110 protein-coding genes (2 of these 110 only partly in view) are annotated in these 110,978 nt (G+C 72.3%); 62 read left to right on the forward strand and 48 right to left on the reverse strand.

Annotated features, from left to right (window positions below):
• The 5 genes from ACOJV7_RS08635 to ACOJV7_RS08655 form a co-directional block, all read left to right on the forward strand.
• Positions 1–68 carry the 3' portion of a LuxR C-terminal-related transcriptional regulator gene (locus tag ACOJV7_RS08635; RefSeq protein ID WP_420189726.1) on the forward strand. It extends 598 nt beyond the left edge of the window, so the window shows 68 of its 666 coding nt (coding positions 599–666); the start codon falls outside the window, past its left edge; it ends in the stop codon at positions 66–68.
• Positions 69–112: 44 nt separating this feature from the next.
• Entirely contained in the window at positions 113–703 is a 591-nt protein-coding gene (locus tag ACOJV7_RS08640) for a 2'-5' RNA ligase family protein (RefSeq protein WP_420189727.1), read from the forward strand.
• Positions 700–2,220, forward strand: a complete 1,521-nt coding sequence (locus ACOJV7_RS08645) for a fused MFS/spermidine synthase (RefSeq protein ID WP_420189728.1) — start codon at positions 700–702, stop codon at positions 2,218–2,220. Before ACOJV7_RS08640 ends, ACOJV7_RS08645 begins: the two co-directional genes overlap by 4 nt.
• 73 nt (positions 2,221–2,293) lie before the next feature.
• Complete coding sequence (locus ACOJV7_RS08650) at positions 2,294–3,562, forward strand: AAA family ATPase (RefSeq protein ID WP_420189729.1); 1,269 nt, start codon at positions 2,294–2,296, stop codon at positions 3,560–3,562.
• Positions 3,563–3,579: 17 nt separating this feature from the next.
• Positions 3,580–3,888 (forward strand): DUF1905 domain-containing protein, encoded by a 309-nt coding sequence (locus tag ACOJV7_RS08655; RefSeq protein ID WP_420189730.1) that lies wholly within the window; start codon positions 3,580–3,582, stop codon positions 3,886–3,888.
• A 95-nt stretch (positions 3,889–3,983) separates the two neighbouring features.
• On the opposite strand, the gene ACOJV7_RS08660 is transcribed toward ACOJV7_RS08655, so the two are convergent.
• The 5 genes from ACOJV7_RS08660 to gntA form a co-directional block, all read right to left on the reverse strand.
• Complete coding sequence (locus ACOJV7_RS08660; RefSeq protein ID WP_420189731.1) at positions 3,984–4,409, reverse strand: hypothetical protein; 426 nt, start codon at positions 4,407–4,409, stop codon at positions 3,984–3,986.
• A 178-nt stretch (positions 4,410–4,587) separates the two neighbouring features.
• Positions 4,588–5,067 carry a DUF421 domain-containing protein gene (locus tag ACOJV7_RS08665; protein ID WP_420189732.1) on the reverse strand — a complete coding sequence of 160 codons (480 nt, stop codon included), beginning with the start codon at positions 5,065–5,067 and terminating at the stop codon, positions 4,588–4,590.
• The gene (locus ACOJV7_RS08670; protein WP_420189733.1) at positions 5,052–5,564 is read right to left on the reverse strand and encodes a hypothetical protein; all 513 of its coding nucleotides are present in this window, start codon (positions 5,562–5,564) and stop codon (positions 5,052–5,054) included. The genes ACOJV7_RS08665 and ACOJV7_RS08670 overlap by 16 nt, the downstream gene beginning before the upstream one ends.
• A gap of 9 nt (positions 5,565–5,573) precedes the next feature.
• Positions 5,574–6,215 (reverse strand): DUF1989 domain-containing protein, encoded by a 642-nt coding sequence (locus tag ACOJV7_RS08675; protein WP_420189734.1) that lies wholly within the window; start codon positions 6,213–6,215, stop codon positions 5,574–5,576.
• The gene (gene gntA, locus ACOJV7_RS08680; RefSeq protein WP_420189735.1) at positions 6,212–6,889 is read right to left on the reverse strand and encodes a guanitoxin biosynthesis heme-dependent pre-guanitoxin N-hydroxylase GntA; all 678 of its coding nucleotides are present in this window, start codon (positions 6,887–6,889) and stop codon (positions 6,212–6,214) included. Before gntA ends, ACOJV7_RS08675 begins: the two co-directional genes overlap by 4 nt.
• A gap of 123 nt (positions 6,890–7,012) precedes the next feature.
• Between gntA and ACOJV7_RS08685 the strand changes: the two genes are divergently transcribed.
• The 3 genes from ACOJV7_RS08685 to ACOJV7_RS08695 all read left to right on the forward strand — a co-directional run bounded on the left by ACOJV7_RS08685 (position 7,013) and on the right by ACOJV7_RS08695 (position 10,030).
• Positions 7,013–7,783 (forward strand): (Fe-S)-binding protein, encoded by a 771-nt coding sequence (locus ACOJV7_RS08685; protein WP_420189736.1) that lies wholly within the window; start codon positions 7,013–7,015, stop codon positions 7,781–7,783.
• A 61-nt stretch (positions 7,784–7,844) separates the two neighbouring features.
• A complete protein-coding gene (locus ACOJV7_RS08690) occupies positions 7,845–9,368 on the forward strand; it encodes a LutB/LldF family L-lactate oxidation iron-sulfur protein (protein ID WP_420189737.1) in 1,524 nt (507 codons plus the stop codon).
• On the forward strand, positions 9,365–10,030 hold the full coding sequence (locus ACOJV7_RS08695) for a LutC/YkgG family protein (RefSeq protein WP_420189738.1): 666 nt from the start codon (positions 9,365–9,367) through the stop codon (positions 10,028–10,030). Before ACOJV7_RS08690 ends, ACOJV7_RS08695 begins: the two co-directional genes overlap by 4 nt.
• A gap of 24 nt (positions 10,031–10,054) precedes the next feature.
• Here ACOJV7_RS08695 and ACOJV7_RS08700 read toward each other — a convergent pair whose 3' ends face one another.
• Positions 10,055–11,098 carry a pirin family protein gene (locus ACOJV7_RS08700; RefSeq protein WP_420189739.1) on the reverse strand — a complete coding sequence of 348 codons (1,044 nt, stop codon included), beginning with the start codon at positions 11,096–11,098 and terminating at the stop codon, positions 10,055–10,057.
• A gap of 307 nt (positions 11,099–11,405) precedes the next feature.
• Between ACOJV7_RS08700 and ACOJV7_RS08705 the strand changes: the two genes are divergently transcribed.
• The 4 genes from ACOJV7_RS08705 to ACOJV7_RS08720 all read left to right on the forward strand — a co-directional run bounded on the left by ACOJV7_RS08705 (position 11,406) and on the right by ACOJV7_RS08720 (position 16,373).
• Positions 11,406–12,188 (forward strand): NAD-dependent epimerase/dehydratase family protein, encoded by a 783-nt coding sequence (locus ACOJV7_RS08705; protein WP_420189740.1) that lies wholly within the window; start codon positions 11,406–11,408, stop codon positions 12,186–12,188.
• 163 nt (positions 12,189–12,351) lie between these two features.
• Positions 12,352–13,206 carry a pyruvate, water dikinase regulatory protein gene (locus tag ACOJV7_RS08710; RefSeq protein WP_420189741.1) on the forward strand — a complete coding sequence of 285 codons (855 nt, stop codon included), beginning with the start codon at positions 12,352–12,354 and terminating at the stop codon, positions 13,204–13,206.
• Between the two features lie 38 nt (positions 13,207–13,244).
• Entirely contained in the window at positions 13,245–15,653 is a 2,409-nt protein-coding gene (gene ppsA / locus ACOJV7_RS08715; RefSeq protein WP_420189742.1) for a phosphoenolpyruvate synthase, read from the forward strand.
• A 144-nt stretch (positions 15,654–15,797) separates the two neighbouring features.
• Entirely contained in the window at positions 15,798–16,373 is a 576-nt protein-coding gene (locus ACOJV7_RS08720; RefSeq protein WP_420189743.1) for a glycine cleavage system transcriptional repressor, read from the forward strand.
• A gap of 112 nt (positions 16,374–16,485) precedes the next feature.
• Here ACOJV7_RS08720 and ACOJV7_RS08725 read toward each other — a convergent pair whose 3' ends face one another.
• Complete coding sequence (locus tag ACOJV7_RS08725; RefSeq protein ID WP_420189744.1) at positions 16,486–16,965, reverse strand: hypothetical protein; 480 nt, start codon at positions 16,963–16,965, stop codon at positions 16,486–16,488.
• Between the two features lie 110 nt (positions 16,966–17,075).
• Positions 17,076–17,327, reverse strand: coding sequence for a DUF6582 domain-containing protein (locus ACOJV7_RS08730; RefSeq protein WP_420189745.1), 252 nt, complete (start codon positions 17,325–17,327; stop codon positions 17,076–17,078).
• An 86-nt stretch (positions 17,328–17,413) separates the two neighbouring features.
• On the opposite strand from ACOJV7_RS08730, the gene ACOJV7_RS08735 reads away from it, so the two are divergent.
• Genes ACOJV7_RS08735 through ACOJV7_RS08760 form a run of 6 tightly spaced genes read left to right on the forward strand, consistent with a single transcriptional unit; the run spans position 17,414 to position 22,400 of the window.
• Positions 17,414–17,956, forward strand: coding sequence for a hypothetical protein (locus tag ACOJV7_RS08735; protein WP_420189746.1), 543 nt, complete (start codon positions 17,414–17,416; stop codon positions 17,954–17,956).
• Positions 17,957–17,986: 30 nt separating this feature from the next.
• Positions 17,987–19,066: a glycosyltransferase gene (locus tag ACOJV7_RS08740; RefSeq protein WP_420189747.1), complete on the forward strand. Its 1,080-nt coding sequence runs from the start codon at positions 17,987–17,989 to the stop codon at positions 19,064–19,066.
• On the forward strand, positions 19,063–20,106 hold the full coding sequence (locus ACOJV7_RS08745; protein WP_420189749.1) for a glycosyltransferase: 1,044 nt from the start codon (positions 19,063–19,065) through the stop codon (positions 20,104–20,106). Before ACOJV7_RS08740 ends, ACOJV7_RS08745 begins: the two co-directional genes overlap by 4 nt.
• Positions 20,099–20,929, forward strand: a complete 831-nt coding sequence (locus tag ACOJV7_RS08750) for a glycosyltransferase family 2 protein (protein ID WP_420189750.1) — start codon at positions 20,099–20,101, stop codon at positions 20,927–20,929. Before ACOJV7_RS08745 ends, ACOJV7_RS08750 begins: the two co-directional genes overlap by 8 nt.
• 37 nt (positions 20,930–20,966) lie before the next feature.
• The gene (locus ACOJV7_RS08755) at positions 20,967–21,617 is read left to right on the forward strand and encodes a helix-turn-helix transcriptional regulator (RefSeq protein ID WP_420189751.1); all 651 of its coding nucleotides are present in this window, start codon (positions 20,967–20,969) and stop codon (positions 21,615–21,617) included.
• Between the two features lie 57 nt (positions 21,618–21,674).
• Positions 21,675–22,400 carry a response regulator transcription factor gene (locus ACOJV7_RS08760; protein WP_420189752.1) on the forward strand — a complete coding sequence of 242 codons (726 nt, stop codon included), beginning with the start codon at positions 21,675–21,677 and terminating at the stop codon, positions 22,398–22,400.
• Between the two features lie 40 nt (positions 22,401–22,440).
• Here the strand turns inward: ACOJV7_RS08760 and ACOJV7_RS08765 are convergent, their stop codons facing one another.
• Positions 22,441–23,616, reverse strand: coding sequence for a zinc-dependent alcohol dehydrogenase (locus ACOJV7_RS08765; protein WP_420189753.1), 1,176 nt, complete (start codon positions 23,614–23,616; stop codon positions 22,441–22,443).
• Between the two features lie 358 nt (positions 23,617–23,974).
• On the opposite strand from ACOJV7_RS08765, the gene ACOJV7_RS08770 reads away from it, so the two are divergent.
• Genes ACOJV7_RS08770 through ACOJV7_RS08780 form a run of 3 tightly spaced genes read left to right on the forward strand, consistent with a single transcriptional unit; the run spans position 23,975 to position 25,039 of the window.
• On the forward strand, positions 23,975–24,430 hold the full coding sequence (locus tag ACOJV7_RS08770) for an SRPBCC family protein (RefSeq protein WP_420189754.1): 456 nt from the start codon (positions 23,975–23,977) through the stop codon (positions 24,428–24,430).
• Positions 24,427–24,558, forward strand: coding sequence for a hypothetical protein (locus ACOJV7_RS08775; protein WP_420189755.1), 132 nt, complete (start codon positions 24,427–24,429; stop codon positions 24,556–24,558). Before ACOJV7_RS08770 ends, ACOJV7_RS08775 begins: the two co-directional genes overlap by 4 nt.
• The gene (locus tag ACOJV7_RS08780; protein WP_420189756.1) at positions 24,551–25,039 is read left to right on the forward strand and encodes a pyridoxamine 5'-phosphate oxidase family protein; all 489 of its coding nucleotides are present in this window, start codon (positions 24,551–24,553) and stop codon (positions 25,037–25,039) included. Before ACOJV7_RS08775 ends, ACOJV7_RS08780 begins: the two co-directional genes overlap by 8 nt.
• A gap of 85 nt (positions 25,040–25,124) precedes the next feature.
• Here the strand turns inward: ACOJV7_RS08780 and ACOJV7_RS08785 are convergent, their stop codons facing one another.
• A complete protein-coding gene (locus ACOJV7_RS08785; protein WP_420189757.1) occupies positions 25,125–26,039 on the reverse strand; it encodes an NAD(P)H-hydrate dehydratase in 915 nt (304 codons plus the stop codon).
• Complete coding sequence (locus ACOJV7_RS08790) at positions 26,032–26,784, reverse strand: histidine phosphatase family protein (protein WP_420189758.1); 753 nt, start codon at positions 26,782–26,784, stop codon at positions 26,032–26,034. Before ACOJV7_RS08790 ends, ACOJV7_RS08785 begins: the two co-directional genes overlap by 8 nt.
• Before the next feature lie 188 nt (positions 26,785–26,972).
• Here ACOJV7_RS08790 and ACOJV7_RS08795 point away from each other — a divergent pair, with 188 nt between their 5' ends.
• From ACOJV7_RS08795 to ACOJV7_RS08805, 3 genes are read left to right on the forward strand one after another with little or no spacing between them, the layout of a single operon-like run.
• The gene (locus ACOJV7_RS08795) at positions 26,973–27,350 is read left to right on the forward strand and encodes a DUF1304 domain-containing protein (protein ID WP_420189759.1); all 378 of its coding nucleotides are present in this window, start codon (positions 26,973–26,975) and stop codon (positions 27,348–27,350) included.
• Positions 27,351–27,367: 17 nt separating this feature from the next.
• Positions 27,368–27,730 (forward strand): UBP-type zinc finger domain-containing protein, encoded by a 363-nt coding sequence (locus ACOJV7_RS08800; protein ID WP_420189760.1) that lies wholly within the window; start codon positions 27,368–27,370, stop codon positions 27,728–27,730.
• 17 nt (positions 27,731–27,747) lie between these two features.
• A complete protein-coding gene (locus ACOJV7_RS08805; RefSeq protein ID WP_420189761.1) occupies positions 27,748–28,161 on the forward strand; it encodes a PPOX class F420-dependent oxidoreductase in 414 nt (137 codons plus the stop codon).
• Here the strand turns inward: ACOJV7_RS08805 and ACOJV7_RS08810 are convergent.
• The 8 genes from ACOJV7_RS08810 to ACOJV7_RS08845 all read right to left on the reverse strand — a co-directional run bounded on the left by ACOJV7_RS08810 (position 28,133) and on the right by ACOJV7_RS08845 (position 36,252).
• Positions 28,133–28,615, reverse strand: coding sequence for a hypothetical protein (locus ACOJV7_RS08810; RefSeq protein WP_420189762.1), 483 nt, complete (start codon positions 28,613–28,615; stop codon positions 28,133–28,135). The genes ACOJV7_RS08805 and ACOJV7_RS08810 overlap by 29 nt on opposite strands.
• 1 nt (position 28,616) lies before the next feature.
• A complete protein-coding gene (locus ACOJV7_RS08815) occupies positions 28,617–29,141 on the reverse strand; it encodes a hypothetical protein (protein ID WP_420189763.1) in 525 nt (174 codons plus the stop codon).
• A gap of 28 nt (positions 29,142–29,169) precedes the next feature.
• Positions 29,170–29,535 carry a hypothetical protein gene (locus tag ACOJV7_RS08820; protein ID WP_420189764.1) on the reverse strand — a complete coding sequence of 122 codons (366 nt, stop codon included), beginning with the start codon at positions 29,533–29,535 and terminating at the stop codon, positions 29,170–29,172.
• Entirely contained in the window at positions 29,532–31,103 is a 1,572-nt protein-coding gene (locus ACOJV7_RS08825; RefSeq protein WP_474542524.1) for a radical SAM protein, read from the reverse strand. The genes ACOJV7_RS08820 and ACOJV7_RS08825 overlap by 4 nt, the downstream gene beginning before the upstream one ends.
• Complete coding sequence (locus tag ACOJV7_RS08830) at positions 31,100–31,882, reverse strand: prolipoprotein diacylglyceryl transferase (protein WP_420189765.1); 783 nt, start codon at positions 31,880–31,882, stop codon at positions 31,100–31,102. Before ACOJV7_RS08830 ends, ACOJV7_RS08825 begins: the two co-directional genes overlap by 4 nt.
• A gap of 109 nt (positions 31,883–31,991) precedes the next feature.
• Positions 31,992–34,892 (reverse strand): helix-turn-helix transcriptional regulator, encoded by a 2,901-nt coding sequence (locus ACOJV7_RS08835; RefSeq protein ID WP_420189766.1) that lies wholly within the window; start codon positions 34,890–34,892, stop codon positions 31,992–31,994.
• A 65-nt stretch (positions 34,893–34,957) separates the two neighbouring features.
• Entirely contained in the window at positions 34,958–35,110 is a 153-nt protein-coding gene (locus tag ACOJV7_RS08840) for a hypothetical protein (RefSeq protein WP_156971717.1), read from the reverse strand.
• 242 nt (positions 35,111–35,352) lie between these two features.
• Entirely contained in the window at positions 35,353–36,252 is a 900-nt protein-coding gene (locus ACOJV7_RS08845) for an SDR family oxidoreductase (protein ID WP_420189768.1), read from the reverse strand.
• A 68-nt stretch (positions 36,253–36,320) separates the two neighbouring features.
• Between ACOJV7_RS08845 and ACOJV7_RS08850 the strand changes: the two genes are divergently transcribed.
• The 3 genes from ACOJV7_RS08850 to ACOJV7_RS08860 are packed head-to-tail and all read left to right on the forward strand — an operon-like array spanning position 36,321 to position 38,870.
• Positions 36,321–37,805: an LLM class flavin-dependent oxidoreductase gene (locus tag ACOJV7_RS08850; RefSeq protein ID WP_420189769.1), complete on the forward strand. Its 1,485-nt coding sequence runs from the start codon at positions 36,321–36,323 to the stop codon at positions 37,803–37,805.
• Positions 37,774–38,466: a DUF2461 domain-containing protein gene (locus tag ACOJV7_RS08855; RefSeq protein ID WP_420189770.1), complete on the forward strand. Its 693-nt coding sequence runs from the start codon at positions 37,774–37,776 to the stop codon at positions 38,464–38,466. The genes ACOJV7_RS08850 and ACOJV7_RS08855 overlap by 32 nt, the downstream gene beginning before the upstream one ends.
• The gene (locus ACOJV7_RS08860; RefSeq protein ID WP_420189771.1) at positions 38,463–38,870 is read left to right on the forward strand and encodes an MmcQ/YjbR family DNA-binding protein; all 408 of its coding nucleotides are present in this window, start codon (positions 38,463–38,465) and stop codon (positions 38,868–38,870) included. The genes ACOJV7_RS08855 and ACOJV7_RS08860 overlap by 4 nt, the downstream gene beginning before the upstream one ends.
• Before the next feature lie 80 nt (positions 38,871–38,950).
• Here the strand turns inward: ACOJV7_RS08860 and ACOJV7_RS08865 are convergent, their stop codons facing one another.
• On the reverse strand, positions 38,951–40,558 hold the full coding sequence (locus ACOJV7_RS08865) for an MFS transporter (protein WP_420189772.1): 1,608 nt from the start codon (positions 40,556–40,558) through the stop codon (positions 38,951–38,953).
• The gene (locus ACOJV7_RS08870; RefSeq protein WP_420189773.1) at positions 40,555–41,175 is read right to left on the reverse strand and encodes a TetR/AcrR family transcriptional regulator; all 621 of its coding nucleotides are present in this window, start codon (positions 41,173–41,175) and stop codon (positions 40,555–40,557) included. Before ACOJV7_RS08870 ends, ACOJV7_RS08865 begins: the two co-directional genes overlap by 4 nt.
• Positions 41,176–41,340: 165 nt before the next feature.
• Here ACOJV7_RS08870 and ACOJV7_RS08875 point away from each other — a divergent pair, with 165 nt between their 5' ends.
• The 3 genes from ACOJV7_RS08875 to ACOJV7_RS08885 all read left to right on the forward strand — a co-directional run bounded on the left by ACOJV7_RS08875 (position 41,341) and on the right by ACOJV7_RS08885 (position 46,696).
• Positions 41,341–42,270, forward strand: a complete 930-nt coding sequence (locus tag ACOJV7_RS08875; RefSeq protein ID WP_420189774.1) for an exonuclease/endonuclease/phosphatase family protein — start codon at positions 41,341–41,343, stop codon at positions 42,268–42,270.
• Between the two features lie 160 nt (positions 42,271–42,430).
• Positions 42,431–45,733, forward strand: coding sequence for an AfsR/SARP family transcriptional regulator (locus tag ACOJV7_RS08880; protein ID WP_420189775.1), 3,303 nt, complete (start codon positions 42,431–42,433; stop codon positions 45,731–45,733).
• 90 nt (positions 45,734–45,823) lie between these two features.
• A complete protein-coding gene (locus tag ACOJV7_RS08885; RefSeq protein WP_420189776.1) occupies positions 45,824–46,696 on the forward strand; it encodes a hypothetical protein in 873 nt (290 codons plus the stop codon).
• A 78-nt stretch (positions 46,697–46,774) separates the two neighbouring features.
• Here ACOJV7_RS08885 and ACOJV7_RS08890 read toward each other — a convergent pair whose 3' ends face one another.
• From ACOJV7_RS08890 to ACOJV7_RS08900, 3 genes are all read right to left on the reverse strand, one after another.
• Entirely contained in the window at positions 46,775–47,509 is a 735-nt protein-coding gene (locus ACOJV7_RS08890) for a CHAP domain-containing protein (RefSeq protein WP_420189777.1), read from the reverse strand.
• Between the two features lie 186 nt (positions 47,510–47,695).
• Positions 47,696–48,565, reverse strand: a complete 870-nt coding sequence (gene kynA / locus ACOJV7_RS08895; protein ID WP_420189778.1) for a tryptophan 2,3-dioxygenase — start codon at positions 48,563–48,565, stop codon at positions 47,696–47,698.
• Positions 48,566–48,596: 31 nt separating this feature from the next.
• A complete protein-coding gene (locus tag ACOJV7_RS08900) occupies positions 48,597–49,796 on the reverse strand; it encodes a thiolase family protein (RefSeq protein ID WP_420189779.1) in 1,200 nt (399 codons plus the stop codon).
• A gap of 77 nt (positions 49,797–49,873) precedes the next feature.
• Between ACOJV7_RS08900 and ACOJV7_RS08905 the strand changes: the two genes are divergently transcribed.
• A complete protein-coding gene (locus ACOJV7_RS08905; RefSeq protein ID WP_420189780.1) occupies positions 49,874–51,652 on the forward strand; it encodes an ABC transporter ATP-binding protein in 1,779 nt (592 codons plus the stop codon).
• A 76-nt stretch (positions 51,653–51,728) separates the two neighbouring features.
• A complete protein-coding gene (locus tag ACOJV7_RS08910) occupies positions 51,729–52,418 on the forward strand; it encodes a sirohydrochlorin chelatase (RefSeq protein ID WP_420189781.1) in 690 nt (229 codons plus the stop codon).
• Positions 52,419–52,550: 132 nt separating this feature from the next.
• Here ACOJV7_RS08910 and ACOJV7_RS08915 read toward each other — a convergent pair whose 3' ends face one another.
• The 3 genes from ACOJV7_RS08915 to ACOJV7_RS08925 form a co-directional block, all read right to left on the reverse strand.
• Entirely contained in the window at positions 52,551–52,754 is a 204-nt protein-coding gene (locus tag ACOJV7_RS08915) for a VOC family protein (protein ID WP_420189782.1), read from the reverse strand.
• Positions 52,755–52,868: 114 nt separating this feature from the next.
• Positions 52,869–53,954: a GNAT family N-acetyltransferase gene (locus ACOJV7_RS08920; RefSeq protein WP_420189783.1), complete on the reverse strand. Its 1,086-nt coding sequence runs from the start codon at positions 53,952–53,954 to the stop codon at positions 52,869–52,871.
• Positions 53,951–54,751, reverse strand: coding sequence for an HAD-IIA family hydrolase (locus ACOJV7_RS08925; protein ID WP_420189784.1), 801 nt, complete (start codon positions 54,749–54,751; stop codon positions 53,951–53,953). Before ACOJV7_RS08925 ends, ACOJV7_RS08920 begins: the two co-directional genes overlap by 4 nt.
• 46 nt (positions 54,752–54,797) lie before the next feature.
• Between ACOJV7_RS08925 and fumC the strand changes: the two genes are divergently transcribed.
• The gene (fumC, locus tag ACOJV7_RS08930; RefSeq protein ID WP_420189786.1) at positions 54,798–56,201 is read left to right on the forward strand and encodes a class II fumarate hydratase; all 1,404 of its coding nucleotides are present in this window, start codon (positions 54,798–54,800) and stop codon (positions 56,199–56,201) included.
• A 16-nt stretch (positions 56,202–56,217) separates the two neighbouring features.
• Here fumC and ACOJV7_RS08935 read toward each other — a convergent pair whose 3' ends face one another.
• Complete coding sequence (locus ACOJV7_RS08935; RefSeq protein WP_420189787.1) at positions 56,218–56,676, reverse strand: DUF5990 family protein; 459 nt, start codon at positions 56,674–56,676, stop codon at positions 56,218–56,220.
• Positions 56,677–56,738: 62 nt separating this feature from the next.
• Here ACOJV7_RS08935 and ACOJV7_RS08940 point away from each other — a divergent pair, with 62 nt between their 5' ends.
• Positions 56,739–58,559 (forward strand): alpha-amylase family glycosyl hydrolase, encoded by a 1,821-nt coding sequence (locus tag ACOJV7_RS08940; protein WP_420189788.1) that lies wholly within the window; start codon positions 56,739–56,741, stop codon positions 58,557–58,559.
• A gap of 152 nt (positions 58,560–58,711) precedes the next feature.
• Here ACOJV7_RS08940 and ACOJV7_RS08945 read toward each other — a convergent pair whose 3' ends face one another.
• Positions 58,712–60,052, reverse strand: a complete 1,341-nt coding sequence (locus ACOJV7_RS08945; RefSeq protein ID WP_420189789.1) for an aspartate aminotransferase family protein — start codon at positions 60,050–60,052, stop codon at positions 58,712–58,714.
• Positions 60,053–60,321: 269 nt separating this feature from the next.
• On the opposite strand from ACOJV7_RS08945, the gene trxA reads away from it, so the two are divergent.
• Both trxA and ACOJV7_RS08955 read left to right on the forward strand, forming a co-directional pair.
• Positions 60,322–60,711, forward strand: coding sequence for a thioredoxin (gene trxA, locus ACOJV7_RS08950; RefSeq protein ID WP_420189790.1), 390 nt, complete (start codon positions 60,322–60,324; stop codon positions 60,709–60,711).
• Positions 60,712–60,812: 101 nt separating this feature from the next.
• Positions 60,813–61,787, forward strand: a complete 975-nt coding sequence (locus ACOJV7_RS08955) for an SGNH/GDSL hydrolase family protein (protein WP_420189791.1) — start codon at positions 60,813–60,815, stop codon at positions 61,785–61,787.
• A 100-nt stretch (positions 61,788–61,887) separates the two neighbouring features.
• On the opposite strand, the gene ACOJV7_RS08960 is transcribed toward ACOJV7_RS08955, so the two are convergent.
• Positions 61,888–62,061 (reverse strand): hypothetical protein, encoded by a 174-nt coding sequence (locus ACOJV7_RS08960; protein WP_156971718.1) that lies wholly within the window; start codon positions 62,059–62,061, stop codon positions 61,888–61,890.
• A gap of 83 nt (positions 62,062–62,144) precedes the next feature.
• On the opposite strand from ACOJV7_RS08960, the gene ACOJV7_RS08965 reads away from it, so the two are divergent.
• From ACOJV7_RS08965 to ACOJV7_RS08980, 4 genes are all read left to right on the forward strand, one after another.
• Positions 62,145–63,056 (forward strand): LysR family transcriptional regulator, encoded by a 912-nt coding sequence (locus tag ACOJV7_RS08965; protein ID WP_420189792.1) that lies wholly within the window; start codon positions 62,145–62,147, stop codon positions 63,054–63,056.
• A gap of 210 nt (positions 63,057–63,266) precedes the next feature.
• Complete coding sequence (locus ACOJV7_RS08970) at positions 63,267–63,605, forward strand: PadR family transcriptional regulator (protein WP_420189793.1); 339 nt, start codon at positions 63,267–63,269, stop codon at positions 63,603–63,605.
• The gene (locus tag ACOJV7_RS08975) at positions 63,602–64,582 is read left to right on the forward strand and encodes a permease prefix domain 1-containing protein (protein ID WP_420189794.1); all 981 of its coding nucleotides are present in this window, start codon (positions 63,602–63,604) and stop codon (positions 64,580–64,582) included. The genes ACOJV7_RS08970 and ACOJV7_RS08975 overlap by 4 nt, the downstream gene beginning before the upstream one ends.
• A 321-nt stretch (positions 64,583–64,903) precedes the next feature.
• Positions 64,904–66,157: a hypothetical protein gene (locus ACOJV7_RS08980; protein ID WP_420189795.1), complete on the forward strand. Its 1,254-nt coding sequence runs from the start codon at positions 64,904–64,906 to the stop codon at positions 66,155–66,157.
• Between the two features lie 85 nt (positions 66,158–66,242).
• On the opposite strand, the gene ACOJV7_RS08985 is transcribed toward ACOJV7_RS08980, so the two are convergent.
• Positions 66,243–66,596: a DUF952 domain-containing protein gene (locus tag ACOJV7_RS08985; protein WP_420189796.1), complete on the reverse strand. Its 354-nt coding sequence runs from the start codon at positions 66,594–66,596 to the stop codon at positions 66,243–66,245.
• A gap of 62 nt (positions 66,597–66,658) precedes the next feature.
• Between ACOJV7_RS08985 and ACOJV7_RS08990 the strand changes: the two genes are divergently transcribed.
• Positions 66,659–67,135 (forward strand): GNAT family N-acetyltransferase, encoded by a 477-nt coding sequence (locus ACOJV7_RS08990; protein WP_420189797.1) that lies wholly within the window; start codon positions 66,659–66,661, stop codon positions 67,133–67,135.
• A gap of 165 nt (positions 67,136–67,300) precedes the next feature.
• Positions 67,301–67,813, forward strand: a complete 513-nt coding sequence (locus tag ACOJV7_RS08995; protein WP_420189798.1) for a hypothetical protein — start codon at positions 67,301–67,303, stop codon at positions 67,811–67,813.
• Positions 67,814–67,900: 87 nt separating this feature from the next.
• On the opposite strand, the gene ACOJV7_RS09000 is transcribed toward ACOJV7_RS08995, so the two are convergent.
• Entirely contained in the window at positions 67,901–69,115 is a 1,215-nt protein-coding gene (locus ACOJV7_RS09000) for an endonuclease (RefSeq protein WP_420189799.1), read from the reverse strand.
• Positions 69,116–69,205: 90 nt separating this feature from the next.
• The gene (locus ACOJV7_RS09005; protein WP_420189800.1) at positions 69,206–71,278 is read right to left on the reverse strand and encodes an NAD(+) synthase; all 2,073 of its coding nucleotides are present in this window, start codon (positions 71,276–71,278) and stop codon (positions 69,206–69,208) included.
• A gap of 55 nt (positions 71,279–71,333) precedes the next feature.
• Between ACOJV7_RS09005 and ACOJV7_RS09010 the strand changes: the two genes are divergently transcribed.
• On the forward strand, positions 71,334–72,374 hold the full coding sequence (locus tag ACOJV7_RS09010; protein ID WP_420189801.1) for a Y-family DNA polymerase: 1,041 nt from the start codon (positions 71,334–71,336) through the stop codon (positions 72,372–72,374).
• On the opposite strand, the gene ACOJV7_RS09015 is transcribed toward ACOJV7_RS09010, so the two are convergent.
• Positions 72,371–72,967: a TetR/AcrR family transcriptional regulator gene (locus ACOJV7_RS09015; RefSeq protein ID WP_420189802.1), complete on the reverse strand. Its 597-nt coding sequence runs from the start codon at positions 72,965–72,967 to the stop codon at positions 72,371–72,373. The two genes, ACOJV7_RS09010 and ACOJV7_RS09015, sit on opposite strands and share 4 nt — an antisense overlap.
• Positions 72,968–73,048: 81 nt before the next feature.
• On the opposite strand from ACOJV7_RS09015, the gene ACOJV7_RS09020 reads away from it, so the two are divergent.
• Both ACOJV7_RS09020 and ACOJV7_RS09025 read left to right on the forward strand, forming a co-directional pair.
• The gene (locus ACOJV7_RS09020; protein WP_420189803.1) at positions 73,049–75,028 is read left to right on the forward strand and encodes a YhgE/Pip family protein; all 1,980 of its coding nucleotides are present in this window, start codon (positions 73,049–73,051) and stop codon (positions 75,026–75,028) included.
• A complete protein-coding gene (locus tag ACOJV7_RS09025; RefSeq protein ID WP_420189804.1) occupies positions 75,025–76,200 on the forward strand; it encodes a hypothetical protein in 1,176 nt (391 codons plus the stop codon). The genes ACOJV7_RS09020 and ACOJV7_RS09025 overlap by 4 nt, the downstream gene beginning before the upstream one ends.
• Before the next feature lie 90 nt (positions 76,201–76,290).
• On the opposite strand, the gene ACOJV7_RS09030 is transcribed toward ACOJV7_RS09025, so the two are convergent.
• Entirely contained in the window at positions 76,291–77,262 is a 972-nt protein-coding gene (locus tag ACOJV7_RS09030) for an NADPH:quinone oxidoreductase family protein (RefSeq protein WP_420189805.1), read from the reverse strand.
• A 282-nt stretch (positions 77,263–77,544) separates the two neighbouring features.
• Here ACOJV7_RS09030 and ACOJV7_RS09035 point away from each other — a divergent pair, with 282 nt between their 5' ends.
• Genes ACOJV7_RS09035 through ACOJV7_RS09075 form a run of 9 tightly spaced genes read left to right on the forward strand, consistent with a single transcriptional unit; the run spans position 77,545 to position 87,384 of the window.
• A complete protein-coding gene (locus ACOJV7_RS09035; protein ID WP_420189806.1) occupies positions 77,545–78,468 on the forward strand; it encodes an ArgP/LysG family DNA-binding transcriptional regulator in 924 nt (307 codons plus the stop codon).
• 25 nt (positions 78,469–78,493) lie between these two features.
• The gene (locus ACOJV7_RS09040) at positions 78,494–79,684 is read left to right on the forward strand and encodes an MFS transporter (protein WP_420189807.1); all 1,191 of its coding nucleotides are present in this window, start codon (positions 78,494–78,496) and stop codon (positions 79,682–79,684) included.
• 19 nt (positions 79,685–79,703) lie between these two features.
• Complete coding sequence (locus tag ACOJV7_RS09045) at positions 79,704–80,516, forward strand: crotonase/enoyl-CoA hydratase family protein (RefSeq protein WP_420189808.1); 813 nt, start codon at positions 79,704–79,706, stop codon at positions 80,514–80,516.
• Position 80,517: 1 nt separating this feature from the next.
• Entirely contained in the window at positions 80,518–82,695 is a 2,178-nt protein-coding gene (locus ACOJV7_RS09050; protein WP_420189809.1) for a molybdopterin-dependent oxidoreductase, read from the forward strand.
• 26 nt (positions 82,696–82,721) lie between these two features.
• Positions 82,722–84,008 (forward strand): acyl-CoA dehydrogenase family protein, encoded by a 1,287-nt coding sequence (locus ACOJV7_RS09055; protein ID WP_420189810.1) that lies wholly within the window; start codon positions 82,722–82,724, stop codon positions 84,006–84,008.
• Positions 84,009–84,067: 59 nt separating this feature from the next.
• Complete coding sequence (locus tag ACOJV7_RS09060; RefSeq protein WP_420189811.1) at positions 84,068–84,847, forward strand: SDR family NAD(P)-dependent oxidoreductase; 780 nt, start codon at positions 84,068–84,070, stop codon at positions 84,845–84,847.
• Positions 84,840–85,928, forward strand: a complete 1,089-nt coding sequence (locus ACOJV7_RS09065) for a phosphotransferase family protein (protein ID WP_420189812.1) — start codon at positions 84,840–84,842, stop codon at positions 85,926–85,928. The genes ACOJV7_RS09060 and ACOJV7_RS09065 overlap by 8 nt, the downstream gene beginning before the upstream one ends.
• Positions 85,925–86,614: a histidine phosphatase family protein gene (locus ACOJV7_RS09070; protein WP_420189813.1), complete on the forward strand. Its 690-nt coding sequence runs from the start codon at positions 85,925–85,927 to the stop codon at positions 86,612–86,614. The genes ACOJV7_RS09065 and ACOJV7_RS09070 overlap by 4 nt, the downstream gene beginning before the upstream one ends.
• Before the next feature lie 14 nt (positions 86,615–86,628).
• Entirely contained in the window at positions 86,629–87,384 is a 756-nt protein-coding gene (locus ACOJV7_RS09075) for an SDR family oxidoreductase (protein ID WP_420189814.1), read from the forward strand.
• Between the two features lie 72 nt (positions 87,385–87,456).
• On the opposite strand, the gene ACOJV7_RS09080 is transcribed toward ACOJV7_RS09075, so the two are convergent.
• From ACOJV7_RS09080 to ACOJV7_RS09100, 5 genes are all read right to left on the reverse strand, one after another.
• Positions 87,457–87,639, reverse strand: coding sequence for a hypothetical protein (locus ACOJV7_RS09080; RefSeq protein WP_420189815.1), 183 nt, complete (start codon positions 87,637–87,639; stop codon positions 87,457–87,459).
• 215 nt (positions 87,640–87,854) lie between these two features.
• A complete protein-coding gene (locus ACOJV7_RS09085) occupies positions 87,855–88,481 on the reverse strand; it encodes an isochorismatase family protein (protein WP_420189816.1) in 627 nt (208 codons plus the stop codon).
• A 307-nt stretch (positions 88,482–88,788) separates the two neighbouring features.
• Positions 88,789–89,280 carry a GNAT family N-acetyltransferase gene (locus ACOJV7_RS09090; protein ID WP_420189817.1) on the reverse strand — a complete coding sequence of 164 codons (492 nt, stop codon included), beginning with the start codon at positions 89,278–89,280 and terminating at the stop codon, positions 88,789–88,791.
• Positions 89,277–89,975, reverse strand: a complete 699-nt coding sequence (locus ACOJV7_RS09095; protein WP_420189818.1) for a lysoplasmalogenase family protein — start codon at positions 89,973–89,975, stop codon at positions 89,277–89,279. The genes ACOJV7_RS09090 and ACOJV7_RS09095 overlap by 4 nt, the downstream gene beginning before the upstream one ends.
• The gene (locus tag ACOJV7_RS09100; protein ID WP_420189819.1) at positions 89,972–91,228 is read right to left on the reverse strand and encodes a saccharopine dehydrogenase family protein; all 1,257 of its coding nucleotides are present in this window, start codon (positions 91,226–91,228) and stop codon (positions 89,972–89,974) included. The genes ACOJV7_RS09095 and ACOJV7_RS09100 overlap by 4 nt, the downstream gene beginning before the upstream one ends.
• A 67-nt stretch (positions 91,229–91,295) precedes the next feature.
• On the opposite strand from ACOJV7_RS09100, the gene ACOJV7_RS09105 reads away from it, so the two are divergent.
• From ACOJV7_RS09105 to ACOJV7_RS09115, 3 genes are all read left to right on the forward strand, one after another.
• Positions 91,296–92,528, forward strand: a complete 1,233-nt coding sequence (locus ACOJV7_RS09105; RefSeq protein ID WP_420189820.1) for a glucose-1-phosphate adenylyltransferase family protein — start codon at positions 91,296–91,298, stop codon at positions 92,526–92,528.
• A 102-nt stretch (positions 92,529–92,630) separates the two neighbouring features.
• A complete protein-coding gene (locus tag ACOJV7_RS09110) occupies positions 92,631–93,050 on the forward strand; it encodes a BatC protein (RefSeq protein WP_420189821.1) in 420 nt (139 codons plus the stop codon).
• On the forward strand, positions 93,047–94,315 hold the full coding sequence (locus ACOJV7_RS09115) for a cupin domain-containing protein (protein WP_420189822.1): 1,269 nt from the start codon (positions 93,047–93,049) through the stop codon (positions 94,313–94,315). Before ACOJV7_RS09110 ends, ACOJV7_RS09115 begins: the two co-directional genes overlap by 4 nt.
• Here the strand turns inward: ACOJV7_RS09115 and ACOJV7_RS09120 are convergent.
• Entirely contained in the window at positions 94,302–95,939 is a 1,638-nt protein-coding gene (locus ACOJV7_RS09120; RefSeq protein WP_420189823.1) for an ABC-F family ATP-binding cassette domain-containing protein, read from the reverse strand. The genes ACOJV7_RS09115 and ACOJV7_RS09120 overlap by 14 nt on opposite strands.
• Positions 95,940–96,057: 118 nt before the next feature.
• On the reverse strand, positions 96,058–97,470 hold the full coding sequence (gene xylB, locus ACOJV7_RS09125) for a xylulokinase (protein ID WP_420189824.1): 1,413 nt from the start codon (positions 97,468–97,470) through the stop codon (positions 96,058–96,060).
• A gap of 129 nt (positions 97,471–97,599) precedes the next feature.
• Here xylB and ACOJV7_RS09130 point away from each other — a divergent pair, with 129 nt between their 5' ends.
• Positions 97,600–99,309, forward strand: a complete 1,710-nt coding sequence (locus tag ACOJV7_RS09130; RefSeq protein WP_420189825.1) for a hypothetical protein — start codon at positions 97,600–97,602, stop codon at positions 99,307–99,309.
• A gap of 28 nt (positions 99,310–99,337) precedes the next feature.
• Here ACOJV7_RS09130 and ACOJV7_RS09135 read toward each other — a convergent pair whose 3' ends face one another.
• From ACOJV7_RS09135 to ACOJV7_RS09160, 6 genes are all read right to left on the reverse strand, one after another.
• Positions 99,338–100,375, reverse strand: a complete 1,038-nt coding sequence (locus ACOJV7_RS09135) for a zinc-dependent alcohol dehydrogenase family protein (RefSeq protein ID WP_420189826.1) — start codon at positions 100,373–100,375, stop codon at positions 99,338–99,340.
• An 11-nt stretch (positions 100,376–100,386) separates the two neighbouring features.
• Positions 100,387–101,508 carry an NAD(P)-dependent alcohol dehydrogenase gene (locus ACOJV7_RS09140; protein ID WP_420189827.1) on the reverse strand — a complete coding sequence of 374 codons (1,122 nt, stop codon included), beginning with the start codon at positions 101,506–101,508 and terminating at the stop codon, positions 100,387–100,389.
• Positions 101,505–102,992, reverse strand: a complete 1,488-nt coding sequence (locus ACOJV7_RS09145; RefSeq protein WP_420189828.1) for a mannitol dehydrogenase family protein — start codon at positions 102,990–102,992, stop codon at positions 101,505–101,507. Before ACOJV7_RS09145 ends, ACOJV7_RS09140 begins: the two co-directional genes overlap by 4 nt.
• 151 nt (positions 102,993–103,143) lie before the next feature.
• Positions 103,144–104,046 carry a carbohydrate ABC transporter permease gene (locus tag ACOJV7_RS09150; RefSeq protein ID WP_420189829.1) on the reverse strand — a complete coding sequence of 301 codons (903 nt, stop codon included), beginning with the start codon at positions 104,044–104,046 and terminating at the stop codon, positions 103,144–103,146.
• Positions 104,043–105,002 carry a carbohydrate ABC transporter permease gene (locus tag ACOJV7_RS09155; protein ID WP_420190395.1) on the reverse strand — a complete coding sequence of 320 codons (960 nt, stop codon included), beginning with the start codon at positions 105,000–105,002 and terminating at the stop codon, positions 104,043–104,045. The genes ACOJV7_RS09150 and ACOJV7_RS09155 overlap by 4 nt, the downstream gene beginning before the upstream one ends.
• 32 nt (positions 105,003–105,034) lie before the next feature.
• Positions 105,035–106,462, reverse strand: a complete 1,428-nt coding sequence (locus tag ACOJV7_RS09160) for an ABC transporter substrate-binding protein (RefSeq protein ID WP_420189830.1) — start codon at positions 106,460–106,462, stop codon at positions 105,035–105,037.
• Between the two features lie 229 nt (positions 106,463–106,691).
• Here ACOJV7_RS09160 and ACOJV7_RS09165 point away from each other — a divergent pair, with 229 nt between their 5' ends.
• The 4 genes in view from ACOJV7_RS09165 to ACOJV7_RS09180 are tightly spaced (at most 57 nt apart) and all read left to right on the forward strand, a layout consistent with a single transcriptional unit that may run on beyond the window.
• Complete coding sequence (locus tag ACOJV7_RS09165) at positions 106,692–107,639, forward strand: sugar-binding transcriptional regulator (RefSeq protein ID WP_420189831.1); 948 nt, start codon at positions 106,692–106,694, stop codon at positions 107,637–107,639.
• A gap of 44 nt (positions 107,640–107,683) precedes the next feature.
• Positions 107,684–108,580, forward strand: coding sequence for a sucrase ferredoxin (locus ACOJV7_RS09170; protein WP_420189832.1), 897 nt, complete (start codon positions 107,684–107,686; stop codon positions 108,578–108,580).
• Between the two features lie 57 nt (positions 108,581–108,637).
• Positions 108,638–110,452, forward strand: coding sequence for an AMP-binding protein (locus tag ACOJV7_RS09175; protein WP_420189833.1), 1,815 nt, complete (start codon positions 108,638–108,640; stop codon positions 110,450–110,452).
• A 2-nt stretch (positions 110,453–110,454) separates the two neighbouring features.
• A protein-coding gene (locus ACOJV7_RS09180; RefSeq protein WP_420189834.1) for an NAD(P)/FAD-dependent oxidoreductase crosses the window boundary here: on the forward strand, positions 110,455–110,978 show its 5' portion. The gene runs 685 nt beyond the window's last position; only the first 524 of its 1,209 coding nucleotides appear in the window; it begins with the start codon at positions 110,455–110,457; the stop codon falls past the right edge of the window.

Consider the following 110,978-nt stretch of genomic DNA (forward strand, 5'->3'; position numbering starts at 1 on the left):
ACAAGAAGCTGGGCGTGAGAAGCAGGACGGCGGCAGCCACGTTGGCGTTCCGTCAAGGGCTCGGCTGACACCGCGCCTGTCCGCGAGAGCCCGTCCGTCGGACCATACGCTCGTGGCGAGCGGGCGCGTCGGCCCGCACGAGCGGGCGCGCTGGCCCCCACGAGCGGGCACGATGGGCGGCATGCAGTCCCTCGAGCTGCTCCTCGACGACGAGACCGACGCGTCCGTGCGTGCCGAGTGGTCGGTGCTGCGCGATGCCGGGCTGCCGAGCCAGGCCGGCCACACCGGCACCTCGAACGCGCCGCACGTCACGCTGCTCGTCACCGAGCACCTGCCGACCGCGGACGACGACCTCGCGGCCGAGCTGGCGCCGATGCTGCCGCTGCGGGTCCGGCTCGGCCCGGTCGTCGCCTTCCCCGGCCGCCGGCTCGTCCTCGCCCGGCTCGTCCTCGTCGACGAGCCGCTGCTCCGGATGCACGCCGCGGCGCTCGGCGCTAGCCACGCGTCGGCCACTCCGCTCACCGCGAACGGCCGGTGGGTCCCGCACGTCACGCTCGCACGCGGCATACCCGAGGAGGAGGCCGCGCGGGCGCTCGCGCTGCGGTGGGCACCCGACCTCGAGGGGGCCGTGACGCAGGTGCGCCGGTGGGACAGCACGGCGCGGGAGACGTTCGCCGTCGCCACCGCGAGGAGGCCGTCGTGACCGTCGAGGAGGGCGCGGCCGCCGCCCCCATCCAGCCACCGCTGGGTCCGAGGCTTGCCGCGGCCCTCGTCTTCGGGAGCAGCGGCGCCGTCCTCGTCGTCGAGCTCGTCTCGCTCCGGCTGCTCGCGCCCTACCTCGGGCTGACCCTCGAGACGAGCACGCTCGTCATCGGCATCGCGCTCGCGGCCATCGCCGCGGGTGCCTGGCTCGGCGGGCGGGCGGCGGACTCGACCGACCCCCGCCGGCTGCTCGCCCCGCTGCTCGCGGCGTCGGGCATCGCCGTCTCGCTCATGCCCGTCCTCGTCCGCGGTGTCGGCGAGGTCGCCGGCGCGGGCGTCTTCCTCTTCGGGGCGCTCGCGATCCTCGTCCCGGGCGCGCTGCTCTCGGCGGTGTCGCCGATCGTCGCCAAGCTGCGGCTCTCCGACCTCTCCGACACCGGCAGCGTCGTCGGCGGCCTGTCGGGCATCGGCACCGTCGGCGCGATCGCGGGCACCGTGCTCACCGGCTTCGTCTTCGTCTCGGCCTTCCCCGTGAGCGCTCTCCTCGTCGGGCTGGGAGTGCTGCTCGTCCTCGCCGCCGTCGCACTGGAGACACACCTGAGGCGCGGTGCCCGCCGGGCCCTGCCCGTGCTGCTGCTCCTGCCCGGCGCCCTGGGCGCTGCGTGGGGTCCGGGCGACTGCGACGTCGAGACGGTCTACCACTGCGCGAGGGTCGTCGAGGACGAGAACCGCTCTGCCGGGCGGCTCCTGGTCCTCGACGGCATCCGCCACTCCTACATCGACCTCGAGGACCCGACCCACCTCGAGTTCGACTACGTCGGAGCCCTGGCCGCAGTGGCGGACACGGTCCGGCCCGCGAAGGAGCCGCTCACGGCCTACCACCTCGGTGGGGGAGGGCTCACGCTCCCGCGCTGGCTCGCGCACGAGCGCCCCGGCACGACGAGCGTCGTCTCGGAGATCGACGCCGGGGTCCTCGAGGTCGACGTCGAGCGACTCGGTCTCGTCACCGGCCCGCAGCTCGAGGTGCGGGTCGAGGACGGCCGGGTCGGGCTGCGCCGCATCGCGGACGCCTCGCAGGACCTCGTCGTCGGCGACGCCTTCGGCGGGCTGAGCATCCCGTGGCACCTCACGACGCGAGAGGCGCTCACCGACGTGCGCCGCGTCCTCGCGGTCGACGGCACGTATGCCGCGAACCTCATCGACTTCGGGACGCTCGGCTTCGCACGGGCCGAGCTCGCGACGCTGCGGTCGGTCTTCGAGTACGTCGTCCTCGCCGCCGACCCCGGCACGGTGGCCCGCGACGCCGACGGTGGGGGCAACCTCGTCGCCGTCGCGTCGCAGTCGCCCATCGACACCGGTGCCCTCGCGTCGCGGATGGTCGAGCGAGGGCTGGACTGGCAGGTCCTCGACGGTGCCGCGCTCGACGCCTGGATCGGGGACGCGATGGTCCTCACCGACGACCACGCTCCTGTCGACCAGCTGCTCACGCCCTACCCGCCGCAGCCGCGCCTGCCCTGACCGGGCGCGGTCGGTCAGGCGGGCGCGGACGGAACGCGACCGCGGTGTCGGTGGGACGGCATACGGTCGCGTCGTGCTCACGACGGTCGCGGTCTCGGGATACCGCTCGCTGCGGGACGTCGTCGTGCCGCTGCACGACCTCGACGTCGTCACCGGCGCCAACGGCACCGGCAAGTCGAGCCTCTATCGCAGCCTGCGCCTCCTCGCCGGGTGCGGCCGCGGCGACGCCATCGGGACCCTCGCCCGCGAGGGCGGGCTCCAGTCCGCGCTGTGGGCCGGACCCGCCTCTCTCGACGCCGCGCGCAGACGGGGGTATGCCGTCCAGGGCACTGTGCGCAGGGGTCCGGTGAGCCTGCGGCTCGGCTTCGCCAGCGACGACTGGAGCTACCTCGTGGACCTCGGCCTCCCGCAGCAGGGCGCCGACGCGGCTGGCAGCTCGGCGTTCCTGCGCGACCCGGAGATCAAGCGGGAGGTGGTGTGGTCCGGGCCGGTCATGCGACCCGGCTCGGTCGTCGCCCGGCGGCGCTGGGGGACGGTCGAGGTGCGGACCGGTGAGGGCGCGGAGGTGGCTCGGCCCGACGAGTGGGAGACCGACCGCCCGGCCGGGTGGGAGTCTGACCCCGAACCCGAGTCCGAGGCCGGCGTGCAGCCCCAGCGTGGCTGGACCCGGCTCACGCAGTCGCTGCGGCCGTGGGAGTCGATGCTCACCGAGCTCGCCGACCCCGAGCGGGCTCCCGAGCTGCTCCGGGTGCGGCGGCTCATCGCCGGCTGGCGCTTCTACGACGGGTTCCGCGCCGACCCCGACGCGCCCGCCCGGCGACAGCAGGTCGGGACGCGCACCCCCGTGCTCGCGGACGACGGGTCGGACCTGGCCGCGGCGCTCCAGACGATCCGGGAGAGCGGTCGCGCGGCGCTCGACGCGGCGGTGGCCGATGCCTTCGACGGGGCCACCGTCGCGGTGCCGGTCGTCGACGGCCGCTTCGACGTGCACCTCCACCAGCCCGGCATGCTGCGTCCGCTCTCGGCGGCGGAGCTGTCCGACGGGACGCTGCCCTACCTCTGCCTCGTCGCGGCACTGCTCACCGTCGACCCGCCGCCCCTGCTCGTGCTCAACGAGCCCGAGACCTCGCTCCACCCGGACCTGCTGCCGCCCCTGGCCCGGCTCATCGCCGAGGCGTCGACTCGCAGCCAGGTCATGGTCGTCTCGCACTCGGAGACGCTCGCCCGGGCGCTCGGTGACCGGGCCACCCGGGTGACCCTCGTCAAGGACATCGGTGAGACCTTCGTGGAGGGGCAGGGCCTGCTCACGACCCCGGCGTGGAACTGGGGATCGCGGCGGTGACCCAGCACAATGCCCCCATGGACCTGGGCGAGCCTCTCGAGTTCGACGGCCCGGTGATCGAGTGGCGCGGGCCGGCGCCCTACTACTTCGTCGCCATCCCCGAGGAGGAGAGCGGCGACATCAAGCTCGCCGCCAAGGGCCTGGAGTACTGGGGCCAGGTGCCGGTCGAGGCGCGGATCGAGGGCGTCGACTTCAGCACGGCGCTCTTCCCCAAGGACGGCGCCTACCTGCTGCCGGTCAAGGACGCGGTGCGGCGGGCCAGCGGTGTCGAGCCCGACGACCTGGTCACCGTGACGCTCTGGGTGGGCCGTGCCGGCGGGCGCTGAACGCCCGGGGACGCCGCACGCCGAGGTCCCACGGACCGCGACCCCCTGTGTCGCGGCCCGTGGGACGCCTGTGGCTCCCCTGCCGGGAGTGGCCGTCAGCCGGCGCAGTCCGCCGACTCGGCACCCTCGATGAAGGTGCCGACCATCTGGAACGGCAGCTCGGAGCCGGCGCCGAAGTACTCGAGGCCCTTGCCGTCGGCGCCGTTGGGGTTCATGCGGCCGGTGTGCTTCGGGTCGCCGATCGTCATCTTCTCGTTGATCTTGATGCCGACGGGCAGCCCGGCGGCACGAAGGGCGTCGTAGCCGGCGTCGACGGCCGCGTCGCAGGCGGGCTCGTAGCCGGCCTCGAACATCGCGCCGTCGGCGGCGGTGAGGACGAACCAGTTGGGCGAGCTCGGTCCGTCGAGGGAGTACATCGGGACGAAGCAGTGGTGAGCCATCGCCGGGGCGGCGGCGAGGACGGCGGCGGTCCCGGTGGCGGCGATCGCGAGTCCGGCCCGGCGCAGGGTCGTGCGGTGCATGTTTCCTCCTGTGTGGGGTGACGGCGGCCGTGTCGGTCCACCGCTGAGTACCTCCACACCGTGTCGCGCCCGATGTCCCGCACGACAGGGGCAGGTGTCCCGCGGCACCGGGAAGTGCATGAGGACGCCGGTACCGTCCCTTCGGGCCCCCCGGGGCGGCCGAGGGCTGCGCGCCGACCTAGGCCTCCTCGTCGGCGGCGGGCCGGTCGACGGTGAAGAAGGAGAAGCCGCCGTCGACCTCGAGGACGCACAGCTCGATGTCGCGCAGGCTGCGGATCCCCTTCTCGCGAGCGGCTTCGTGGAGGTCCCCGATCGTCACTCGCTCGGAGGAGAGCACCTCGAGCATGGGCTCGCCGTCACGGACGACGACCCGGGCCCGGCCGGCAAGGAGCGGGCGGGAGCATGGGAACCGGTAGTGGGTCCAGGCGAGGGCGAGGCTGAGCACGCAGAACGTCGAGACCGCCAGCGTCGCCGCGGTGAGCGAGTAGTCCTCCTGCACGACGCCCTGCGCGACGAGGTCGCCGAGCGTGACGACCATGATCATGTCGAAGGCCGAGAGCTGGGCGACCTCGCGCTTGCCGGAGACGCGGATCGCGAGCCACAGCACGACGAAGACGACGCTCGCGCGGACGATGATGTCCATCAGGGCACGACCCACGTCGTGAAGTCGGCGCCGACGACGGGCTGCTCGGCGTCGAGGATCTCGGCCCGGCAGCGCTCGCGCCCGCCCCATTGGCCGGGTGCTGCGCGGGCGTCGAGGCTCACCTCGAGGACGTTGCCCTCCGGCGGGTCGAACTCGTAGAGCAACCGGTCCGGCGAGCTCGTCTCCGCGGACGGGTTCGGGTACCAGTTCTGGAAGTCGAGGTGGTCGAAGAGGTCGTCGCACAGGGTGATCTGCACCGGCCCGGTGAACCCGTCGCTGCTCTCGATGCGCAGGTGCAGCGGCGCGGGCTGGCCGGAGCGGGTGACCGAGGCGTGTTCGACCGTGAGCCGCCAGCCGTCGGCGGCCACCGTGCGCGTGCTCGTGCCCGGCCCGAGGAGGCCGACGAGACCGGCGGCGACGACGAGCAGCACGAGGCCGACGCCGGTGCGGTGCGCCAAGCGGCCGCGGGGCGCGTCGACCAGGTCCTCGGTCGTCGAGTCCGTGCGGGCCACGCCCCGACGCTAGGACGTCTGCTCGGGCGCGGCACCTCGCCACGCGGAGGAGACCCGGTAGTCGATCGGCTTGCACGTGCCGCCGTTCGACTTCTCCGCCGAGCAGGCCGTGATGCCGACATGGAGGTCCATCTCGGCGCGCACCGAGAACCGGTCGCCGGCCACGCTCGTCGGCGGGTCGATGTGGAGCTCGCCGGAGTCGTCGGCCCAGACGTTCATGAAGACGTTGAGCGTGGTCCCGATGTCGTCGGGTCGCACCCCGTGGGGCTCGAGCGCGCCCACGAGGTTGGCGAAGCAGCTCGGGTGCTCGGCCCCGTCGAGGTCGGGATAGAGGATGTCGAACGTCTGCTGGCTGCACGGGGTGAGGAGGAAGTCGTGGGTGCCGCACGAGTCCTCGACGACGGTGAGCATGGGCCGGCTGCGGTTGCTCCACAGCCGTGACCCGGTCGTGAAGCGGATGCTGTTCTCGAAGTCGATCGACCGGCCCGACGAGAGCCTCTCGGCGACGTCGTCGGCCGCGACGCAGTAGAGGTCGCTCACCTGCACCCCCGTCGGGTCGAGGAGCGTGAGGACGTCACCGGCGGCGAGCCGGACGTGCGTGCCGGTCTGTGGGGAGAGACGGCTGAACCCGTCGGCGAGGGGCTGGGTCACGAACCCACCCTGTCGCGCTCCAACGGCGCCTCCCACGTCGGCTCCACCCTGCGCCCGGAGTACTGCAGCGCCTCGGAGACCTCGCCGTGGTCGGCGATCATCGGGTTGAGCGAGCCCTGGAGCTCGAGGTCGCGGCTGCGGATGAGGTCGCGCATGTGGTCGTAGCGCCCGCTCGCCTTGAGCTCCTCGAACTGCGAGTGCAGGTTGAAGACGAGCACCGGCCACGGCGTGCGACGGGCGTCGCGCGAGGCGTGCGGGTGCAGCCCCACGACGAAGTAGGCCGTGCCGCCGATGCTGAACGAGAACTCCGGGTCCGCCGGGTCGCTCGACACGTTCGAGTCCCACGCGCTGTCGTCGAAGTCGTGGAGGTGCTGCAGGGTCGTCCACAGCCGCTGCTCGAAGGCGGCCTCGGTCGGCGGCACCGCACCGCCGAACGCGGCGACGAGCGAGGTGAAGCCCTCGCCGGGATCCGCGTCCTCGCCGAACGACCGCAGCGCCTGGTAGACGTCGAGGCTGCTGCTCGCGCTGCCGAGCCGGCCGGTCGTGACGACGTGGCCGCGGTCGCGGTTGAAGACCGCGCGGGCGCCGAGGCAGGGGTAGTCGGGGTCGAGGACCCAGGCGGAGAGGTGCTCGTGGACGGACTCGGGCGTGGGGACGGGCGGGGTCGCGCTCATGGTGTGCCTCCTGGCAGGGGTTCGCCGCGACCGTAGGCAGGTCGTTCAACCGTCCACTACCTCCCTACGGGTACCCGGCCGCGGCAGCGGGTGCGGGCGGCCCGTGACTGGTTGGATGGAGCGATGACCTCAGCGCAGCTCCCGGGCGCAGGCCTTAGCGTGGCGCTCTTCGCGACGTGCTTCAACGACACGATGTGGCCGGAGACGCCCAAGGCGGTCGTGCGCCTCCTCGAGCGGCTCGGGTGCCGGGTCGAGTTCCCTGCCGCCCAGACCTGCTGCGGCCAGATGCTCACGAACACGGGGTATGCCGGTGACGCCCTGCCGCTCGTGCGTCGCTTCGTCGACGTCTTCGGCTCCTACGACGCGGTCGTCGCGCCGTCGGGGTCGTGCGTCGGCTCGGTCCGCCACCAGCACGCCACGGTCGCCCGCGGCGCCGGGAACACCGGGCTCGCAGCCGAGGTCGAGCGGGTCTCGACGCGCGTCCACGAGCTGTCCGAGCTGCTCGTCGACGTCCTCGGCGTCACCAACGTGGGGGCGTTCTTCCCGCACCGCGTGACCTACCACCCGACCTGCCACTCGCTGCGCATGCTCCGGGTCGGTGACCGCCCGTTGCGGCTCCTGCGGGCCGTCGAGGGCATCGACCTCGTCGAGCTGCCGGGTGCCGAGGAGTGCTGCGGCTTCGGCGGCACCTTCGCGGTGAAGAACCCGGAGGTGTCCGTCGCCATGGGCAGCGACAAGGCCGACCGGGTCGCCGGCACCGAGGCCGAGGTCCTCGTCGCCGGCGACAACTCGTGCCTGGCGCACATCGGCGGCATCCTCGGGAGGCGACGGGCCGGCATACGCACGATGCACCTCGCCGAGGTCCTCGCGTCGACCAAGGAGGACATGCCGTGAACGCACCCCACGAAGGTCCTCGCCCCGCTGCGCTTCTCCGGATCCTTCGCGGGGACCCCGCATGAGCACGCCGCCGGCACAACGCACCTCACCGACCTTCGTCGGTATGCCGTCCTTCCCCGACGCCGCGCGCGTCGCCCTCGCGAACACGCAGCAACGCGAGAACCTACGGGCCGCGACGCACACCATCCGAGCCAAGAGGGCCGCCGTCGTCGGAGAGGTGCCGGAGTGGGAGGCGCTGCGGGTCGCCGGCGCCGACGCCAAGGACGAGGCGCTGACCCAGCTCGGCGACTACCTCGAGCAGCTCGAGGCCTCGCTCACCGCGAACGGCGCGACGGTGCACTGGGCGCGGGACGCCGACGAGGCCAACGCGATCGTCGTCGGCATCGCGCGGGCCAAGGGCGTCGACGAGGTCGTCAAGGTCAAGTCGATGGCGACCCAGGAGATCGAGCTCAACGAGGCCCTCGAGGCCGCAGGGATCTCCGCGTGGGAGACCGACCTCGCCGAGCTCATCGTGCAGCTCTTCGGCGACCGCCCCAGCCACATCCTCGTGCCCGCGATCCACCGCAACCGCAGGGAGATCCGCGAGGTCTTCGTCCGCGAGATGGGCCGCGTCGGGCGGCCCGCGCCCGACGACCTCACCGACGACCCGGCCAGTCTCGCCGAGGCGGCCCGGCTCCACCTGCGCGAGAAGTTCCTGCGCGCGAAGGTCGCGGTGTCGGGCGCGAACTTCGCGGTCGCCGACACCGGCACCCTCGTCGTCGTCGAGTCCGAGGGCAACGGGCGGATGTGCCTCACCCTCCCCGAGACGCTCGTCTCCGTCGTCGGCATCGAGAAGGTGCTCCCGACGTGGGACGACCTCGCCCCGATGCTCCGGCTGCTGCCGCGCTCGAGCACGGGGGAGCGGATGAACCCCTACACGACGATGTGGTCTGGAGTGCACGACGGCGACGGGCCGCAGGAGGTCCACGTCATCCTCCTCGACAACGGCCGCAGCCACGTCCTCGCGAATCCCACTGGGAGACAGGCGCTCCGGTGCATCCGGTGCTCGGCCTGCCTCAACGTGTGCCCCGTCTACGAGCGCACCGGGGGCCACGCCTACGGCTCGGTCTATCCCGGGCCCATCGGCGCCGTCCTCAACCCGCAGCTGCGCGGCACCGCGAGCGAGGTCGACCGGTCGCTGCCCTACGCCTCGTCGCTGTGCGGCGCCTGCTTCGACGCCTGCCCGGTGCGGATCGACATTCCCGAGCTGCTCGTCGAGCTGCGAGGTGAGGTGGCGGAGCAGCCCGGCCACCGAGCCGAGTCGGCGGCGATGAGGGCCGCCGCCTGGGTGCTCTCGGACCCGCGTCGCCTCGCCGTCGCCCAGCGAGGTGCGACGACCGCGGGTCGAGTTCTGCGCGGGCGGACCGTGCGGCGGGTGCCGGGGCTGGGTGCGTGGACCGACGCCCGTGACGTCCCGACGCCGCCGACGGAGACCTTCCGGCAGTGGTGGGCCCGCGAGCACGGCGACGAGGGCGCCTGGACCGCGGACGAGAGCGGACGGCATACGGGGGACGGACCGGACCCCACGGCAGGAGAGCCGTGAGTGCGCGCGACGAGATCCTCGCGCGGGTCCGGGCGGCCACCGCCGACGTCACGACCTCACCCCGAGTGATGGCGAGTTCGCCGAGCGCCTCGTCCCTCGGCGCTCTGCGAAATCGCCATCAGTCGGACGACCTGGTGGGGGTGTTCGCCGAGAACGTCGCCGACTACCGGGCCGAGGTCGTGCGGGTCCGCGCCGCCGAGGTGCCCGGCGCCGTGGCGCAGGTCCTCACCCGGCTCGGGCTGGGCAGCGTCGTGGTGCCGACCGGGCTCGACCCCGCGTGGGTGGCCGCTCTCGAGGCCGGGTTCGACGTCGTGCGCGAGGACGACGCCGGCTCGGCGACCGAGCTCGACCGCATCGACGCCGTCGTCACCGCCGCGGCGCTCGGAATCGCGGCCACGGGGACCGTCGTCCTCGACCACGGATCCGACCAGGGGCGTCGCGAGCTCACCCTCGTGCCCGACACCCACGTCTGCGTCGTCCGCGAGGACCAGGTCGTCGACGACGTGCCCGACGCCGTGCGGTTCCTCGGTGGGGAGGCCCACCGCGGCCGGCCGCTCACGTGGGTGAGCGGGCCGAGCGCGACGAGCGACATCGAGCTCCAGCGGGTCGAGGGCGTCCACGGCCCGCGCACCCTCGTCGTCGTGCTGGTCACGGACGGCTGAGCCGCGCTTCGGGCGCCCGCGGGCTCAGCGCTCGTCGGTCGTGCGCGTGTGCACGTCCCCGTGCGCCATCCCGGCGACGGCGGCGCGCAGCTCCTCGTCGGTCGGTCGGTAGGGCCGCAGCCCGTCCGCCGGGACCCGGCCGAGCCGTCCGGCCCGGAAGTCCTCGAACGCCTGCACCACTTCGCGCTTGGTGTTCATGACGAACGGGCCGTACTGCACCACAGGCTCGCGGATCGGCTGCCCACCGAGGAGCAGCACCTCGAGCGCCGGGGTCTCGACGTCCTGGCGCTCGTCGGCCGTGAGGGTCAGCAGGTCGCCGGGGCCGGTGACGATCGTCTGGCCCGGGCGGATGGGTCGCCGGTCGCGACCGATGGACCCGTTGCCCGAGAAGACGAAGACGAGCCCGTTGTATGCCGGGTTCCACGGGATCTCGGCCTGCGCGCCGGGGGAGATGGTCGCGTGCGCCATCGTGATGGGGGTGTGGGTGTCGCCGGGTCCGCGCCGGCCGCCGATGGAGCCCGCGATGATGCGGAGCAGCGTGCCGCCGTCATGGGTCGTGACGAGGGTCGAGTCGGTGCCCTCGAGGTTCTGGTAGCGCGGGTCGGACCACTTCTTCGCCGACGGCAGGTTGACCCACAGCTGCACGCCGTGGAACAGGCCCCCGGAGACGACGAGCTCGGCCGGCGGGGTCTCGATGTGCAGGACCCCGGAGCCTGCCGTCATCCACTGCGTGGCCCCGTTCTCGATCATCCCGCCGCCGCCGTGCGAGTCCTGGTGCCGGAAGCGGCCGTCCATGATGTAGGTGACGGTCTCGAAGCCGCGGTGGGGGTGCCAGTCGGTTCCGCGGGGCTCGCCCGGTGCGTAGTTCACCGCACCCATCTCGTCCATGTGGACGAACGGGTCGAGCTCCTGCACGGGGATCCCGGCGAACGCTCGGGTCACCGGGAAGCCCTCACCCTCGAAGCCCTTCGGCCCCGAGACCTGGCGGCGCACCTGACGGTCCGTCGCGCCCTCGGCGGGCCGGTCCAGGCGGGGCAGCGTCAGCGTGTCGGCAGTCACAGCAGGCATCGTCGTCCTCCTTCATGGGACCTCGTGGCAAGGTCGTTGAGGATTCAACCACCGGGCCCGAGCCCGCATTCCCGAGTCTCCTGCGCCCGACCCGGGGTGTCGAGGGTTGGGCGCGGGAGCAGCCGGACGTGGGTCCGGTGCCCCGGGGCGTCCGTGGACGAACACAGCGGGCACCCGCAGGAGGGGGCGGCGGGGTGCGTGTCCGGCATACGGTGGGGGGACGGCGAAGGGAGGGCGCGATGCCCGGGACAGGCGGCAACCAGGACGACCGGCGCGTCGGGCAGTGCGGGCGCGTCGAGGAGCTCGCGTGAGCGCCCGGCGGCGGGTGCTCGTCACCGGGGCGACCGGGACGATCGGGCTGCTGCTCGTCGACCGGCTCGCCGACGACTACGACCTCGTCCAGCACGGCCGCACCCCGAAGACGCCCGAGCAGGAGGGCGAGCTCGAGCGCGCGGACCTCACGAGCTACGAGGACGTACTGCCGCTCATGGAGGGCGTCGACACGGTGCTGCACCTCGCCGGGGAGGCCTCGCCGGAGGCCGACTGGGACGCGGTGCTGACCGCCAACATCGTCGGCTACCGCAACGTCCTCGAGGCCGCACGTGAGGCCCGGGTGCGTCGCGTCGTCTACGCCTCGTCGAACCACGCGATGGGGATGTACGACCGGCACGAGGAGTGGCCGGTCTATCCGCACCACCTGCCGCGGCCGGACTCGCTCTACGGGGTCTCGAAGGTCTTCGGCGAGACGCTCGGGCGCTTCTACCACGACGAGCACGGGCTCGACGTCATCTCGCTGCGGATCGGCTGGAGCTCGGGCGACCCGACGCTCGCCGACGAGGAGCTGCTCCGCGCGATGTGGCTCAGCGACGACGACACCGAGCAGGTCTTCAGGTGCGCCATCGAGGCGGAGGTCCCCTACGGCGTCTACTACGCCATCTCCGACAACCCCAACCGACGGTGGGACCTCACCAACACGATGCTCGACCTCGGCTACCGGCCGAAGGACTCGTGGACCGACGCGACCGGCGAGAGCGAGGACGTCGTCGAGGGTGGCGCCGCTGTGCGCGACGACTGGCCGGCCGGGTCCTGACACCGCGTCCGTTGCCGGGGCGACTGTGCCACGATCGGAGGCATGAGCCCTGTGCAGATCCGTCCCGTCGGAGGCGCTGCCGGCTGCCTCGTCATGATCCTCGTCTCCGTCGTCCTCTCGGTCGTGCTCACCGTCGTCCTCAACCTCCTCCTGCGCTGAGCCGATGACGACGACACCCGACGCGACCCAGGCGGCGGCGAGCGACACCCCGACGCCGGTCTTCTTCGTCGCCGGGGGCACCGGCATCTCGGCCGAGACGCTGGGCAACCTCCTGCTCGCCCAGTTCCCGGGGCTCACCTTCGTCCGCCGCAAGATCCCGTTCATCACCTCCGTCGAGCAGGCCAGGTCGGTCGTCGAGCAGGTCGACGACGTGATGACCGACGCCGTCACCCCGCTGCTCTTCTCGACGGTCTCGGACGAGGAGATCCGCCAGGAGCTCCAGCGGACCCGCGCGGCCTTCATCGACCTCTTCGGCTCGCACCTCGACACCGTCGAGCGGGTCCTGCACGTCAACGCCACCCACAACGTCACCGCGCTCCACGGTGTCGGCGACACGGTCCGCTACGACCAGCGGATGAAGGCGATCGAGTTCGCCATGGAACACGACGACGGTGCCAGCCTGCGCAACCTCGAGCAGTCCGACCTCATCCTCGTCGCGCCGTCGCGGTGCGGGAAGACGCCGACCTCGATGTACCTCGCGCTCCAGCACGGGCTCAAGGTCGCGAACTACCCGCTCGTGCCCGAGGACTTCGACTCCGCCGACCTGCCGCGCCCGATCCGGCCGCTCGCCGAGAAGTGCTTCGGGCTGCTCTCCACGCCCGCCCGGCTCAGCCAGGTGAGAGGCGAACGCAGGCCGGGATCGACCTATGCCACGCTCGCCCAGTGCAGCTACGAGCTGCGCCGGGCCGAGGCGATGTACAGGTCGCATCGGATCCCGTCGATCAACTCCGCCAAGATGTCCGTCGAGGAGATGGCTGCCGTGATCATGCAGAGCAGCCGGCTCCCCGACCTCGGTTGAGCAGCAGAGGGCGACGACGCCCCGACGAAAGGACCGCCATGACCGCCACCCAGCAGGGAGCCGGCAGCACCAACATCGCCTGGTTCGCGGAGCTCGGTCTCGACGACGTCGAGCACGTCGGCGGCAAGAACGCCTCCCTCGGTGAGATGGTGCAGCACCTGTCGAAGGCCGGCGTGCGCGTGCCCGACGGCTTCGCGACGACGGCCGACGCCTACCGCCGCTTCCTCGGTCACGAGGGCCTCGCCGACCGGATCAACGGCATCCTGCGCGAGCTCGACGTCGAGGACACCCGGGCCCTGGCCGCCGCCGGTGCGGAGATCCGCGACACCGTGGAGAAGCAGCCGTTCCCGGCCGACCTCGAGGACGAGATCCGCACGGCATACGAGCGTCTCGTCTCGGAGGCGGGAGCCGCGCCCGACGAGGTGAGCTGGGCGGTGCGCTCGAGCGCCACGGCGGAGGACCTGCCCGACGCGAGCTTCGCGGGGCAGCAGGAGACCTTCCTCAACGTGCGCGGGATCGACAACATCCTGCTCGCGATCAAGCGGGTCTTCGCCTCGCTCTACAACGACCGCGCGATCGCCTACCGCGTGCACAGCAACTTCGACCACGAGGCCGTGGCCCTGTCGGCCGGCATCCAGCGCATGGTCCGCTCCGACATCGGCAGCTCGGGCGTGATGTTCACGATCGACACGGAGTCCGGCTTCCCCGACGCCGTCTTCGTCACGAGCAGCTACGGCCTCGGCGAGGCCGTCGTCCAGGGCGCGGTCAACCCTGACGAGTTCTACGTCCACAAGCCCGCCCTGCGCGCCGGCCGCCCCGCGATCCTCAAGCGCGGCGTCGGCAGCAAGGCCACGAAGATGGTCTACACCGACGACTCCGAGGTCGGCCGCTCGATCGACTTCGTCGACGTCGACGAGGCCGACCGCGTCCGGCTCAGCCTCACCGACGCCGAGGTCACCGAGCTCGCCGAGCACGCCCTCAGGATCGAGGAGCACTACGGCCGCCCCATGGACATCGAGTGGGGCAAGGACGGGGTCGACGGCAGGCTCTACATCCTCCAGGCCCGCCCCGAGACGGTGAAGTCGCGCCAGTCCGGCTCGACCCTCCAGCGGTTCCGGATGGACGAGCGTGGCGACGTCGTCGTCGAGGGCCGCGCCATCGGCCAGAAGATCGGCGCCGGTGCGGTGCGCGTCCTCTCGTCCGCCGAGCACATGCACGACTTCCAGCCCGGCGAGGTCCTCGTCGCCGACATGACCGACCCCGACTGGGAGCCGGTGATGAAGCGGGCCAGCGCCATCGTCACCAACCGCGGCGGCCGCACCTGTCACGCCGCGATCATCGCCCGAGAGCTCGGCATCCCGGCCGTCGTCGGCACCGGCTCGGCGACCCGTGACCTCGCCGACGGCCGCGAGGTCACCGTCTCGTGCGCCGAGGGTGACACCGGCTTCGTCTACGACGGGATGCGTAAGTTCTCGGTGACCGAGACCGAGCTCGACGACATGCCCGACATCCCGGTGCGGATCATGATGAACGTCGGCACCCCGGAGCAGGCCTTCGAGTTCTCGCGCCTGCCGCACAAGGGGATCGGCCTCGCCCGCCTCGAGTTCGTCATCAACCGCCAGATCGGCATCCACCCGCGTGCCCTGCTCGAGCTCGACGACCAGGAGCCGGGGCTCAAGGCCGAGATCGAACAGCTCATCGCGGCCTACGACTCGCCTCGCGACTTCTTCGTCAGGCGCGTCGCCGAGGGCGTCTCGATGCTCGCCGCGGCCTTCGCGCCCGAGCCGGTCATCGTGCGGATGAGCGACTTCAAGTCCAACGAGTACGCCCACATGGTCGGCGGCCCGCGCTACGAGCCGACCGAGGAGAACCCGATGATCGGCTACCGGGGCGCTGCTCGCTACCTCTCGGACGACTTCGCCGAGTGCTTCGCCATGGAGGCCGAGGCGCTCAAGCTCGTCCGCGACGAGATGGGCCTCACCAACGTCAAGATCATGATCCCGTTCGTCCGCACCCTCGCCGAGGCCGAGGGGGTCATCGACCTCCTCGCCTCGCACGGGCTCAAGCGCGGCGACAACGACCTCCAGGTCGTCATGATGTGCGAGGTCCCCTCGAACGCCGTCAACGCCGACGCGTTCCTCGACCACTTCGACGGGTTCTCGATCGGGTCCAACGACCTCACCCAGCTCACCCTCGGCCTCGACCGCGACTCGGCGCTCGTCGCCGGCTCGTTCGACGAGCGTGACCCGGCGGTGAAGAAGATGCTGAGCATGGCGATCGAGGCGTGCAAGGCGCGCGGCAAGTACATCGGCATCTGCGGCCAGGGCCCCTCGGACCACCCGGACCTCGCCGACTGGCTGCTCGACCAGGGCATCGAGTCGATGTCGCTCAACCCCGACACCGTCGTCGACACCTGGCTGCGTCTCGCCAAGCGCGCCAACGCCTGACGCCGCGTCCCCGGCACGTCCCGGGTGGAGGATCGCAGGGACCCACATCCCCGCGATCCTCCACCCGTGCGGCCACCGTTCGCCGGGGCCGCTCGGGCCGCTCGGGCACTCGGCCGCCGAGGCCGACGGGGCTACGCTGCGAACGTGACCACGACACTCGTCCTCTCCGTCATCGGTGACGACCGTGCCGGGCTCGTCAAGGCCCTCGCCGACGTCATCGCCGCGAACGACGGCAACTGGGAGCGCAGCCACCTCAGCGAGCTCGCCGGCAAGTTCGCCGGGATCGTCGTCGTCACCGTCCCCGACGACCGTGCCGACACGCTGCGCGAGGCGCTCGCCCCGCTCGAAGGCCTGCTCGACGTCACGGTCCACGGCGCCGCGGACGAGGGTGCCATGGCGTCAGCAGCCCGGGCCGGTCGCGCCGACGCCGCCGAGGAAGCGCCGGTCCCGGTGCGCGTCGAGCTGCTCGGCAACGACCGTCCCGGCATCGTCGGCGCGGTCTCGGGCGTCCTCGCGGACCACGGGCTCAGCGTCGCCGAGCTCGTGAGCGGGACCCGGCCCACGCCCGAGGCGGGGGGACAGCTCTTCGAGGCCGTGGCGACCGCGACCGCGCCCGCCGGCACGGACCTCGCGGCGCTCCAGTCCGACCTGGAGCAGCTCGCGACCGAGATCATGGTCGACCTCACGCTCGACGCACCGGAGCCCGGCGAGCCCGCCTGACCCCACCGCCCCGGCGCTCGACCACACGGCAAGGCGAAGCCGGTATGCCGCGCCGCACCACGGCATACCGGCTCGCCCCCCGTGGGTCGGCGTCAGGGGCGCCGGACCCGGGTCAGAGGTAGTTCGACCAGCAGAGCCAGATGTTGGGTGCCCAGTGGTCGCCGATGCGGCCGTCGACCTTCATGCACGCGTAGTCGCGGTCCGGGTTGGCCGGGTTCGCCCCACCGACCTGGATATCGTAGGAGCCGTCCCACGCGCCGCTGCGGCGGATCGCGCCGGCGTACTGCGAGTAGTCGCCGCGGTCGTAGAGGCTGCCGATCGAGACCATCGTCCACATCGACTTCCCGACGGTGCCGCCGACGTGGACGTTCTTCACGCACACCTCGGACAGCCGATAGCGCTCGTACTCCCAGATCTGGACCCGGCTGAGGACCGTGCCGCTGGCGTTCGTGATCGGCACGGACCTGCTGAGGTCGCCGCGGCAGCCCGCGTAGGTGGTGGTGTTGCTCTCGGCGCTGGCCGCGGGGGCGGAGGCGACGACGGCGCAGACGGCGGCGGCGCCGGCCAGGACGGTGGTGACGAGGCGCTTCATCTCGGGTCCTCTCGACGGGGGTGGTCGTCGAGAACTGTCGAGCCGGGCGCTGCGGATCGGCTGCGGATCCGCTGCGAGCGCAGCGTTGGGCCGCCGGCGGCCCCGTGGCGTCAGTCGGCGTCGATCTCGATGCCGTGCTTCTTGGCCGCGCGCGTGATGCGCCCCTTGATGGCCTCGACCTCGTCGGCGTCGTACTTCGCGGCGTTGGACTTCTTGTTGATGTAGGACCACGCCGCGCGGACGTGCTCGTCGGTGTCGATCGGGTACTTCTTGTTCGTCGGGTCGGCGAACGTCACGTCGCCGTACTCGCGCTCGCCCTCGGAGGGGTCGACGTCGTCGCGCCTGGAGATGTGGGTTCCCATGCCTCCACCGTATGCCGGTCGCCCACCGCTTGGTTCCGCCCTTTGGGGTGGAGCGTGGGCACCCGCCGGTGCCTAGCGTCAGCAGCATGACGCTCTCCAGCACCGCGATCCGGGCCACCCATCTCGTGACGAACGCCGCGTGGTTCGGCGGCTCCCTCATGGGCGCGGTCGGCCTCAACCCGGCGGCGCGCGAGGGCGACGACGAGCGCGAGCGGGCGCAGATCTCCGACCGCGGCTGGAACGCGTGGGGCCCGGTGCAGGGGGCGGCCATCGGGCTGCACCTGCTGAGCGGGCTCGCGATCGTCGCGGACAACCGGCGGCGCACGGTGCTCCACCCGCCGACGACGGTCGCCGTCGTGCTCAAGACGGCGCTCACCGGGGCCGCGCTCGCGGCAAGCGCGGCGGCATACGTCAACGGAGCCCACCTCGGTCAAGCGCAGGAGAAGGCGGACGATGACCCCGCTGCGAGGCGTCGCACGAAGGAGCTCGCCGACCGCATGCGCTGGCTTCAGTGGGCGACGCCGGTGGCGACAGGCGGCCTGCTCGTCCTCGACGCCTATCTCGGCGAGCAGCAGCGTGGTGCGGCGGGACTGCTGGACCGGCCCACCTCGTGGCTGCGGCGCCGGTGAGGGCTCACGTCGTGCGCGGCGTGCGCTGACGTGCGGATCGCCGTCGTCGCCACCTCGCGCCACCCGATCTCGGAGCCGTATGCCGGCGGCCAGGAGACGCACACCGCCCTCCTCGTGCGCGGCCTGCGCTCTCTCGGGCACTTCGTACGCCTGTATGCCGTCGACGGCACCGACATCGACCTCGCGGACGAGCTCGTCCCCTATGTCGGCCGGCCCCGGCTCAGCGACCTCGCCCGGCAGGACCCCTCGATGCCCGAGATCGGGTTCCTCTCGGACCTCACGTCCTTCACCGGCGCCGTCGCGGACCTGCTCGCCCGGGACGACGTCGACCTCGTCCACAACCAGAGCCTGCACTTCCTGCCGCTCGCGCTGAGCACGGCGCTGCGGGTCCCCCTGGTCACGACGCTGCACACCCCGCCCTACCCGTGGATGGAGCTGGGGATCGCGCTCGCGCCGCCGCGGGCCGAGTTCGTCAGCGTGAGCGTGGCCAACGCGAGCGGGTGGACCACCCTCACGGCACCACCGCGGGTCATCCTCAACGGCGTGGAGGACGACGGGCTCGGCGAGGGCACCGGCGGTGACGACCTCGTCTGGGTCGGCCGGCTCACCGCTGAGAAGGGCACCGACCTCGCCATCGCCGCGGCCCGCCGGGCCGGCCGTCGGCTGCGGATCGTCGGCCCGGTGAGCAACCGCGCCTGGTTCGACGAGGTGGTCGCCCCGGAGCTCGGCGACGACGTCGTGCACGTCGGCCACCTCTCCCACCGAGAGCTCGTCGCGCAGGTGCGGGAGTGTGCGGTCGCCCTCGTGACACCCAGGTGGGACGAGCCGTTCGGCCTCGTGGCCGCCGAGGCGGCCGTGTCCGGCACGCCCGTCGTCGCGCTCGACCGCGGTGGTCTGCGCGAGTTCCTCGCACCGTCCCTCGGCGTCCTCGTCGACCCCGAGGGCAGCGACGAGGAGGTGGCCGCGCGCCTCGCGGTTGCCGTGGACGAGGCCGTCTCGCGCAGGGACGTGCGGCAGTCCGCGCTGGCGGCCCTGGGCAGCGAACGGATGGTCGCCGAGCACATCGAGCTCTATCGCGAGCTCGTTCTCTCGCGCCGGGCGACGTCGTGAAGGTCGGCTGGTACGTCCACCACCACGGGGCCGGTCACCGGACCCGCGCCCACGTCGTCGGTCGGGAGCTCGTCGCGCGGGGTGCGAGCGTGACGCTCCTCGGCAGCGACCTCGACGACGCGGCAGCCCACCGGGCCTCGCTGTCGACGGTGCGGCTCGCGATGGACGCACCGGTGCCGGAGACGTCGTCGCACCACGACCTCGACGTGGCGATGCACGGGTCGATGCACTGGGCCCCGCTGTGGCACAGCGGGTTCCGAGAGCGCATGACGACGATCGCCCGCTGGGTCCAGGTGGAGGAGCCCGACGTCGTCGTCGTCGACGTCTCGTGCGAGGTCGCTGTGCTCGTGCGACTGCTCGGTGTTCCCGTCGTCGTCGTCGCGCAGCCGGGGGAGCGGACCGACTCGGCCCACACGACGGCATACGCCGCTGCGACAGCCGTGCTGGCGCCGTGGCCCGCCTGGGCGACCGGCGACCTCTGGCGCACGACCGGCGGGACGGGTGGCGACGGGATCGACGACCACCGGGTCGTCGCCGTCGGCGGGATCTCGCGCCACGGCGCCGACGGCCCGTGCCGCAGGGAAGAGCGTCGCGGTGGCCGGCGCCGCGGCCTCGTGCTGTCCGGGTCCGGAGGGTTCGACAACCCCGCCCTCGTCGACACCGTGACCGGGGCGGTGGCCGACGTCGACTGGACAGTCGTGGGTGGGTCCGCATGGGTCCCGGACGTGCGCGAGCAGCTGGCCCGCTCGGAGGTCGTCGTCATGCATGCCGGCCAGAACGCCATCGCGGACGTCGCGGCCTGGCGCCTGCCGTCCGTCGTCGTGCCGCAGCGCCGCCCCTTCGCAGAGCAGACGCACATGGGCGCGGTCCTCGCCGGTGCGGGAATCGCCACGGTGGTGGGGGACGACGAGACCGCGGTGTGCTGGCCCGACCGCGTCGAGTCCGCCATCGCGCAGGGGGGCGCCGGTTGGGAGCGCTGGGGCTCGGAGGGCGCTGTCGCGCGGGCGGCGTCGCTCGTCGAGGTGGTCGGCGGTGGGTGAGCGCACGACGGTCGTCACGGTCGTGCACGGTCGGCACGACCACCTGCGCGAGCAGGTGAGGGTGCTGCGCCGGGTCGCCCCGGCGGTGCACCACGTCGTCGTCGCGATCGACGACGCGGAGGTGCCGGTCATCCTCGATCAGGCGGTGCGCACCACCGTGCTGGAGATCGGGACCGACCCGCTCGGCCTGCCGGTCGCGGCGGGCCGCAACGCCGGGGTGGAACGCGCGCTCTCCGACGGGGCGGCCCGGGTCGTCCTCCTCGACGTCGACTGCGTGCCCGGTCCTCGCCTCGTCTCCCGCTACGTCGACGCGTTCATGCGGGCCGGCGACGCCCTCCTCTGCGGCCCGGTGACCTACCTCCACGAGGGTCAGCGGGTTCCGGACGACCCGGACGACCTCGCCGGGCTGCGCGCGCCGCATCCGGCGCGACCCGACCCGGCCGACGGCTCGGTCCTCCGGCGCGGTGACCCCGACCTCTTCTGGTCGCTGAGCTGCGCCCTGTCCGCACCGACATGGCGCCGGATCGGCGGCTTCCACGAGGGCTACGTCGGCTACGGCGCCGAGGACACCGACTTCGGGCGGCTGGCCCGCTCGCGAGGGGTCGACCTCGTGTGGGTCGGCGGTGCGGATGCCTTCCACCAGTTCCACCCCGTCTCGACGCCGCCGGTCGAGCACGTCGCCGACATCGTCCGCAACGCCACGCTCTTCCACCGGCGCTGGGGGGAGTGGCCGATGCGTGGCTGGCTCGGGGAGCTCGACCGGAGCGGGCTGGTGTCCTGCGAGCCGGACCGCCTCGTCCTCCGGAACCCCTCGTCGGACTGAGCGGTTCCACCGCCCCTCCGTGGGGTAGGGGCACGACGTGACGCCGGTCCGCTCCCGACCCGTCCGCGTCGCCGTGGTCGACCACGAGGTCGTCCGCCTCGGCGTGGAGGCCATGCTGCGCCCGCACTCCGACCGCGTGCGCGTGGTGCGGCTCGCGCAGGCACGTCCGCTCACCCGGCACGTGGACGTCGTCCTCGTCGACCCGTTGCTCGAGCCACCGGAGGGAGGGCCCGACGTCGAGACCCTCGAGAACAGTCCGCACGTCGGCGACGTCGTGGCCTACACCTGGTCGCCGGACGACGCCGTCGTCGCCGGCGCCCGCAGGCGCGGCGTGCCCACGCTGCCCAAGTCGCTCGACGGGGAGCAGCTGGCAGCGGCGCTCTGCCGGATCCGCGACGGGCTCGCCCTCGACGACCTCCCCGGAGGTGGCCGACGGCGCGAGGACTGGCCCGGGAGGTCGGTGGGGCTCACCCACCGCGAGTCCGAGGTCATCGCGCTCGTCACGAGCGGGCTGAGCAACGGCGAGATCGCCGAGCAGACCTTCCTCAGCATCAACTCCGTCAAGTCCTACATCCGCTCGGCCTACCGCGCCATGGGCGTCTCGACCCGCAGCCAGGCGGTGCTGTGGGGCATCGACAACGGCATGGCGCCGACCCGGATGCCCATCCTCCTGCCACCTGCGAGCTGACAGGGGACCGTGCCGACTCCGTCCCGGGAGGTCGCGACCGGCGGGTAGCGTGCACCCATGACCCCCTCCGCGCGGCGGCCCGTCACGGTCGCAGTGGTCAACGACCACGAGCTCATCGTGCGCGGGGTGGCGGCCATGCTCGAGCCCTTCGCCGACCGAATCCGCGTCGTCGAGCTCGACACCCAGACCACGCCGGCGCTGCCGGTCGACGTCGTCCTCTACGACACCTTCGCCCGCACCGACCTCTCCCAGGACGACCTCGACGAGCTCGCGGGCGGTGGCCGGGTCGGTCGCCTCGTCCTCTACACGTGGACGCTCAGCGAGGACCTCATCGCCTCGGCCCGGGCACGCGGGGTGCACGCGGCGCTTCCCAAGTCGCTCGACGGTGCGAGCCTGGCCGAGGCCGTCGTGCGGGTGCACGAGGGTCACCTGGACCTCGTCACGGTCTCCGAGGAGCCGGTCATCCCCACCGGCTCGTGGCCCGGTCGCGACGAGGGCCTCACCCCGCGGGAGGCCGAGATCGTCGCGCTCGTCACGAGCGGCCTCAGCAACAACGAGATCGCCGAGCGCACCTACCTCAGCATCAACTCGGTGAAGTCCTACATCCGCTCGGCCTACCGCACGATGGGCGTCACGAGCCGGAGCCAGGCGGTGCTGTGGGGCATCGACCACGGCATGGCGCCGACCCGCATGCGCATCGTCATGACCCCCGACGGCTCGGATGCAGCGACCGAGGCCGACGACGACCTGCGCGACCCGGCCGCCGCCCCGTCACCTCGCTGAGGGGGACGGAGGGGCACGGCCGGGCAGGCGCGCGGGTGCCTCAGGGCTTGAGCACGACCTTGATGCAGCCGTCCTCCTTGGCGCGGAACATCGCGTAGGCGTCCGGAGCCGCATCGAGGGGCAGCCGGTGCGTCGCGAGCGACTCGAGGCCGAGCGGGTCACCGTCCTCCATGACGACAGGGACGATGTCGTCGACCCAGCGCTTGACGTTGCACTGGCCGAAGCGCAGCGAGAGCTGCTTGTCGAAGATCTCCATCATCGGCATCGGGTCGGTCATGCCGCCGTAGACCCCGCTCACCGAGACGGTCCCGCCGCGCCGCACGGCGCCGATCGAGGCGCGCAGCGCGGCGAGCCGGTCGATGCCGGCCCGCTCCATGAGCGGCTTGGCGAGGACGTCGGGCACGAAACCGACCCCCTTGATGGCCGCCTCGGCGACCGGGCTGCCGTGAGCCTCCATGCCGACGGCGTCCAGCGTGCCGTCGACGCCCCTGCCGGCCGTGAGCTGGATGATCTCGGACACCGGGTCGTCGTCGGAGCTCACGACGGTCGCGCCGTAGGCCTCGGCCTTCGCCATCCGCTCGGGGACGTTGTCGACGCCGATGACGCGCAGGCCGCGGTGGACGCCGATCGCGACGGCGAGCAGCCCCACCGGGCCGAGTCCGAAGACCGCGAGGCTGCCGCCCTTGGGCACCTCGGCGTACTCCACCCCCTGCCACGCCGTCGGCAGGATGTCGGAGAGATAGAGGAAGCGCTCGTCGGGCACCCCGTCGGGCACGGGGATCGGCCCGAACTGAGCCTGCGGCACCCGCAGGTACTCCGCCTGCCCACCGGGGACCGACCCGTAGAGCTCGGTGTAGCCGAAGAGCGCCGCGCCCTTGCCCTGGGAGCGGACCTGCGTCGTCTCGCACTGCGACATGAGCCCGTGCTCGCACATCCAGCAGTGACCGCACGAGATGTTGAACGGGATGACGACGCGGTCGCCGGGCTTGACGTGCGTGACCTCGGGACCGACCTCCTCGACGACCCCCATCGTCTCGTGCCCGAGGACGTCGCCCTTGGACAGGAACGGCCCGAGCGGGTCGTAGAGGTGCAGGTCCGACCCGCAGATCGCGGTGGAGGTGACCCGGATGACCGCGTCGGTCGGCTCCTGGATCGTCGGGTCCGGGACCTCCTCGACGCGGACGTTCTTCCTGCCCTGCCAGGTGAGTGCCTTCATGTGGTGCTCCTTGTCGTCGTTCGTCGGGCTGTCCTCGCGATGCGGTCGCCTCAGGCAATGACGTGCCGCTCCCAGTGGCGCGTACCCGCGGTCAGGGCGATGTATGCCGTTCCTCGCTGCCGCCGTGCCGACGGCCGGACTGCGCCCCGTCCCGACGGAGTGCACGGCACCGGGGCCCGTTGGGGTGCACTCCTCGACGCTAGGCCCGGCCCCGGAGGACTGCCACCTCCATCGGGGTGTAGCGCCGGCCCGAGTGCCAGGAGGGCCGGGACATCGGCCGGAAACCGGGCTGTGCACGCTGGTCGCCCGTCCGATCCGCTGACCTAGGGTGAGGGGACCCGACCCGGAGGAGGGCCACGTGGTCCACATCGCCCGAGAGTTCGAGGTGCCCTGTCCGCAGGACGCCGCCGTCGCCTACCTGGCCGACTTCGCCAACGCCGTCGAGTGGGACCCGGGCACCGTGTCGTGCGTGCGCGACGGCGACCCCTCAGCGCCGGTCGCCCCCGGCGCGACGTGGACGAACGTCAGCAAGGTCCTCGGCCGCGAGACGACCCTCACCTACGAGCTGGTCACGTTCACCGACGACCACGTCGTCCTCGAGGGCAGCAACAAGACCGCCGACTCCAAGGACGACATCAGCGTCACCGCGGTCGACGACCGGACGAGCCTGCTCCGCTACGACGCGACGATCACCTTCAAGGGGCTGGCGAAGCTCACCGATCCGCTCATGGCCCTCGTCTTCAAGGGGATCGCCGACGAGACCGTCGACGACATGACCGCGGCGCTCACCCGCGTGGGCAACGCCACCGCGTGAGCGCCACCGCGCCCGCGGCCACCCTCGGCGCCGAGGACTTCGTGCTGCTGACGACCTTCCGCGACACCGTCGTCATCGTCACCCCCCAACCTCAGCACGCCGACAGAGAGGACGCCCACCATGGCTGACCAGGACCCCAGGGAGCTCACCGCCGAGATCATGCGCGAGACGCGGATCGCGACGCTGACCTACGTCGACGACGCCGGCCGCCTCGTGTCGACGCCGATGGGCACCCAGGACTTCGAGGACCCCGGCACGGTCTGGTTCATCACCGAGCTCGACACCGACAAGGTGGCCGCGATCCGCCAGCGGCCCGAGGTCAACGTGGCCTACGCCAGCGACAAGGGCTGGGTCTCGCTGGCCGGCCGGGCCACGGTGAGCACCGACCGCGCCAAGCTCGAGGAGCTGTGGGACCCGTCGGTGTCGGCCTACATGGAGGGCGACGCCCAGACCCCCGACAACGGACTCCTCGAGATCACCGCCGCCACCGCCGAGTACTGGGAGTCCCCGGGCAAGGCGGCGATGCTCGTCCACCTCGTCAAGGGACTCGTCACCGACGACAAAGCCGAGGACGAGGACGACGACTCCAGCGGCGTCGTCCAGCTCTGACCCGTCGCTGACGGCTCATGCCGGCGTCTCACGGCCCACACGCAGAACCGAGCGCCCCGACCCACCCGCTCGGGGCGCTCGGTCGTCAGTTGCCTCGGAGCGAGCGCAGCACCCGCGGCAGCTGGTCGACGAGCTCCCCGGCGAGGTAGCCCACCCGGCCGAACCGCATGACGAGGTCGTCACCGGCGGCCGCGTGGACGTACTTCGCCCAGACGAGCGCCTGCACCGGGGACGCGCCCCGGCTGAGCAGGCCCACGGTGGCGCCGGCGACGACGTCGCCGCTGCCCGAGGTGCCCAGGCCGGTGTCTCCCGTCGTCATCTCCCAGACCTCGCCGCCGGCCACGACGACGGTGCTCGCGCCGACGACCGCGTCGAACCGCTCGGCCGCCTCGAGCGCCCCCTCCACGACCTCGTCGTCGTCGACGTCGTCCCGGCCGAGGAGGTGGGCGAGCTCGTGGGCGTTGGGGGTGAGGACGAGCCGGCCGCGCAGCGCCCTCGCCGTCGCGGGGTCGGCCTGCGGCAGGCTCGTGAGCCCGTAGGCGTCGAGGACGACGGGGGTGTCCTCGGGCAGCCGCGACACCAGCTCGTCGAGCAGGCGGGCCGTGCCCTTGGCCGAGTCCAGACCGGGCCCGACGAGCACGGCGTCGGCGCGCTCGAGCTCCTTGGCGAGCGCGTCACCCGCGCCCTCCCCGGTCACCGAACCGTCCTCGTCCTCGGCGAGCCCACGGGCGCCGCACTCGGGCAGGGCGACGGCGACGTGCTGCGCCACGCTCGCCGCGACGGCGACACTGAGGCGTCCGGCACCCGTGCGCAGAGCGGCCCGCCCGGAGAGCAGCACGCCACCGGGCGTCGCGCGCGCCCCGCCGATGACGAGCGTTTGTCCGCGGCTGTACTTGCTGCCCTCGGGCTCGGGCAGCGGCCAGTCCTCGAGCAGGTGCGGCGTCACGGGACGTGGTGAGTCGGCGTCGCCGCCCCGCACGGCCGCCGGCACCTCAACCACGGCCCACACCCACCTCGTCGGAGGCGCCCGGCTGGTCGGTGACCTCGACGCCGACGTCGCGCAGGTGCGAGTCGAGGTTGTAGTCGCTCACCCGCCAGCCGGTCGGCGACTCCTCGTCGCGCTCGAGCCGGCAGATGGCCGCGTTCTTGAGCGGCTCGGTGCGCGACCGCTCGAGCACTGCCTCCTCGTCGAGCCCTTCGGCGACGTAGGTGAACATGAGGATGACGACGTCGTGCGCGGTGACGAGGACGCTGTCGTGACTCTCCATGCTGCCGATGTCGGTGAGCACCGCGCGCACTCGCATGGCCACGTCGGCCCACGACTCGCCACCGGGTGGCCGGTAGTAGAACTTGCCGATCCACTCCCGTCGCTCGGCCTCCTCGGGGTACTTCGCCCGTATGCCGGCCGCGGTGAGCATGTCGGTGATCCCCATGTCGCGGTCGCGCAGCCGCTCGTCGACGCGCAGGTCGAGCTCGGTCTCGGCGACCGACAGCGCGATCTCTGCGCTCTCCCGCGCCCGCCGGTAGGGACTCGTCCACACGATCCCGGGGCGCTCGTCGTCGGGCAGCTTCGAGAGCCACCGCCCGACGGCGCCGGCCTGCTCGCGACCGAGCTCGGAGAGGGCGACGTCAGGGTCACGGGCGGGCACGTCGATCCGCTCCAGGCGCTCGCGCTGCGCCGACTCGGCGGCGACGTTGCCCTCGGACTGTCCGTGCCGGACGAGGATGATGCTGCTGCTAGGCATGCCACGAGGCTATTGCGCTTCTCCGCCGTTCGCAGGGCTAGGGGTGCTGCCGCCGGTGGCATCGGTGCTGGTCAGCCCACCCAGCTGCCCTCGCGCGCCACGGTGCGGACGGCGTAAGCCGGCCAGCGGCCCCGGAGCCGCGGAGCATCCGTGAACCCATCCTGCCCCTCGGGCCCTACGCTTCGACCATGGTCGTCGCCGCATACGTCCTCGCCGTGGTCGCCGCGGCCATCCACGTCTACATCTTCCGGCTCGAGTCGGTCGCCTGGACCGCTCCGGCCACCCGCAAGGTCTTCGGCACGACACCCGAGACGGCCGAGGTGACGAAGCCGATGGCCTACAACCAGGGCTTCTACAACCTCTTCCTCGCCGTCATCGCGCTCGTCGGGGTCGCCCTGCACGCCTCGGGGTCCGAGGATGTGGGCGCCGCCCTCATCTACGCAGGGTGCGGGTCGATGATCGCCGCCGCGCTCGTCCTCGCGACGAGCGACTCGACCAAGCTCCGCCCCGCAGCGATCCAGGGTGTCGCCCCCGCCCTCGCCGTCATCGCCCTGCTGCTCGGCTGACGGCGTAGCGTCGAGCCATGGCATCCCTGTTCGCCGAGTCGGCCGACCTCGACCCCACCCTCCCACCGTCGGGCACCGGATGCGCGGAATGCACTGCGGCACAGGGTTGGTGGGTGCACCTGCGGCGGTGCACCGCCTGCGGTCACGTCGGCTGCTGCGACACCTCGCCGGAGCAGCATGCGACCGCGCACTTCCGTGAGACCGGCCACCCCATCGTCGCGAGCTTCGAGCCCGGCGAGGCGTGGCTGTGGAACTACGTCACCGAGGAGATGGGTCGCGGCCCGTCGCTCGCCGAGCCCACCGCCCGGCCGGAGGACCAGCCGGTGCCGGGGCCGCAGGGGCGGGTGCCCGACAACTGGCGCGACCTCATCCACCGGTGAGCGGACGGCATACCGGAATGGACGACGCCACCCGGTTCCTCGCGGAGCAGCAGTACGTCGAGCTGACGACCTTCCGCCGCAGAGGTGCCGGCGTGCCCACGCCGGTCTGGATCGCGCCCGACGGCGACGACCTCCTCGTCGTCACCGTCGACGACACCGGCAAGACCAAGCGACTCGCACACACCGACCGTGTGGAGCTGCGACCGTGCAGCGTGCGTGGCGAGGTCGCTCCCGGAGCACCCCGGTATGCCGGTCGCGCCCGTGTCGAGCGAGGCGCTGCCTCGGTGGCTCGCGTCAAGCGGGCTATCGGGGCGAAGTACGGCTGGTGGTACCGCGCGCTCACCGTCGTCGAGCCCGTCGTCGAGCGGCTGCCCGGCCGCAGGCCGCGGGCCGCCGTCGTCATCACCGACGTCGTGCCGCTCGAGCCCTGAGCTCCTTCTCGATGCCGTGGGCGAAGCCGGAGCCCATCGCGGTGAGCACCCCGTGCATCGACGCCTGGACCGCCGGTCGGGCGATGCCGGGGAAGGGCAGGCCCACGGTCACCGAGAGCTCCATGCGCAGGTGCGTCGACCCCTCGGGCCGGGCGTCGCTGAGGTCGTAGCGGCCGTCGGTGCCGGCGCGCTCGGGCCCGTCGGGCGCGTGGGTGAAGGTGATGCGAGACGTCGGGTCGAAGTCCATCCGCTCGGTGAAGTCGAGCTCGACGTGCCTGCCGAGCACCGGGATGCGCACGAGCTGCCAGTGCCAGAGGTCGCCGTCGGCCTTGATTCCCCGCACCATCGGCGTGATCCGCGCGATCGTCGCCGGGTCGGTGAGGACGTCCCAGACGAGCTCGCGGGGGTGGGCGACCGTCGCCTCGGACGTCTTCGTCGCGGTGAAGGTCGCCATGTCAGTAGCCCGAGATGAGCGAGACGCAGACGCCGCCGAGGACGAAGCTGCCGACGGCGAGGCCGAGCATGATCCCGACGCCCCAGAACCTCGTCTGGCGTGCGATGAGCAGTGGCGAGGCGAGCAGCACCGGGATGATGGTCACGAGGAAGACGAGGAGCTCGACCGGCGCGTCGATGCCGGCCAGCCCGAAGGCGAGCAGCGGCGAGCCGACGGAGACGAGGAGTCCGATGAGGGCGCCGAGGACGACCTTGGCCCAGGACGGCAGGCCCGGCGCCGGCGGCCGCTGCGCGTAGGTCGGGCCGTAGGGGCCGGGGGGCTGCTGGGCGTAGGGCGCCCGTCCTTGCGGGGGCTGCCCGTAGGGCGGTGGTCCCGGTGGCAGCTGCCCGTGGGGCGGCTGCTGCGGCCACTGCTGAGGCGGTGGCGGCTGGAGGGGCCCTCCGGGTTGCTGCCACTGCTGCGGCGGTGGTCCCGGCGGTGGCACGGGACCCTTGGGCTCCTGTCCCTCGGATGGCTGGTCGGTCATCGGGCTCCTTCCCGGACGTCGATGGTGCTCACCACAGCCGCCACGGACCGAAGCCGAGGGCCACCGCGGCGACCGCGAGGACGACGAGAGCGGCGAGGTAGGCGAGGACGAGACGGGTGTCGCCGAGGAGGCACTTCGACCGGAGCAGCCCGGCCCGGCGCGCCCTGGTGTAGCCGACGACCCCGAGCGCGGCGAAGAACGCCAGGGCCAGCGGCCCGAGCAGCCAGCCGAGCAGGGCCACCGTGGCGAAGATGCAGAGGCGCAGCGGGTCGAACGGCGCTGCCGCCGCCATCCCAGCAGTCGCCGTGCCGGCCGCCCCCGTGCCGGCCGTCGCCGTGCCGCCCGTCCCCGCGAGATCGACGGGTTCGGTCGGCACGATGCGCGGGTCGGTCATGCCCGGCCTCCCGTCGCCGTCGAGATCCGGGTACGCGACAACGGCATCCACGCCTGCACCGCGCAGAACGGTGCGCACTGGTGGGCGTCGGTCTCTGCGTTGACGGTCGCGACGTGCACGCAGCACTGCGTGAGCCGCTCCTCGATCATCGTGTTCATGTCCATGAAGGGCTTGACCGTCACCCGCAGCACCCGCTCACCGAGCATCGCGCGGAGCTTCTCGTGCCGGCCCGGCAGTCGCGACGACGCGAGCGTGGCGAGCGTGCCGATGCCGAGGTCGCAGGTGGTGCAGATGTCCTTCCAGATCGTCGCCATCGACGGGTGCGACAGCGACGACTGCTCGCTGAGGAGGTCGAGCAGCGAGCCACGGACGATCGCCTTCATCGCGTCGGGGATGGTGTCGTCGGCGATCCGGTTCGCGAGCAGGTCGGGCTCGAGGTCGAGCCACTCCTTGAGCCGGTCGTGCCCGATGAGCGAGGTGAGCGAGCGCCACTCGCCGGAGTCGTCGCGCAGCAGGTAGCCCACCGAGCAGCAGTGCGGGTGGCTGCACGGCAGCGCCGTGAGGTCGCGCCACGTCACCTGGCCGCCCGTCTGCCCCTCGAGGCGCGCGAGGACTCCGGTGTGGGTGAGCCGGTCGAGCGGGTCGACACCGCTGCCGCGCCCGCTGCCGAAGACCGGCTGGATCGTCACTCCGCCGACGTAGGGCGTGTCGAGAGCGCGCTTGACGACGTGCCCGATCTCGTCGTCGTTGACGCCGAGCGCGGCCGTCATCGTCAGCGTCGTGAAGATCCCGGCTCCCGACAGCCGCTCGATCGCCCGATCCTTGAAGCGGCGGATGTCGGCGCCGCGGTGGGTGACCGACGCCTGGGCCGACTCCCCGTCGTACTGGAGGTAGACCTCGACGCGCTCGCGGTGACGGCGCAACAGGGCAAGCAGCTCGTCGTCCTGGGCGATGCGGAGCCCGTTGGTGTTGACGAGGACGCGCACGATCGGCCGGGCCGTCACCGCGTCGAGCAGCTCCTCGAGCCGTGGGTAGAGCGTCGGTTCGCCGCCGGAGAGCATGAGGACGTCGATGCGGCCGTTCTCGCGCGAGAGCCGGGTGTCGATCGACGCGAGCACCTGATCCAGCGGCGCGACCGAGGCGAGCGCGGGGGAGGACTCGGCGAAGCACGTCGGGCACTTGAGGTTGCAGTGGTCGAGGAGGTCCTCGAGGAGGATGCACGTGTGCTGGGTCTGCATCTGTGGCAGCCCGTCCTCGTAGGCGCTCGGCACCGGCTTGAAGTTGCCGGTCACGTCGGGCTGGTGGACCTTCGTCGGGGCCGTCCACTGCTCGAGGTAGGCGAGGATCTCGGGCGACTCGTCGTAGAGCGTGCGGACGAGCCCGTGGTCGGGACAGCCGCGCTCGAGCCACACCCGCCCGTCGCGGACGGCGAGCCAGCCACTGAGCCGGCGCACCTCCGCGAGCGGCCGGTCGGGCCGCTCCTCGTGGCACAGCGGGCAGAAGGCGTTGACGTAGCGGTGCACGCGGTAGTCGCGCAACGGCATACCGGCTCCTCGGGGTGCGCTCACGCGTTCACCTCCACGGGTTGGGCGGGACGGCTGGGTGCGTAGGCCCCGGAGCGCCAGCGCCACGCGATGCGCGCGAGCAGGACCGGGACGGTCACGGCGAGGAAGAGCTGGGGCCGGGTGAGGCCCATCCACACGACCTCGTTGCCGCGCACCGTCTCGACGGCGAAGCGGAAGACGCCGTATGCCGCGACGTACCAGACGAACGTCTCTCCCGGGGGGAGGTCGCGGTGGCGCAGCCAGAGCCACAGCACCGCGAACGCCGCTGCGTGGAAGGCGATCTCGTAGGCGAACGAGGGGTGGAGGGGGACGCCGGCGACGCTGCCGGTGCGCTCGGCCGCAGCGGCGTCGAGGGAGATGCCCCAGCCGCCACCGGTGGGCGTGCCCGGCTCCTCGGTGAGCAGGCAGCCCACCCGCCCGACGGCCATGCCGAGCGCGACTGCGGGCGCGAAGAGGTCGCCGGTGCGCAGCCGGTAGCCGGTGAGCCGCTTGGCGACGTGGACCCCCAGCCACGCCCCGACGAGGCCGCCGAGGATGGACCGGTTGCCATGGAGCCACTGCTCCATGACCGAGGCGTTCTGGCGCAGGTCGACGTGCTGGAGCCACGTCCCCATCCGCATGAAGATCGCGCCGCCGACGACGGCGCCGAGGACGACGTGGAGGAGCCGCTCGTCGCGCTGGCCGCGACGTCTTGCCTCGAGGACGAAGACCACTGCCGCCACGACGACGCCGATCGCCACGAAGAGCTCGTGGGCCGGCACGGGTCCGAGGCGGGGGATCACGTGGACACCCTCCCACCCGAGCCGCTCGGGCGCCCGAGTATCGGGACTCAGCGCGTCATGACCGAACCGAGTGCCCGACCGACTCGGTGGTCCCCGACCGACTCGGGGGTCAGCGGACGAGGCCGCGCTCGCGGGCGACCGCCGCCGCCTCGGTGCGCGACGACGCGCCCAGCTTGGCGAGGATCCGCGAGACGTGGACGCTCGCAGTCTTGGTCGAGATGAAGAGCTGCGCGCCGACCTGGCCGTTGCTCAGCCCGCGGGCGACGAGCTCGAGCACCTCCTGCTCGCGTGGGGTGAGGGCGTCGGGGTCGTCCGCCGAGGTGGCCGGGGCCGCCTCGAGCGCGTCGAGCTCGCGGAGGAGGGGTGCCGCGCCGAGGCGCGTGGCGACCTCCCGCGCGAGCTCGGCCTCGCGGCGAGCGCCGGCGACGTCGCCCGAGGCCCGCAGGACGGCGGCCAGCCGGGTCCGCGACCGCGCCGTCTCGTAGGGGTGGCCGTAGCGGTCGAACGCGTCGACCGACTCCTGCCAGGCCGCCACCATCTCGGCGACCGGTGGCGGGGTGCCCCGGCCCGTCAGCCACCGCACACGCAGCAGCTCGGCGCGCAGCCGGCGGTCCCACGCCCACGTCTCGGTGTTGGTGTCCTCCATCGCCGATGTCGCGGGCTCCCGCGCGCCCCGCTGCGGCTCGGCGACGACCGCGTCGACCCGCGCCGTCATCGTCTCGAGGTCGGTGGTGGCGCGCCGGAGCAGCGCGCTGTCGAGATGCGGTGCGTTGCCCGCGACCTGGCCCGCGACGAGCGCGGCCAGCCGGACGATGGCGTGGAAGCGGCCCCACGTGCGCTCGAGGTCGTCGACGGCGTCCTCGGCGATGTCGAGCGCGCGGGCGAGGTCGCCGCGGTGCCCGTAGTGCTCGACGGCGGGCATGACGAGCTGGACGACACCGAACCCGTCGACGTGCCACCACTCGCGCACCGACGCGATCTCGGCCTCGGCGATGTCCTCGCCGCGTGCCGCCCGCACCGACATGAGCGCGGCGTCGAAGAACGACCGCCCCGGTTGGGGCAGGAGCGGGTCGGTGACGTGCAGGCGCCGGACCGCGCCGTCCCAGTCCCCGATCTCGTATGCCGTGAGCCCACCGATGAGCCGCGACTCCAGGGCGAACGGGGCCCAGTCGATGTGGAGCTCGGCCGCGAGGGCGGCCCCACGGTCGTAGGCCTCGAGTGACTGCTCGAGGTGCCCGCGCCGGTGGTGCATCGTGGCGGCCTGGTGGTGGATGCGCACCCGCAGCGGGTCGCGGTCGCCGAGGTCGGCGAGGAGCCCGTCGATGTGGCGCTCGAGGGCGTCGAGGTCGTCGTGGACCTCGATGACTCGCGACATCACGGTGCGGATCTCGGTGAGCGGCGTCCCGAGCCGCTCGGCCAGCGCCGTCGCCTCCTCGCCGAGGGCGGCGGCCTCGGGGTACTGCCGGGTGTCGACGAGCTGCTGCATGTGGGCGGTGAGGACGAAGAGCCGGTCGGCGTCGTCACCCTCGGGGGCGAGGGACATCGCCTCGGTCGTCATGTCGAGCGGCGACTGCGCGAAGGCGAGGTCGACGAGCCGGCACCTGTTGGCGCAGGTCGCGAGCAGCCGGGCGCGCACCGTCGGCGACTGGTCGGGACCGGGGTGCTCGATGCGGTCGCGCAGCAGCTGCACCGACCGCACGACGTCGCCGGCGGTGAGGGCGGCGTCGGAGGCTTCGAGGCTCACCTCGTCGCGCTCGGGCGCCTCCTCGGGCAGCCAGCCGAGCGCGTCCTCGAGGTGCTGGAGGGCGTTGGCCGGGCCACCGACGGCGACATCGGCCCTGGCCGCCTCACGCGCCGCGCGCACCGCGGTGACGAGGTCGCCCGCGGCGGCGGCGTGACGAGCCAGCTCGGCAGGCGAGCCGAGGCCGGGATCGGCGGCCAGCGCACCGGCATACGCGCGGTGCAGGCGAATGCGCTGCCCCGGAAGGAGGTCGGCCGTCGTGGTCTCGGCGAGGAGGGCGTGGCGGAAGGCGTAGGCGGGCGGCCAGCGGGTCTCGATGACGTGTCGCTCGACGGCCTCGGCGACGGCCGCCTCGAGCTCGGTCTCACCGAGGTCGACGAGGCGGACGAGGAGGTCGTGGGTGATCGTGCGACCGCCGACGGCCATCGTGCGCACGACCTCCTGCGCGGGCGCGGAGAGCTGCTCGACCCGGGCCCAGAGGACGCGACTGAGGCCGCCCGAGATCGGCTGTCCTGCAACGGTGCTGGCCGCGAGCTCCTCGGCGAAGAACGGGTTGCCCTCGGCCCGGCGGGTGATCTCCTGGGTCGTCCGGGCACCGAGGTCGAGCGAGCCCGCGGTGACGACGATGTCGCGGATGGCGGCGTCGTCGAGCGGCTTGAGGTCGACGTGCTCGACGCCGGCGATGCGCGCCCAGACGGCGAGGGTCTCGTGGAGCGGGTGGCGGCGGTGGAGGTCGTCGGAGCGGTAGGTGACGACGAGGGCGACCGGCGAGGCGAACCCGCGCGTGAGCAGCAGGGTCATGAGGTCGCGCGAGGACGGGTCGGCCCAGTGGGCGTCCTCGAGCACGACAAGCAGCGGCGACCGCTCGCCGACGAAGGTGAGCAGGGCGTGGACGGCCTCCGCGACCTGGCCGGGGGAGGAGGCGCCGACGGTGTCGCGGCGACCGGGCAGGAGGACCGCGAGGGCGGGGCGCGTGGCGACGACCTGCTCGACGGCCTCGGGGTCGAGGACCTCGAGCCGCGAGACCAGCTCGGTGAAGGGGAGGTGGGCGACGCCGCTGCCGGACTGGCCGACGCAGTGGCCCCACGCGACGGTCCAGCCGGCCTCCTCGGCGTCGGCGGAGACCCGCGCGATCAGGCTTGACTTGCCGATGCCCGCGTCACCGGACACGACGACGCCGACCCCGTGAGGCGCGTCGAGTCCGAGGATCTCGGCGAGCCTGGCGAGGTCGGCGTCGCGTCCGACGAGCTCGCGCACGGGAGGGGTCATGGGTCGAAGTATCGACGACTCCACGGACATCGCGGGCGCGAGCCCTGGTGTTGCGGTCACCCGGTTCAGCGGGTGCGGCGGGCGGCGCTGACACGAGCCCGCACGCGGCGGATCACGTGGAGCGAGGAGCCCGGGCGCTCCTGCGTCTCGGGGAACTGGCCGTAGCGGGCGTGCATCTCCGCGCGGACGGCCTCTGGGGTGATGAAGGAGGTGTTCATCGCTGGTCCTTTCCGACCTGGGCTGTTGCTGACTCCTCAACAGTCGTCGGATGAGGTAGCCGCCCACATCGGTCAGGTGCCGTATTTCGTGTCTGAGCAGCTACCTCAGGCGCCTCCCGCCACTACCTCAGACGCGTCGTATGCCGTCCGCTCGCCTGGGTGTCGGGGATCCGGGGCATGGCGGGCGGGCGCACCCCCGGATCCCCGACACCTCGCTGCCGGTGCAGGGCGTCGGCGCGTGGTCAGAAGACCGGCTTGCCCCCGGTGACGCCGACGACGGTCCCGGAGACGTAGCTCGCCTCGTCGGAGGCGAGGAAGACGTAGGCGGCTGCCACCTCGACCGGCTGGCCGGCCCGGCCGAGAGGGGTGTCGGACCCGAAGCCCTCCACCTTCTCCTCCTCCATCGTCGCAGGGATGAGCGGGGTCCAGATCGGCCCGGGTGCGACGGCGTTGACGCGGATGCCGCGCGGTCCCAGCTCGCCGGCGAGGTTGACGACGAGGTTGTTGAGCGCGGCCTTCGTCGCGGCGTAGTCGAGGAGGTGGCCCGACGGCTCGTAGGCCTGGATCGAGGTCGTGACGATGACGCTGCCGCCGCTCTTCTCGAGCTCGGAGGCGAGCGCCTGGACGAGCCAGAAGGTCGAGAAGACGTTCGTGGCGAAGGTCCGCTGGATCTGCTCGGGCGGGAAGGCCTCAATTTTGTCGAAGGTCATCTGGTAGGCCGCGTTGCAGATGAGGACGTCGAGGCCGCCGAGCACCTCGACGGCGTCGGTCGCGAGCGTCTGGTTGGCCGCGAGCTCGGTGAGGTCGGTGGCGAAGAGGTGAGCGGTGCCGCCCGCCTCGGTGACCGCCCGCACCGTGTCCTCGGCGTCGGACTGCTCCTGGGGCAGGTGGGCGATGGCGATGGTCGCGCCCTCCTTGGCCATGGTCACGGCGACGGCCCGGCCGATGCCGGAGTCCCCGCCGGTGACGAGAACGCGCTTGCCCTCGAGGCGTCCGCGGCCGGTCCATGACGACTCCCCGTGGTCGGGAGTGGGCGTGAGCTCGTCGGTCGTGCCGGGCCAGTCCTGCTGCTGGCCGGGGATGTCGGTGAGCTCCTCGGTGGACGGGGACTGGGCGTTCGAGGTCTGGTCGTCGGTCGACATGGGTCTCCTCCTGTGCAGGGACGGGTGCTGCTCCTGTCCTACCCACCCTGCACTGGAAGGATGCCCTCATGCCCGACTACGGTCTCGACCTCGAGTTCGGCGTCTTCCCCAGCCCCGACGCGGCACGCCACCGCGAGGTTCTCGAGATCGCCCAGCTCGCCGACGTCCTCGGCCTCGAGCACGTGAGCATCCAGGACCATCCCTACCAGGCCAAGCACCTCGACACGTGGACTCTCCTCTCCGCCATCGGTGCGCGCACGAGCCAGGTCCGGCTCTCGACCAACGTCGCGAACCTGCCCCTGCGCCCTCCTGTCGTGCTGGCCAAGGCCGCCGCCACCCTCGACGTGCTCACCGGCGGCCGCGTCGAGCTCGGGCTCGGCGCCGGTGCCTTCTGGGACGCGATCGAGGCAGCCGGTGGTCCGCGGCGGACCCCGGGCGAGGCGGTCGACGCCCTCGTCGAGGCGATCGGCATTCTCCGCGGCTTCTGGGCGGGGGAGAGTGGTCGGCTCGAGGGCGAGCACTACTCCACCCGCGGCCTGCGCCCCGGTCCGCGCCCGGTGCACGACATCCCGATCTGGGTGGGTGCGCTCAAGCCGAGGATGCTGCGGCTCACCGGCCGGCTTGCCGACGGCTGGATCCCGAGCCTGGCCTACGCGCCGCCCGACGCCCTGCCCGAGATGAACGCCCGCATCGACGACGCGGCCACCGCCGCCGGCCGCGCCCCGCAGGACGTCCGCAGGCTCTACAACGTCCACGGCCGGTTCGGCGCCGGCGCGGGGCTGCTCCAGGGCACGCCGAGGGACTGGGCCGAGCAGCTCACCGACCTCGCCGTCGGCGCCGGGATGAGCACCTTCATCCTCGCCACCGACGACCCCGACGTCCTGCGCCGCTTCGCCGAGGAGGTGGCGCCGATGACGCGTGAGCTCGTCGCTGCCGAGCGCGAGGGCGGTGGACCGGGACCCTCCGGCACGCCAGTCGCCACGACAGCGGTGGCCGATCCACTCGACAAGGTCGACACCGTTGCGACACAGGCGCCCTCGCGCTTCACCGCTCAGCAGCTCGCCATCCCCGCGCACCTCGTCGAGGTCCACGACTACCTCCGCGCCGAGCTCGACCAGGTCCGCGACATCGTCCGCCAGGTTCGCGAGGGCCACACGACCGTCGGGTCGGCCCGGTCGGCGATCAACACGATGACGATGCGCCAGAACAACTGGACCCTCGGCGCCTACTGCGAGTCCTACTGCCGCATCGTCACGGGTCACCACACCAACGAGGACCGCGGCATGTTCCCCCACCTGCTGCGCTCCGACCCCGCCCTCGAGCCGGTCGTCACGCGGCTGCACGACGAGCACGAGGTCATCGCCGACCTGCTCGACGGCCTCGACCGCGCCCTCGTCGCGCTCGTCGCCGATCCCGCAGACGGCGACGCGGGCCACCCGGCCCTCGACGCGCTCTCCGACGCCGTCGACGACCTCACCGAGTCCCTGCTCGCCCACCTGTCCTACGAGGAGGAGGCGCTCCATGACGCCCTCGCCACCCACGGCTTCGGCTGAGCCCGCCGACGTCCCCGGCATCCCGCTCGACGCCGTCGCCTTCTACCGCGAGCTCCAGACGTCCAACACCCGCGAGTGGTGGGCCGCCTCCAAGGACCGGTATGCCGGAAGCGTGCGTGAGCCGCTGGAGCACCTCGGCGACGTGCTCACCGAGGAGTTCGGGGAGCCGAAGGTCTTCCGCCCCAACCGGGACGTGCGCTTCAGCAGTGACAAGCGGCCCTACAAGGACCACCAGGGCCTCTTCGTCCCGACCTCGGCCCGGATGGGGTGGTACGTCCAGGTCGGCCCGGCCGGCCTCCGGACCGCGGGCGGCTTCTATGCGTCCGAGTCCGACCAGGTCGCCCGCTACCGATCCAGCGTGCAGGACGACGTCGCCGGCGCCCGCCTTCAGCACATCGTGGACACGTTGTGCGACAACGGTTTCGACATCGGAGGCGAGGTGCTCGTGACGCGGCCACGCGGCATACGGGAGGACGCTGCGCGGCTCGAGCTGCTGCGGCACCGGACGCTCACCGCGTCACGGGACCACGGCACGCCGGACTGGCTCGAGACCGAGGAGGTCTTCGAGCGGGTCCGGCAGGACTGGGTGGCCATGCGGCCGCTCATCGAGTGGTGCGACCAGTACGTCGGGGCGAGCGAGAAGCCGGGGCGCGGGCGGTGACCCGCAGGAGCCGTCGCGCACGCCCCGAGGACGTCGACGAGATCGCGGGCGCCCTCCCCGGGACCGAGCTCGGCATCTCGTGGGGCGACCGGCCGACGTGGAAGGTGCGGGGCAAGGGGTTCCTGCTCTACCGGATGCCGCACAGGACGGCGGTCGACCCTGAGACGGGCGAGATGTGGGACGACCTCCTCGTGGTGTTCACGCCCGACATGGGAGCGAAGCAGGCGCTGGTCGAGGCCGACAACCCGTTCTTCACCATCCACCACTTCCGCAGCAACCCCGGCGTGCTCGTGCGGCTCTCCCGCCTCGGCGAGATCGACCGGGACGAGCTCGAGGAGATCATCACCGAGGCGTGGGCGGCCAGGGCTCCGGCGACGCTCGTCCGCGCGCACCTCGGGGACTGAGTCACGGCGTCACCCGGCAGAGACGCCGCGAGGTGGGGTGCGTTCCTGCACACCCCACCTTGCGACGACCGGACGACGGGTCAGCCGACGTGCACCGGCTCCGGGCCGTCGGTGGCGAGCTCCTCGTGCTTGACGTCGAGCAAGATCCAGATGACCGCGGAGGCCGCGAGCATGAGGAACGACCCCACGAGGAACGCCTGCGTCGAGCCCTCGGTGAAGACCTGGAGGCGGGCGACCGCCTCCATGGCCTGCATCTGCTCGGGCGACGGCGTCGGGCCACCGGCGGCCGCCGCGGCCGCACCGGCACTGGCCAGCTCGGCGCCGCGGTCGGTGAAGGTCTGGGTCGCCACGGTGGCCAGGACCGCGAGACCGAGTGCGCCACCGACCTGCTGGGCCGTGTTGAGCACGCCCGAGCCGATGCCGGACTCCTGTGCGCGCAGGTGGTGCACGGCGGTGAGCGTCACGGGGACGAAGGTGAGCCCCATGCCGAAGGCCATCATGATGACGAACGGGAGGATGTCCGAGACATAGGTGCCCGTGACGTCCTGGACCGGGAACGACGTGTCGTAGGGCAGCGTGGAGAAGCCGTAGAGCGCACCTGCCGCGATGAGTGTGCCGGTGCCCGAGATGACACGCGGGTTCACCCGGCTGAGCAGGTTGGACGCGAGCCCGGCGCCGACGACGATGCCGACGGTGAAGGGGAGGAACGCCACGCCGGCCTTGAGCGGGCTGTAGCCCATGACGTTCTGGATGTACTGGCTGAGGAAGTAGAACATCGCGAACATCGCCGCCGGCGCGAAGAACATCGCGACGAAGCTCGCGGCGCGCGTGCGGCTGGTAAAGATCCGGAAGGGCAGCAGCGGGTGGGCCACCCGACGCTCGATGAGGGCGAAGACGACGAGCATCGCGACTCCGGCGGCGAGGCTGGCGAGCGTGAGGCCGTCGGTCCAGCCCTCGGTGCCGGCCCGGGACAGGCCGTAGACGACGCCGAGCAGGCCGAGGGTGCCGGTGAGGGCGCCGGGCAGGTCGAGCTCACCCGGGTGCGACTCGGACTCGTTGAGGAAGCGCGGGGCGAGCGCCGCCGCCGCCAGGCCGATCGGGAAGTTGATGAGGAAGGTGAGGCGCCAGCCGTCGATCGCGGTCCCGAAGAGCTCGGGCGAGGTGCCGGTGAGCCAGCCGCCGAGGATGAGGCCGACGGCTGCTCCGGCGCCGGACATCGCGGCATACACCGCGAAGGCCCGGTTGCGCGCGGGGCCGGCCGGGAAGGTCGTCGTGATGAGGGCGAGCGCTGCCGGTGAGGCGAGGGCCGCTCCGAGACCCTGGAGGCCACGGGAGGCGAGGAGCATCGGCTCGCCCGTCGCGAAGCCACCGAGCAGGGAGGCGACGCCGAAGATCACGAGGCCGGCCATGAAGACGCGGCGGCGGCCGTAGAGGTCACCGAGCCGTCCACCGAGGAGCAGCAGGCTGCCGAACGCCAGCGCGTAGCCGGTGACGACCCAGGTGAGGTTGGCCTGGCTGATCTCGAGGTCGGCCTGGATGTAGGGAAGGGCGATGTTGGCGATGGTCCCGTCGAGGACGATCATGAGCTGGGCGACGGAGATGAGCACGAGGGCCCACGTGAGGTTGAGCTCGCGCGGCTGCCTCGCGACGTCGGCCGCGGGTTCGTCGAGTGGTCGTACGTCGGTCATGCGAGGTCCTTGTCCTGGGGCTGGTCTGACGTGTGGGTGGCGTGACAGGCCGGGAGGACGACCTGGTCGATGAGCGCGGCGATGACCGCCTTGCTGGGGGGCTCGCCGAGCAGGTGGGTGCGGTGGAGCACCATCCCGGCGAGCGCGGGGGCGATGAGGTCGAGGTCGACGTCGGGCGAGATCTCGCCGCGCTCACGGGCCCGCTCGAAGACGGCGCGACCGGCCGCGACCTTGGGCCCGATGAAGTCGCGCCGGAAGGCCGTCGCGAACTCGGGGTCGATGTTGACCGCGGTGATGACCGACGCGAGGACGCTCATGGCCCGCGAGTCGGTGACGCCACCGGTGCCGCAGTGCATCTGGAGCAGGTCCTCGCGCAGGCTCCCGGTGTCGGGCGTCGACGTCGGGCCCTTCTGGGCGAGCACGGCGTCGATGACGAGCGCCGACTTGCTGCTCCACCGGCGATAGAGCGTCGCCTTGGATGCCTTGGCCGCGGCGGCGACCGCGTCCATCGTCAGCCGGTCGTAGCCCACCTCGGCGAGGACGTCGAGCGTCGCCTGCAGGATCTCCTGCTCGCGGTCGCCCTCGACCCGGGGACGGGCCTGCGCTTCGGGGGTCATGTGGGGGTCGTGTCCTTCCGGTGATGAAACGAAACCGTTCCGTAGGATAGAACGAAACGGTTTCGTTTCGCAAGGACTTCCCGGACATCGCCGGGGGAGGAACCCCCGGTGGGATCGCAGCGGATCCGCAGCGAGTTCGCAGCGCCCCCGTCCACGGTGGCTCCCATGAACGAGAACCCTCGCAACGACTCCCGTCCCGGTCCGGTCCTCAGCCGTCGGGCGGTGGCCCGCCTCGGGCTCGCCGTCGGCGCCGGCGCCGCCACCTCCGTCGCGGCGGCGGGGTCGGCCTCTGCGGTCAGCTCCACCTTCCGGGTGGGGCACCTCAACATCCTCAGCGACCTGTCCCACGCCGACTTCCTCCACGACCTCAACCTCATCGCCGGCCACTGCCACCTCCTCGGCCTCAACGAGGTGCAGTTCCGGCGCGACGCGCTGAGCTCGTGGGCCGACGCCAACGGCTGGCACCTCTACATGCCGAGCGGCACGTGGCCCGGCGCCGAACCGCTCCTGGCCCGCAAGTCGATGTTCGACGTGACGACGCCCGGCGGGGACCGAGGGTCGATCTTCGTCTGCGACACCGGGGGCAGCGCCGAGCCGCCCCCGCCGCGCTACATCACGTGGATCAGCTGGACGCACAAGCCGAGCGGCCGGCGCGTGCAGCACATCAACAGCCACCTCAACGCGCACATCGACAACAACGGCCAGCCCTACAACCTGCCGCGCACCGATGACGCCGAGCAGCACATCAGGATGATCCGGGACCTCGCCGTCAACCGGTCCGACCAGGGACAGGTCGTCGTCAGCGGCGACTTCAACGTCGACTACCAGGACGACAAGCGCGTCCAGTACTCCCGCTTTCCCTACACCGTCCTCGAGGAGCGGCAGGCCGCCGGCGCGATCCCCGGCCTGCGGTCCGGCTACTCGCAGATGGGCGTGACGAACCAGGCGACGCACGGAACCCGTCGCATCGACTACATCTACGAGTGGGTCCGGGTGCCGTCCGCCCGACTCATGAACATGACGAACCACTACGTCGTCGACGGCACGCGCTCCGACCACAACGGGGTGGTGGCCGCCTTCTCGATCACGCACTGAGCCGACCCTCCCGAGCCACCGCCCGGGCGGGTCGCCGGGACACCTGTCCGGGTCACCTGTCTGGGTCACCTGTCTGGGCCACCCGCCGCCCCTCATCGGGGGGAGTCCTCCCCGGCTCCTCCTGATGACAGGCATGCCCACCCTCGCCTAGCCTCGCCGTGTGGTCAGTCGTCCGGTCCAGGGCTCCTCCACGCACCGGCCCAAGGGGGCCGCCGCGGTGGAGCTGAGCGCGTGCGTGCTCGGGACGGTGCGGCTCGTCCGGGGTGCCGACGACATCCCGCTCACGCCGTCGGAGCGCGCCCTCGTGGCCGGCCTCGCGGTTGCCGACCACCGCGTCGTCACCGTCGACGCGCTGGCCGAGTGGATCTGGGGCGGACGCGCGCACGCCTCGCCGCGCAACCGCGTGCAGGCCGTCGTCTCCGGCATCCGGCGCAAGGTCGGCCCCGCGTCGTTCATCATCACCCACGAGGCGGGCTACCGCCTCGACGATGCCGTGTGGACCGACCTCGGCCACCGCGCGGCCCTCACCCGCCGGGCCGCGACCCTCGAGGGCGCGAGTGCCGAGAAGCACGGCCTGCTGCACGAGGCGGAGGCCCTCAACCTCGGTGCCGCCCTCGGTGGCGTCACCGACAGCCCCGACGTCGAGTCGCGGCGGCGCCGGATCGACGAGGAGAGCCTCGAGGTGACGCTCGCCCGGATCGAGGCCGACCTCGAGACAGGTCACCTCGACGGACTGGCGAGCGAGCTCGGCCACCTCAGCCAGAACAACCCGTTCCACGAGCAGGTCCACGCCCTCCTCATGCGCACCCTCGTGCGGGTCGGTCGCCAGGCTGAGGCCCTCAGCGTCTACCGCGACGTCCACGCCCGGCTTGATGACGACCTCGGGGTGCGTCCCGGACCGATCCTCGTGGCCGCGCACCAGGAGGTGCTCACCTTCGACGAGGCGGTGCCCGCGGCCGGCGCGAGGTCGCGCCGGGCCGTCGACGACGCGAGGCCCGCGGCCTCCACCCACTCGCACACCGGGGCCGACGCCGAGGTCGGCGAGGTGGCACGCGACGACGAGACCGACGACACCTTCGAGGCCAACGGATCCTCGGCACCCGCAGGTGCTCGCGAGGCGGGGCGGGCTCCCGGCAGCCCGATCCCGCTGCGCCAGATCCCCGCCCCCCGCACGGCACCGCGCAGCGTCGCCCACCTCGTCGGCCGGGAGCGCGAGCTCGACCGCCTCGTCACCGCGGCCACCCAGCCCTCGACCACCGCCCCGGTCGTCGCCGTCACCGGGCTCGGCGGCATGGGCAAGACCACCCTCGCGGTGGAGGCGGCGCACCGGCTGCGCGACGACTTCCCCGACGGCACCCTCTACCTCCACCTCGACAGCGAGACGGGCCGGGCCGGGGTGTCGAGCATCCTCGCCCATTTCCTCCAGCTCCTCGGCGTTCCCGCCGACGTGCTGCCCACCGGTCACGACGCCCGCGTGGCGATGTACCGCTCGATCCTCGACACCAAGCGGCTCCTCGTCGTGCTCGACGACATCGGCGCCGGCGTCGACGTCCGCGACCTGCTGCCGACCCGCGCACCCTCGGCCGCGATCCTCACGAGCCGGCAGCCGCTCACCGAGTGCGAGCCCACGCTGCGGATCGTCGTCACGGCCCTCACCGACACCGAGAGCGCCCGGCTCCTCGGGGGGCTCGTCGGCGACACCAGGGTCGAGGGCGAGGCCGACGGCCTTCGCCAGCTCGCCCAGGCCTGTCTCGGCCTGCCCCTGCTCCTGCGCATCACCGCGCAACGGGTCGCCTCGCGCCCGGACCTCTCCCTCCGCCGGGCGGCGTCCTCGCTGAGCAGCGAGATCCGTGGTCAGTCCGATGGCGAGCAGTCCGACCGCGCGATCTATGCCGGGCTCGGTCTCGCGGAGGCCCCGCTCGGCGAGGGGGCCCGCGAGGTGCTCACCCGGTTCGCGGCGCTGCCGTTCCGCGCCGCCAGCCGCTGGCTGCTCGCCTCGCTCGTCGGCGAGGGACGCGACGGCGACGCGGCCGTCGACGAGCTCCACGCGGCCTACCTGCTCGAGACCGAGTCCCGCGAGGGCGTCTCGACCCAGTTCGTCCTGCACGACCTCGTCCGCCTGTATGCCGTGGAGTCCGCCGCCTCCGCCGACCTCGCCGCCGACCTCGGCCGGGTCGCGCGCACGCTCCTCACGACTGCACTTCCGCACGCGCAGGCCTACCCGGTCCAGCTCCTGCCCCTGCCCCCGTGCCCCGAGGGTGGCAGGCTGCCCCGCGTCGACGGCGCCCTCGACGCCGAGGAGGCCCTCGCCTTCATGCGCACCGAGCAGGACACCTTCCTCCTCTGCGCCCGTGAGGTCGCGGCGAGCGACCCCGCGACCGCCTGGCGACTGCTCGTCATCCTCGGTCAGCACGCCCAGAACGGGCTCGAGCTCGAGCGCTGGTTCGCCGAGGCCGACGCGGTGCGCGAGCACCTCGACCGCGATGTCGTCGACGACCGCCGCGGGCTGGCCCACCTCGACCTCGTCGAGGCGCACCTGCGGCACGAGGCCGCCTCGTCGCGCGTCGCCGCGGGTCTTGCCAGTCGGGCCCGGCGCACGATGCTGCTCGACGGAGACGTCGCCGGGGCCATCGTCGCCGCGGTCGTCCTCGGCCGGGCGCACCGGGCCAACGGCGAGCGGGCCGCCGCCGAGGAGGCACTCGAGTGGGCGACGCGGTCGAGCGACGAGGGAGTCGACCCCGTCGTGCGGGCCTACGTCGCGCTCGGTTGGGGCAGCCTCCTCGACGACTACGACGTCCTCGAGCCCGGGCGCGAGCACCTGCTCGAGGCGACCCGGCTCTTCGAGGGCGTCGAGGACTGGTCCGGCTCGGCCACTGCGCTCTTCGCGCTCGCCCGCGTGCACCGCCGGCTGCGGGAGTTCTCCGCCGGCCTGCCGCTCTGCGACCGTGCGATGGAGCTCTTCACCCGCCTCGGCGACGTCAACGGGCTCACCGCAGTCATCGACACGCGGGCCGACATCCTCGTCCAGATGGGTGAGCCGCTCAAGGCCCTGCCCGGCGCCGAGCAGGCGGTCGAGCAGGCGGCGGTACGCCACGACGACTTCATGCTCCATCGCGCGCAGCGGACGCTCGGCCGGGCCCACGCGGCGCTCGGTCGCCTCGTCGAGAGCGAGTCGGTGCTGCGCGACAGCATCGCCGGCTTCGAGCGGCTCGACCGGCCGCTCAGCCGGGCTGCGAGCCTGCGAGACCTCGGCCACGTGCTCCAGCTCCAGGACCGCATCCCCGAGGCCCTCGAGGTCTTCGAGTCCGAGCGCGACTGCCTCGTGCGCCACGGCCTCACCGACAACGCCGAGCTCGACGAGATCCTCGACCGTCTCGGCGCCGTGCTGCGCTCGCGCAGCGGTGGGCGCCGAGCGCAGGGCACCGGCGAGCACGGTGGGCGCAGCGGCCACGGGGTCGCCTGAACCGCAGCCGATCCGCAGCGGGTTCGCAGCGCACCTTGGTTGTCTCGACTCAGCGGCCCACCTGGCCCCCAACGAGTGAGAGGACCTCCCATGAGCACCCTTCGACGCGGCGCGGTGACCCTGGTCTCCGCCCTGGCGGCCACGGCCTCCGTCGGGCTCGCCGGCAGCCCGGCCCACAGCGCGACAGCCGAGGTGACGGCCCTGCCTGTCGTCAACCACGAGCGGCTCCTGCTCGCGGCCCAGCTCGACCCGAGCAAGCCCGGTCGTGGGCTGACCGCCGGTGCCGAGGAGTCCGTCAAGACCGTCAAGGCGGCGCTGCGTGCCAAGGGCCTGCTCGCATCGACCGACACCGACGGCCACTTCGGCATCGCGACGATGGACGCCTGGCGTGCCTGGGAGAACCGCGTGCACACCACCGCCAACGCCTGGTCCACGAACGGCCTGCCGAGCCTCTACGAGCTCAACGAGCTCGCGCCCAACCGGTTCGAGCTGAGCCACAAGGTCGACCAAGGCTCCTGGGTCGTCCTGCCCCAGAACGACGCGCCGTCCCAGTTCCAGGACCAGACGGTCAACGAGCGCACGCGCGACATGTTCTTCAAGGCGGAGCAGATCGCCGGCAACATGACCATCAGCCAGGGTCGTGGCGGCGCCGACGCCTCGGCAGGGACCCACATGGGCGGCGGTGCCATCGACATCCGCGTCGTCGACGCGCCCGCCCAGACCTCCGCCCGGGTCGCGGCCCTGCGGAAGGTGGGGTTCGCGGCGTGGTACCGCAACTGGGAGGGCAACCAGCACATCCACGCCGTCGCCGTCGGTGACCCGTGGGTGGCCTATGACGCACACAGGTCGCTGTGCCAGATCTACCAGTTCCGCTTCGGAGGCGAGGGCCTGTCCTGCAGCAACTCGACGGCCGGCGACGACCGTCCGCTCATCTGGTGGGAGGACTACCAGCGCTCGCTCTGAGCGCGACCCACCACGAACGAGAGGCGGTATGCCGGGTGCGCACCCGGCATACCGCCTCTCGTTCGTGGACGCCCGAGGTCACTCGCGGGAGGTGTGTCCCATGAAGTGCTTGCCGTCCTTCGTCGGTCCGTTGGCGTCCCAGGTGTAGGTGATGCGGCGGATCTCGTCACCCTCGACGTTGCCCTCGACGCTCGTGACGACCTTGGTCGTGGCGTCCACGGCGGTGACGACACCGACGTGGCCGTAGGGGTTGCCGTTGTCGGCTCCGGCGGTGCCGCTGCCGTTCTGCCACACGAGGACGTCGCCCGGCTTCGGCAGTCGGCTCTCGGAGAACCGGTAGTAGGGCGTCTCGGCATCGGTGCGCCACGCCTGCGAGCGCATGTAGGAGGTGGGGATGCGCGGGTAGAGCGCGGGGTCGGGCGTGTTGGTGCCGGTCCACGTCCGAGCGACGAGGTAGCCGCACCAGTCGAGGCCGTTGAAGTCGTTGAGGACGTTGCTGTTGGTGTTGCTGCCGTCGAGCTCGAGGACGTTGCGGTTGGGGCCCGGCTGGGTGCTCGTGCGGAGGGTGCCGCCCGCATCCTTGAACGACAGGTCGGCGCTGACGAGCCGGTTGGCGCGGTCGACGGTGTCCTGGCGCAGGGTGGACAGGGCGGTCGTCGTCGTCGCCGTGGTCGCCGCGGCTGCGGTCGTCGTGACCGCCGTCAGGTGCCCCTCGCCGGCGGTGCCGACGGCGTGGGCCGCCGGGAGCGATGCGCAGGCGACGCCGGCGGTGGCCGCCGCGGTCGCCAGCAGCGTGGTGGTGCGTGTCCTCATGGAGCCCTCCCGGGGTGCGGTGTGCGGGCGCGCCCGTGCGGCGGGTGCCCGGTGGTCCGAGGCTCGGGCACGGCGCTGCGATTTCGCTGCGAATCCGGTCCCCACCCGTGCCCAACTCACCAATTCCTCCCGTTCGGCACGGTCCACAACTCGCCAATTCCTCCCGTTCGGCACGGTGAGGGTGCGTCAGGACTTCGGCTCGCCGATCGCCGTCCGTACGGAGAAGAGCTCCGGGAAGAAGGTGAGCTCGAGCGCGCGCTGGAGGAACCCGACGCCGCTCGAGCCACCGGTCCCGGTCTTCATGCCGATGACCCGCTGGACGGTCTTGAGGTGGCGGAAGCGCCACAGCTGGAAGTTGTCCTCGAGGTCGACGAGCTCCTCGCACGCCTCGTAGACGTCCCAGTGCTGCTCGGCGTCCTCGTAGATGCCGGTGAGCACCTGCACGAGCTCCTCGTTCGGGACGTGGGCCACGCTCACGTCTCGGTCGAGGATCTCCTGCGGCACGGCATACCCACGTCGAGCCAGGTAGCGCAGGAACTCGTCATAGATGCTCGGCGCCTCGAGCAGCTCCGCGAGGAGGGCGTGGGCGGCGGGGTCGGCCTCGTGGACCTTGAGCATCCCGCGGTGCTTGTTGCCCAGCATGAACTCGACCGCCCGGTACTGCCAGGACTGGAAGCCCGACGCGTGGCCGAGGTAGTGCCGGAACTGGCTGTACTCGGTCGGGGTGAGTGTCGCGAGGACGGACCACTGGTCGGTCAGGGTGCGCTGGATGTGCTTGACGCGGGCGATGCGCTTGAGCGCGATCCGCATCTCGTCCTGCGCCAGCAGGTCGGCGGCCGAGCGGAGCTCGTGGAGGACGAGCTTGAGCCAGAGTTCGGACGTCTGGTGCTGGATGATGAAGAGCAGCTCGTCGTGGTGCTCCGGGTCGCTCACCGGGTGCTGGGCGCTGAGCAGCTCGTCGAGCGACAGGTAGGAGCCGTAGCTCATCTCCCGGCTGAAGTCGGTGTGGATGCCCGACTCGATGTCCCGGGTGTTGCGCCGCGTCGTCTTGCTCATGGGGCCACCCTAGAGCGCCTCCTTCCAGCGTTCAGATGCGGCGGAAGAGGGCGGCGAGGGCCTGGCCGCCACCGATGCACATCGTCACGACGCCGGTCTCAAGGTCGCGCCGCTGCAGGTCCTTGGCGACTCGCAGCGAGAGGATCGCGCCCGTCGCGCCGACCGGGTGCCCGAGGGCGATCGCGCCGCCATAGGGGTTCACCTTCTCCGGGTCGAGCTTGGCGTCCCGGACGACGGCGACCGCCTGGGCCGCGAACGCCTCGTTGACCTCGAAGGTGTCGATGTCGTCGGCGGAAAGGCCGGTCTGCGCGAAGAGCTTCTCGAGCGCGACGACGGGGGCGTAGCCCATGAGCTCGGGCTCCATCGCGCCGGTTGTCACGGCCTCGAGGGTGACGAGACCGGTGAGGCCGCGCTCCTTCGCGACGGACTCGCGGGCCAGGACGACGGCGGCGGCGCCGTCGTTGATGCCGGAGGCGTTGCCGGCGGTGACCGTGCCCTCCTTGGCGAAGGCGGGCCGGAGGCCGGCGAGGGCCTCGAGGGTGGTGCCCGGCTTGGGGTGCTCGTCCTCGGTGGCGGTGAACGGCTTGCGGCCGCCGACCTCCACCGGCGTGATCTCCTCGGTGAAGGCGGCCCGTCCCCGGTCGCTCGTGGCGAGCTGCTGGCTGCGCAACGCGAACTCGTCCTGCTCCTCGCGGCTCACTCCGTACTTCGCGGCGACGTTCTCGGCGGTGACGCCCATGTGGATCCCGTGGAACGGGTCGGTGAGCATCATGAGCGTGCCGTCGACGAGCTCACGGTTGCCGAGGCGGTAGCCCGCGCGGGCACCGAAGTCGTAGAACGGCATACGGCTCATCGACTCGTCGCCGCCCGCGAGCGCGAGGTCGACCCCGCCCCAGCGCATCTGCATCGCGGCCGACCAGATCGCCTGCAGTCCCGATCCGCAGAGCCGGTTGACCGTGTATGCCGGTGCCGACGTCGGGAGACCGGCCGCCAGTGCGACGCGGCGCGCGTTGTAGGCGTCGGGCCCGACCTGGCCGATGCAGCCCATGACGACCTCGTCGATCTCGTCCGCTGCCACGCCGGCGCGGTTCAGCGCCGCGCGGGCCGCGGTGGCGCCGAGCTCGTGAGCCGGCACGTCCTTGAACATGCCGCCGAAGCTGCCGATCGGGGTGCGAGCGCCGTCGACGAGGACGATCTTCTCGGTGCTGGGGTCTGCGGGGGAGGCGGTCATGGCGCCCATCGTAGGAAGCCGGTCCGCACGGGGACAGGGCTGTGCGGTGTGACGTGCGCGGGACCTAGGGTTGCCCGGTGACCCGTCCCGCCGGCCCCGACCGCCCGCTGCAGGCCCTCTGGCAGCGCCACCGCCGCTACCGCACCCGCCTCGTCGGCGCCGTGACGATGTCGACCGTCAACAAGGTCGCCGACGTCATGCCCGAGCTCCTCATCGGCGCGGCGATCGACGTCGTCGTCCGCGGCGACGACTCGTTCGTCGGCGAGCTGCTCGGCATCGAGTCGCGCTACGCCCAGCTCGGCTGGCTCGCGGCCTTCAACGTCCTCGTGTGGATCATCGAGTCGGCCTCGCAGTACGTCGCGGACGTCCTCTGGCGCGGTCTCGCCCAAGGGGTCGAGCACGACCTGCGCGTCGAGGCCTACGACCACGCGCAGCACCTCGACATGGCCTGGCACGAGGGCCGGGCGAGCGGCACGACCCTCGCGACCCTCAACGACGACGTCAATCAGCTCGAGCGGTTCCTCGATGTCGGGGCGGCCGCGATCCTCCAGACCGCCCTCAACGTGCTGCTCGTCGGGGCGGTCTTCGCGGCGTCGAGCCTGCAGCTCTTCGTCCTCGCCTTCCTGCCGATCCCGCTCATCATCGCCGGATCGCTCGTCTTCCAGCGGCGCCTCGAGCCGCTCTACGGACGGGTGCGCGAGAGCGTCGCCGACCTCTCCGGAGCGCTGAGCGCCAACCTCGCCGGCATCTCGACGATCAAGGCGTTCACCGCGGAGGCGCGCGAGCGCGACCGCATCGCCGCGCTGTCGACGGCCTACCGCAAGGCCAACGTCGCCGCGATCCGCTCGAGCGCGGCCTTCGTCCCGTTGGTGCGGATGGCCATCCTGGCGGGGTTCACGTGCACGCTGCTCTTCGGCGGCTGGTCGGCGCTGCGGGGCGACCTGGAGGTGGGGCTCTACTCCGTTCTCGTCTTCATGACCCAGCGGCTGCTCTGGCCGCTCACCGAGGTCGCGACGGTGCTCGACCTCTACCAGCGCGGGCGCGCCTCGGCCGGTCGCATCCTGCGACTGCTCGACGAGCCGGTCACGGTGCCTGCCGGGACCGAGGCGTTGCAGCGACCGGTGCGTGGCGCGGTCGAGCTGCAGGGTGTGCAGGCGGGCTACGGCGAGGGGCCGCCGGTCCTCCACGGCATCGACATGGTCATCCCGGCGGGCGAGACGCATGCAGTCGTCGGCGCGACCGGCTCGGGCAAGTCGACCCTGCTCCGTCTCGTCCTCCGCTTCGACGACCCGCGCTCGGGCGAGGTGCTGCTCGACGGACGCGACGTGCGCGAGCTCGACTGGGACTCGCTGCGCGGGTCGATGGGCTACGTCGCCCAGGACGTCTACATCTTCTCCGGCTCGGTCGCCGACAACATCGCCTACGGGCGGCCCGAGGCGACGCGTGAGGAGGTCCGTGAGGCTGCGGTCGCGGCGGCCGCGGCCGACTTCATCGAGGCGCTGCCGGACGGCTTCGACTCGCACCTCGGCGAGCGTGGCGTCAACCTCTCCGGCGGGCAGCGGCAGCGGATCGCGCTCGCGCGGGCCCTGCTGCGCGACCCTGCCGTGCTCGTCCTCGACGAGGCGACCAGCGCCGTCGACAACGAGACCGAAGCCGCGATCCAGGCCTCCCTGCGCCGGGCCACGCTCGACCGCACCGCGATCGTCGTCGCCCACCGGCTCTCGACCGTCCGTCACGCTCACCGCATCTGGGTGCTCGACGCCGGCCGGGTCGTCGAGGCCGGCACCCACGACGAGCTGCTCGAGGCCGGCGGCAGCTATGCCTCGCTGTGGAAGGTGCAGACCGGCGAGCTCTGACGCCCGCACTGCTCGGGGCGAGGTCTGGGCCCGGTCGCCTCCGCCGCGCGGGCGTCATCTGTGCTGAACTGCCGGGATGCAGCACACCGCCGTCGTCCTCGTCGCCCATGGCACCCGTGACGCCCGCGGGGCCGAGACCGTCCGCCGCCTTTCCGAGCGTGTGGCCGCTGCCCTGCCCAGCCAGGAGGTGGCGCTGGCGTTCGTCGACGTCCAGTCACCGCTCGTGGGCGAGGTGCTCGACGACGTCATGACGCGGCACACCTCGGTGGCCGTCGTCCCGCTGCTGCTCAGCCGCGGGTTCCATGTCGACGTCGACATCGCCGACGCGGTCGCGGCTCATCCTGGGTCGTTCGCCCTCGCCCAGCTCGGGCCCGACCCCCTCCTCGCGACCCTCCTGCTCGATCGGCTGCGCTCGGCCGGGGCGCCCACGACCGCGCACGTCGTCCTCGCCGCCGCCGGGTCGAGCCGGGCCGAGGCGGCGGAGGACGTCGAGGTCGCCGCCGAGCAGCTCGCCGCCGGGTGGGACGCCCCGGTGTCCGTCGCCTACGCCGCGGGGACCGCGCCGACGGTGCCCGACGCGGTCTCGGCTGCGCGGCAGGCGGGGGCGGTGACGGTCGCGGTGGCCTCCTACCTCCTCGCGGAGGGGCACTTCCACGACCGGCTCGACGATGCCGGGGCCGACGTCGTCACGGCGCCGCTGGCGTCCGACGACGAGGGCGCCGACGCCGTCCTCGCCGTCGTCCTCAGCCGGCTGGGAACCGACTGACCGTGGTGGGTGCGTTTCGGGTCGAGTACCTATGGGTGTTCACGAACACCTATGGGTACTCGGCCCGAAACGCACCACCCATCGCCGCCGCCGGCGTACCTCGTCCGCCCCTACGGCCTCGTCTCCAGCGGCTCAGATCGCGGCGAGGTCGTGGGCCGTCGCGTGGTGCGGCTCGTAGAGCATGACGTCGTCGGCGCCCGGCACGGCCATGAAGACGACGACACCGAAGCCGCGGTCAACGGGGTCGGTGCTGAACGTCGCCCCGCGCGCCGACAGCTCGTCCATCGTCGCCCTCAGGTCGTCGCACATGAGCGAGATCGAGTGGTGGCGTGGCACGTGGTCCCCGCCCTCACCCGTCGTCGGAGTAGACCAGCGTGTGGACCGCGGTGATCATCTCTCCACGGTAGGCCAGTCACCGAGCCCGCGACAGGCCCATCGGGGGCAGCCCGGTCAGGTCGTGATGTCGCGGTGCCAGGACTCCGTCCTGTATGCCGTGACCCACCCCATCGAGAGATAGAGGCCGTCCGCTCCGGTCGGGGAGTCGGCGTCCACCTCGAGGCCGACGCGGTTGTGGCCGCGCTCGGCCACATCACGGATCACGGTGTGCAGCAGGGCCTTCGCCACGCCGCGTCCGCGGGAGAGCCGGTGCACGCCGATGTAGTCGACATAGCTGCCCTGGATGCCCGAGTCGTCCGGCGGCAGGACCGTCGCGACGAGCGCACCGCCGGGGACGGTCTCGCCGTCGACGTCGAGCTCGGCGATCCACCAGTGGTCCCAGCGGTGACCCGGGTCCTCGCGCAGCCGCGACAGGAACTCCGGGAAGGACTCGCGGTAGCTGTTGAAGTGGTCGGCGAAGGACTCCTCGAGCATCCGGTGCACCGTCTGGAGGTCGGAGGCGACCGGCAGCCCGTTGTCGTGCTTGGCGACCCGGCGGATCGTCACGCCCGCCCGGGGCTCGGGCAGCGCGCCCGGCTCCGCCTCGCTCGGTGACACCGGCCGCGACATCTGCATCCACGTCCGGGTCTGGCGGTAGCCGGCGGCGGCGAGCCAGCGGCGCTGGCGCTGGTCGTCGGCGTAGGCGCCCGAGTCGAGCTGCGTGCCACCGAGCTCGCGACCACCCGCGATGACCCGCCCGGCCTCCTCGGCCCACGCGAAGAGCGTCGTCGCCAGCGCATCGGCGTCGGCCTCGTCGACCCCTTCGGCCGCGACCGTGACCTCGACGAGGGTGCGCCCACTGGCGCGGTCGTGCACCGTCACCCACCCGATGACCGTGCCGTCGGCATCGGTGACGAGGGCCTGGTGCCGCGTCCACGAGCCCGTGCCGGCGACGTTGCTCTCGACCGTGTCGACGTCGACGGTGCCCGACCCCTTGGCCATCCGCTGGTGCGCCTCGGACAGGGACACGAGCGCGGTCACGTCGTCACGCGAGGGCACGCGCGCGACCCAGCCGGACGGCATACCCGAGAGGTCTGGGAGGCCGGACTGGTGGGGCGGAACAGCCGTCTCGGACAACGGGTCCGGGCTCTGCGACGTCATGCGATGGGTTCTCCGGACTCCACGACGGAGACGAGGTCGGCGACCGAGTCCACCACGGCCGTGGGGCGGTAGGGAAACCGCTCGACGTCCTCGGGCCGGGTCGAGCCGGTGAGGACGAGCACGGTCCGCAGCCCCGCCTCGAGCCCGGAGACCATGTCGGTGTCCATGCGGTCGCCGACCATGACGGTCGACTCGGAGTGGGCATCGAGCCGGTTGAGCGCGCTGCGCATCATGAGCGGGTTCGGCTTGCCGACGTAGTAGGGCTGGCGACCGGTCGCGGTCGAGATGAGCGCCGCGACCGAGCCCGTCGCGGGGAGCGTGCCCTCGGTCGACGGACCGCTCACGTCGGGGTTCGTCGCGATGAAGCGGGCACCCTTCTCGATGAGCCGGATCGCCTGGGTGATCTGCTCGAAGGAGTAGGTGCGGGTCTCGCCGAGGACGACGTAGTCGGGCTTGCGGCTCGTGAGGATGTAGCCGACGTCGTGCAGCGCCGTCGTCAGCCCGGCCTCGCCGACGACGTAGGCAGTCCCCTGCGGCCGCTGGTCCGCGAGGAACTGCGCCGTCGCCATGGCCGAGGTCCAGATCGCCTCCTCGGGCACGTCGATGCCGCTGGCGAGCAGGCGCGCGCGCAGGTCGCGTGCGGTGTAGATCGAGTTGTTCGTGAAGACGAGGAACGGCCGCCCTGCGTTCTTGAGCGCCGCGATGAAGTCGGCGGCACCGGGGATCGCGTGCTCCTCGTGAACGAGGACGCCGTCCATGTCCGTGAGCCAGGTCTCGACCGGCGGGTGTTCGGTCATCGGGGTGCCTCTGTCATTCGGCCATTGTGGTGCCTACGGTGGAGCCATGGCACACCCGACGACATCCCGAACCGAGTCGGACACGATGGGACCGGTCGAGGTCCCGACCGACGCCTACTGGGGGGCACAGACCCAGCGGAGCATCGAGAACTTCGACATCGGACGCGACACCTTCGTCTGGGGCCGGCCGATGATCCGGGCACTCGGCATCCTCAAGAAGGCTGCGGCACAGGCCAACGGTGAGCTCGGCGAGCTGCCCGAGGACGTCGCGGAGCTCATCGTCCGGGCCGCCGACGACGTCATCTCCGGCGAGCTCGACGAGCACTTCCCGCTCGTCGTCTTCCAGACCGGTTCGGGCACGCAGTCCAACATGAACGCCAACGAGGTCGTCTCGAACCGCGCCATCGAGCTCGCCGGTGGCGAGCGTGGCTCCAAGACGCCGGTCCACCCCAACGACCACGTCAACCGCGGCCAGTCGAGCAACGACACGTTCCCGACGGCCATGCACATCGCCGTCGTCCTCGAGGTCGTCGAACGCCTCGAGCCAGCGGTCGCGGAGCTGCGCGAGGTCCTCGACGGCAAGCGGACGGCATACGCCGACGTCGTCATGGTGGGGCGCACCCACCTCCAGGACGCGACGCCGGTGACCCTCGGCCAGGTCTTCGGTGGCTGGGTCGCCCAGATCGACGACGCCATGCAGGCCCTCTCGTATGCCGTGGAGTCGGCTCGTGCGCTCGCCATCGGTGGCACCGCCGTCGGGACCGGGCTCAACGCGCACCCGAGGTTCGGGGCGCTCGCGGCCGAGAAGATCGCGGCCGAGACCGGGCAGCCGTTCCGGCAGGCACCCGACCTCTTCGCCGCGCTGTCCGCGCACGATGCGCTCGTCGGGGTGAGCGCCGGGCTGCGCACCCTCGCCGGCGTGCTCATGAAGCTCGCCAACGACGTGCGCTGGTATGCCTCCGGCCCCCGCAACGGACTCGGCGAGCTCCGCATCCCCGAGAACGAGCCGGGCTCCTCGATCATGCCGGGCAAGGTCAACCCGACCCAGGCCGAGGCGCTGACGATGGTCGCGACACGGGTCTTCGGCAACGACGCGACGGTGGCGTTCGCCGGGTCGCAGGGCAACTTCCAGCTCAACGTCTACAAGCCGGTCATGGCGCACGCCGTGCTCGAGTCGACCCGGCTGCTTGCCGACGCGTGCCGTTCGTTCACCGAGCACTGCGCCCGGGGGATCGAGCCCAACGAGGAGCGGATCGAGGCCAACCTCGCGAGCAACCTCATGCTCGTCACCGCGCTCAACCGGCACATCGGCTACGACAAGGCCGCAGCCATCGCCAAGAGCGCGCACAAGCAGGGGCTGTCGCTGCGCGAGGCGGCGGTCGCGTCCGGCGACGTCACCGAGGAGCAGTTCGACGAGTGGGTGGTCCCCGAGGACATGACCCACAGCTAGGGCCTCGGCGCGCCGCTCAGGCGGGCGGTCCCTCGCGCGCGTCGTCGGGCAGCCCGCGCTCGAGGGTCCAGCGGATGGCGGGCGGACGGACCGCCGCGCACACCGGCCCTCCGTCAGCGTCGACAAGGGACAGCCGGCCGACGAGGAGCGCGTCGTCGGAGGCGTCGACGAGGTCGACCGGGTCGAGGACGCCGAGCATGAGCTTGGCCCGGCGCACCATGACGAACCCGTTGCCGTCGTCGTGCCCCCACGAGAGGTAGAGGAAGCGGTCGCCCCGACGGCCCTGCACCCACGGACCGCGCAGGTCGACGCCGTCGGGGGTGACGACGACGTCGAACGTGGCGTCGAACGTCATCGTCGACCCCTCGACGGGTCGCGGCGTCTCGACCTCGCGCCCGCGCTGGAGGCCGACGAGCACCCGGTGCCCGGCGACCACGCGTGGCGGGAGCGGCTCCCCGATGATGCGGACGTCCACTCCCACATCATGGCGTCGGACGCGCCCGGGTCGGCGGCCGACCGCGCACTAGGTTGACCGGCATGGACTTCACCGCACCCTCCCCGCACGAAGGCATGGGCGCCGTCCTCGTCGACGGTGGCGCCACCTTCCGAGTCTGGGCCCCCCACGCCACGCACGTCTGGGTCATCGGTGACTTCAACGGCTGGGACAGCGGCGCCAACCCCCAGCTCGAGCGCGACGGCGACGGCGGTTCCGGCACGTGGTCGGTGCACGTCCCCGGCGTCCACGCCGGGCAGGAGTACCAGTTCCAGGTCGACACCGGCTCCGAGGTCGTCTGGCGCGCCGACCCCTACGCCCGCCAGATGACGAGCTCGGTCGGCAACTGCGTCGTCTACGACCCGAACGCCTTCGACTGGGGCGACAACCCCTTCCGTATGCCGTCCCGCGACGACGTCGTCGTCTACGAGATGCACGTGGGCACCTTCGGCGGCGACGGCCACGGCGGGCGGGGCAGCTTCGAGTCGGCGACGCACCGACTCGACCACCTGCGCGACCTCGGGGTCTCGGTCATCCAGGTCATGCCGCCGTTCGAGTACGCCGGCGACATCTCGTGGGGCTACAACCCGAGCCACGTCTTCGCCGTCGAGTCCGGCTACGGCGGGCCCGATGCCTTCAAGGGCTTCGTCAAGGCGGCTCACGAGCACGGGATCGCCGTCGTCGTCGACGTCGTCCACAACCACATCGGGCCGTCCGACCTCGACCTGTGGCGCTTCGACGGCTGGTCCGAGGACGACGGCGGCGGCATCTACTTCTACAACGACTGGCGCGCGGCGACCCCGTGGGGCGCGACCCGGCCGGACTACGGCCGGCCCGAGGTGCGCTCGTTCCTGCGCGACAGCGCCCTGCTCTGGCTCGAGGAGTTCCGCTGCGACGGGCTCCGGTTCGACGCGACGAACTACATCCGCTCGGTCACGGGCGGCACGTGGGACGAGGGGGCCCTCATCCCGGACGGCGCGGCCTACCTGTCGTGGCTCACCTCCGAGATCATGGCGCGCCAGCCGTGGAAGCTGCTCATCGCCGAGGACCTGCAGGACGACCCGGTCGTCACGACACCGAGCGACGAGGGTGGGCTCGGCTTCCATGCGCAGTGGGACGCCGGGTTCGTCCACCCTGTCCGCCAGGCGCTCACCGAGCTGAGCGACGAGCACCGCGACCTCGACGCCGTGGCCGCGGCGGTCCTCGGCGAGGGTCGCGGACCGGCGGAGGCCCGCGTGGTCTACACCGAGTCGCACGACGAGGTCGCCAACGGCAAGACCCGGCTCCCCGAGGCCGTCGCGCCGGGCGACGCGGACTCGTGGGCGGCCAAGAAGCGCGCCGCGCTGGGCTTCGTCACGGTGATGTGCTCGCCCGGCATACCCATGCTCTTCCAGGGGCAGGAGTTCCTCGAGGACCGTTGGTTCGACGACTCGGTGGCGCTCGACTGGGGCAAGTCGGAGGCCAACGCGGGGATCGTGGCCCTTCACCGGGACCTCATCCGGCTGCGGCGCAACGCCGACGGCGTGAGCGGCGGGCTGCGTGGGAGTGGGGCCTCCGTGCTGCGCTGCGACAACGAGGCCAAGATCCTCGCCCTGCACCGCTGGGCGGAGGGTGGGGTCCACGACGACACCGTCGTCGTCCTCAACTTCTCGACCCGGGTCGAGCACGAGCTGCCCGTCGGCCTGCCGGCGCCCGGGCTGTGGAAGGTGCGGTTCAACTCGGACTCGCCGCTCTACGCCCCCGAGTTCGGCGGGGTCGACGCGTTCGACGTCGAGGCCGACGGCCCGGAGATGGACGGGTGCGAGCAGAGCGCCGTCCTCACCCTCGGCCCCTACAGCGCCGTCGTCCTCACCCGCGAGACCTGACCCCCCGGCCGGCCCCCGCGCGCCTTCACCTCTCCAGCATCGACATGCCCACGCAGAGCGTGGGACCCGCCGCCTGAAGTGGGTACCTCTCACTTCGGGCGGGAACTGTTCGCACCTCAGGTGCGACCTTCCCGCTGGGAGTGGGTTCCTTCTCAGTCGGTGGTGTGGCGGTCGGCGACGTCGAGGGCGGCGTCGAGCATCTCTAGGCCCTGGCGCATCTCCGCCGCGGTCGTCGTGCACGGGGGCACGACGTGGGTGCGGTTGAAGTGGACGAAGGGCCACAGCCCGTTCTCCTTGCACGCCGCGGCGAACTCGACCATCGGCTTCGCGGCCGGGCCCGTGGCGTTGAACGGGACCAGCGGCTCCCGGGTGCGACGGCTGCGGACGAGCTCCACGGCATACATGAAGCCGACGCCACGGACCTCGCCCACCGACGGGTGCCGGTCCGCGAGGGCCTCGAGCCCGGGCCGCAGCACCGTCTCCTCGACCCCGCGGACGTGCTCGAGGATGCCCTCCTCCTTGAAGATGCCGATCGATGCGACGGCCGAGGCGCAGGCGAGCGGGTGGCCGGAGTACGTGAGACCGCCGGGGTAGGGCCGGTCGGCGAAGGTCGCCGCGATCTCGGAGGAGATGACGACGCCGCCGAGCGGGACGTAGCCGGAGTTCACGCCCTTCGCGAAGCAGATGAGGTCCGGCGTGACGCCCCAGCGGTCGACGGCGAACCACTCGCCGCACCGGCCGAACCCGGCCATGACCTCGTCGGCGATGAGGACGATGCCGTGCTCGTCGCAGATCTCGCGCACCCCGGCGAGGTAGCCCGCCGGCGGCACGAGCACGCCGTTGGTGCCGACGACCGTCTCGAGCATGACCGCGGCGACCGTCGCCGCGCCCTCCACCATGATCGTGTCGCGCAGGTGCTGCAGCGCCCGCGCGCACTCCTCCTCCTCGGTCGTGGCGTGGAAGGCAGAGCGGTAGAGGTAGGGCCCCCAGAAGTGGACGATGCCCGGCACCGACGGCTCCGACGCCCAGCGCCGCGGCTCCCCCGTCGCGGCGATCGCGCCCGCGGTGGCTCCGTGGTAGCTCCGGTAGGTCGTCAGCACCTTCTGCCGGCCCGTGTGCAGCCGCGCCATCCGCATCGCGTTCTCGGTCGCCTCGGCGCCGCCGTTGGTGAAGAACACCGAGTCGAGGTCGCCCGGCGCCAGCTCGGCGATGAGCCGCGCGGCCTCGGAGCGCACGTCGTTGGCGAACGCCGGCGAGACGGTGAGCAGCCGCCCCGCCTGCTCCTGGATCGCCGCGACGAGCTTGGGGTGCTGGTAGCCGATGTTGACGTTGACGAGCTGGCTCGAGAAGTCGAGGTAGCGGCTGCCGTCGGCGAGCTTGAAGTGCGACCCCTGCGCGCTCACCACCTCCGCCGGGGAGATCTGGCCCTGCGCGGACCACGAGTGGAAGACGTGCTTCCGGTCGGACTCGGTCACGGAGTGGGCTGCGCTCATCGTCGTCACCCTCGGCAGCATATGGGGGTCGCGCGCAGGACGCGTCGCGTGTCACAACCTCGAAGACTGTTCAACGACACGAACTTTTCGCTACCATCGAGACAGCCGGGCGCGCGTCGTGAACTCCCTGTACCGACGCGCGCCCGTGGCGTGTCCGGACCCGGGTGGCGTATGCCGTGCGCCCCCGATGGATGATCCGCGCGGCTCGCGGTGTTGACCCCCGTGAAGACAGTCGACCACATCCCCCTGACACCCGAGGAGCCCCCTGCATGGCCACCGTCGAGCTGACCGCCGAGACCTTCGAGAAGACCGTGACGAGCAACGACATCGTGCTCGTCGACTTCTGGGCCGACTGGTGCGGCCCGTGCAAGCGCTTCGCCCCCGTCTTCGAGGAGGCGTCCGAGAAGCACCCGGACGTCACCTTCGGCAAGATCGACACCGAGGCCGAGCAGCAGCTCGCCGCCGCGGCGCAGATCACGTCGATCCCCACCCTCATGGCCTTCCGCGACTCGATCCTCGTCTTCTCGCAGCCCGGCGCCCTGCCCGCGCCTGCGCTCGAGGGCATCATCGAGCAGATCAAGGGTCTCGACATGGACGACGTCCGCGCGAAGGTCGCTGAGGCCCAGACCGCGGCCCAGAACGGCGGCGCGCAGGCCTGAGCCCGCGCCGGGCCGCCCCAAGCAGTCGAGAGGAGAGAACACGCCGTCCACCAGCCTCCTGGTGCGGCGAGTTCTCTCCTCTCGACTGCTTGGATGGCGTGATGCCTCAGCCCTACGTCGCCCTCGGCGACTCGTATGCCGCGGGCGTGGGGGGAGGTGCCCGCCGCAACGCGTGCTGGCGCGCGGCCGAGGGCTACCCGGTGCTCGTGGCCCGCTCCCTCGGGCTCGACCTCGCCTACCAGGCCTGCCTCGGCGCGACTACCCGCGACGTCGAGAGGCACCAGGTGTCCGCCCTTGGGCCGGGCACCTCGCACGTGTCGCTCACCGTCGGCGGCAACGACATCGGCTTCGTACCCGTGCTCGTCGAGTGCGCCAAGCCCGCGTGGATGGTCGACACCGACCCGGTCATCGACGCTGCGCTCGCCACGCTGCGCGCGGAGCTGCCGAGCCGGCTCTCCGCCCTCCTGGCCCAGGTCACGGAGGCGGCACCGGATGCGCGACTGGTCGTCACGGCATACCCGCTGCTCTTCAGCGGGGAGGACTGCAACGCGCTGACCTTCTTCAGCCCGCACGAGATGCGACGGATCGGGGAGGGCGTGGACGGGCTCGCCGGCGTCGTGGCGACGGCGGCCGGCGCGGCCGGGGCGCAGGTCGTCGACCCGCGCGAGGCGTTCGGGGGACACGCGGTCTGCGACCGCGAGGAGTGGGTGAGCGGGGTGTCGTGGCCGCTCGAGGAGTCCTTCCACCCCAACGCCCTCGGGCACGAGGCCTATGCGCGGCTCGTCACCGAGGCCTTCGGCGAGCCTGGGGCGGGCGCCGGCGAGACGGCACGACCCGAGCGCGAGGTCGTGGTCGTCGACGGTCCGGCGGTGCCCGGGGAGGCGCCGACCTTCGCACTGCCCGACCTGCTCTCGCAGCAGAGCCTCGAGGGGGCGCGGCGCCACGGTCTCGACCCTGAGCGGGTCGCGGACCTCGCGCGTCGAGCGGACCGGACGGCGACGGGGGCGGACGCCGATGCGGCCCGCGCCGAGCTCCATGCGCTCGACCGGCTCGTGCGGGAACGCCTCGGGACATGAGTCAGCGCTGGCCCGGGTCTCGGTCCAGCGCTGTCGTTGGGCGCGGGTGTGCGCCGGTGGTGCGGGCTGCCTCGGTCGTGCAGCAGTGGTGCAGCGGTGCTCAGATGGAGCGGTTGGTGTGCTGCCACTGCGACGCGACCATGAGCTCGTGGTTCGCGCGGGTGTTGTCCATGTCGACGGTGGTCGACCAGCCGGAGGTGCCCGGGCGGCGGAAGTTGCGCAGGCGCTCGGCGATGCGGTGGGCGGTGGTGAAGGTCTGGGTACGGGGGATCATGGGTCCAATGGTCCTCGTTTCAACTGCTTAGCACAACGTGACTTTGCTTAGGGGTCGTTAAGCAGGACTGTAGAGTGGGGGGCATGCTCGATCCGCACCGTCTCAGGGTCTTCCGCGCCGTCGTCAGCAGCGGCTCGGTGCAGGCCGCCGCCGACAACCTGGGGCTCACCTCGAGTGCCGTGAGCCAGCACCTCAGCGCGCTGGCCCGGGAGACCGGGCTCGTGCTCTTCCAGCGGCAGGGTCGCGGCATCTCGCCCACGCCGGCAGGGCTCGAGCTCGCCGCCCAGAGCGAGGAGGCCATGAGCCAGTGGGACCGCCTCGACTCCGTCGTCACCGACCTGCGTGAGGGGCGCAGCGGGCGGATCACGGTCGGCTACTTCGCGTCAGCCGGGTCGGCGTGGATGCCGGCGCTCGTCAAGCGGCTCACCTTCGAGCAGCCGGACCTCACCGTCGACCTCGTTCTCACCGAGGTGACGAGCCGCAACGTCCGGCCCGACCTCGACATCGTCACCGAGATGCCCGGCGACGCCGAACGGCCCGGCTACCGCCGCGTCCACCTCGCCCGCGACCCCTATGTCGCGGTCGTCCCGCACGACCACGAGCTCCTCGCCCGCCGGGCCGTGCCGCTCGCCGACCTGCGCGGCGAGACCTGGGTGTCCAACGACCTCGTCGGCAACCCGGGGCACCGGATCCTCGTGCAGGCCTGTGCGGCGGCGGGCTTCACGCCGCGCTTCACGGTGCAGGCGCAGGACCACTACTCGGCGATCCAGTTCGTCGCCGCCGGCGTCGGCATCTCGGTCATGCCCCGCCTCGCCGCTCGCGCGCTGCCACCCGAGGTGACGCGACTGCGCCTCACCGACCCGACGCCGGTGCGCGACATCTCGGCGCTCGTGCGCGACACCGGCCGCCCCAACCCGGCCGCCGAGCGACTGCTCGAGATGCTCCTCGAGCTCAACACCCACCCCGCCCGCCGCGGCCGCCCGGACGGCGGCTGACAGACGTCCCGCCTGGGACCCTTGCGTCCGGCGAGGTGACGACCTGGCGACCACAGGTGCGGACGCAAACGGCAGGGGTGGGCGGCATACCCGTTGCGTCCGGCAAGGTGACGACCTAGTCACCACAGGTGCGGACGCAGCGGCGGGGATTATGGCAGCCGCGACGTGTGCCATTGACGATAGTGTGCGGCACACACTATCGTGTGGCGCATGGACGACGACCTCATCGCCGGGCACCTGCAGGAGCTGCGCCGCGGCACGGTCGTGTTGGCCTGCCTCACGACCCTCGCCCGGCCGCACTACGGCTACGCCCTGCTCGAGACGCTCGCTCACGCCGGGTTCGCCGTCGACGGCAACACGCTGTACCCGCTCCTGCGGCGCCTCGAGAAGCAGGGACTGCTCACGAGCGAGTGGAACACCGACGAGGCGCGGCCCCGCAAGTTCTACCTCGTGAGCAAGGACGGCGCCGCCGTCCTCGACCGGCTCAGGACCGAATGGCGATCGCTCGACTCCGCGATCGGCGCACTCGACGGAGGGAAGCAGCAATGACGGACAGGACCGCCACCACACTCACCGACCGCTACGTCTGGACGGTCACCCGGCACCTGCCGGCGGACGTCGGGCCCGACGTCGCCCGCGAGCTGCGCGCCACGATCGCCGACGCCGTCGACGCCAGGGTGGAGGCCGGCGCCGAGCCGAGCACAGCCGAGAAGGAGGCCGTCGCGGAGCTGGGCGACCCCGACGTCCTCGCGCGGCAGTACGGCGGGCGGCCGGCATACCTCATCGGTCCGGGGGTCTATCCCGACTACGTGCGGCTCATGCGCGTCCTGCCCGCGATCGTGCTGCCCCTCGTCCTCGTCGCGAACTTGGCCGCGAAGGCCGCGACCACCGACGAGGGCTGGGGACCGATCCTGCTGGACGCGTTCCTGCTCGTCCTCACGACCGCGGTCCACCTCGCGTTCTGGGTGACGCTGACCTTCGCGGTCATCGAGTGGACGCGTCCGGAGGCCGAGCGCGACCGGCCGCTCAACGCCTGGACGCCCGACCAGCTCACCGCCGACGTGCCGTGGCGCACCGTGAAGCCCGGCGAGACGATCTTCGAGGTCGGGTTCGCCGTCGCGCTCGCGGCGCTCGTCACGTGGCAGCTCGGCGGGGTCGGCGACAACGGCATCCAGGTGCTCAACCCCGACATGCACCCCGTGTGGAAGGTCCTGCTCATCGGCTGGTTCCTCGTCGACGTGGCCGTGGCGCTGCTCGTGTGGCGGGTCGGTCGCTGGACCCCGTCGTTCGCGGCGCTCAACGTCGTCACCAACGCCGGCGCGGCGATCCTCGTGCTCTGGCTCCTCGCCCGCGACGAGCTCCTCACCGACCTGCCTCAGGTGCTCGGCGAGAAGTTCGGCTGGTCGACCGACTGGTCGGTCTCGGCGGCAGCGGTCGGCGCGGTCATCGTCGCCATCGCCGCGTGGGACGCGGTCGAGTCCGTCCTCAAGGCCCGCCGCTCGACCCGGGGCAGCCGCGTCGCCTGACTGCGGAGACAACGCACCTTCCGCGGAAACGTTGGTTCCGTCGTGCGCGACACGCCCCCGAGGCTGGCCGGGGCGGGGGAAGCGCCCCCGCTCCGAGCCAAGGGGGACCACAGATGACCAGATCGACCCGCCCGGCCGCCCGGCCACGCTGGGCGGCTCGCATTGCCGGGGCGGTGGTCGCTACCGCCGTCGCGCTCACGCCCGGAGTCCTGACCGCCTCGCCGGCATCGGCCGCGGACTGGATCCGGCCAGGGCTTCTCGCTGGGGAGTAGCTCCGAGTACACGATCCCGAGCTACCGGGTCGTCTTCCAGGACGAGACGGTGCGCTCGCTCACCCAGCGCTACGTGCAGTCCGCCGTCGACGAGATTCACTCGTTCTCGAACACGAGGATCAGTGTCGGCGGCGTCGCGTCGCCCACTGGGGGGCTGGGCGAGATCTTCGTGCGGGCGGCCGTCAGCAGCGACTTCTGCGGGTCGGCGCCGCTCAACGGCAACGCCACCTACGACGCATGGGACGGGTGCGGCCACCAGCGCGGCACGCCGAGAGTGGAGGGCGGCACCCTCGTGCTGCGGACTTCCGCCTACCAGAACAAGAGCGAGGCGTTCCGTGGTGAGCTGAGCGCACACGAGCTGGGCCACGTGCTCGGCCTGCAGCACCACGACGGGGCCTACGCCGGCGCCTACCAGCTCATGCACAGCGGGCTCGCGTCCGCCTACTCCGCCGGCCAGGCGTTCAAGGCAGGCGACCGCAACGGACTGCGCTACCTGGCCCGCAACACGACGACGCCACCCAGCACGGGCGCCACGCAGGTCCGGGAGGCGAGCAGCCTCGCCGGGTGGACGGCCTTGGGAGTCGGCGGCGCCTCGGGTCCGGTCGTCGCGAGCAGGACGGCGTCGGTGAACCTCGACGGCAACAAGATCATCTACAGCGTCTCGGGTGGACGTGTCTTCGAGGCCGCGAGCAGCACGGGGTGGAACAACCTCTGGACAGGCATCGAGGGAGTGAGCAGCAACGCCATCGCTGCGTTGACGCTCAACGGGGTCAAGTACGTCTACACCGTCAAGGACGGCGTCGTCCACGAGGCCCACAGCGCCAACGGGTGGCGCAACATCAGCACCGGGATCGTCGGCGTGGGCAACGACGCCCTCGCGGTCACCGTTCTCAACGGCGTGAAGTACATCTACACGATCTCCAACGGCAACGTCTTCGAGGCGCACAGCGCCAACGGGTGGCGCAACCAGGGCACCGGGATCAACGGCGTCAGCAACCGCGCGCTCGCCGTCATCACCCTCAACGGCGTGAAGTACGTCTACACGGTGGTCAACGGCATGGTCCACGAGGCCCACAGCGCCAACGGGTGGCGCAACCTGGGCACCGGCATCTCCGGCGTCAGCGCGGATGCCCTCGCCGCCATCGCGAGCAGTGGCGCGAAGGTCGTCTACACCGCGGCCGGCGGCACGATCTGGGAGGCGGGCAGCGCCGCAGGCTGGCGCAACCTCTCCACCGGGGTCCCCGGGAATCAGGTCTCGGCCATCCCGATCGGGTCCGGCGGGAAGGTCGTCTACACCAACTGAGAAGTTCCACGCGCCGACAGGTCCTCCCGCTGCGCCGAGCGGGAGGACCTGTCGCGTCACTCCCTCTGCACACGGCGCCCGCAGCTCAGTGCCGGCCGTGGGGTGGGTACAGGACCTGCGTGCCCACGACGGCCGAGGGGTTGATCGGCCCGTAGACGTGCGGGAACGTCTCGCCCGTCTCGGGGTTGCCGACCTCGCGCACGAGCCGCGACTCGAGCAGCTCGGGGTCGATCGTCAGCAGGAGCAGGTCGTGCGGCACCTCGGCATAGAACGTCGTCAGCACGAAGTCGAGCTGGGCCGCGTCGCAGCAGTGGATGAAGCCCTCGTCCTCGAGCGAGCGGTCCAGCGTCGACTCGGTGAACGCCCCGTCGGTCACGGCGCGGGCCCACGTGTCCGCCGTCGTGACGTGGTGGATCCGGCCGTCGTCGACGACGCTCACGTCCTGTCTCCCTCGGTGGTCGTCATGGCTGCCAACCTACGCCGCCGCCTACGCTCGCCGACATGACGATCCGCGAGGCCACCCCCGACGACGTCCCGGCGATCCTGCGGCTGGTCCACGAGCTCGCCGTCTACGAGAGGGAGCCGGACGCGGTCGAGGCGACCGAGGAGCACTTCACCGCAGCGCTCTTCCCCGCGTCGGGCAGCCCGACGACCTTCGCGCACGTCGCCGAGGTCGACGGGGAGGTCGTCGGCATGGCCGTCTGGTACCTCACCTTCTCGACGTGGACCGGTGTCAACGGCATCTGGCTCGAGGACCTCTTCGTCGAGCCCGAGCACCGGGGCAGCGGCCTCGGCCGCGAGCTCCTCGCCACGCTCGCCCGGACCTGCGTCGAGCGCGGCTACCGCCGGCTCGAGTGGTGGGTCCTCGACTGGAACGAGCCGTCGATCGGCTTCTACCGGGGCCTCGGCGCCGTGCCGCAGGACGAGTGGACGGTCTTCCGGATGGACGGCGACGCGCTTGCGACGCTCGGCGCCTGACGAACGACGGGTATGCCGGCGGCGCACCTCACGCGCCCGCCTCCCGCAGCGCCCGCAGCACCCGCAGCGGATTCGCAGCGGGCCGCAGCCGGTTCGCAGCGCCCATGCCCAGCATCGGCGTCAACGTCACCGACCGGGACGTGACCCACCGCAGGGAGGCACTCCATGACCACCATCGACCGCCGCGACGTCGTCCGCGGCGCCTTCGCCACCTCGTTCCTCGGCCTCGTCGGCGCATCCGTCGCGATGCCCGGCCAGGCCCTCGCCGCGCCGACCGTGTCGCGAGCCACCGTCATCGACCGCGCGTGGTTCTGGATGAACAACAACGTCCAGTACGACCAGGGAGCCACCTACCCCGGCCCCGGCGGGACGTCGCGCTACCGGACCGACTGCTCCGGCTTCGTCTCGATGTGCCTCATGCTGCCTGCGCCCGGACCGAGCACGAGCTCCCTCAACGGCTACGGCGCCCAGATCAGCAAGGCGAACCTCAGGAAGGGCGACTACCTCAACCTGCCCGGCGTGCACTGCGTCCTCTTCCACCGCTGGACCGACGCCGCGCAGACCCGTTTCATGCTCTTCGAGCAGTCCAACCCGTCCTCCGACATGAACCACCGCGAGGCCGCGCTCAGCACCTACGCGGACTACAGCGCCCGCCGCGCCTACAACATCGTCGACTGACGCAGCGTCGACAGACGACGACAGAGGTACGCCGGCCGCCCGAGTGGGCGGCCGGCATACCGCTGTCCTCGGGGGACCTGCGCAGGGTCAGGGCCAGATCGAGGCGACCCACTCCGGGTGGTCGATGAACGGGTTGCGGTTGCCCTGCCACTGGGCGTGGATGCGGTCGTTGCGGCGCTTCTCGAAGGCGTCGGGCGGGTCGCCGGCGCTCCAGGACTTGAGCACCGAGAGCCTGCCGATGTAGGGCGCGCTGCCGCTGTTCACCGACTCGTTGGGCTCGAGGTTCGGCCAGCCGTCGCCGCCCTCGTAGCGGACCGCCATGTAGAGGATCATCCGGGCGACATCGCCCTTGACGGCGTCGCGCGGCTCGAAGGAGTCGGCGTCGCGCCAGCAGTCCGCGCACTGGTTGACCGCCGAGCCCCCGTTGTCGAAGTCGAGGTTGCCGCGGTCGGAGTTCACCGTGACGTCCTCGGGGCGCAGGTGGTGCACGTCGGTGCCGGGGCCGTTGGCCGTCCCGAAGTCGCCGTGGCTCTTGGCCCACACGTGCTCACGGTTCCACTGGTCGACGCCACCACCGTTGTCGGACTTCGCGATTGAGCGCCCCGAGTAGATCTCGATGACGTTGCTCGCGTTCTTCGGGTCCTGGTCGGTGTCCTTGAGCGCGTCCCAGACCTGGTCGTAGGTGAGGACCGTCTGCTTGCTGATGATGCCGTGGAGAGCGCTGCGCAGGGCGGTGCCGGACTTGCCGGCGGCCGTGGCGTAGTAGGTGTCGGTGCTGGACGTGGGTGTAGGGGTGGGGGTCGCGCTGCCCGTCGGGGTCGCCGTCGAGGTGGGCGTCGGCGTGCTGCCGACCGCGGTCATCGCCGTGGGCGACTTGAGCCCGGCGTGCGAGAAGTAGGCCGTGAGCTGCCCCGTGACGTCGACGAGCCGGCCCATGTTGCCGGGGTTCGTCTTGAGGCCCCAGGCGCTGCGCCACTGCGTCGTCAGCTGGACGTAGAGCATCTTCGTGGTGTCGGTCTGCGAGGCCGAGTCGGCGAGCGCGATGGCGTAGTCGCCGGTGAACCCGCTGCGGTTGACCGTCGTCGTCGCCACCGGCTCCCCGACGACGTAGCCGCGCACGGTCTGCGACGAGCCGTTCTGGGTGGCGATCGCCTGGGTGACGGTGAGCGGGGTCGCCGCAGTGGCCCGCAGGGCGGTCGCCGCCGAGAGCGCGACGGCGGCGACGAGGGCCAGCACGGCAAGGGCGACGACAACCGGGACGCGGGTCCGGCGCAGCGGGGGACGGGGCGCGGTGGCGAGCATGACGGACAGCCTGAGGCCGGCATACGGGCGGTGGGGCAAAGCCCGGGTGTGGGTTCGGCAAGCGTTCGGCAAAGAGCCGACGCCGGTCGGTCAGCCCGTCGGGACGTTGCGCTCGATCTCGGCGAGCCACGCCGCCGAAGAGACGTCCGACGGCATCCGCCAGTCGCCCCGGGGCGACATCGTGCCGCCCGCGACGACCTTGGGGCCGTTGGGCAGGGCGCTGCGCTTGAACTGGTTGCCGAAGAAGCGCTTGACGAAGACCTCGAGCCAGTGCCGGATCGTCGCGAGGTCGTATGCCGGCCGCTCGCCCTCGGGGTAGCCCGCCGGCCAGTCGCCGGTCGACGCGTCGGACCACGCGTGCGCGGCGAGGAAGGCGATCTTGCTCGGGCGGTAGCCGCGGCGCAGGACGTGGAAGAGGGTGAAGTCCTGGAGGGCGTAGGGGCCGACGGAGTCCTCGGTGGACTGGAGCCTCTCGCCCTCCTTGGTCGGGACGAGCTCGGGGCTGATCTCCTGGTCGAGGATCTCGGTGAGCGTCTCGTTGACCTCCCCCTCGAACTGCTCGGACGAGACGACCCACCGGATGAGGTGCTGCATGAGCGTCTTGGGCACGCCGGTGTTGACGCCGTAGTGGCTCATCTGGTCGCCCACGCCGTAGGTGCACCAGCCCAGCGCGAGCTCGGACAGGTCGCCGGTGCCGAGGACGATGCCGCCGCGCTGGTTGGCCGCTCGGAAGAGGTAGTCGGTCCGGAGCCCGGCCTGGACGTTCTCGAAGGTGACGTCGTAGACCTCCTCACCCGCGCCCGCCGGGTGCCCGAGGTCCTTGAGCATCTGCGTCGCCGCAGGCCGGATGTCGAGGGTCTCGAAGGTGATGCCGAGGCTCTCCATGAGATGGATCGCGTTGGACTTGGTGCCCTCGCTCGTCGCGAACCCCGGCATCGTGAAGCCGACGATGTCCGTGCGCGGGCGGCCGAGCCGGTCCATCGCCTTGGCCGCGACGATGAGCGCGTGCGTGGAGTCGAGACCGCCGCTCACGCCGATGACGATCTTGGGCTGGCCGATGGCGCGCAGCCGCTGCTCGAGCCCGGAGACCTGGATGTTGTAGGCCTCGTAGCAGTCCTGGGCGAGCCGGGCCTCGTCGTCGGGGACGAACGGGAAGCGGTCGACCTTGCGGCGCAGGCCGAGGTCGCCCGTGGGCGGGTCGATCTCGCGCGCGACGACCCGGAACGCCTCGCCGTCGGGGACGCCGATGCCCTCGACGCGACGGTTGTCGTCGAACGAGCCGACGCGGATGCGCTCCTGACGGATGCGGTCGAGGTCGACGTCGACGACGGTGGCGCGCGGCCCGCTGGGGAAGCGCTCGGTCTCACCGAGGAGGTCGCCCATCTCGTAGACCATCGTCATGCCGTCCCACGAGAGGTCGGTCGACGACTCGCCCTCGCTCGCTGCGGCGTAGAGGTAGGCCGCGTTGCACCGCATCGCGGCCGAGCGAGCGAGGAGGTGGCGGTCGTCGGCGCGGCCGACGGTGATGGGGGAGGCGCTGAGGTTGAGCAGCACGGTGGCACCGGCGAGCGCGGCGCGGTGGCTCGGCGGCACCGGAACCCAGACGTCCTCGCAGATCTCGACGTGGACGGTGAGCCCGGGCACGTCGGTGACCTCGAAGAGGAGGTCGGTGCCGTAGGCGATGTCGCCGTCCTCGTCGGCGCCGGGCCAGTGCGGGCGGTTGACGAGCGTCTCGACGGCGTCGTCACCCGCGGCGAACCAGCGCTTCTCGTAGAACTCGCGGTAGTTGGGCAGGTAGGACTTGGGCGTCACGCCGAGGACCTCGCCGCCCTGGATGACGACGGCGCAGTTGAGCAGCCGGTTGCCGATGAGCAGTGGTGCGCCGACGGCGACGACCGGGCGCAGCTGGGCGGTCGCCTCGGCGATGGTGACGATGGCGCGGTCGACCTCGTCGAGGAGGACGTCCTGCATGTGGAGGTCGTCGATGGCATAGCCGGACAGGCCCAGCTCGGGGAAGAGTGCGACCGCCACACCGTCGTCGTGCAGCGCCCTGACCTGCTCGATCGTCGCCTCGGCGTTGCGCGCCGGGTCGGCCATGGCGACGGGGAGGGTGCAGGCGGCGACGCGGGCGAACCCGTGCGCATAGGCGTTGCGGAAGTCCATGCGCCGAGTCTGTCAGGTGGCGCTGATGTCGGGGGGCGGTGGCAGCGTGGCCGCCGTGATCATCCACGCCGACGCCGACGCGTTCTTCGTGTCGGTCGAGCAGCGCGACCACCCGCACCTGCGCGGGCGGCCCGTCGTCGTCGGTCCGCAGGTGGTCGCGTGTGCGTCCTACGAAGCGCGATCGCTCGGCGTCCATGCCGGTATGCCGTTGCGCCACGCCCTGCGTCGCTGGCCCGAGCTCGTGGTCGCCGACTTCCGGGGCGAGGTCTACGAGGCGGCGAGCGCCGAGCTCCTCGCTCTGTTCCGGGATGTCACACCGCTCGTCGAGCCGGGGTCGATGGAGGAGGCCTTCCTCGACGTCTCGGCGCTCGACGGCGGCTCGGTGGAGGAGGCGGGCCGGGTGGCTCGGGCGCTGCGCGAGCGGGTCCGCTCCGAGCTCGGGCTGCCGGTGTCGGCCGGGGTCGCGCGGGCCAAGCTCTTCGCCAAGCTCGCCTCGCGCCGTGCCAAACCCGACGGGCTCGTCGTCGTTGACGCCGAGACCGAGGCTCGCGTGCGACCCCGGCTGCCCGTCGCAGACCTCTGGGGTGTCGGGCCCGCGACGAGCGCCCGGCTCCACGGCGCCGGCATCGTCCTCGTCGCGGACCTCGCCGGCTGGGACGTCGACCGCCTCGTCGAGGCCAGGGTCGCCAAGGCCATGGCGCGGAACCTCGTCGCGATTCGCGACGGCGTGGACGACGCGACGATCCGGCTCCCGGGACCGCGCAGGTCGATCTCGTCCACCCGCTCGCTCGGCCGCGCCACCCGGCAGCGGTCGGTCGTCGAGCAGGCCCTGCGCGACAACGTCCTGCGAGCCCTCGAGCGGCTCGGCGACGACCCGCGCGCACCGACCCGGCTCGACGTCCACCTCCGCTACGACGACCAGTACGCCGTCATCCAGCCCGGCTCCCTCGAGCAGCCGACCCGGGACGTGCCGACCCTCGTCGGTGCGGCGCTCGCGGCACTGGGGCGGACGGCGTACGAGGAGGACGGGCGCGGTGTCGCGATGGTGGGCGTCTCGTTCGCCCTGCCGGTCCCGCCCGCGGGCCCCAGCGCCTAGGCACACGCGCCCTGCTGGGGCGCGGAGACGAAGGCGGTGACGAAGCCGACCGCCGCCTCGAGCTGCCCGGGCCCGTCGAGGGGGGTGTCGTCGAGGACGGCGCGCAGCGTGAGCTCGGTGAGACCGGCGACGATGGCGACCGACTCCGCCTCGCCGAGGGTGCGCAGGTCGGGGTGGTGCCCACGAGCGCGGTCGACGAGCTCGCGCAGGTAGGCCGCATGGCCGTCCATGAGGGCGCGACGGGCCCGCAGCCCGAGCTCGCCGAGGGCGTGCGACTCGAGGATGTGGGCGCGGGCGAGCTCGGGGTTCTCGGCGAGGAAGCGCAGGTAGGCCGCCACGCCGCCGCGCACCTGCTCCTCGATGGGCGCCGCAGGGTCGGTGACGACGGCCGAGATCGCGTCGACGAGCCGGGTCGCGCGGGTGTCGTAGAGCGCGAGGAAGGCCTCGTCCTTGGTGGCGAAGTGCTCGTAGAACGTGCGCTTGCTCGTGCCCGCGATCCGGGCGACGTCGGCGACGGTCGTGCGGGCCAGGCCCTGCTCGACGAGGGCCGTGCCGAGGGCGTCGATCAGACGGTTGGCGGCGGTCTCGGTCATGGTGGTACTGTAGCGTACCAGCGGTGGTACGCAGACGTACCACCCGCTCCCAGCCCGCTGACCGCTCCCGTGGAGATCCTCATGACCGCCCTGTCCGTCGCCCTCGCCGAGCTCCGCCGGCTCACCGGCACGAGGTTCGCCAGGGTCGCCCTCGTCGCGATGGTCGTCGTGCCGTCGCTCTACGCCGGGCTCTACATCTATGCCAACAAGGACCCCTACGCCGACCTCGACGGGCTGCCCGCCGCCGTCGTCGTCGAGGACCGCGGCACGACCCTCGCCGACGGCACGGCGCTGCAGGTCGGGGACGAGGTGGCGACGACCCTGCGCGAGGCGCACGACCTCGACTGGCACGAGGTCGACGTCGACCGGGCGGCGGCCGGCCTGCGCGAGGGCGACTACGCCTTCGTCCTCGTCGTCCCCGAGACGTTCTCGGCGGACCTCGCCTCGAGCGCCGACTTCACGCCGCGACGGGCGATGCTCGAGATCGACACCAACGACGCGACGAACTACCTCGCCGGCACGATCGCCGACCGGGTCGTGGAGCAGGTGCAGGACTCGGTCGCCTCGCAGGTGAGCCGCACCGCCGCGAGCGAGCTCCTCGGAGGGCTCTCGACGATCCACGCGCAGCTGGTCGAGGCGTCCGACGGTGCCGGCCGACTGGCGGCGGGCGCCCACGACGCCCACACCGGCGCCGCCGGCCTGAGCAGCGGCAGCGGCCGGCTCGTCTCCGGCGAGCAGGACCTCGTCGCGGGGACGGCTCGCCTGTCGGCCGGCGCGACGGAGCTCTCCGACGGGCTCGCCACCCTCGACCGGCGCACCGACGCGCTGCCCCCGCAGACGAAGCGACTGGCCGAGGGGGCGCGCGAGGTGGCCGAGGGCAACGCGAAGGTCGCCGCCGCAGGCCGGCGGGCGGCCGCGGCGGGCCAGGACCTCACCGACGGCCTCACCGCGCTCGACGAGCAGCTGCCCGCCCGGCTCGCCGCCGCGGGACTCACCGACGAGCAGGTCTCGACCGTCCTCGCCGAGACCGCGCGGCTGCGTGCCCCGGTGACCGAGGCCAACGGCACGCTGCAGTCGACGTCGCAGGACCTCGACCGGCTGTCCGCCGGTGCGGACGCCGTCGCCGACGGGGCGGAGCGGCTCGCGACCTCCTCGACCGAGCTCGAGTCCGCCGTCGACCGGGCCGCGGCGGGCAGCGCCGACCTCGCCGCGGGCGCGAAGCAGCTCGACACCGGCCAGCGGCAGGCGCTCACGGGCGCGCAGCAGCTCTCGTCCGGGGCGGCCCGGCTCGACACGGGGCTCGCCTCGCTCGACACCGGCGCCGGCACCCTCGCCACCTCGCTCACCGACGGTGCGAAGCAGGTCCCGGACCCGACGGCCGAGCAGCGCAAGGCCGTCGCCCAGACGATCGGCGCCCCCGTCGGCATCCGCTCGGAGGCCCTCGCCACCGCCGGTTCCTACGGTGCCGGGCTCGCCCCGTTCTTCCTCGCGCTCGCGATGTGGATCGGCGGGTTCACCCTCTTCACCCGCGCCCGGCCGCTCGTCGAGGAGGCCATCACGAGCCGGTGGGCGGTCCTTCCGGTCGCCCTCGGCGGCTGGCTCGCGCCAGCCGTCATCGGTGCCGCGCAGGCCGTGCTCGCCTGGGTCGTCGTGCGCTTCGCGGTGGGCATCGACCTCGCCCACCCGTGGGCCGTCCTCGGGTTCATGCTGCTCGTCTCGATGACCTTCATGGCGGTCATCCACGGCCTCATGGCCCGGCTCGGCGACACCGGGCAGTTCCTCGGCCTCGTCCTCATGGTGCTCCAGCTCGTCAGCGCCGGCGGCACCTTCCCGTGGGAGACTCTCCCCGGTCCGCTGCGCGCCCTGCACCACGTGCTCCCGATGTCGTATGCCGTCGAGGGCCTGCGGACCCTCGCCTACGGCGGGCCGCGAATGCACCTCGCTCTCGACGTCGTCGTCCTCCTCGCGTGGGCCGGCGGGGCGTTGCTGCTCTCGACGGCGGCCGCGCACCGGGTCCACCGGCGGCGTCCGGTCGCGTCGACGGCGGTGGCTGCAGCGTGACTCCCCGCAGGTCTCGGATCGCCGCCTCGTCCCTCGCCGCGCTGCTCGTCCCGGCGGTGCTGCTCACGGTGCTGCTGACCGGGTGCGGCTGGGTCGGCGAGGGGTCCGAGCAGGGTGGGCGAACGGCATACGAGATGTCGGTGGACTGCCCGAAGGCACCCGGGACGGGTTCGGTGAAGCCGACCGTGGGACAGCTCAACTCGGTTCTCGCACGGGCGGACCTGCCCTACTGGCAGGCCGCCGACATCGGGGCGAGCGCGCGGCTCTCGGACGGCCGGCTCGTGTGGGTCTTCGGCGACACGATGCGCCGTCGTGGCATCGCGCCCGGCATGGTCGCCAACTCGATGCTCGTCTCGTCCGGTCTGTGCGTCAGCCAGGTCATGGCTACGGCGCGTGGCCCGGTCATCCCCGACGTCGAGCCCGGTGTCGTCCGCTGGCCGATGTCGGTGAGCGTCGTCCGCGACGGTGACGAGGACGTCGTCATCGTCTTCACGGGCCGCATCCGGCGGGGGAGCGGGACCGACGTGTGGGGCTTCCGCTACCTCGGGTCGGATGCGGTGACCTTCCGCGTCCGCGCGGGGGAGGCGCCGCAGCTCGACACCGTGCTGCCGCTCACGCCCGACGACGAGAGCGCCCACCAGGTCAACTGGGGCTCGGCGTCGATGGTGTCCGGGGACCACATCTACGTCTACGGCACCGAGCTGCCGTCCGGCACCGCCTTCGGGCGCTCGCTGCTCGTCGGTCGCAGTGCGCTGGGCCGACCCGAGGACCGGCGGTCGTGGGAGTTCTGGGACGGCCGCCGGTGGCAGGCCGACCCCCACCGCGCGGCGCCGGTCATCGCGGCCGACGGCGGTGTCTCGCAGACGCTCTCGGTGGACCGCGTCGGCGACGAGTTCGTCGCGGTGTCGAAGAAGGACGGCGACCTCGGCTCGACCGTCGCCACGTGGACCTCGGCGTCACCCGTCGGGCCGTGGCGGGTGAGCGAGGCGCTCGACGCACCGTTCCTCACCGGCAAGGACGAGTTCGCCTACGCCCCGCTGGCCCACCCGGAGATCTCGCTCGCCGGCGGCGGGCTGCTCGTGTCCATCTCGCGCAACACGACCGACCTCGCCCGGCTGCGGCATGACCCGACCGTCGGCCGCCCGAGGTTCGCCGAGATCCCCCGCCCCTGAGCTCGACTTCTTGCCCCTGGACCACCGGATCGGGGCCCAAATCGGCCCTCGCCGGTGGTCCTGGGGCAAGAAGTGCGGGGGAGTGAGGGGTCAGGGGGTGAGGAGGACCTTGCCGGTGGCGCGGCGCTCGTCGATGTCGGCGAGGGCGACGGCGACCTCGCCGAGCGAGCGCACCGACCCGATGACCGGGTCGAGCCGGCCGTCCTCGAGCAGCGGCACGAGCTCGTCCCACTGGCGGCGGACCGAGCCCGCGCCCCCGGCGCCTGTCCACCAGGCGCCCCAGCCGACCCCGACGACGTCGATGTTGCCCAGCAGCAGCCGGTTGACCTTGACCTCCGGGATCGAGCCACCGGTGAAGCCGATGACGAGCAGCCGGCCGAGCGGCGCGAGCGAGCGCAGCGAGTCGGTGAAGCGGTCGCCGCCCACCGGGTCGACGACGACGTCGACCCCGTGACCGGAGGTGAGGTCGGCGACGGCCTCGCGGAACCCGTCGGCCGGCAACACCTCGTCGGCCCCGGCCGCCCTCGCGACGTCACCGCGCGACGGGTCCGACACCACGGCATACACCGTCGCTCCCCACGCCTTGGCGAGCTGGGTGGCGGCGGTGCCGATGCCGCCGGCCGCGCCGTGCACGAGCACCTTCTCGCCCTCGGCGAGGCGGCCGCGGGTGCGCAGGGCGAAGTGGCAGGTGAGGTAGTTCATCGGCAGCGCCGCGCCCTGGTCGAAGGTGACGCCGTCGGGGAGCGGGAAGACGAGCGCGGGGTCGCACACGACCTGCTCGGCGAACCCGCCCAGGAAGGGGAAGGCCGCGACCCGGTCGCCGACCTCGAGGCCGCTGCCGGCCGGGGCGACGCGGACGAAACCGGCGACCTCCGCACCCGGGACGAACGGGACCGGTGGCTTGACCTGGTACTCGCCGCGGGTGAGCAGCACGTCCGGGAAGGCCACGCCGGCGGCGGCGACGTCGATCAGCACCTGGCCGTCCGGCACCTCGGGCGAGGGGACGTCGACCACCTCGATGGCGTCGGGTCCGTCGAGTCGGGTCACGAGGGCAGCGCGCATCCCCGAATCCTAGGAGCCCGGCCGGCCGCGAGACCTGGCGCCACCAGCCCCACCACCGGGCACGACCGGGCGCCGGCCGACCGCACGACGAGGACTCACCGCCAGCCGGTGCGGTGAGTCCTCGCCAGACTCCTTCGCGGAGCACCCCGGGGGCAGGACCATGCCTCCCTGGCCCAAGCGGGTCAGGGACGCGCGGCCATGTGGACGGGACCACTGCCGAAGGTAGGACCACCTTTGGCCGACGGTCCAACGAATCCTGCTGAAGGGTGCTGAGATTCGTTCATGAACCTCGACCAGGTTCGGGCGCTCGCGGCCATCGCCGACACCGGGAGCTTCGAGCTCGCCGCACGTTCGCTCCACCTCACGCCGTCGGCGGTGAGCCAGCGCGTGCGCGCCCTCGAGACGAGCGTGGGCCAGGTCGTCGTGCGCCGGGCGAGCCCGTGCACGCCGACCGACGCCGGCGCCGTCCTCGTGCGGCTCGCGAGGCAGGTCGAGCTGCTCGAGGACGAGTCGCGCGACCTCCTCGGCGTGGCGCGGCACGCTCCCGTCGTCCTGCGCGTCGCCGTCAACGCGGACTCGCTCGACACCTGGCTCGTGCACCTCATCGAGGCCGCCTCGACGTGGGACGACACCCGGCTGCGGTTCACCGTCGTCGACGAGGACCACTCGCTGAGGCTGCTGCGCGAGGGCGCCGTCGGTGCCGCGATCGCGACCGAGCCCGCACAGGTGCCCGGCTGCCGCTCCTTCCCCCTCGGCTCGATGCGCTACGTCGCGGTCGCCTCGCCGTCGCTGGCAACCCGGCACACCCTGTCCGACGGCAGCCCCGACTGGGAGCACCTGCCCGTCCTGCGCTACGACGACCACGACGCGCTGCAGGAGGACTACCTCGCGTCCCACGACGTGACGGCGTCGTCGCCGCCGTGGCAGATCCCCTCGGTGCCCGGGCTGCGCAGCGCCCTCCTGTCCGGTCTCGGCTGGCTCTTCGTGCCCGACGTCTCGGTGGGGGAGGACCTCGCCGAGGGCCGGCTCGTCACCCTCACCGACGACGTCGTCGAGGTCCCGCTGCACTGGCACGTGTGGAAGGTCGCCTCCCACCGCCTCGACCGCCTCAACGACGCCGTCGCCGAGGCCGCCCGGGTCGGGCTGCGCGTGCCGGGCCGCACAGCGCCGGTTCGCCCGCTCGTCGACGTCGTCCGGGGAATGTAACGGCTGCGCCGACGCTTGTCCCTTCGTGCCCGCGCCCCGTCATGCCCTTCTCGCCACCATCGCCCTCGTCGTCGGCGGCTTCGCCATCGGCACGACCGAGTTCGTCACGATGGGCCTGCTCCCCGAGATCGCCAAGGGCGTGTCCGTCTCGATCCCGACGGCGGGCCACACGATCTCGGCGTATGCCGCAGGCGTCGTCGTGGGTGCCCCGCTCCTCGCCATGCTCGGGGCGACATGGCCGCGCAAGGCGCTCCTCGTCGGCCTGACCGTGGCCTTCGTCGTCGGCAACGTCGGCACCGCCCTCGCCCCCGACTACGGCTGGCTCATGCTGGCCCGGTTCGTCTCGGGAATGCCGCACGGTGCGTTCTTCGGCGTCGCCGCGCTCGTCGCCGTCGACATGGCGGCGCGAGGCCAGTCCGGTCGCGCAGTGAGCCGGGTCATGCTCGGCATCCCCTTCGCCAACGTCGCCGGCGTCCCGGGAGCGACCTGGCTGGGTCAGCAGTACGGCTGGCGCGCGGCCTACTGGCTCGTCGCCGTCCTCGGCATCCTCACGGTCGGGCTGCTCGTCGCCTACGTCCCGCACATCGAGCGCAACCTCGAGAGCACGATCAAGCGGGAGCTGCGCGGCTTCGCAACGACCCAGGTCGCGCTCACCCTGCTCGTCGGCGCCATCGGCTTCGGCGGCATGTTCGCGATGGCGAGCTACATCGCGCCCACCGTCACCGACGTTACCGGCCTCGACGCGAGCGCCGTCCCGATCTTCCTGCTCGCCTCGGGCATCGGCGGCCTCGTCGGCACGCCGCTCGCGGGCCATCTCGGCGACTGGTCGGTGCTGCGCTCGATCACCATCGGCTGCGTCGGCATGGGCGTCAACCTCGTCGCCTTCGCGCTCACCGCGCAGTGGTGGCTGCCGGCGATCTTCTTCTACTTCCTCTCCTCGGTGCTCGCCGGCATCCTCGTCGTCAACCTCCAGCTCCGCCTCATGCAGGTCGCCGGCGAGGCCCAGACGCTGGCCGCAGCGAGCAACCACGCCGCGCTCAACACCGCCAACGCCCTCGGCGCCTGGCTCGGTGGCGTCGTCATCTCCGCCGGCTACGGCTACACCGCGCCGAGCTGGGTCGGAGCCGGACTCTCCGTGCTCGGCGCGGGCGTCCTGGGCCTCAGCCTCATGAAGCACCGCGCCGACACCCGACCGGCACCGGCACGCACCGCCTGACCGGGCCTAGTCTCTGGGGATGACCGAACTCGTCCGGAGCCGCACCGAGGACGGCATCGCCCACGTCACGCTCGACCGGCCCGACAAGCTCAACGCCCTCACGCTCGACACGCTCGAGCAGCTCGTCGCAACGGCCCGGCGGCTCCACGGGGACCGGACCCTGCGAGCGGTCGTCCTCTCCGGGGCGGGCGACGCGTTCTGCGCCGGGCTCGACTTCGCCACAGTGCTGCGCGAGCCCCGCCGCGTCGCCGCGGCCTTCGCGCCGCGCCCATGGCGTGGCACGAACACCTTCCAGGAGGCGTGTTGGGCATGGCGCCGGCTGCCCGTGCCCGTCATCGCCGCGGTCCACGGCCACTGCCTCGGCGGCGGCCTCCAGATCGCGCTCTCGGCCGACTTCCGCATCACCGCCCCCGACGCGACGTGGTCGGTCCTCGAGGCCAAGTGGGGGATCATCCCCGACATGTCCGGCATCCAGGCCCTCTCGCAGCAGGTCGGGATGGACGTCGCCAAGCGCCTCACGATGACCGGGGAGACCGTCTCGGGCACCGAGGCGGTCCGGCTCGGCCTCGCGACGCAGGAGAACCTCGACCCGTATGCCGGTGCGCTGGCTCTCGCGGGCACGATCGCCGAGCGCTCGCCGGACTCCGTCGCCGCCGCCAAGCGCCTCTTCAACCGGACGTGGTCCGCGAGCGACCGCCGGACCTTCCGCTGGGAGCGGCTCGAGCAGGCCCGCCTCCTCCTGGGAGCCAACGCGGCCGAGGCGCGGAGGGCGGCCACGCGCCGGGAGCGGCCGGCATACAGGCCACGCGCCGGACTCGACCCGCGGGGCTGAGATGACGACCAGCGGCGGCGACGACGCCAGGACCACCCGTCACATCACGTGTGTGCTGTGCGAGGCGATGTGCGGCCTCGAGGTGTCGCTGCGCGGGCAGGAGATCGTCGGCATCAAGGGGCACGCCGAGGACCCGCTGTCGCGCGGGCACATCTGCCCCAAGGGCGTGGCGCTCCAGGACCTGCACACCGACCCCGACCGGCTGAGGCGCCCGGTCAAGCGCGTCGGCGACGACTTCGTCGAGATCGGCTGGGACGAGGCGATCGAGCTCGCCGCCGACCTGCTCCACGGGGTGCAGGCGCGGCACGGGCGGGATGCCGTCGCGACCTACCTCGGCAACCCCAACGTCCACAGCACCGGGGCGCTCACCCACGTGACGATGATCCCGCGCACCCTGCGCAGCCGGCACGTCTTCAGTGCGACGAGCGTCGACCAGCTGCCGCACCACGTCGTGGCGTGGGCGATGTTTGGGCACCAGTTCCTCCTTCCCGTCCCCGACATCGACCGCACACGCCTGCTCGTCCTCGTCGGCACGAACCCCATGGCCTCCAACGGGTCGCTGTGGACGGTGCCCGACTTCCCGGGCCGGTTGCGCGAGCTGCGTTCTCGTGGAGGGCGGCTCGTCGTCATCGACCCGCGGCGCACCGAGACGGCCGCTGTCGCCGACGAGCACCACTTCGTCCGTCCCGGCACCGACGTCACGGTGCTCCTCGCTCTCGTCCACGTCGTCCTCGCCGAAGGGCTGGCCCGGCCGGCGCCGTGGGTGAGCGGGGTGGACGAGCTGCGCCTCACCGTCGCCGACTTCACGCCCGAGCTCGCCGAGGAGGTGAGCGGGGTCGGGGCCGACGCGATCCGCGCGCTCGCCCGTGACGTCGCCGCCGGGTCCGCCGCGGTCCACGGGCGCATGGGGGTGTCGACGCAGGAGTTCGGGGTCCTGTGCCAGTGGGCGATCCAGTGCCTCATGGCCGTCACCGGCAACCTCGACAGCCCCGGCGGCACGATGTTCACGACGCCCGCGATCGACATCATCGGCCGGGGGCTCGTGGGGCGAGGGCACCGCGGCCGGACCCACTCGGCGGTGCGTGGGCTGCCGGAGTTCGGCGGCGAGCTGCCGGTCTCGGTCATGGCCGAGGAGATGGAACCCCCGCGGCCAGCGATCCGGGCCCTGCTCACGGTCGGTGGCAACCCCGTGTCGTCCACCCCGGCGGGGGCCCGCCTCGACGAGCGGATCGCGGCGCTCGAGGCCATGGTCGCCATCGACCCCCACGTCAACGAGACGACCCGCCACGCCGACGTCATCCTGCCGCCGACCGGCCCGCTCGAGCGCGACCACTACGACCTCATCTTCCACACGCTCGCGGTCCGCAACACGGCCCGCTGGTCGCCGGCGCTCTTCGCCCGCGGCGAGGACCAGCGCCACGAGTGGGAGATCGCCCGCGACCTCGTCCTCGCGCTGAGCCGTCGCAGCGGGCAGCGGCTCGGCTGGCGACGGACGGCACGGCTCAGGGCCTCGCCGCGTGTCACCATCGACGTGCTCCTGCGGTCCGCCCGACAGGGCCTGTCGGTCCGGCGGCTGGCCCGAACGCCCGGCGGCGTCGACCTCGGCCCGCTCGAGCCGCGCCTGCCGGACCGCCTCCCCACCCGCGACAAGGTCGTGGTGCTCACCCCCGCCGTCGTCACCGACGGTCTCGCCGCCCTGCGCGTGCGGCTGCCCGAGCTGCGCGACGCCGCCGGAAGCAACGACCTCCTGCTCATCGGCCGCCGTCACCAGCGCGACAACAACTCGTGGATGCACAACACCGAGCGGCTGACGCGCGGGCGTCCGCGACACCACCTGCTCATGCACCCCGACGACCTCGCCGCGCGCGGGATCGTCGACGGCTCGCTCGTCACCGTGACCTCCGACGTCTCCTCGGTGCAGGTCGAGGTCCGCGCCACCGACGACGTCATGCGTGGGGTGGTCTCGCTGCCGCACGGCTACGGCCACCGGCGACCCGGCGTGCGGCTCTCCCGCGCGGTCGAGGTCCCCGGCGTGACGATGAACGACCTCACCGACCCGGCCCGCGTCGAGGGCGTCTCGGGCAACGCCGTGCTCAACGGCATACCGGTCGTCGTGGCCCCGGCGGTCGCGATCGAGGAGCCGGACTCCGTGGCGGAGGCGACACCCCCTACCGGCTAAGCGAGCGCTCACCTAGGGTCTGTTCCATGGACTTCTCATCGTCGGAGCGTTCGCTCGACCTCGCGCGGCGTGTCCGCGACTTCGTCGTGACCGAGATCGAGCCGGCGGAGCGGACCCTGGCCGAGGACATCGCCCGGCGTCGCGCGGCCGGTGAGGACCCCTGGCCGGCGCACCCCCTCCTCGCCGAGCTGCAGACGAAGGCGCGCGACCGTGGGCTCTGGAACCTCTTCCTCCCCGCCGGTCACGAGGGCCCGTATGCCGTCCGGTTCGGCACCGACGGCGGCGCCGGTCTGTCGAACGCCGACTACGCCCCCATCGCCGAGGCGATGGGTCGCACCTTCTCGGCGCCGCTCGTCTTCAACTGCAACGCGCCCGACACCGGCAACATGGAGGTGCTGCTCAAGTACGGCACCGACGAGCAGAAGGAGGAGTGGCTCGAGCCGCTGCTCGACGGCCGGATCCGCAGCGCCTTCCTCATGACCGAGCCCGGTGTGGCCTCGTCGGACGCGACGAACATGGAGGCGACGGCCGTCGTCGACGGTGACGAGGTCGTCCTCAACGGCCGCAAGTGGTGGTCCACCGGCGTCGGCAACCCGGACTGCAAGGTCGCGATCTTCATGGGCGTCACCGACCCGGAGGCGTCGCGTCACTCGCGGCACTCGATGGTGCTCGTGCCCTTCGACCACCCGGGCGTGCGCGTGGAGCGGATGCTCTCGGCGTTCGGTCAGCACGACGAGCCCATCGGGCACGGCGAGGTGTCGCTCACCGACGTCCGGCTGCCCGTCACGAACATCCTCGCCGGCCCCGGCCGGGCGTTCGAGATCGCGCAGGGCAGGCTCGGTCCGGGCCGCGTGCACCACTGCATGCGGCTCATCGGGCTGGCCGAGAAGGCGCTCGAGCTGGCCTGCGCGCGGGCAACGACCCGCACCGCCTTCGGGAAGCCGATCGCCAACCTCGGCGGCAACCGTGAACGGCTCGCCCAGGCGCGGATCTCGATCAACCAGGCCCGGCTCCTCGTCCTCCACGCGGCGTGGAAGCTCGACACCGTCGGCGCCCTCGGAGCGATGAGCGAGGTGAGCGAGATCAAGGTGGCCGTGCCGCGGATGGCGTGCGACGTCATCGACATGGCGATCCAGCTCCACGGTGGCGCCGGGATGTCCGAGGACTTCCCGCTGGCGGCGGCCTACGCCAACGCGCGCTCGCTGCGCCTCGCCGACGGTCCCGACGAGGTCCACCTCGGCGTCGTCGCCAAGATCCTGCTGGCTCCGTACGCCGAGAGGGCCTCGCGTGCGGCGGAGTGCGGCCGCTCATGACCCCCCGTGCCCAACTCACCAATTCCTCCCGTTCGGCACACCGCGGGGCCGGTCGCAGGGTGCTCATCACCGGCGGCGCCTCCGGGCTCGGCCTCGCCCTGGCGCGTGCCTTCACCGAGCGCGGCGACCAGGTCCTCGTCGGCGACCTCGCCGAGAGCCGGCCCGACAACGTGCCGGACGGCACGGCATACGTGCGTCTCGACGTGCGCAGCCAGCAGGACTGGGACGCAGCGCTGGCCCACGTGCGCGACACGTGGGGCGGTCTCGACGTGCTCGTCAACAACGCCGGGGTGGCCACCGGAGGCCGGATCGACGTCGAGTCGATCTCGGACTGGGAGCGCGTGCTCGACATCAACCTGCTCGGGGTGGTGCGCGGCTGCCAGACGTTCACCCCGGTGTTCAAGGAGCAGCGCTCGGGCCACATCGTCAACACCGCGTCGCTCGCCGGGCTCATCCACGGGCCGGGCATGTCGTCCTACAACGCGGCCAAGGCCGGCGTCGTCGCGCTGTCCGAGACCCTCGGGTTCGAGCTCGCACCGTGGGGAATCCACGTCTCGGCGGTCTGCCCGGCGTTCTTCCGGACCAACCTCCACCAGTCCCTGCAGGGCAAGGACACGGCGATGGAGGAGACGGCGCTCAAGCTCATCACCAAGGCGTCGATGACGGCCGACGAGGTCGCCGCCGTCGTGCTCAAGGGCATCGACAGGCACAAGCGCCTCATCCTCACGGACCGGCTCGGGCACCAGGCCTACTGGACCAAGCGGCTGGTGCGGCCGGCATACGACCGGGTCGCGACCAGGGCGGGACAGAAGCTCGCGCGGAAGTCCCCCGATGCCTGACGAGCTCGGATCACCCGTCCGCGACGAGGACGCCTTCGACGTCGACGCCCTCGCCGAGTGGCTGCGCGCCAACGCCCCGGACGCCTCGGGGCTCGACGCGACTCCTGAGGTGCGCCAGTTCAAGGGGGGCGCGTCCAACCTCACCTACCTGCTGCGCTACCCGACGCGCGACCTCATCCTGCGCCGGCCTCCGCGGGGGACGAAGGCCAAGGGCGCCCATGACATGCGGCGTGAGAGCGACATCCAGCGCGCGCTCGGCGAGGTCTACGACCGTGTGCCGCGGATCGTCGCGTGGTGCGGCGACGAGTCGGTCATCGGCTCCGAGTTCTACGTCATGGAGCGCCTCGTCGGGACGATCCTGCGCCGGGACGTGCCGGAGTCTCTGGGGCTCGGACCCGACGACGTGAACCTGCTGTGCCGCAACGCACTCGACACCCTCGTCGACCTCCACCGCGTCGACGTCGAGGCCGCGGGTCTCGGTGGCCTCGGCAAGGGCCCTGGCTACGTCGAGCGCCAGGTCACCGGTTGGTCGGCCCGCTACCGCAAGGCGCGCACGCCCAACGTCGGGTCGTTCGAGGGCGTCATGCAGTGGCTCGAGGACAACCGCCCCGACGACGTCGGCCAGGTGCTCATCCACAACGACTTCCGCTTCGACAACCTCGTGCTCGCGCAGGACGACCCGACGCGCATCGTCGGCGTCCTCGACTGGGAGATGGCGACCGTCGGCGACCCGCTCATGGACCTCGGCGGGGCGATGGCCTACTGGGTGCAGGCGAGCGACGACCCGGTGGCCAAAGCGCTGCGGCTCCAGCCGACGCACACACCGGGGATGCTCACCCGCGTCGAGGCGGTGCGCTACTACTGCGACCGGATGGGTCTGCCGATGGACGCGCGGCGGTGGGCGTTCTACGAGGTGTTCGGGCTCTTCCGGCTCGCCGTCATCGCACAGCAGATCTACCTGCGGACCTACCGCGGCGAGACGACGAACCCGCAGGCGAAGCGAATGCGGTGGTTCGTCCTCTACCTCGACCTGCGCTGCCGCCTGCTCGTGCGCCGGGCCCGCCGCGAGGCCGGCCGATGAGCCGGATCGTCCTCGTCCGTCACGGCCAGGCGTCCTGGGGCAAGAAGGACTACGACAAGCTCTCCGACCTCGGTCACGAGCAGGTGCGCACCGTCGGACGCGAGCTCGCCCAGCGCGACATCGAGGCCTCCCGCGTCGTCTCGGGGTCGATGCGCCGGCAGCGCGACACCGCCGCCGAGCTCGTCGCCGAGGCCGGCTGGACCTGCGAGGTCGAGACCGACCCGGCGTGGGACGAGTACGCGCACACGGAGATCCTCACGGCATACAAGCCTGCGTATCGGTCGATGGCGCTCATGAAGGCGGACCTCGCGCGCACCCTGCGGCCGCACCGCGCCTTCGACGAGATGTATGCCGTGGCGACCGAGCGTTGGGTCGCCGGGGCCCACGAGGGTGACTACGAGGAGCCCTTCTCGGCGTTCGGTGACCGGGTCCTCACCGGCCTGGCGGCGCTGTCGGACAACGTCGGTCGCGGTGAGACGGCGGTCGTCGTCAGCTCGGCCGGGGCGATCTCGTGGGTGGCCGCGTCGCTGCTCGGCGGTGGCGCGCCGGTGTGGACCTCGCTCCAGCGGGTCATCGCCAACGCCTCGCTCACCACCCTCTCCATCGGCGCGACCGGGCCGGTGCTGCGGACCTTCAACGACACCTCCCACCTCGAGCGCGTCCCCGACCTGCTCACCACCCGCTGAGGAGAACGCCTCTCATGACCACCACGCTCATCACCGGCGCCAGCTCGGGCATCGGCGCGGAGCTCGCGCGCCAGCTCGCCGCCCGCGGTCACGACCTCGCCCTCTGCGCCCGCCGCACGGACCGGCTCGAGGAGCTGCGCGACGAGATCGTCGCGGCCCACCCGGACCGGATCGTGTCCCTCAAGGCGCTCGACGTCACCGACGACGACGCCGTCTTCCGGGTCTTCCACGAGTTCGACACCGAGCTCGGCGGCGTCGACCGGGTCGTCGTCAACGCCGGTCTGGGCAAGGGTGCGCCGATCGGCGTGGGTGGCTACGCGGCCAACCGGGCGACGGCGATGACGAACTTCATCGGTGCGCTCGCCCAGTGCGAGGCGGCGATGGAGATCTTCCGCGCCCGCAAGCGGGGCCACCTCGTCGTCATCTCGTCGATGTCGGCGATGCGGGGCATGCCCAAGACCGTCACGACCTATGCCGCGACCAAGGCCGGCATCGCCCACCTCGCCGAGGGCATCCGCGTCGAGATGCGCGGCAAGCCCGACCTCGACATCACGGTCTCGACGATCTTCCCGGGCTACATCCGCTCGGAGATGAACGAGAAGGTCGAACAGCGGACGAAGTTCATGGTCGACACCGAGACCGGGGTGCGCGGCATCGTCGAGGCGATCGAGAAGGGCGTCGAGACGGCTCGCGTCCCCGCGTGGCCGTGGAAGCCGCTCGGCAGCGCGATGCGCCACCTGCCGCTCGGGGTCGTCCGCAAGCTCACCTGACGCGGGGTCGTGCCGGGACGGGCTCGGCCGTCTCCCCGTGAGCCTGGCTGCGCCTTCTGCGAGACCGGTCAGTCAGCCGAATGTCCCGCCGATCCCGCCGATGAGGTCCACCGGGTTGATGCCGAGCTGGTGCAGCAGGGCCGCGTGCTCATCGGTGTCGACGACTTCCGGAAGCTCACGCTCCGCGCGGTCCGCGACATCGTCCTCACCTCGTCCGCGAAGCTGGTCCACGATCTCCTGCCGGTCAATCTCCACGTCGACACCTCATCCCTTGTAGGGACTCAAGCCTGCCCGATCTCCAGTGCTGCGTGAAGGCCTTGGCGGGCACGTGTTGCTGCCGCTGATCACGACCACGCCGATGGGTGGGCGCCGATGGGCGAAAGCGTGCGTCACGTCGCCGTGTGAGACGCGGAACCGGACGTCCGCTCATGCCGCACCCGTGCGTCCGGGCTCTGCCTCGCTGGGACCGCTCACGTCGTGGCGTCGATGTCCTTGACGGTGACCAGCATCGCCCCCGCCTGTTGCATCTTGGCGAGGGCTTCGCCCGTGGTGTCCGGCGCCACCCCCGCGGTCAGGTCGACGAGGACTCGCACCTCGAACCCCAGACCGCGGGCGTCCAGCACCGTCGCGAGGTCGCAGTAGTCGGTCGCCAGACCACAGACGTCGAGGTCCGTGATGCCCGCGCTCCGCAGTACCGAGAGGATGGAGGACGGCGCACCCTCGACCTCGGTCACGCCCTCGAAGGCGCTGTACGACTGCGTGCCGTCCCCCTTGCGGACGACATGGTCGATGAGGTGCTCGACCTCCTCGATGGCGGGGTGCAGCCTCGCGCCCTCGGTGCCCTGGACGCAGTGGACCGGCCACGAGCTCGTGTAGTTCGGCTCCGTCGTCAGCGCGAAGTGGCCGCAGTTCGTGTGCGGCGGTGGCTTGTGGTGGTCCATCGAGAAGATGGTGGTGGCGTAGAGCCCTCGGTTGGCGAGGAGATGGTCCCTCGTCCGCACGGCCACCGTGTTGCCGCCCGCGACGGCCAGGGCTCCCTGCTCACAGAAGTCGCGCTGGATGTCCACCCCCAGCAGCGCTCGTCGGACCTCTGTCACCGGCTCGCCTTCCCTCACTGAATGTCGCCCCGTGACGAACCCGCCGGTTGCCGGGCTCCTCACACGACGTGTCGAGGACTGAAGTCTGACCCACCTGGGGCCGGCACCCCAACGAAAGCGCGGACTTCTGCTCTGGATGCTGCGGTTGGACCGGACCGCTGGCAGGCTCGGACCGGCAGGAGCCTGCGCTGACTGAGTCGTTGGCACCCGGCGCGTGGAGGGGCGCGCCGGGCGCGAACGGCGAGCGGGCGCGAACGGCCAACCGCGACCGGCCAACGGTGACCGGCCAAGGGCGAGACCGACCGCCTCAGAGCCGGCGGTGCATGACGTGCAGGCCCACCCGCCCGTGCGCCCGGCTCTCGAACGCCTCCGGCACGGTCCCGATGACCTCGAACCCGAGCGCCTTCCACAGGCTCACGGCGACCGTGTTCGTCTCCACGACGGCGTTGAACTGCATCGCGGCATAGCCGTGCCCATGCGCCCAGCCCAGCACCCACTCGCCGAGGGCGCGTCCGACGCCCCGTCCACGAGCCGCAGACGACACCATGAACGACGCCGTCGACACGTGCGACCCGCGCCCGGGGCGGTTGGGTCCGGTCTTCGCCGACCCGAGCACCTCACCGGTCGTCTCGTCAACGGCCACGACGGTGATGCCGGGCGGCGACTCGACCCACCACCCGCGCGCCTCGTCGAGGGAGAGGCCGAGAGGGAACGCGTAGGTCTCGCCCGCCTCGACGACCTCGGTGAACGTCGGGAAGAAGGCGACCCAGTCGTCCTCGGTGAGGGGGCGGATGATCATGCGGTGGAGTCCTCTGGGACGGGGTCGGGGTGCGCGGGCTCGTCGCGGAGCCCGTGGACGAGCAGGGCGAGCGCCGCGGCATACGTCGACATGACGATGCCCGAGCCGACCGCCCGCTGTCGCGGGGTTTTCGCGAGGTGCTCGCCAAGGACGATCGTCGCGTCGGAGAGCAGGAACAGCCCGCCGCCCACGGCGACGGTCCTCCGCTGGGTGAGCGCGAGCGCGGACATCGACCCGAGGAGCAGCCCGTATGCCGTGAGCACCGGATCCGGGCGCCCGGCACCTCCCGTGTCGACCACCGCCAGGCCCGCGAGCGTGCCGCCGACGACCGTGGCCGGCACCGCACGAGGTCGCACGCCATCGGCGAGCAGCAGCCGGACGAGGCCGGCCTGCTGCACCGCGAACGCCGCTGCGCCGCGCCGCATCGACTGCCGGCGCCCCTCCTGCGAGCCTGCTCGCCCGGACGCGTTCATGAACCAGTCACCCACCACCGACCCGGCGAGCGCAGCCACGAGCGTCGCCGACCGCGCGGACGGCCGCTCCTCACGTGTCGTCACCACACCCGCGGCCAGGGTCGGCGCGAGTAGCAGCTTGGTCGCGAGGTGCGTCCGCTCCCGGCCGCCCACCGACGCAGCCGTCGTCGCGACGGCCAGGGGCACGTAGGCCAGCAGGTCGGCCCGTGCGGGGAGCCTCACCGGCGGGTCGTCGTGAACTCGAAGTCGAAGGCCTCGAGCCGCGACACCAGCGCCTGACCGAACGCCACCGACGGCGTGAGCACCCCACCGGCAGAGGGCAGCTCGTCGAACGCCAGCGCGAGCCCTGCCTGGCCGAGCATGATGGCGGTGCCCGAGTAGCCCGGGTCGTAGGGGGCGCCGACGCGGGTCCGGTAGCGCGCACCCGTCGTCGTGGTCGTCTCGATGTCGAAGACGAAGCGGCCGCGGGCCATCGTCTCCTCCGACGGACCCTCGCCGGGCTTGGGCAGCACGACGTCGAGCACCCGTCGCGTCGGCGCCGTCGACATGCCGGCGAAGAGTCCGCCGAGCACCGCCGACGTCAGCCCGGCCTTGACCGCACCCATCGGTCCCCGGCCGGTGTCCATGACCTCGTCGTAGCGGAAGTCGCGACCGTAGGACCAGTCCGTCAGCGAGTTGCTGCGACGGACGATCCGCGTGTTGAACGACGCCATGAAGAAGGGGGCGACCCACCGCTTCGTCACCGAGTCGTAGCGCGTCCCCGACACCGCCTGGACCTTGCCGAGCAGCCCGAACTCGTCCTTGGTGCGGTTGCGCGACGGCGGCTCGGCCGACCGGTCCGGCGACAGCCCGTGCGGGTCCGTGACGGCCTTGCGCCGCACCGGGTCCGCGGACTCGATGGCCTGCTGCCGCATCGAGTCGATCGTCCCGCCGCTCACGCCGCCGCGCAGCGTCCGCACGTGGGTCACGGTCTCGCCGAGCGTGCCCTCGCCGTCCGCGGCGACCCGCTGCGCGAGCGCCCACACGCCGAGGTCCGACGGGATCGAGTCGAAGCCGCAGGAGTGCACGACCCGGGCGCCGGTCCGCTCCGCCTCCTCATGGTTGGCGTCGATGCTGTCGCGCACGAAGAGGACCTCGCCGGTGAGGTCCGCGTAGTGGGTGTCCGCCGATGCGCACGCGGAGGCCAACGGCATACCGAGCTTCGCGTAGGGACCCACGGTCGTCACGACGACCCGGGTGCGCGAGGCGAGGTCGCCCACGGCGGCCTCGTCCGTCGTGTCGACGACGAGCAGCGGCCAGTCGCGGGCCGCGCCGGTCAGCGACGAGCGCACCTCGGCCAGCCGTGCCTCCGACCGGCCCGCCAGTGCGATCCTCACCGAGGACGGTGCGTGCTCCGCGAGGTGGTCGGCGGTGAGCCGCCCCACGAAGCCGGTGGCGCCCACGAGGACGAGGTCGAACTCCCGATCGCTGGTCATCGCCCGAATCTAGGCGATGCCGCACGTGCCCCGCATCGACTGTGATGCGTGCGGCAGAGTGGCCCCCATGGCGCGACGACCGAAGGTGCTGGCCATCGTCCAGGCGGGCGGTCAGGGCTCCCGCATGGACGTTCTCACGCGCGAGCGCGCCAAACCCGCCCTCCCGTATGCCGGTCACTACCAGCTCGTGGACTTCGCCCTGTCGTCCTTGTCGCACAGCGGGGTCAACGACGTGTGGCTCTCGGTGCAGTACCTCTCGACCAGCCTGCACAGGCACGTCGCAGCAGGCCGGCCGTGGGACCTCGACCGCACCCGGGGTGGGCTGCAGTGGCTCTCGCCCGAGGAGGGCAGCGGGGCGGCGTCCCAGGCGGGGTTCAGCGAGGGCAACGGCGACGACCTCTACCGCAGCCTCGACGCCATCCGGAACTTCGGCGCGGACGTCGTCGTCGTCCTCAGCGCAGACCAGGTCTTCTCGCTCGACCTGCGCGACGTCGTCGACCAGCACCTCGACACCGGTTCGTGGTGCACGGTCGTCACGACCGAGGTCGGCGCGTCGCAGGCGGCCTCCAAGGCGGTCGTCAGCGTCGGTCCCGGCGACGTCGTCACCGGTCTCGACTACAAGCCGGACGACCCCGGCGCCTCGACGATCGCGGCGGAGATCTTCGCCTACCAGCCGGAGCGGCTCGCGACGACGCTGGAGGCCCTGCGCGCGGAGCGGGTCGACTCCTCGGACGGCTCGGACTCGGGCATCGGCGACTTCGGCGAGCACCTCATCCCGCGGCTCATCGACGAGGGCGCGGTGCACGCCTTCGCCCTTCCCGGCTACTGGCGCGACCTCGGCACCCCGAGTGAGTACGTCGCCGCGCACCGCGACCTGCTCGCGGGCCGGGTCGACGTCCTCGACGACCCCGCCTGGCCGATCCTCACTCGCTGGCCCGAGCTCCCCGCCGCCCGCATACACAAGGAGGCGGAGGTCTCGGCCTCGGTCGTCAGCGCCGGCGCCGACGTCTCCGGCACGGTGGTGCGCAGCGTCATCGGTCCCGGCGTCCGCATCGCCAAGGGAGCGGTGGTCGAGGACAGCGTCGTCTTCGCCGACGTCGTCGTCGAAGCCGGGGCCGAGGTGCGTGCGTCGGTCCTCGACACGGGCTGCGTCATCGGGCAGCGCGCCCGCGTGGGCGCGACCCCGCCGGGCTCGCGGATCGGCGACGACCGTCTCGTCCTCATGGGTCGTGACAGCCGAGTGACGCGTGGTGCAGACGTGGCGCCGGGCGCGAGGCTCGAGCCGGGTTCGACCGCCTGACCTGCGATTCTGCCCTGACGCTCCGGAGGGATGCGTGCTCCGTCGAGGAGTAGACAGGGAGAACTGGCGCCGTCCGGTGCCGGACACCACAGGAGGTACGCGATGACGCAGGACCAGAGTGGAACGGACCCGGAGGGCGGCCTGAACATGGGCCAGGGCGACGAGGGCGGCTCCGGAGGCGACACCGGCGGGCAGGGTGACTCGGGCGGCATGGGCTCGTCCGGCGACTCGGCCGGCATGGACAGCTCGGGCGGCTCCGGCCTCGCCGACGACTCCGAGATCTCCGGCGCCGAGGGGCCGGCCGACAGCGGTGCCGAGACCGGCATGCCCGGGACGCACGATGGTGGCGCTGACGGCGGGGCCGACGGTGGCGAGGGCGCCATGGGCGCGGTCAGCGGCTCGGGTGACTCCGGCGGCATGGGCGACGACGCCGAGGGACCCGCGGACAGCGGCGCCGGCGAGTCCGGCACTGACGGCGAGCAGGACGGTGGCGCGGACGGCGGAGCCGACGGGTCGCAGTGACCGAACAGCACGATGAGCCGCGGTCGGGGACGTCGTCCCCGGCCGCGGCCTCGCCTGCGCTCGCACGTCTCGTCGGTATGCCGGCGCCGGACTTCGCGGAGCACGTGTGGTCGCGTGCTCCCCTCCTCACCCGGGGCAGCGACCTGCCCCGCGACTTCGCCGACCTCTTCGGTCCCGACGCCGTCGACGAGCTCGTCGCCCGTCGCGCGCTGCGTACGCCGTTCGCCCGGATGGCCAAGGACGGCACCACGCTCGCGGACCGGACCTTCACCCTCGGGGGAGGCGTCGGTGCCGGGATCGGCGACCAGCTGAGCGAGGACCGCGTCCTGCGCGAGCTCGCCGGGGGAGCGACGCTCGTGCTGCAGGCGCTCCACCGCAGCTGGGCGCCGGTGCAGGACTTCGCTGCGGCGCTGGCCGACGACCTCGGCCACCCCGTGCAGGTCAACGCCTACGTCACGCCGCCGCAGAACCAGGGCTTCTCCGACCACTACGACGTGCACGACGTCTTCGTCCTCCAGGTCGCGGGGGAGAAGCGCTGGCGCATCCGGCCACCCGTCCTCGAGGCTCCGTTGCGCGACCAGCCGTGGGAGCGGCACCGAGCAGCCGTCGAGCAGGCCGCCCAGAGCGAGCCCTTCCTCGAGGAGACCCTGCGCCCGGGCGACTGCCTCTACCTCCCGCGTGGCTGGCTGCACTCGGCGACCGCGCTCGGCGGCACGAGCATCCACCTCACCATCGGGGTGCACGCCTGGACCCGGCGCCACCTCGTCGACGCCGTCCTCGGCCGGATCGGCGCCCGCCTCAGCGCCGACGTCGAGGCGAGACGGTCACTGCCCGTCGACCCCGGACGGTCCAGCGGCTCCGAGGTCGCCTTCGGCGAGGACGCCGAGGTCGTGCGCTCCCTCGTGGCCAAGGCGCTCCACGACCTCTCGGTCGGCGAGGTCGTCGAGGCGCTGCGCCCGCAGGTGCGCGCCGCGCAGCGGGCCGAGCCCCTGGGCGTCCTCGACCAGGTCGAGCGCGCGACCCACGACGAGCAGGGCGGCACCACCTGGCGGGTCCGGCGTCACCTCGCGGCCCACTGGGAGGACGCCGGCGACAGCCCGGTCCTGGTCAGCCGCGTCGGCCGTCTCGAGGTGTCGGCCGACGATCGCGACGCGGTCGCGGAGGTGCTCGACGGCATACGGGATGCCGGCGACCTCGACCCACGACTCAGGCGACGGCTCGCCCTCGCGGGGCTCCTCGTCCCGGCGGACGTCAGCGGCGAGTGACCCGACCCGCCTCGACGTGCCAGCGCTGGTCGAGCTCGACGTTGTCGAGCAGCCGGCGGTCGTGGGAGACGAGGAGCAGCGTGCCGTCGTAGGCGGCCAGCGCCTCCTCGAGCTGCTCGATGGCCGGCAGGTCGAGGTGGTTGGTGGGCTCGTCGAGCACGAGGACGTTGACCCCCCGCGCCTGGAGCAGGGCCATGGCGGCGCGGGTGCGCTCGCCCGGCGAGAGGCGCGAGACGAGGCTCGTCACCTGGTCGGCACGCAGCCCGAACTTCGCGAGCAGCGTCCGGCGGTCGGCCGGCGTGAGGTCGGGCACGACCTCACCGAACGCGTCGTGGAGGGTGAGGTCCTCGCGCAGCCCGGTCCGCGCCTGGTCGATGACGCCCACGGCGACGCTCGCGCCGAGGCCGGCCCGGCCGGTGTCGGGCTCGAGCCGACCGAGCAGCAGGCCGAGCAGGGTCGTCTTGCCGGCGCCGTTGGGCCCGGTGATGCCGATGCGGTCCCCGGCGTCGACCTGGAGGGTCACCGGCCCGAGCTCGAAGTCGCCGCGGCGCACGGTCGCGTCGGTCACCGTGGCGACGACGGAGCTCGACCGGGGGGCGTTGCCGATCGAGAACTGGAGCACCCACTCCTTGCGCGGCTCCTCGACCTCCTCGAGCCGGGCGATGCGCGACTCCATCTGCCGGACCTTGCGCGCCTGCTTCTCGGCGGAGTCGATGCTCGCCGCCCGCCGGATCTTGTCGTTGTCGGGGCTCTTGCGCATCGCGTTGCGCACGCCCTTGCTGCTCCACTCGCGCTGGGTGCGGGCGCGCGACTCGAGGTCGGCCTTGGTCTCGGCATAGTCCTCGTAGGCCTCGCGGGCGTGCCGCCGGGCGATCTCGCGCTCCTCGACGAAGGCGTCGTAGCCGCCGTCGTGGACCGCCACGGAGTTCTGGGCGAGGTCGAGCTCGACGACCCGGGTGACGACCCGCGACAGGAACTCGCGGTCGTGCGAGACGAGCACGACGCCGGCGCGCAGCCCGGTGACGAACTCCTCGAGCCGCTCCAGCCCGGCGAGGTCGAGGTCGTTGGTGGGCTCGTCGAGCAGGACGAGGTCGAAGCGGCTCAGCAGCAGTGCGGCCAGCGCGGCGCGGGCCGCCTGCCCGCCGGAGAGCGAGGTCATGAGGGCGTCGCCGCCGACGTCGAGCCCGAGCTCGCCGAGGACCGCCGGGATGCGGTCCTCGAGGTCCGGGGCGCCGCTCGCGAGCCAGTGGTCGAGGGCGGTCGCGTATGCCGTGTCCGCGCCGGGCGTGCCGGCGGCCAGCTCGACTGCGGCCACCTCCATGGCGTGGGTGGCGTCGGTGGCGCCGGTGCGCCGGGCGATGTAGCCGCTCACCGTCTCGCCCGGGAGGCGCTCGTGCTCCTGCGGCAGCCAGCCGACGAACGCGTCGCTCGGTGCGGTGCTCACGGTGCCGGCGAGCGGGACGGACTCGCCGGCGAGCAGCCGGAGCAGCGTCGTCTTGCCGGCGCCGTTGGCACCGACCACCCCGACGACGTCGCCCGGGGCGACGGTGAGGTCGAGGTGCTCGAAGAGGGTGCGGTGGGCGTGACCCCCGGACAGGTCCTTCGCGACGAGGGTGGCACTCACCCGCACAGACTAGGTGCCCCCGGGTGCGCCTCCTCCCCGACTTCTTGCGCAGGAGCGACACGAAGGAGGCCCAGAACCGGGGCCCGATGTCGCTCCTGCGCAAACAGTGGGGGTGTGGTCAGCCGTGGAGGCGCTCGCGGAGCGCGGCGTAGCGGCCGCGCAGCTCTGCCGTGGTGTCCCCGGCGTCGGCCGACGGCTCGACGACGGTCTCGGTGCGCACCTCCCACTCGGGCAGGCCCTCGCCGGTGAGGGTCGCCGCGGCCTGGCGGGCGGCGCCGAGGGCGACGTACTCACCCGATGCGGGGACGTGCACCGGCACCCCGAAGAGGTCGGCCGCCATCGCGCGGACCGCCGTCGAGGCCGCCGCACCGCCGATGAGGAGCACCCGCTCGACGTCGACGCCCTGACCCCGCAGGGCGTCGAGGGCCTCGGCGAGGTTGGCGACCATGCCCTCGACGACGGCGCGGGCGAGGTTCCCGGGGGTGGCGTTGCTGCGCGTGAGCCCGGCGAGGGTGCCCGACGCGGTCGGCAGGTTCGGGGTGCGCTCGCCGTCGAGGTAGGGCAGGAGGGTGAGCCCGCCGGCGCCGCGGGGGGCGCTGGCGGCGAGCCGGTCGAGATCGGCGAGCTCCACGCCGAGCATCGACGCGCCGGCCGTCATGACCCGGGCGGCGTTGAGGGTGGCGAGCAGCGGGAGGAAGTCGCCGGTGGCGTCGGCGAAGGAGGCGACGGCACCCGAGGCGTCCGCGACGGCGGCGTCGTGCCGGGCGAACGCCGTGCCGCTCGTGCCGAGCGAGATGACGGCGTCGCCGGGGCGCAGGCCGAGACCGAGGGCCGCGCCGGCGTTGTCGCCGGTGCCGGGGCCGAGCACCATCCCGCCCTCGGTGCGGCCGGCGGGTTCGGTGGGCCCGAGGACGCGCGGCACCTCGACCTGCCGGCCGACGGCGAGGTCGAGCAGCCCGGGCAGGTAGGCGTTCGAGCCGGCCGACCAGTAGCCCGTTCCCGACGCGTCGCCGCGGTCGGTCGTCCACCCCTCGAACCCGTTGCCCTGCTGGAGGATCCGCCCGGTGAGCCAGTCGTGGGGGAGGACGCAGGTGCGTGTGCGGTCGAGCGACTCCGGCTCGGCGCGACGCAGCCACCGCAGCTTGGTGACCGTGAAGGAGGCCACCGGCACGACGCCCACCTCGGTCGCCCAGCGTTCGGCCCCGCCGAACTCCTCGATGAGGTCCGTGGCGTCCTGCGCCGACCGGGTGTCGTTCCACAGCAGGGCCGGCCGCACGACCTCACCGGACTCGTCGAGCGTCACCATGCCGTGCTGCTGGCCGCCGACCGCGAGGGCCGAGACGTCGTCGAGCAGCCCGTCCGCGGTCGCGCTCTCGTATGCCGTCCACCACGCCTGCGGGTCGACCTCGGTCCCGTCGGGGTGCGGCGCACGGCCCTGCCGGACGACCTCGCCGGTCTCGGCGTCGCACACGACGACCTTGCAGGACTGGGTGGAGGAGTCGACGCCGGCCACGAGCTGCTTCGATGCCATGGCTCCATCCTTGCCGACGTCGCCGCGTGGGTGGGGAGTGCTCCCCACTGACGAGCGGTCCGGTCCGTGCTTGGATGCGGGGAGCGTCGGTCGGCCGCTGCCCGCGGCCGGCGCAAGGGAGGGAGCGCAGTGGTCGACCCGGAGGAGCTGTTCCGCGACCTCGTGTCGGGGAACCCGTCAGCGGTCCGTGGCCAGGCGGACGTCGTCGGCGACGCGATGAAGAAGGTCAACGAGGCGTCGTCGCGCGTCGAGGAGGCCGCCGACCGCCCGAGATGGACGAGCGCGGCCTCGGCCGGCTACAAGGTCCGGACCGCAGGCGTGAGCCAGGGCATCGAGGTCAACTACTTCGTCCTCGGGCGGATCCAGACGGCACTGACGACGGCTGCCAGCCAGTGCTCGTCGATGGAGACCCGGGCGCGCAACGTCATCGACCACTGGCGCAACCGCCCGGCCGGCCTCAACACCGTCGTCGAGGACCTCCTCGCGCTCGTCGTCCACAGTGCCCTCGTCCAGGTCGCCGCCGACTACAACGCCGACCTCACCACCGTCGCCGCCTTCGCCAAGGGCGAGAAGATCGACACCGACGAGCTCGACGCCGACACCCGTGAGTGGCTGCGGCGAGGCATGGACAAGACCGCCGACTGGCTCCTCGAGCACGGTGGCGGCCTCGGGCCGCTCATCCCCAACCTCGGCGTGAGCGGCGACACCCGAGGACTCATCCCGCAGGGCCTCGGCATCGACCCGACGACAGGGTGGATCATCCAGACGAGCTACTCCAAGGACGGCGCCCAGCCCTCGGTCCTCTCGATGGTCGACCCGAAGACCGGTCAGGAGATGGTCGACGTCGAGCTCGGCGGCTACGGCGACATCCCGACTCCCGACCACGCCGGTGGTGTCGCCTCCGACGGCACGTACACCTACGTCACGTCGAGCGGCAACCCCTCGCACGTGTTCACCTACCTCACCTCCGACCTGCACAAGGGCGGCGACCGGCCGGTCGACCCGATCGGTCCGCCCAAGGAGCTGCCCGACGGCGCCGGGGCCTACGGCACGGTCAAGGACGGCGTCCTCTACGTCGGCACCCACCACGACACCATCGGCGGTGGCGGCAACGCCCACGACGGCGCCGACGACGACGGCAAGCTCTATGCCTACGTCTCCGACGGCCACGGGGGGTGGGTCCGGGACATGGACTTCGGTGGAGGCGCCGGCTACGTCCACACGCCACCTCAGGCCCAGGGCGTCGTCGTCCGCGACGGCGAGTACGTCTTCAGCACCTCACTCGGACGCGACAAGTCCGGCCGGCTCATCGTGCAGGAGCGGCAGGACGACGAGCCCGGCAACGGCGAGCGCGGCGACGCGTTCGAGCTGCCCTACATGTCCGAGGGCATCATCGAGCTCGACGGCGAGATCCTCACGACCTACGAGTCCGGCGCCGACCACTACGGGCCGGACGGCTCGGACGACGAGGACCTCTGGGCCAACCCCTACATGACGCGCACGTCGCTCGAGGCCCTCGGGCTCAGTGAGGACATCGACGTCGACCCCGAGTCCCTCAAGGGTGCGGCCAAGGACCTCGAGACGGCCGCAGGACCTCTCACGCGGGCCGCCGACCTCGTCGGCGGCATCACCGTGAGCGCGGGCGACCTGGGCAAGGTCTCGGCCGCGAGCACCTTCGCGACGGCGGTCAACGCCGAGCTGGGCAAGAGCGAGACGAGCCTCGACACCGGCGCCAAGGCCGTCCACCGCACGTCGGCGCTGCTCACCGGCAACGCCCGGACCTACACGAACACCGACGACTGGGCCGCCGACTCGATCCGTCGCCCGGGCATGCCCTGAGCGGACTCGCCGCGCCGGAACGACGGCGTCAGTCCCAGGTGACGACGACCTTGCCGGACGCGCCGGCTGCTGCGACGGCATACGCCTCGCTGGTGTCGGCGAGCGAGAAGCGGTGCGAGACAATGCGTTCGGGATGCTCGCCCCAGCGCACGAGGAGGTCGAGCAGCTCGGCCATGTGACCGAGCGAGGTCACCCACGAGCCGAGCAGGTCGATCTGGTGGTGGATGAGCAGGTCCGAGACGGGGAAGTCGATGCGGCCGCCCTCGCCGACCATGACGCAGCGCCCGCGCACCGCGGTGTGGGTCAGTGCCGCCAGTCGAGCCTGCGCGTTGCCGCTGCAGTCGATGCTCACCTCGCAGCCGCGTCCTCCGGTCGTGTCTCCGACGGCGTCGGCGAGGTCGGCGGGGTTCGTGACGACCACGTCGACGAGGTCGAGGTCCTCTGCGAGAGAGGCGCGTTCGGCGTTGGGCTCGAGCCCGATGACCGTGCTCGCACCGAGGTGCTTCCCCAACATCGCGGCAGCGAGGCCGACCGGACCGAGTCCCGTGACGAGCAGCCGGTCCCGTCCGCTCACGCGCCCTCGGAGCAGACCCTCGTATGCCGTCCCGAAACCGCACGAGACGAGCGCACCGTCGACGTGGGTCACGCCCTCGGGAAGCCTCAGGCACGACACCGCCTCTGCGAGCATGAAGTCGGCGTGGCCGCCGTCGCGCTGCCAGCCGTGGGCGGCCCGCGCCGGTGACGTGCAGCCGATGGGGTAGCCGATCCGGCACTCGCGGCAGGAGCCGCAGCCGGTGATGTGGTAGACCGCGACCGCGTCGCCGACCTCAAGCGTTCGCACACCGGGGCCGAGCTCGACGACGTCACCACAGGGCTCGTGACCGGCGACGACGCCCTGGTAGGCCTCGGCTCCGTGGCCGAGGTGATCGCGGTAGATCGCCCGGATGTCGCTGCCGCAGATGCCCGAGGCGCGCATCCGCAGCAGGACCTGGCCGGGGCCGGGCGTGGGCACGTCGACGGTGACGTGTTCGACGGTGCTGTCGCCGGGCAGACGTACCGCAGGCATGGTGCGAGGCCTCATGCGTGCGCGCTCTCCTCAGTGGCGTCCGTCGTGCTGTCCGTGGCCGCGCCCGTGCCCGCGCCCGCGGGACGGCCGTGGGGGTGGATGACGGACTTGATGGCCGTGGCGTCGTCGCGGGCGGCCGTGAGGGCGGCCGCGGTCTGCTCGAGCTCGAAGTGCCCGGTGGCCAGTGGTTCGAGCCGCACCCGGCCCGAGGCGACGAGGTCGATCGCCGTCGGCCACGTGTTCGCGTAGCGGAAGACCCCGGTCACCCACAGCTCGCGGTTCTGGACGTCGCCGAGCGGGAGGGCGAGGGTGTCGCCACCCATGCCGATGAGGACGACCCGCGCCGCCGGCGCCGCGACCCGGATCGCCGCCTGCGTCGAACCCTCGTGGCCCGAGCACTCGAGGACGACCTCGGGACCGGGGCGGCCGGCATACGCGTCCTCCAAGGAGCGGGAGGTGACGTCGACGACCTGGGTGGCGCCGAGGTCGCGCGCGACCGAGAGGCGGTGCGCGTTGACGTCGGCGACGACCACCTCGCTCGCGCCGTAGGCGGAGGCGACCTGGGCGGCGAGCTGGCCGACGGGTCCGGCGCCGGTGACGAGCACCCGCACCCCGGGCGCGACCCCGGCCCGGCGGCACGCCCAGATGCCGACGGAGAGAGGCTCGAGCATCGCCCCCTCGTCGAGGGACACCGAGTCGGGCAGGGCGAAGGCGAAGGCGGCCGGGTGGGTGACGTACTCGGAGAGCGTCCCGTCGACCGGCGGCGTCGCGTGGAAGACCATGTCGGGGCAGAGGTTGTAGTGCCCCGAGAGGCACTGCGCGCACGACCGGCACGGCACGCCCGGCTCGATCGCCACTCGCTCGCCGACGCGGGCGGGGTCGACGTCGGCCCCGACCGCCACGATGACCCCGGCGCTCTCGTGCCCGAGGACGAGTGGTCCGGTGACGACGTGGTCGCCGATCCGGCCGTGGTCGAAGTAGTGCGTGTCCGAGCCGCACACCCCGACGGAGCGGACCTCGATGAGGACCTCGTCGGCCGCGGGCGAGGGGACCGGGCGCGACTGCACGGCGATCGAGCCGGGCTCGGTGAGCACGGCCACCCGCATCGAGTCGAGCGGCCCGCCGGACGTCATCGACTCGACTCCAGGTCCTCGAGGGTCGTGCGGGCACCGTTGTCGTGCAGCGACTTGAGGAACGCCGCGTATGCCGTCGTGAAGGCCTCGCTCTCGACGAGGCTGCCGAAGAAGTCGCGGTCGCGCAGGAAGCCGAGCTCGTCCTCGGGGTAGGTGCGGGCGGCGGCGGTGACCCGGTCCTTGAAGCGGTCGACGATCTCGATCGGCTGCCCGTCCTCGTCGACCCCCTCGGCGTAGCGCGCCCACGACGCGACGACGAGTGCCGACCGCTCGAAGCTGCCACCGGACTCGAGGTTGGCGCGGATGACGGGCACGAGCCACTTGGGGATCCGGTCCGAGCTCTCGGCGCAGAGCCGGGCAAGGGTGTCGCGGACCTCGGGGTTGGCGAAGCGTTCGAGGAGCTGGCGGCGGTAGACGTTGAGGTCCACGCCGGGGACCTCCGGCAGGGTCGGGGTCCCCTCCTCCTCCATGTAGCCGAGGAGGAAGCCGGCGAAGAGCGGGTCCTGCGCCACCTCGTGGGCATAGCGGTAGCCGGAGAGGTAGCCGAGGTAGCAGAGGGCCTGGTGGCTCGCATTGAGCAAACGCAGCTTCATGAGCTCATAGGGGACGACGTCGTCGACGACCTGCACGTCGACGTCCTCGAACGGCGGTCGGCCCGTGGGGAAGTGGTCCTCGAGCACCCACTGCGTGTAGGGCTCGCAGACGACCGGCCAGGCGTCCTCGACGCCGAACTGCTCGGCGAGGGCCGTGATGTCCTCCTGCGAGGTGACCGGCGTTATCCGGTCGACCATGCAGTTGGGGAAGGCGACGTTGGCCTCGATCCACTCGCCCAGGGCCTCGTCCCGGAGCCGGGCGAAGGCGACGATCATCTTCTTCGCGACGTCGCCGTTGCCGGGCAGGTTGTCGCACGACATCACCGTGAAGGGCTCGGTGCCCGCCTCGCGCCGGCGCCGCGCCGCCTCGACGACGAAGCCGAACATGCTCTGCGGAGCGTCTCCACCGGCGAGGTCGGCAGCCAGGTCCGCCTGCAGCACAGGGTCGTTCGCGTCGAACTCATCTGTGACCTGGTTGACGTGGTAGCCGCCCTCGGTCACGGTGAGCGACACGATGCGCGTGGCCGGGGCGACCATCGCGTCGAGGACCGCAGAGGGGTCGTCGGGCGCGAAGAGGTAGCCGACCATCGAGCCGATGACTCGCGGTTCGAGGTGCCCGTCGGGGTGCTTGACGACGAGCGTGTAGAGGTTGTCCTGCGCCGCCATCGCGTCGCGCATCCTCGCGTCGCCGGGCATGAGCCCGACGCCGACGATGCCCCAGTCGAGCGCCTTGCCCTCGTTCATGAGTGCGTCGAGATACATCGCCTGGTGCGCCCGGTGGAAGCCACCGACACCGACGTGCACGATGCCCGGGGTCACCTCGGACCGGTCGTATGCCGGCCGCCCCACCTCCGTGGGCAGGTCGCCGAGCGTTGCCTGGCTGAGCTTCACGAGCCCACCCTTTCACCCTTGCGTCCGGCAAGGTGGCGCTCTGGCCACCACAGTTGCGGACGCAAGCGCAGGTGCGCGGACGGCATACGGCAACGTCCGGCAGGGTGACGCTCTGGCCACCACAGGTGCGGACGCAAGGGGGGTGCAGCGCTCACTTGACGGCACCCATCGACAGGCCTTGGACGAGCTTGTCCTGCGCCGCGAACCCGGCGGCGAGCACCGGGAGCGAGACGACGAACGACGCAGCACACACCTTGGCGAGGAAGAGGCCCTGGCTGGTCACGAACCCAGTCAAGAACACCGGCGCCGTTCCGGCAACGGTGCCGGTGAGGACGCGCGCGAGGAGCAGCTCGTTCCAGCTGAAGATGAAGCAGATGAGCGCTGCCGCCGCGATGCCCGGCATGACGACCGGCGCGATGACCTTGCGCAGCGTCGTCATGAGCGAGGCGCCGTCGACCTGGGCGGCCTCGAGCATCTCGACGGGGACCTCGGCGAGGAAGGAGCGCAGCATCCACACGGCGATCGGCAGGTTCATCGACGTGTAGAGGATGATGAGCAGCCAGATGTTGTCGAGCAGGTTGACCTTCTGCGCGAAGAGGTAGATGGGCAGGATGCCCGCGACGATCGGCAGCATCTTGGTCGACAGGAAGAAGAAGAGGACGTCGGTCCACTTCCTCACCGGTCGGATCGACAGCGCGTAGGCAGCGGGGAACGCGAGCAGCAGGACGAGGATCGTCGAGACGACGCTCGCGGTGAGCGAGTTCGCCAGCGGCGGCCACGGTCCGGCGTCGAAGAACGCCTTGTAGCCGTCGAGGCTGAGCGGCGCGAAGAGGCTCGGCGGGTTCGTCGCCGCGTCCTCCTCCTTGTGGAAGGAGGTGAGGATCATCCAGGCCACGGGCAGGGCGAAGAGCAGTCCGCACAGCCATGCGGCGAGCGTGAGCAGGATGTGCGACTTCGGGTCCTTGCGGTGGTTGATCGCCTGCGGCTCGCGCGCCGGGTCGGCCACCGCGGCCCCGGCGACGGTCTCGGTGGCACTGTCGCGAGTGGTGCTCATCGGCCCTCCTCCTTGAACAGGCTGAACGCGGTTCTCAGCGCGGCGGTCGCGATGAGGATCGTGCCGATGACGACGACGACGCCCGCGGCGGAGGCGCGTCCGTAGTCCTGGGCGGTGTAGAAGGTCTGGTAGATGAAGTACGGCAGGTTCGCCGTGCCGAGGCCACCGGACGTGATCGTGAAGACGTGGTCGAAGTTCTGCACGACGTAGATCGCCCCGAGGAGCGCCGACAGCTCGATGTACTGGCGCATGTGCGGGAGCGTCATGCTCCTGAAGATCTGCCACGGGCTCGCGCCGTCGATCCGCGCGGCCTCGACGACGTCGAGCGGGCGTGACTGCAGGCCCGCCAGCAGGATGAGCATCATGAACGGCGTCCACTGCCAGACGAGCGCCGCGACGATCGAGATGAGCGGGTTGTTGCTGATCCAGTCCGGCTGGGGGGCGTCGTCGCCGAAGAGGAACGTCAGGGTGCCGTTGAGCAGGCCGTACTCGGGGTTGTAGAGCGCGTGCTTCCACAGCAGCGCCGCGGCGACGGGAACGACGAGGAACGGTGTGATCATGAGCGTGCGGACGATGCCGCGACCCAGGAACCTGCGGTCGAGCAGCAGCGCGATGGCCATGCCGAGCACGAGGCTGATGCCGACGACGAGCACGGTGAGCAGGATCGTCACGAGGACGGCGCTGCGGGTGTTGCTGTCGGTGAAGACCCGGGCGAAGTTGTCGAACCCGGCGAACCCGCGCTCGTCGGGGTAGTAGGCGTTCCAGTTCATGAACGACACGACGAGCGTTGCGATGAACGGCAGCTGGGTCAGGACGATGACGAAGATCAGCGCCGGCAGCAGCGGTGCCCGCCGCGACCAGTCGCCTGCTCGGGCCAACCGCGTCGCGCGCTCGGTGTTCTCGCCCGGCTCGCGTCCGCGAGGTGCGCCGGTGCGCTCGGCGGGACCGTCCGGCATACCGGACTCCCGGGTCTCGGAGACGTCGGAACTCATCCCTGGCTCCTCTTCTGGTAGCGCTCGGCGACGTCCTCGGCGAGCTCCTGCCCCTTGTCGAGCGCCTCCTTGACCGTCGTCTGGCCGGCGATGGCCGAGCTGACGTCCTGACTCACCTGCGTGCCGAGGTCGGGGAACTCGGGGATGTCGACGAACTGGATGCCGATGGCCGGTCGCGGCTGGGCGCCGGGGTTGGTCGGGTCGGCTGCCTCGATGGCGGCCTTCGTCGGCTCCGCGAACGCCTTGGCGACCTCGAGGTACTGGGGGTTCTCGTAGGTCGAGGCGCGCTTGCCGGCGGGGACGCGGGTCCACCCGAGCTCCTCACCGACGAGCTCCTCGTACTCCTTGCTCGAGGCCCACGAGATGAACTTCCAGGCGTTGTCCTTCTTCTCGCTCGCCTGCTGGATGCTCCACGACCACGCGTAGAGCCAGCCGGAGGAGTCGGTCTTGACGACGGGGGCGGGCGCGTATCCGAACTTGCCCTTGGTGGGGGAGTCGTCGGCCTCGAGCGAGCCGGCGGCCGAGGTCGCGTCGTACCACATGGCGACGTTGCCCTGGACGAGGTTGTTGAGGCACTCGGTGAAGCCGGCCTGGGGGGCGCCGTTCTCGCCGTGCTCGCGGACGAGGTCGACATAGAACTGGACCGCCTCGGTGAACTCGGGCGCGTTGACCCTGGGCGTCCAGTCCTCCTCGAACCACGTGCCACCGAAGGTGTTGACCACGGTGGTGAGCGGTGCGAAGAGCTGGCCCCAGCCGGGCTGGCCGCGCAGGCAGATGCCCTTCATGCCCGGCTCGGCGCCGTCGACCTCGGCCGCGATGTCCGCGACCTCCTGCCACGTCGGCTTCTCGGGCATCGTCACGCCCTTGGCCTCGAGGACGTCCTTGCGGTACATGAGGAACGAGCTCTCGCCGTAGAACGGCTGGCCGTAGATCTTGCCGTCGCTCGACAGGCTCGTCGTCATCGGCTTGAGGATGTCGGCCTGGTCGAAGGCCGTGTCCTGCGCGATGTAGTCGTCCATCGGCGCGATCCATTTGGCCTTGGCATAGATCGGGATCTCGAAGTTGCTCAGGGTGGCCACGTCGTACTGGCCCGCCTGGCTCGAGAACTCCTGGCTGATCTTGTCGCGCACGTCGTTCTCGGGCAGCACCGTGAAGTTGACCCGGATGCCGGTCTCGGCCGTGAAGTGCTTGGCCGTGAGCTGCTGGAGGTCGACCATCTGCGGGTTGTTGACCATGAGGACGTCGATCGAGTCGGCGCCCCCGCCCCCGACGCTGCCCCCGCCCCAGCCGGCGCAGCCGGTGAGCCCGACGGACAGTGCTGCTGCGCTCGCGACGGCGAGCACCCTCGCCCTCCGTCGTCGGTGTCGCGTATGCCGGGTGGCGGTCGTGTCGGTCGGCTCCAGTGGCGATCCGGTGGGGGGCATCGTTGCCTCGTTCTCGTCGTCTGCTCCGGGTTCCGCACTCGCTCTGCTCAAATGAGCGCGTATGCTGCACACATGAGCCTGTCGGAGCGACGCCGCCCTGTCAACAGGTGGCTCGGCCTGCGACCGATTGCGAGTTGGCACAGTGGCTCGCTTCGCTCGCAGCTCTGCGAACTCGCAATCAGTCGATCTCGGGCACAGAGCACCCCGCGACCCGGGCAGGATGTGGCACGTGGCTGAACTCCTCGGTCCCTCCGAAGCCGTCCTCGCGGCGGCTGTCGCGCGTCGTCACCTCATCGACGGCGAGTCCAAGGTCGACCTCGCGACGTCGCTCGGCATCAGCCGCTTCAAGGTGGCCCGCCTGCTCGACGCGGCGCGCGCGAGCGGCATGGTGCGGATCGAGGTCGTCTCGCCGCTCGGCATCGACACCGACCGGTCGGCCCGGTTGCGCGACGCGCTCGGGCTCGTGCACTGCGTGGTGGTGCCGGGGTCGGGCGGCCAGGCCGACCCGGGCGTCTCGGCGGCAGCGGCCGCCCTGCTCAGCGAGGTCGTCACCGACAAGGACGTCCTCGGCCTGCCATGGAGCCGGTCGGTGAGCCGGATGGTCCACGCGCTCGAGTCGCTCCCGCGGATCCCGGTCGTCCAGCTGAGCGGCGCGATGGTCACGCCCGAGGAGGACAGCAGCTCGGTCGACGTCGTCCGCCGCGCGGCCCGGATCGCCGGGGGCGGACGTCACGTCTTCTACTCGCCCCTGCTGCTCGACGACGCGGCGAGCGCCGAGGTCATGCGTCGTCAGCCGCCCGTCCGGGAGGCCCTCGACCACGTCGCCGACGTCACTCTCGCCGTCATCGGGCTCGGCGCCTGGGCGCCGGGGACGTCGACGATCCACGACGTGCTCAAGCCCGCGGACCGCAAGGCGGTGGCCTCCTCGGGAGCGGTCGGCGAGGCCGCGGGCGTCTTCTTCGACGCCGAGGGGGCGGTCGTCGAGACGCCCCTCACCGCACGGATCGTCGGGCTCACCGGGGAGCAGCTCCACGGCATACGCCACGTCATCGGCATCGCCCACGGAGCCGACAAGGTCGACGCCATCGCGGCGGCCGTGAAGGGCGACCTCATCGACTCGCTCGTCACGACCGCGGACACCGCCGACGCCCTGCTCGAGACCCGCGCCGGCGGTTGAGCCCTCGACCCGCCGACGCGCCACCCCGACGTAGCATCGGGCGCGTGAGTCCCGAATCCGGTCGCTGCTCCAACATCGCCCGCGCGAGCCACGAGCCCATGCTCGGCACCGCCCCGGTGGCGCGCCGCTGGCTGCTCATCGAGCACCCCGGGCCGTGGGCCAAGAACCACCTCGAGACCCCGCCGATCTCCCCGTCCCTCGCCGCGGCCATCGAGTCCGGGTGCGCCGAGCTGCAGGGACGCTCGCTCCTCGTGCGCCGCCACGGCCGGCGGGCTCCCGGCGAGGCTCCCTCCTGGTATGCCGTCGACTCGGCCCACGGGACCTGGGTCACCGGCACCTGGCGCACGAGCGAGGACCTGCGCGCCGCCGTCGCCGCGATGGGCGCACCGCTCGCACAGTCGGAGTCGCTGGCCGAGCCGATGCTCCTGGTCTGCACCCAGGGCACCCGCGACGCCTGCTGCGCCCTGCGCGGCCGCCCGATCACCGCCGCGCTCGCCAAGGTCTGGCCCGACGAGGTCTGGGAGTGCACCCACCTCAGCGGTCACCGGTTCGCCGGGACGTTCCTCTCGATGCCCGACGGCACGTGCTTCGGCAAGGTCGACATGGCCGACGCCGTCGACCTCGTGCGCTCCCACCGCGCCGGCGAGGTCGACGCGACGCACCTCCGCGGCCTGTCGCGGTGGTCGCCCGCCGTCCAGGCGGCGACCGGCTGGGTGATCGCCGAGCACGGACCCGCACCGGTCACGGCGGCGCGCCCCGGCACCGTCGACGTCGTCTCCGAGACCGTCACCCGGGTCGAGGTCATCGGCGACGACCCGCTGCCCGAGACGACGTGGGTCGAGGTCACCGCCGAGGTACTCCCGCCGGCGCCGCTGTCCTGTGGCAAGGGCCCGGGTGAGCACACGGCATACCGGACCGCCGCCTGCTCCGGCCCCGCCTGACGCACCGAGTCGGCGGGAGCGCTGGCGCGCGACCTCCCGGCGAGGCAGGGTGAGCGCATGACGACGACGCCCGCGCCCGCGAACCCGGCCACCGAGCTCTACCGGACCGCACGCGACCGGATCCTCGGCTGGCGCGGGAAGCACGAGGAGGCCGTCCGGGACTTCGCCTTCCCCGACCTCGGCGAGCGGTTCAACTGGGCGGTCGACTGGTTCGACGTCATCGCCCGCGGCAACGACCGCACTGCGCTCGTCCTCGTCGAGGAGGACGGGAGCTCGAGGGAGATCACCTTCGACGCGATGGCCAACAGATCGGACCGCGTCGGACACTGGCTCGCCGAACGCGGTGTGGCACAGGGAGATCCGGTCATCCTCATGCTCGACAACCAGGTCGAGCTCTGGGACTGCATGCTCGCCGTGATGAAGCTCGGCGCCGTCATCATGCCGACGACCTCCGCCGCCGGAGCCGCCGACCTCGAGGACCGGGTCGCGCGCGGGGGCGCCCGCCACGTCATCACCAATGCCTCGCAGGTCGACAAGCTCTCGGGCATCCCGGGCGACGTCACCCGGATCAGCGTCGGTCCCGCGGAGGGCTGGCACGACCTTCACGACGCGTATGCCGTCGACTCGCCTCCGCTGCCCCACCCGGGAACCGCTCCCGGGGACCCCCTGCTACTCTACTTCACGTCCGGGACGACGAGCCGGCCCAAGCTCGTCGAGCACACGCAGGTGTCCTACCCGCTCGGGCACCTGTCGACCGTCTTCTGGCTCGGGCTGCAGCCGGGCGACGTGCATCTCAACATCAGCTCTCCGGGCTGGGCCAAGCACGCGTGGTCGTGCTTCTTCGCCCCGTGGATCGCGGAGGCGACGATCCTCGTGCACAACTACACCCGGTTCGACGCCGCTGCCCTGCTCGACGTGCTGCGCGAGCACGAGGTGACGACGTTCTGCGCGCCGCCGACGGTGTGGCGCATGCTCATCAACACCGACCTGTCCGCCGGTCCGGGGTCGCTGCGAGAGGTCATCGGCGCGGGGGAGCCGCTCAACCCCGAGGTCATCGCACAGGTACAGGAGAAGTGGGGGCTCACGCTGCGCGACGGCTACGGCCAGACCGAGATGACCGCCGTCGTCGGCAACACCCCCGGGTCGAGGGTCAAGCCCGGGTCGATGGGCCGCCCGCTCCCCGGCTGCCCGGTGGTGCTCGTCGACCCGGCGACGGGGGAGAGGGTCGTCGGGACCGGTGAAGCGGGCCCCACGGACGAGACCGCGCGCCGGCGCGGGGTCTTCGAGGCGGGCCCCACGAACGACGACGCGCGCCAGCGCGTGGTCTTCGAGGGCGAGCTGTGCCTCGACCTCGCCGCCCGGCCGCTGCCGCTCATGACCGGCTACCAGGGCGACCCCGAGCGGAACGCCGAGGCGATGGCCGACGGTTTCTACCACACGGGTGACGTGGCGAGCATCGACGAGGACGGCTGGATCACCTACGTCGGACGCACCGACGACGTCTTCAAGGCGAGCGACTACAAGATCAGCCCGTTCGAGCTCGAGTCGGTGCTCATCGAGCACCCGGCGGTAGCCGAGGCGGCTGTCGTGCCGGCGCCCGACGAGGTGCGGCTCGCCGTGCCCAAGGCCTACGTCGTGCTCGCCCCGGGGCACGAGCCCGACGAGGAGACCGCGCGCTCGATCCTCGCGCACGCCCGCGAGCACCTGCAGCCGTGGCAGCGGGTGCGCCGGCTCGAGTTCGGGGAGCTGCCCAAGACGATCTCGGGCAAGATCCGCCGGGTCGAGCTGCGGGGTCGCGAGGAGGAGCTGGCCCGAGGCGAGGGTGAGCGGCAGGCCACCGAGTGGCGGGACGACCTCCTGCGGACCGACTGACGATGAGCGGCAACCGGGGCAAGGTGACGGACGCCGACGCCGACGTCATCGTCGTCGGTGCCGGTCCGGCCGGCTCGGCCGCGGCCCTCGGTGCCCTCACCGAGGACCCGACGCTCCGGGTGCTCCTGCTCGACCGCGCGGACTTCCCGCGCGACAAGTCCTGCGGGGACGGCATCGCCCCGCACGTGCTCACCGCCCTCGCCGAGGTCGGTGCCGCCGACGTCGTCGACGACTGGGCGCCGGTCACCCGGCTCGAGCTCTCGCACGGCGACGTCCGGGTCGAGGGTGACATGGCGCGACGGGTCCACGTCGTCCCGCGCGCGGTCCTCGACGCCCGGCTCGTCGAACGGGCCGTCGCGGCCGGGGCCCGGCTACGACGTCACCGTGTCACCTCGCTCTCCACCGACCCGGTCGTCGTCTCGGGTGCCCTCGGCGACCTCACCGGCCGCGTCGTCGTCGGTGCGGACGGGGCCCACTCGCTCGTCCGCGAACGGCTGCTCGGGCCCCGTCGCGAGTCCCGTGCGCT

It is taken from the genome of Knoellia tibetensis (assembly GCF_048606415.1).
Classification (GTDB): Bacteria; Actinomycetota; Actinomycetes; order Actinomycetales; family Dermatophilaceae; genus Knoellia; species Knoellia tibetensis.

What these genes read in the sequence shown, in the direction of transcription:
- ACOJV7_RS08655 (WP_420189730.1), top strand. Translation starts at nt 3,580, where the DNA reads ATGGACCTGGGCGAGCCTCTCGAGTTCGACGGCCCGGTGATCGAGTGG.
- ACOJV7_RS08660 (WP_420189731.1), bottom strand. Translation starts at nt 4,409, where the DNA reads ATGCACCGCACGACCCTGCGCCGGGCCGGACTCGCGATCGCCGCCACC.
- gntA (WP_420189735.1), bottom strand. Translation starts at nt 6,889, where the DNA reads ATGAGCGCGACCCCGCCCGTCCCCACGCCCGAGTCCGTCCACGAGCAC.
- ACOJV7_RS08685 (WP_420189736.1), top strand. Translation starts at nt 7,013, where the DNA reads ATGACCTCAGCGCAGCTCCCGGGCGCAGGCCTTAGCGTGGCGCTCTTC.
- ACOJV7_RS08690 (WP_420189737.1), top strand. Translation starts at nt 7,845, where the DNA reads ATGAGCACGCCGCCGGCACAACGCACCTCACCGACCTTCGTCGGTATG.
- ACOJV7_RS08700 (WP_420189739.1), bottom strand. Translation starts at nt 11,098, where the DNA reads ATGCCTGCTGTGACTGCCGACACGCTGACGCTGCCCCGCCTGGACCGG.
- ACOJV7_RS08710 (WP_420189741.1), top strand. Translation starts at nt 12,352, where the DNA reads ATGACGACGACACCCGACGCGACCCAGGCGGCGGCGAGCGACACCCCG.
- ppsA (WP_420189742.1), top strand. Translation starts at nt 13,245, where the DNA reads ATGACCGCCACCCAGCAGGGAGCCGGCAGCACCAACATCGCCTGGTTC.
- ACOJV7_RS08725 (WP_420189744.1), bottom strand. Translation starts at nt 16,965, where the DNA reads ATGAAGCGCCTCGTCACCACCGTCCTGGCCGGCGCCGCCGCCGTCTGC.
- ACOJV7_RS08730 (WP_420189745.1), bottom strand. Translation starts at nt 17,327, where the DNA reads ATGGGAACCCACATCTCCAGGCGCGACGACGTCGACCCCTCCGAGGGC.
- ACOJV7_RS08735 (WP_420189746.1), top strand. Translation starts at nt 17,414, where the DNA reads ATGACGCTCTCCAGCACCGCGATCCGGGCCACCCATCTCGTGACGAAC.
- ACOJV7_RS08760 (WP_420189752.1), top strand. Translation starts at nt 21,675, where the DNA reads ATGACCCCCTCCGCGCGGCGGCCCGTCACGGTCGCAGTGGTCAACGAC.
- ACOJV7_RS08765 (WP_420189753.1), bottom strand. Translation starts at nt 23,616, where the DNA reads ATGAAGGCACTCACCTGGCAGGGCAGGAAGAACGTCCGCGTCGAGGAG.
- ACOJV7_RS08780 (WP_420189756.1), top strand. Translation starts at nt 24,551, where the DNA reads ATGGCTGACCAGGACCCCAGGGAGCTCACCGCCGAGATCATGCGCGAG.
- ACOJV7_RS08790 (WP_420189758.1), bottom strand. Translation starts at nt 26,784, where the DNA reads ATGCCTAGCAGCAGCATCATCCTCGTCCGGCACGGACAGTCCGAGGGC.
- ACOJV7_RS08795 (WP_420189759.1), top strand. Translation starts at nt 26,973, where the DNA reads ATGGTCGTCGCCGCATACGTCCTCGCCGTGGTCGCCGCGGCCATCCAC.
- ACOJV7_RS08800 (WP_420189760.1), top strand. Translation starts at nt 27,368, where the DNA reads ATGGCATCCCTGTTCGCCGAGTCGGCCGACCTCGACCCCACCCTCCCA.
- ACOJV7_RS08805 (WP_420189761.1), top strand. Translation starts at nt 27,748, where the DNA reads ATGGACGACGCCACCCGGTTCCTCGCGGAGCAGCAGTACGTCGAGCTG.
- ACOJV7_RS08810 (WP_420189762.1), bottom strand. Translation starts at nt 28,615, where the DNA reads ATGGCGACCTTCACCGCGACGAAGACGTCCGAGGCGACGGTCGCCCAC.
- ACOJV7_RS08815 (WP_420189763.1), bottom strand. Translation starts at nt 29,141, where the DNA reads ATGACCGACCAGCCATCCGAGGGACAGGAGCCCAAGGGTCCCGTGCCA.
- ACOJV7_RS08820 (WP_420189764.1), bottom strand. Translation starts at nt 29,535, where the DNA reads ATGACCGACCCGCGCATCGTGCCGACCGAACCCGTCGATCTCGCGGGG.
- ACOJV7_RS08835 (WP_420189766.1), bottom strand. Translation starts at nt 34,892, where the DNA reads ATGACCCCTCCCGTGCGCGAGCTCGTCGGACGCGACGCCGACCTCGCC.
- ACOJV7_RS08840 (WP_156971717.1), bottom strand. Translation starts at nt 35,110, where the DNA reads ATGAACACCTCCTTCATCACCCCAGAGGCCGTCCGCGCGGAGATGCAC.
- ACOJV7_RS08845 (WP_420189768.1), bottom strand. Translation starts at nt 36,252, where the DNA reads ATGTCGACCGACGACCAGACCTCGAACGCCCAGTCCCCGTCCACCGAG.
- ACOJV7_RS08850 (WP_420189769.1), top strand. Translation starts at nt 36,321, where the DNA reads ATGCCCGACTACGGTCTCGACCTCGAGTTCGGCGTCTTCCCCAGCCCC.
- ACOJV7_RS08855 (WP_420189770.1), top strand. Translation starts at nt 37,774, where the DNA reads ATGACGCCCTCGCCACCCACGGCTTCGGCTGAGCCCGCCGACGTCCCC.
- ACOJV7_RS08865 (WP_420189772.1), bottom strand. Translation starts at nt 40,558, where the DNA reads ATGACCGACGTACGACCACTCGACGAACCCGCGGCCGACGTCGCGAGG.
- ACOJV7_RS08870 (WP_420189773.1), bottom strand. Translation starts at nt 41,175, where the DNA reads ATGACCCCCGAAGCGCAGGCCCGTCCCCGGGTCGAGGGCGACCGCGAG.
- ACOJV7_RS08875 (WP_420189774.1), top strand. Translation starts at nt 41,341, where the DNA reads ATGAACGAGAACCCTCGCAACGACTCCCGTCCCGGTCCGGTCCTCAGC.
- ACOJV7_RS08885 (WP_420189776.1), top strand. Translation starts at nt 45,824, where the DNA reads ATGAGCACCCTTCGACGCGGCGCGGTGACCCTGGTCTCCGCCCTGGCG.
- ACOJV7_RS08890 (WP_420189777.1), bottom strand. Translation starts at nt 47,509, where the DNA reads ATGAGGACACGCACCACCACGCTGCTGGCGACCGCGGCGGCCACCGCC.
- kynA (WP_420189778.1), bottom strand. Translation starts at nt 48,565, where the DNA reads ATGAGCAAGACGACGCGGCGCAACACCCGGGACATCGAGTCGGGCATC.
- ACOJV7_RS08900 (WP_420189779.1), bottom strand. Translation starts at nt 49,796, where the DNA reads ATGACCGCCTCCCCCGCAGACCCCAGCACCGAGAAGATCGTCCTCGTC.
- ACOJV7_RS08910 (WP_420189781.1), top strand. Translation starts at nt 51,729, where the DNA reads ATGCAGCACACCGCCGTCGTCCTCGTCGCCCATGGCACCCGTGACGCC.
- ACOJV7_RS08920 (WP_420189783.1), bottom strand. Translation starts at nt 53,954, where the DNA reads ATGACGTCGCAGAGCCCGGACCCGTTGTCCGAGACGGCTGTTCCGCCC.
- ACOJV7_RS08925 (WP_420189784.1), bottom strand. Translation starts at nt 54,751, where the DNA reads ATGACCGAACACCCGCCGGTCGAGACCTGGCTCACGGACATGGACGGC.
- fumC (WP_420189786.1), top strand. Translation starts at nt 54,798, where the DNA reads ATGGCACACCCGACGACATCCCGAACCGAGTCGGACACGATGGGACCG.
- ACOJV7_RS08940 (WP_420189788.1), top strand. Translation starts at nt 56,739, where the DNA reads ATGGACTTCACCGCACCCTCCCCGCACGAAGGCATGGGCGCCGTCCTC.
- ACOJV7_RS08945 (WP_420189789.1), bottom strand. Translation starts at nt 60,052, where the DNA reads ATGAGCGCAGCCCACTCCGTGACCGAGTCCGACCGGAAGCACGTCTTC.
- trxA (WP_420189790.1), top strand. Translation starts at nt 60,322, where the DNA reads ATGGCCACCGTCGAGCTGACCGCCGAGACCTTCGAGAAGACCGTGACG.
- ACOJV7_RS08955 (WP_420189791.1), top strand. Translation starts at nt 60,813, where the DNA reads ATGCCTCAGCCCTACGTCGCCCTCGGCGACTCGTATGCCGCGGGCGTG.
- ACOJV7_RS08960 (WP_156971718.1), bottom strand. Translation starts at nt 62,061, where the DNA reads ATGATCCCCCGTACCCAGACCTTCACCACCGCCCACCGCATCGCCGAG.
- ACOJV7_RS08965 (WP_420189792.1), top strand. Translation starts at nt 62,145, where the DNA reads ATGCTCGATCCGCACCGTCTCAGGGTCTTCCGCGCCGTCGTCAGCAGC.
- ACOJV7_RS08970 (WP_420189793.1), top strand. Translation starts at nt 63,267, where the DNA reads ATGGACGACGACCTCATCGCCGGGCACCTGCAGGAGCTGCGCCGCGGC.
- ACOJV7_RS08975 (WP_420189794.1), top strand. Translation starts at nt 63,602, where the DNA reads ATGACGGACAGGACCGCCACCACACTCACCGACCGCTACGTCTGGACG.
- ACOJV7_RS08990 (WP_420189797.1), top strand. Translation starts at nt 66,659, where the DNA reads ATGACGATCCGCGAGGCCACCCCCGACGACGTCCCGGCGATCCTGCGG.
- ACOJV7_RS08995 (WP_420189798.1), top strand. Translation starts at nt 67,301, where the DNA reads ATGACCACCATCGACCGCCGCGACGTCGTCCGCGGCGCCTTCGCCACC.
- ACOJV7_RS09000 (WP_420189799.1), bottom strand. Translation starts at nt 69,115, where the DNA reads ATGCTCGCCACCGCGCCCCGTCCCCCGCTGCGCCGGACCCGCGTCCCG.
- ACOJV7_RS09005 (WP_420189800.1), bottom strand. Translation starts at nt 71,278, where the DNA reads ATGGACTTCCGCAACGCCTATGCGCACGGGTTCGCCCGCGTCGCCGCC.
- ACOJV7_RS09015 (WP_420189802.1), bottom strand. Translation starts at nt 72,967, where the DNA reads ATGACCGAGACCGCCGCCAACCGTCTGATCGACGCCCTCGGCACGGCC.
- ACOJV7_RS09020 (WP_420189803.1), top strand. Translation starts at nt 73,049, where the DNA reads ATGACCGCCCTGTCCGTCGCCCTCGCCGAGCTCCGCCGGCTCACCGGC.
- ACOJV7_RS09030 (WP_420189805.1), bottom strand. Translation starts at nt 77,262, where the DNA reads ATGCGCGCTGCCCTCGTGACCCGACTCGACGGACCCGACGCCATCGAG.
- ACOJV7_RS09035 (WP_420189806.1), top strand. Translation starts at nt 77,545, where the DNA reads ATGAACCTCGACCAGGTTCGGGCGCTCGCGGCCATCGCCGACACCGGG.
- ACOJV7_RS09045 (WP_420189808.1), top strand. Translation starts at nt 79,704, where the DNA reads ATGACCGAACTCGTCCGGAGCCGCACCGAGGACGGCATCGCCCACGTC.
- ACOJV7_RS09050 (WP_420189809.1), top strand. Translation starts at nt 80,518, where the DNA reads ATGACGACCAGCGGCGGCGACGACGCCAGGACCACCCGTCACATCACG.
- ACOJV7_RS09055 (WP_420189810.1), top strand. Translation starts at nt 82,722, where the DNA reads ATGGACTTCTCATCGTCGGAGCGTTCGCTCGACCTCGCGCGGCGTGTC.
- ACOJV7_RS09065 (WP_420189812.1), top strand. Translation starts at nt 84,840, where the DNA reads ATGCCTGACGAGCTCGGATCACCCGTCCGCGACGAGGACGCCTTCGAC.
- ACOJV7_RS09070 (WP_420189813.1), top strand. Translation starts at nt 85,925, where the DNA reads ATGAGCCGGATCGTCCTCGTCCGTCACGGCCAGGCGTCCTGGGGCAAG.
- ACOJV7_RS09075 (WP_420189814.1), top strand. Translation starts at nt 86,629, where the DNA reads ATGACCACCACGCTCATCACCGGCGCCAGCTCGGGCATCGGCGCGGAG.
- ACOJV7_RS09090 (WP_420189817.1), bottom strand. Translation starts at nt 89,280, where the DNA reads ATGATCATCCGCCCCCTCACCGAGGACGACTGGGTCGCCTTCTTCCCG.
- ACOJV7_RS09100 (WP_420189819.1), bottom strand. Translation starts at nt 91,228, where the DNA reads ATGACCAGCGATCGGGAGTTCGACCTCGTCCTCGTGGGCGCCACCGGC.
- ACOJV7_RS09105 (WP_420189820.1), top strand. Translation starts at nt 91,296, where the DNA reads ATGGCGCGACGACCGAAGGTGCTGGCCATCGTCCAGGCGGGCGGTCAG.
- ACOJV7_RS09110 (WP_420189821.1), top strand. Translation starts at nt 92,631, where the DNA reads ATGACGCAGGACCAGAGTGGAACGGACCCGGAGGGCGGCCTGAACATG.
- xylB (WP_420189824.1), bottom strand. Translation starts at nt 97,470, where the DNA reads ATGGCATCGAAGCAGCTCGTGGCCGGCGTCGACTCCTCCACCCAGTCC.
- ACOJV7_RS09135 (WP_420189826.1), bottom strand. Translation starts at nt 100,375, where the DNA reads ATGCCTGCGGTACGTCTGCCCGGCGACAGCACCGTCGAACACGTCACC.
- ACOJV7_RS09140 (WP_420189827.1), bottom strand. Translation starts at nt 101,508, where the DNA reads ATGACGTCCGGCGGGCCGCTCGACTCGATGCGGGTGGCCGTGCTCACC.
- ACOJV7_RS09150 (WP_420189829.1), bottom strand. Translation starts at nt 104,046, where the DNA reads ATGAGCACCACTCGCGACAGTGCCACCGAGACCGTCGCCGGGGCCGCG.
- ACOJV7_RS09155 (WP_420190395.1), bottom strand. Translation starts at nt 105,002, where the DNA reads ATGCCGGACGGTCCCGCCGAGCGCACCGGCGCACCTCGCGGACGCGAG.
- ACOJV7_RS09160 (WP_420189830.1), bottom strand. Translation starts at nt 106,462, where the DNA reads ATGCCCCCCACCGGATCGCCACTGGAGCCGACCGACACGACCGCCACC.
- ACOJV7_RS09175 (WP_420189833.1), top strand. Translation starts at nt 108,638, where the DNA reads ATGACGACGACGCCCGCGCCCGCGAACCCGGCCACCGAGCTCTACCGG.